93 protein-coding genes and 6 tRNA genes (1 of these 99 cut by a window edge) are annotated in these 96554 nt (G+C 37.1%); 37 read left to right on the top strand and 62 right to left on the bottom strand.

The annotated features are described in order from the left end of the window. Positions 1–131: 131 nt before the first annotated feature. The 4 genes from NZD88_RS14645 to NZD88_RS14630 form a co-directional block, all read right to left on the bottom strand. Positions 132–213: transfer RNA gene (locus NZD88_RS14645), tRNA-Leu, on the bottom strand. A 182-nt stretch (positions 214–395) separates the two neighbouring features. After that, positions 396–479, bottom strand: a tRNA-Leu gene (locus tag NZD88_RS14640). Between the two features lie 5 nt (positions 480–484). Next, positions 485–560 (bottom strand) — tRNA-Gly (locus tag NZD88_RS14635). A 4-nt stretch (positions 561–564) separates the two neighbouring features. After that, positions 565–646, bottom strand: a tRNA-Leu gene (locus NZD88_RS14630). Between the two features lie 172 nt (positions 647–818). On the opposite strand from NZD88_RS14630, the gene NZD88_RS14625 reads away from it, so the two are divergent. The 4 genes from NZD88_RS14625 to NZD88_RS14610 are packed head-to-tail and all read left to right on the top strand — an operon-like array spanning position 819 to position 3693. Next, positions 819–1196 (top strand): DUF3127 domain-containing protein, encoded by a 378-nt coding sequence (locus tag NZD88_RS14625; RefSeq protein WP_034739828.1) that lies wholly within the window; start codon positions 819–821, stop codon positions 1194–1196. Positions 1197–1256: 60 nt separating this feature from the next. Then, on the top strand, positions 1257–1910 hold the full coding sequence (gene aat, locus NZD88_RS14620) for a leucyl/phenylalanyl-tRNA--protein transferase (RefSeq protein WP_259830101.1): 654 nt from the start codon (positions 1257–1259) through the stop codon (positions 1908–1910). Beyond that, positions 1897–2784 (top strand): DMT family transporter, encoded by an 888-nt coding sequence (locus NZD88_RS14615; RefSeq protein ID WP_259830100.1) that lies wholly within the window; start codon positions 1897–1899, stop codon positions 2782–2784. Before aat ends, NZD88_RS14615 begins: the two co-directional genes overlap by 14 nt. Before the next feature lie 45 nt (positions 2785–2829). Continuing rightward, positions 2830–3693, top strand: a complete 864-nt coding sequence (locus NZD88_RS14610; protein WP_259830099.1) for a hypothetical protein — start codon at positions 2830–2832, stop codon at positions 3691–3693. Between the two features lie 48 nt (positions 3694–3741). Here NZD88_RS14610 and NZD88_RS14605 read toward each other — a convergent pair whose 3' ends face one another. From NZD88_RS14605 to NZD88_RS14570, 8 genes are all read right to left on the bottom strand, one after another. After that, positions 3742–5121: a tetratricopeptide repeat protein gene (locus NZD88_RS14605; RefSeq protein ID WP_259830098.1), complete on the bottom strand. Its 1380-nt coding sequence runs from the start codon at positions 5119–5121 to the stop codon at positions 3742–3744. Positions 5122–5329: 208 nt separating this feature from the next. After that, positions 5330–6301 (bottom strand): quinone oxidoreductase family protein, encoded by a 972-nt coding sequence (locus tag NZD88_RS14600; protein WP_259830097.1) that lies wholly within the window; start codon positions 6299–6301, stop codon positions 5330–5332. Between the two features lie 217 nt (positions 6302–6518). Next, positions 6519–7094 (bottom strand): Crp/Fnr family transcriptional regulator, encoded by a 576-nt coding sequence (locus tag NZD88_RS14595; RefSeq protein WP_259830096.1) that lies wholly within the window; start codon positions 7092–7094, stop codon positions 6519–6521. 52 nt (positions 7095–7146) lie between these two features. Then, the gene (glmM, locus tag NZD88_RS14590; RefSeq protein WP_259830095.1) at positions 7147–8529 is read right to left on the bottom strand and encodes a phosphoglucosamine mutase; all 1383 of its coding nucleotides are present in this window, start codon (positions 8527–8529) and stop codon (positions 7147–7149) included. Between the two features lie 56 nt (positions 8530–8585). Next, the gene (locus NZD88_RS14585; protein ID WP_259830094.1) at positions 8586–9614 is read right to left on the bottom strand and encodes a DUF4421 domain-containing protein; all 1029 of its coding nucleotides are present in this window, start codon (positions 9612–9614) and stop codon (positions 8586–8588) included. Positions 9615–9834: 220 nt separating this feature from the next. Next, the gene (gene feoB, locus NZD88_RS14580) at positions 9835–11868 is read right to left on the bottom strand and encodes a ferrous iron transport protein B (protein WP_169233413.1); all 2034 of its coding nucleotides are present in this window, start codon (positions 11866–11868) and stop codon (positions 9835–9837) included. Beyond that, on the bottom strand, positions 11868–12122 hold the full coding sequence (locus NZD88_RS14575) for a FeoA family protein (protein WP_259830091.1): 255 nt from the start codon (positions 12120–12122) through the stop codon (positions 11868–11870). The genes feoB and NZD88_RS14575 overlap by 1 nt, the downstream gene beginning before the upstream one ends. Positions 12123–12255: 133 nt before the next feature. Then, complete coding sequence (locus tag NZD88_RS14570) at positions 12256–13173, bottom strand: GLPGLI family protein (RefSeq protein ID WP_259830090.1); 918 nt, start codon at positions 13171–13173, stop codon at positions 12256–12258. Positions 13174–13418: 245 nt separating this feature from the next. On the opposite strand from NZD88_RS14570, the gene NZD88_RS14565 reads away from it, so the two are divergent. After that, positions 13419–13916, top strand: a complete 498-nt coding sequence (locus NZD88_RS14565; RefSeq protein WP_259830089.1) for a DinB family protein — start codon at positions 13419–13421, stop codon at positions 13914–13916. A gap of 62 nt (positions 13917–13978) precedes the next feature. Here NZD88_RS14565 and NZD88_RS14560 read toward each other — a convergent pair whose 3' ends face one another. Beyond that, on the bottom strand, positions 13979–16651 hold the full coding sequence (locus NZD88_RS14560; RefSeq protein ID WP_259830088.1) for a carboxypeptidase-like regulatory domain-containing protein: 2673 nt from the start codon (positions 16649–16651) through the stop codon (positions 13979–13981). 496 nt (positions 16652–17147) lie between these two features. Between NZD88_RS14560 and NZD88_RS14555 the strand changes: the two genes are divergently transcribed. Then, the gene (locus NZD88_RS14555) at positions 17148–18029 is read left to right on the top strand and encodes a cupin-like domain-containing protein (RefSeq protein ID WP_259830087.1); all 882 of its coding nucleotides are present in this window, start codon (positions 17148–17150) and stop codon (positions 18027–18029) included. 34 nt (positions 18030–18063) lie between these two features. Here the strand turns inward: NZD88_RS14555 and NZD88_RS14550 are convergent, their stop codons facing one another. The 15 genes from NZD88_RS14550 to NZD88_RS14480 all read right to left on the bottom strand — a co-directional run bounded on the left by NZD88_RS14550 (position 18064) and on the right by NZD88_RS14480 (position 30627). Further along, entirely contained in the window at positions 18064–18474 is a 411-nt protein-coding gene (locus NZD88_RS14550; RefSeq protein ID WP_259830086.1) for a hypothetical protein, read from the bottom strand. Continuing rightward, the gene (locus NZD88_RS14545; RefSeq protein ID WP_169233420.1) at positions 18464–18745 is read right to left on the bottom strand and encodes a hypothetical protein; all 282 of its coding nucleotides are present in this window, start codon (positions 18743–18745) and stop codon (positions 18464–18466) included. Before NZD88_RS14545 ends, NZD88_RS14550 begins: the two co-directional genes overlap by 11 nt. Positions 18746–18886: 141 nt before the next feature. After that, positions 18887–20611 carry a M14 family metallopeptidase gene (locus NZD88_RS14540; protein ID WP_259830085.1) on the bottom strand — a complete coding sequence of 575 codons (1725 nt, stop codon included), beginning with the start codon at positions 20609–20611 and terminating at the stop codon, positions 18887–18889. A 312-nt stretch (positions 20612–20923) separates the two neighbouring features. Further along, positions 20924–21670: a metallophosphoesterase family protein gene (locus tag NZD88_RS14535; RefSeq protein WP_259830084.1), complete on the bottom strand. Its 747-nt coding sequence runs from the start codon at positions 21668–21670 to the stop codon at positions 20924–20926. A gap of 1 nt (position 21671) precedes the next feature. Then, complete coding sequence (locus tag NZD88_RS14530) at positions 21672–22214, bottom strand: RNA 2'-phosphotransferase (RefSeq protein WP_259830083.1); 543 nt, start codon at positions 22212–22214, stop codon at positions 21672–21674. A 10-nt stretch (positions 22215–22224) separates the two neighbouring features. Next, on the bottom strand, positions 22225–23190 hold the full coding sequence (locus NZD88_RS14525; RefSeq protein ID WP_259830082.1) for an ADP-ribosylglycohydrolase family protein: 966 nt from the start codon (positions 23188–23190) through the stop codon (positions 22225–22227). After that, the gene (locus NZD88_RS14520; protein WP_259830081.1) at positions 23190–23876 is read right to left on the bottom strand and encodes an SIR2 family NAD-dependent protein deacylase; all 687 of its coding nucleotides are present in this window, start codon (positions 23874–23876) and stop codon (positions 23190–23192) included. Before NZD88_RS14520 ends, NZD88_RS14525 begins: the two co-directional genes overlap by 1 nt. Continuing rightward, on the bottom strand, positions 23873–24907 hold the full coding sequence (locus NZD88_RS14515; RefSeq protein WP_259830080.1) for a DUF2971 domain-containing protein: 1035 nt from the start codon (positions 24905–24907) through the stop codon (positions 23873–23875). The genes NZD88_RS14520 and NZD88_RS14515 overlap by 4 nt, the downstream gene beginning before the upstream one ends. A 24-nt stretch (positions 24908–24931) precedes the next feature. Continuing rightward, on the bottom strand, positions 24932–26164 hold the full coding sequence (locus tag NZD88_RS14510; protein WP_259830079.1) for a TIGR02452 family protein: 1233 nt from the start codon (positions 26162–26164) through the stop codon (positions 24932–24934). A 56-nt stretch (positions 26165–26220) separates the two neighbouring features. Then, positions 26221–27291 (bottom strand): adenylosuccinate synthetase, encoded by a 1071-nt coding sequence (locus NZD88_RS14505; RefSeq protein WP_259830078.1) that lies wholly within the window; start codon positions 27289–27291, stop codon positions 26221–26223. 3 nt (positions 27292–27294) lie between these two features. Beyond that, positions 27295–28149 carry a hypothetical protein gene (locus tag NZD88_RS14500; RefSeq protein ID WP_259830077.1) on the bottom strand — a complete coding sequence of 285 codons (855 nt, stop codon included), beginning with the start codon at positions 28147–28149 and terminating at the stop codon, positions 27295–27297. A 3-nt stretch (positions 28150–28152) separates the two neighbouring features. Beyond that, positions 28153–28488 (bottom strand): hypothetical protein, encoded by a 336-nt coding sequence (locus NZD88_RS14495; protein WP_169233430.1) that lies wholly within the window; start codon positions 28486–28488, stop codon positions 28153–28155. A 70-nt stretch (positions 28489–28558) separates the two neighbouring features. Further along, positions 28559–29107 (bottom strand): 2OG-Fe(II) oxygenase, encoded by a 549-nt coding sequence (locus NZD88_RS14490; protein ID WP_259830076.1) that lies wholly within the window; start codon positions 29105–29107, stop codon positions 28559–28561. A gap of 90 nt (positions 29108–29197) precedes the next feature. Continuing rightward, the gene (locus NZD88_RS14485; protein WP_259830075.1) at positions 29198–29680 is read right to left on the bottom strand and encodes an NADAR family protein; all 483 of its coding nucleotides are present in this window, start codon (positions 29678–29680) and stop codon (positions 29198–29200) included. A 269-nt stretch (positions 29681–29949) separates the two neighbouring features. Further along, positions 29950–30627 (bottom strand): NUDIX hydrolase, encoded by a 678-nt coding sequence (locus NZD88_RS14480; RefSeq protein ID WP_169233432.1) that lies wholly within the window; start codon positions 30625–30627, stop codon positions 29950–29952. A 121-nt stretch (positions 30628–30748) separates the two neighbouring features. On the opposite strand from NZD88_RS14480, the gene NZD88_RS14475 reads away from it, so the two are divergent. Then, positions 30749–31381, top strand: a complete 633-nt coding sequence (locus NZD88_RS14475; RefSeq protein WP_259830074.1) for a DUF1579 domain-containing protein — start codon at positions 30749–30751, stop codon at positions 31379–31381. A 98-nt stretch (positions 31382–31479) separates the two neighbouring features. Continuing rightward, on the top strand, positions 31480–31689 hold the full coding sequence (locus NZD88_RS14470; protein WP_034724485.1) for a hypothetical protein: 210 nt from the start codon (positions 31480–31482) through the stop codon (positions 31687–31689). 41 nt (positions 31690–31730) lie between these two features. Here NZD88_RS14470 and lepA read toward each other — a convergent pair whose 3' ends face one another. The 5 genes from lepA to NZD88_RS14445 form a co-directional block, all read right to left on the bottom strand. Beyond that, positions 31731–33527 (bottom strand): translation elongation factor 4, encoded by a 1797-nt coding sequence (lepA, locus tag NZD88_RS14465; RefSeq protein ID WP_169233434.1) that lies wholly within the window; start codon positions 33525–33527, stop codon positions 31731–31733. A 79-nt stretch (positions 33528–33606) separates the two neighbouring features. Continuing rightward, entirely contained in the window at positions 33607–34623 is a 1017-nt protein-coding gene (locus NZD88_RS14460; RefSeq protein ID WP_259830070.1) for a hypothetical protein, read from the bottom strand. A gap of 99 nt (positions 34624–34722) precedes the next feature. Further along, positions 34723–35244, bottom strand: a complete 522-nt coding sequence (locus NZD88_RS14455; protein ID WP_259830068.1) for a hypothetical protein — start codon at positions 35242–35244, stop codon at positions 34723–34725. Positions 35245–35249: 5 nt separating this feature from the next. Next, entirely contained in the window at positions 35250–35783 is a 534-nt protein-coding gene (locus NZD88_RS14450) for a hypothetical protein (protein ID WP_259830066.1), read from the bottom strand. A gap of 18 nt (positions 35784–35801) precedes the next feature. After that, positions 35802–36353 carry an RNA polymerase sigma factor gene (locus tag NZD88_RS14445; RefSeq protein WP_169233439.1) on the bottom strand — a complete coding sequence of 184 codons (552 nt, stop codon included), beginning with the start codon at positions 36351–36353 and terminating at the stop codon, positions 35802–35804. Positions 36354–36542: 189 nt separating this feature from the next. On the opposite strand from NZD88_RS14445, the gene NZD88_RS14440 reads away from it, so the two are divergent. From NZD88_RS14440 to porW, 4 genes are all read left to right on the top strand, one after another. Beyond that, entirely contained in the window at positions 36543–37292 is a 750-nt protein-coding gene (locus NZD88_RS14440) for a Rossmann-like and DUF2520 domain-containing protein (RefSeq protein WP_259830064.1), read from the top strand. Next, positions 37282–37800 (top strand): KdsC family phosphatase, encoded by a 519-nt coding sequence (locus tag NZD88_RS14435; RefSeq protein ID WP_259830062.1) that lies wholly within the window; start codon positions 37282–37284, stop codon positions 37798–37800. Before NZD88_RS14440 ends, NZD88_RS14435 begins: the two co-directional genes overlap by 11 nt. Before the next feature lie 9 nt (positions 37801–37809). Beyond that, positions 37810–38364, top strand: coding sequence for a Maf family protein (locus NZD88_RS14430; RefSeq protein WP_259830060.1), 555 nt, complete (start codon positions 37810–37812; stop codon positions 38362–38364). Positions 38365–38449: 85 nt separating this feature from the next. Then, positions 38450–41020 carry a type IX secretion system periplasmic lipoprotein PorW/SprE gene (gene porW, locus NZD88_RS14425; RefSeq protein ID WP_259830059.1) on the top strand — a complete coding sequence of 857 codons (2571 nt, stop codon included), beginning with the start codon at positions 38450–38452 and terminating at the stop codon, positions 41018–41020. 57 nt (positions 41021–41077) lie between these two features. Here the strand turns inward: porW and tsaB are convergent, their stop codons facing one another. The 11 genes from tsaB to rpiB form a co-directional block, all read right to left on the bottom strand. Further along, positions 41078–41764 carry a tRNA (adenosine(37)-N6)-threonylcarbamoyltransferase complex dimerization subunit type 1 TsaB gene (tsaB, locus tag NZD88_RS14420; protein ID WP_259830057.1) on the bottom strand — a complete coding sequence of 229 codons (687 nt, stop codon included), beginning with the start codon at positions 41762–41764 and terminating at the stop codon, positions 41078–41080. 64 nt (positions 41765–41828) lie between these two features. After that, positions 41829–42269, bottom strand: coding sequence for a nuclear transport factor 2 family protein (locus NZD88_RS14415; protein WP_259830055.1), 441 nt, complete (start codon positions 42267–42269; stop codon positions 41829–41831). Between the two features lies 1 nt (position 42270). Further along, entirely contained in the window at positions 42271–43020 is a 750-nt protein-coding gene (locus NZD88_RS14410; RefSeq protein WP_259830054.1) for an SDR family NAD(P)-dependent oxidoreductase, read from the bottom strand. Positions 43021–43111: 91 nt separating this feature from the next. Beyond that, on the bottom strand, positions 43112–43786 hold the full coding sequence (locus NZD88_RS14405) for a hypothetical protein (protein WP_259830053.1): 675 nt from the start codon (positions 43784–43786) through the stop codon (positions 43112–43114). A gap of 152 nt (positions 43787–43938) precedes the next feature. After that, positions 43939–44310: a YraN family protein gene (locus NZD88_RS14400; RefSeq protein WP_259830052.1), complete on the bottom strand. Its 372-nt coding sequence runs from the start codon at positions 44308–44310 to the stop codon at positions 43939–43941. Continuing rightward, entirely contained in the window at positions 44310–44687 is a 378-nt protein-coding gene (locus tag NZD88_RS14395; protein WP_259830051.1) for a hypothetical protein, read from the bottom strand. Before NZD88_RS14395 ends, NZD88_RS14400 begins: the two co-directional genes overlap by 1 nt. A gap of 63 nt (positions 44688–44750) precedes the next feature. Then, entirely contained in the window at positions 44751–45680 is a 930-nt protein-coding gene (locus NZD88_RS14390; protein ID WP_259830050.1) for a S66 peptidase family protein, read from the bottom strand. Beyond that, positions 45677–46363, bottom strand: a complete 687-nt coding sequence (locus tag NZD88_RS14385; RefSeq protein ID WP_259830049.1) for a LysE family translocator — start codon at positions 46361–46363, stop codon at positions 45677–45679. The genes NZD88_RS14390 and NZD88_RS14385 overlap by 4 nt, the downstream gene beginning before the upstream one ends. 24 nt (positions 46364–46387) lie before the next feature. Beyond that, positions 46388–47791 carry a pyridoxal phosphate-dependent decarboxylase family protein gene (locus NZD88_RS14380; protein ID WP_259830048.1) on the bottom strand — a complete coding sequence of 468 codons (1404 nt, stop codon included), beginning with the start codon at positions 47789–47791 and terminating at the stop codon, positions 46388–46390. A gap of 15 nt (positions 47792–47806) precedes the next feature. Then, entirely contained in the window at positions 47807–49960 is a 2154-nt protein-coding gene (rnr, locus tag NZD88_RS14375) for a ribonuclease R (RefSeq protein ID WP_259830047.1), read from the bottom strand. A 547-nt stretch (positions 49961–50507) separates the two neighbouring features. Beyond that, positions 50508–50942 (bottom strand): ribose 5-phosphate isomerase B, encoded by a 435-nt coding sequence (rpiB, locus tag NZD88_RS14370; RefSeq protein ID WP_259830046.1) that lies wholly within the window; start codon positions 50940–50942, stop codon positions 50508–50510. A 554-nt stretch (positions 50943–51496) separates the two neighbouring features. On the opposite strand from rpiB, the gene NZD88_RS14365 reads away from it, so the two are divergent. After that, on the top strand, positions 51497–52687 hold the full coding sequence (locus NZD88_RS14365; protein WP_259830045.1) for a phosphoglycerate kinase: 1191 nt from the start codon (positions 51497–51499) through the stop codon (positions 52685–52687). Positions 52688–53284: 597 nt separating this feature from the next. Here the strand turns inward: NZD88_RS14365 and NZD88_RS14360 are convergent. From NZD88_RS14360 to NZD88_RS14335, 6 genes are all read right to left on the bottom strand, one after another. Continuing rightward, complete coding sequence (locus NZD88_RS14360) at positions 53285–54106, bottom strand: class I SAM-dependent methyltransferase (protein ID WP_259830044.1); 822 nt, start codon at positions 54104–54106, stop codon at positions 53285–53287. 115 nt (positions 54107–54221) lie between these two features. Next, complete coding sequence (mnmG, locus tag NZD88_RS14355) at positions 54222–56084, bottom strand: tRNA uridine-5-carboxymethylaminomethyl(34) synthesis enzyme MnmG (protein ID WP_259830043.1); 1863 nt, start codon at positions 56082–56084, stop codon at positions 54222–54224. A gap of 147 nt (positions 56085–56231) precedes the next feature. After that, positions 56232–56654 carry an rRNA maturation RNase YbeY gene (ybeY, locus tag NZD88_RS14350; RefSeq protein ID WP_259830042.1) on the bottom strand — a complete coding sequence of 141 codons (423 nt, stop codon included), beginning with the start codon at positions 56652–56654 and terminating at the stop codon, positions 56232–56234. Between the two features lie 4 nt (positions 56655–56658). Continuing rightward, on the bottom strand, positions 56659–58815 hold the full coding sequence (locus tag NZD88_RS14345; protein WP_169233459.1) for a patatin-like phospholipase family protein: 2157 nt from the start codon (positions 58813–58815) through the stop codon (positions 56659–56661). Positions 58816–58817: 2 nt separating this feature from the next. Then, entirely contained in the window at positions 58818–61265 is a 2448-nt protein-coding gene (locus NZD88_RS14340; protein WP_259830041.1) for a bifunctional UDP-N-acetylmuramoyl-tripeptide:D-alanyl-D-alanine ligase/alanine racemase, read from the bottom strand. A gap of 312 nt (positions 61266–61577) precedes the next feature. Continuing rightward, positions 61578–62168, bottom strand: a complete 591-nt coding sequence (locus tag NZD88_RS14335) for a thymidine kinase (RefSeq protein WP_169233461.1) — start codon at positions 62166–62168, stop codon at positions 61578–61580. Between the two features lie 61 nt (positions 62169–62229). Between NZD88_RS14335 and NZD88_RS14330 the strand changes: the two genes are divergently transcribed. The 4 genes from NZD88_RS14330 to fabG all read left to right on the top strand — a co-directional run bounded on the left by NZD88_RS14330 (position 62230) and on the right by fabG (position 66830). Next, complete coding sequence (locus NZD88_RS14330; RefSeq protein WP_259830040.1) at positions 62230–63729, top strand: hypothetical protein; 1500 nt, start codon at positions 62230–62232, stop codon at positions 63727–63729. 2 nt (positions 63730–63731) lie between these two features. Continuing rightward, on the top strand, positions 63732–64406 hold the full coding sequence (rsmI, locus tag NZD88_RS14325; RefSeq protein ID WP_259830039.1) for a 16S rRNA (cytidine(1402)-2'-O)-methyltransferase: 675 nt from the start codon (positions 63732–63734) through the stop codon (positions 64404–64406). 5 nt (positions 64407–64411) lie between these two features. Then, positions 64412–65914 (top strand): WG repeat-containing protein, encoded by a 1503-nt coding sequence (locus NZD88_RS14320; RefSeq protein ID WP_259830038.1) that lies wholly within the window; start codon positions 64412–64414, stop codon positions 65912–65914. Positions 65915–66086: 172 nt separating this feature from the next. Further along, entirely contained in the window at positions 66087–66830 is a 744-nt protein-coding gene (fabG, locus tag NZD88_RS14315; protein WP_169233523.1) for a 3-oxoacyl-[acyl-carrier-protein] reductase, read from the top strand. 69 nt (positions 66831–66899) lie between these two features. On the opposite strand, the gene NZD88_RS14310 is transcribed toward fabG, so the two are convergent. The 3 genes from NZD88_RS14310 to surE all read right to left on the bottom strand — a co-directional run bounded on the left by NZD88_RS14310 (position 66900) and on the right by surE (position 69616). Then, complete coding sequence (locus NZD88_RS14310) at positions 66900–67940, bottom strand: GMP reductase (RefSeq protein WP_169233465.1); 1041 nt, start codon at positions 67938–67940, stop codon at positions 66900–66902. A gap of 240 nt (positions 67941–68180) precedes the next feature. Beyond that, positions 68181–68846 (bottom strand): GNAT family N-acetyltransferase, encoded by a 666-nt coding sequence (locus NZD88_RS14305; RefSeq protein WP_259830037.1) that lies wholly within the window; start codon positions 68844–68846, stop codon positions 68181–68183. After that, complete coding sequence (surE, locus tag NZD88_RS14300; protein ID WP_259830036.1) at positions 68846–69616, bottom strand: 5'/3'-nucleotidase SurE; 771 nt, start codon at positions 69614–69616, stop codon at positions 68846–68848. The genes NZD88_RS14305 and surE overlap by 1 nt, the downstream gene beginning before the upstream one ends. 509 nt (positions 69617–70125) lie before the next feature. Here surE and NZD88_RS14295 point away from each other — a divergent pair. Further along, on the top strand, positions 70126–72255 hold the full coding sequence (locus NZD88_RS14295; RefSeq protein WP_259830035.1) for a carboxy terminal-processing peptidase: 2130 nt from the start codon (positions 70126–70128) through the stop codon (positions 72253–72255). Positions 72256–72310: 55 nt separating this feature from the next. Here NZD88_RS14295 and NZD88_RS14290 read toward each other — a convergent pair whose 3' ends face one another. Then, positions 72311–72814, bottom strand: a complete 504-nt coding sequence (locus NZD88_RS14290) for a superoxide dismutase family protein (RefSeq protein ID WP_259830033.1) — start codon at positions 72812–72814, stop codon at positions 72311–72313. Between the two features lie 150 nt (positions 72815–72964). Here NZD88_RS14290 and NZD88_RS14285 point away from each other — a divergent pair, with 150 nt between their 5' ends. From NZD88_RS14285 to NZD88_RS14245, 9 genes are all read left to right on the top strand, one after another. Continuing rightward, positions 72965–73867: an AraC family transcriptional regulator gene (locus tag NZD88_RS14285; protein WP_259830031.1), complete on the top strand. Its 903-nt coding sequence runs from the start codon at positions 72965–72967 to the stop codon at positions 73865–73867. Positions 73868–73959: 92 nt separating this feature from the next. Next, entirely contained in the window at positions 73960–76203 is a 2244-nt protein-coding gene (locus NZD88_RS14280; protein WP_259830030.1) for a TonB-dependent receptor, read from the top strand. 82 nt (positions 76204–76285) lie between these two features. Beyond that, positions 76286–76936 carry a hypothetical protein gene (locus NZD88_RS14275; RefSeq protein ID WP_259830029.1) on the top strand — a complete coding sequence of 217 codons (651 nt, stop codon included), beginning with the start codon at positions 76286–76288 and terminating at the stop codon, positions 76934–76936. A gap of 131 nt (positions 76937–77067) precedes the next feature. Then, complete coding sequence (locus tag NZD88_RS14270; RefSeq protein WP_259830028.1) at positions 77068–78399, top strand: histidine kinase; 1332 nt, start codon at positions 77068–77070, stop codon at positions 78397–78399. Continuing rightward, the gene (locus tag NZD88_RS14265; protein ID WP_259830027.1) at positions 78386–78688 is read left to right on the top strand and encodes a 2TM domain-containing protein; all 303 of its coding nucleotides are present in this window, start codon (positions 78386–78388) and stop codon (positions 78686–78688) included. The genes NZD88_RS14270 and NZD88_RS14265 overlap by 14 nt, the downstream gene beginning before the upstream one ends. Before the next feature lie 60 nt (positions 78689–78748). Next, positions 78749–79318, top strand: a complete 570-nt coding sequence (locus NZD88_RS14260; protein ID WP_259830026.1) for a methyltransferase family protein — start codon at positions 78749–78751, stop codon at positions 79316–79318. Positions 79319–79619: 301 nt separating this feature from the next. Next, positions 79620–79916 (top strand): 2TM domain-containing protein, encoded by a 297-nt coding sequence (locus tag NZD88_RS14255; protein ID WP_259830025.1) that lies wholly within the window; start codon positions 79620–79622, stop codon positions 79914–79916. A gap of 24 nt (positions 79917–79940) precedes the next feature. Beyond that, complete coding sequence (locus tag NZD88_RS14250) at positions 79941–80216, top strand: 2TM domain-containing protein (RefSeq protein WP_169233477.1); 276 nt, start codon at positions 79941–79943, stop codon at positions 80214–80216. 55 nt (positions 80217–80271) lie between these two features. Continuing rightward, entirely contained in the window at positions 80272–81015 is a 744-nt protein-coding gene (locus NZD88_RS14245; protein WP_259830024.1) for a LytR/AlgR family response regulator transcription factor, read from the top strand. A 196-nt stretch (positions 81016–81211) separates the two neighbouring features. On the opposite strand, the gene NZD88_RS14240 is transcribed toward NZD88_RS14245, so the two are convergent. Continuing rightward, on the bottom strand, positions 81212–82108 hold the full coding sequence (locus NZD88_RS14240; RefSeq protein WP_259830022.1) for a hypothetical protein: 897 nt from the start codon (positions 82106–82108) through the stop codon (positions 81212–81214). 115 nt (positions 82109–82223) lie between these two features. Here NZD88_RS14240 and NZD88_RS14235 point away from each other — a divergent pair, with 115 nt between their 5' ends. The 3 genes from NZD88_RS14235 to NZD88_RS14225 are packed head-to-tail and all read left to right on the top strand — an operon-like array spanning position 82224 to position 84172. Beyond that, the gene (locus NZD88_RS14235) at positions 82224–82976 is read left to right on the top strand and encodes a glycine-rich domain-containing protein (protein WP_259830020.1); all 753 of its coding nucleotides are present in this window, start codon (positions 82224–82226) and stop codon (positions 82974–82976) included. Positions 82977–82988: 12 nt separating this feature from the next. Next, positions 82989–83345, top strand: coding sequence for a hypothetical protein (locus NZD88_RS14230; protein ID WP_259830019.1), 357 nt, complete (start codon positions 82989–82991; stop codon positions 83343–83345). 20 nt (positions 83346–83365) lie between these two features. Then, positions 83366–84172 carry a hypothetical protein gene (locus NZD88_RS14225; RefSeq protein WP_259830018.1) on the top strand — a complete coding sequence of 269 codons (807 nt, stop codon included), beginning with the start codon at positions 83366–83368 and terminating at the stop codon, positions 84170–84172. Between the two features lie 137 nt (positions 84173–84309). On the opposite strand, the gene NZD88_RS14220 is transcribed toward NZD88_RS14225, so the two are convergent. Both NZD88_RS14220 and mnmA read right to left on the bottom strand, forming a co-directional pair. Then, positions 84310–84516 (bottom strand): hypothetical protein, encoded by a 207-nt coding sequence (locus tag NZD88_RS14220; protein ID WP_259830017.1) that lies wholly within the window; start codon positions 84514–84516, stop codon positions 84310–84312. 80 nt (positions 84517–84596) lie between these two features. After that, positions 84597–85784: a tRNA 2-thiouridine(34) synthase MnmA gene (mnmA, locus tag NZD88_RS14215; RefSeq protein ID WP_259830016.1), complete on the bottom strand. Its 1188-nt coding sequence runs from the start codon at positions 85782–85784 to the stop codon at positions 84597–84599. 117 nt (positions 85785–85901) lie between these two features. On the opposite strand from mnmA, the gene NZD88_RS14210 reads away from it, so the two are divergent. Further along, positions 85902–86429, top strand: a complete 528-nt coding sequence (locus tag NZD88_RS14210) for a hypothetical protein (protein ID WP_259830015.1) — start codon at positions 85902–85904, stop codon at positions 86427–86429. Between the two features lie 151 nt (positions 86430–86580). Here NZD88_RS14210 and NZD88_RS14205 read toward each other — a convergent pair whose 3' ends face one another. Further along, on the bottom strand, positions 86581–89109 hold the full coding sequence (locus NZD88_RS14205) for an ATP-dependent Clp protease ATP-binding subunit (RefSeq protein ID WP_259830014.1): 2529 nt from the start codon (positions 89107–89109) through the stop codon (positions 86581–86583). Between the two features lie 152 nt (positions 89110–89261). On the opposite strand from NZD88_RS14205, the gene NZD88_RS14200 reads away from it, so the two are divergent. The 5 genes from NZD88_RS14200 to NZD88_RS14180 are packed head-to-tail and all read left to right on the top strand — an operon-like array spanning position 89262 to position 92913. Further along, positions 89262–89489 carry a uroporphyrinogen decarboxylase gene (locus tag NZD88_RS14200; protein WP_259830012.1) on the top strand — a complete coding sequence of 76 codons (228 nt, stop codon included), beginning with the start codon at positions 89262–89264 and terminating at the stop codon, positions 89487–89489. After that, positions 89486–90580, top strand: coding sequence for a glycosyltransferase (locus NZD88_RS14195; RefSeq protein WP_259830011.1), 1095 nt, complete (start codon positions 89486–89488; stop codon positions 90578–90580). Before NZD88_RS14200 ends, NZD88_RS14195 begins: the two co-directional genes overlap by 4 nt. 46 nt (positions 90581–90626) lie before the next feature. Beyond that, positions 90627–91046, top strand: a complete 420-nt coding sequence (locus NZD88_RS14190) for a SufE family protein (RefSeq protein WP_259830009.1) — start codon at positions 90627–90629, stop codon at positions 91044–91046. Positions 91047–91048: 2 nt separating this feature from the next. After that, positions 91049–92020, top strand: a complete 972-nt coding sequence (locus NZD88_RS14185) for a glycosyltransferase family 9 protein (protein ID WP_259830007.1) — start codon at positions 91049–91051, stop codon at positions 92018–92020. Then, complete coding sequence (locus NZD88_RS14180) at positions 92020–92913, top strand: glycosyltransferase family 2 protein (protein ID WP_259830005.1); 894 nt, start codon at positions 92020–92022, stop codon at positions 92911–92913. Before NZD88_RS14185 ends, NZD88_RS14180 begins: the two co-directional genes overlap by 1 nt. 102 nt (positions 92914–93015) lie before the next feature. Here NZD88_RS14180 and NZD88_RS14175 read toward each other — a convergent pair whose 3' ends face one another. From NZD88_RS14175 to NZD88_RS14160, 4 genes are all read right to left on the bottom strand, one after another. Further along, positions 93016–94500 (bottom strand): T9SS type A sorting domain-containing protein, encoded by a 1485-nt coding sequence (locus NZD88_RS14175; protein WP_259830004.1) that lies wholly within the window; start codon positions 94498–94500, stop codon positions 93016–93018. A gap of 61 nt (positions 94501–94561) precedes the next feature. Further along, a tRNA-Val gene (locus NZD88_RS14170) sits at positions 94562–94636 on the bottom strand. 35 nt (positions 94637–94671) lie between these two features. Further along, a tRNA-Val gene (locus NZD88_RS14165) sits at positions 94672–94746 on the bottom strand. A gap of 41 nt (positions 94747–94787) precedes the next feature. After that, complete coding sequence (locus NZD88_RS14160) at positions 94788–96032, bottom strand: bifunctional folylpolyglutamate synthase/dihydrofolate synthase (RefSeq protein WP_259830003.1); 1245 nt, start codon at positions 96030–96032, stop codon at positions 94788–94790. Positions 96033–96129: 97 nt separating this feature from the next. Between NZD88_RS14160 and NZD88_RS14155 the strand changes: the two genes are divergently transcribed. Beyond that, on the top strand, positions 96130–96554 hold the 5' end (the start) of the coding sequence (locus NZD88_RS14155; RefSeq protein ID WP_259830002.1) for a TolC family protein. 922 nt of this gene lie beyond the right edge of the window; the window shows 425 of its 1347 coding nt (coding positions 1–425); it begins with the start codon at positions 96130–96132; its stop codon lies off the right edge, out of view.

Genomic DNA, 96554 nt, shown 5'->3' with positions numbered 1-96554 from the left:
CGCTTGACGTACCGGGTTTCTAAATGTTCTTCCATAACGATTCTTTTTTTGTGTATCGATATTTCAGGACTAGACATGGTATAAAACAAAAAACTCCCTGTAAATAATACAGAGAGTTTTATTTTGCTGAGTGCGGATGAAGGGACTCGAACCCCCACGCCTCACAGCACCAGATCCTAAGTCTGGCGTGGCTACCAATTACACCACATCCGCTGGTTGTTTATTCTTTATTTAAGAGCTTACTTCCTTTTGAGACTACAAATATAGAACTTTTTGTCTTAAAAGAAGAGCTAAAAATATAAACATTCACAAAAACTCAATAAAGGAATAAACGTCTTTTAAACCTTCTTAAAACTAAAAAACTCTCTGTCGAAAAATTCTACAGAGAGTTTTAGTACCCCGGGCGGGACTTGAACCCGCACGTTCTTACGAACACAGGATTTTAAGTCCTGCGTGTCTACCAGTTCCACCACCAGGGCAGGTGTGGAGCGAAAAACGGGATTCGAACCCGCGACCCCAACCTTGGCAAGGTTGTGCTCTACCAGCTGAGCTATTTTCGCATAGTGCGGATGAAGGGACTCGAACCCCCACGCCTCACGGCACCAGATCCTAAGTCTGGCGTGGCTACCAATTACACCACATCCGCTGGTTTTTGTTTATTTTAAAGAGCTTGCTTCGTTTTTGTGAGTGCAAATATAGGACATTTTCCTTTACCTCCAAACTTTTCATTAAAAAAAATTAAAATTCATAGATTTTTTTTCTGTCCCCCCTATTATTACATTTCATTTTCTTACTTTTACAACGTTAATAATTACAATATGGAATTACAAGGAACGGTAAAGAAACTTTTTGATGCTCAGACATTTGCAAGTGGTTTTCAAAAAAGAGAAATGGTTATTTTAACCCAGGAACAGTACCCACAGCCGATAAACATAGAATTTTTGTCTGATAAGATCAGTTTATTAGATAATCTTAAAGAAGGTGAAAATGTAAAAGTGGGGATCAACATCAGAGGAAGAGAATGGGTTTCTCCACAAGGCGAAACTAAATATTTCAATTCTATCACAGGATGGAAAATTGAAAAAGTAATGGATAACGGATCTGAGCCTACTCAGGCTTCTCCTTCTCAATCTGCATCTCCTGTTTCCAACGAAAACCCTTTCGCTGGCGATGATGACGATGATTTACCTTTTTAATTAAAAAATAAGATCAAATATAAATCCTGCTTTCACAAGTGGGATTTTTTTTCCAAAAAAATGGTCCGACTAGACGAAAACGAGATTTCATTCCCCGATCCTGAACTTTATGACGGTCACGAAGGCCTGATTGCCTTTGGTGGCGACCTGTCTATAGAACGTATCTGGTTCGCTTATCAGTTGGGAATTTTCCCGTGGTATAATCCGGGAGAGGAAATACTGTGGTGGAGCCCTGACCCAAGGTTTGTTCTGTTTCCTGATGAACTGAAAGTTTCAAAATCGATGCGGAAAATACTGAACAGATCTGTTTTTACCTTTTCGGAGAACAAAAGTTTCAGAGAAGTTATCCAAAACTGTCAGCAGACCAGCAGAAAAGAACAGACGGGAACCTGGCTTTCGGACGAGCTGATGGAATCTTTTATCAAACTTCACGAATACGGTCTTGCCAAAAGTATAGAAGTATGGCAGGATGGAGAACTGGTTGGCGGATTTTACGGACTTCAGATTGGCAATGTGTTCTGTGGAGAAAGCATGTTTGCGAAAGTGAGCAATGCCTCCAAAGCAGGCTTCATCCATTTTGTAGAAAGTAATAAAGAAGTACTTGATCTCATTGACTGTCAATCTCATACAGAACACCTGGAAAGCCTGGGCGCAAAAATGATTCCTAAAAAAGAATTTTTAAAAATCTTACACAAAAACAATGAACGCAGATAAGGAAAAATGGATTCTTCTGATTGTATTAACAGTTATCTGGGGATCATCATTTATTTTGATCAAAAAATCTCTGGAGCATTTCAATCCATACCAGGTCGGGGCACTAAGGGTTTTGATTGCAGGAATTATATTAATGCCAGTCGCGATTTCTAAATATAAACTGTTTCCTAAAAAGCATTTGAAATGGCTCATTCTGGCTGCATTTACAGGAAATTTCATTCCGATGTTCCTCTTTCCAATTGCGGAAACGGAGGTGAGCAGCAGTGTTGCGGGAATTATCAATTCTATGATGCCCATTTTCGTGATCATTGTGGGGGCTTTAATCTGGAAGTTTGAAACTACCAAAAGGCAGATCGTAGGAACGATGATCAGCTTTGCTGGTGTCTGTTTACTGGCATTCGGCGGAGACGGCGAGGGCGGAAAGTTTAAACTGATCCCTATCTTACTTCTTTTATTAGCCACATTATGCTACGCAGTAAGTACCACAACGGTAAAATCTAAGTTGATGGGCGTTTCCTCAACTATATTATCAGCTTTTGTTTTCTCCTTTGTTTTGTTTTTACCTTCTCTTTTTGCTTTAACATGTACCGGATTCTTTTCGACATTCAGTTTTAATGAAGATCATATGCTGGGACTGATGTTTGTGGGTCTGTTATCCATCTTCGGAACGGGATTGGCCATGACATTGAATTACCGGCTACTTAAAGTATCCACTCCACTTTTCGCCTCAACAGTAACACTGCTAATGCCGATCGTTGCTATTATCTGGGGCTTTTTGGATGGTGAAAAACTAAGTATCTTACAGTTTGTAGGGGCAGGTATCATTATTGGCGGATTAATTTTTTTAAGGTCTAAAACAAAAAATAAATCATGAGGTGTTGAAAAATAATATATCTTTGGGCTCTTTAATTTATAAATCATGAAAAAAATTATTTTATTGGGTTCAATGTCCCTACTTACATTATCTTGTGGTTCCGATGACGACGATAACACCGTTTTAGACACCACCAATCCTTCTTTACAAAGCGTCATTCTTCCGGTAAAAATCAGTACCGATGGCGAAAGCATGAAAATCAACTATGATGGTACTAAAATCTTAAATATCACAAATCCCACTAATTCAGGTGATAAGATTATCTTTACTTATGCCGGTGATTTCGTTTCCAACATCAAGTTTTATGAGGATAACATACTTCAGTCTGCTACTGACTATACGTATACCAATAACCTTATGACTAAAGCTATTAATACGGAATACTCCAATTCAGGGGCAGCAGAATATATTGTAATTCATACATATACTCATGTTAACGCTAACCAGATCAATGCAAAGAGACAGGTTCTTCACGGACCTAGTACCAATTATGTAATCAATAGTGTATATAACTACAGTGGCGGGAATTTAGTAAGTGCTCCGGGAAGCGGATCAGGAACAAGCAACGGTGTGACGACCAACTATAATCAAGTAGCCTCTTATACTTATACTGATAAAAGCTATCCTTTCAAAAATGTAAAAGGATTTGATAAAATTATATATAATGGTGACATGAGTGATGGAGTATCATACATGTTTTCTAATTTAAAGAATAATATAAGTTCTTATAAAGAAACCGTGTCTTATACTTCTACAGGAAGCACAGGTACCAGCTACACAGCTTATAAGTTTACAACAACTTTTAGTTCAAGCGGCTATCCTCTTTATGAAAGCAGACAGCCTACAGATGTGAATGGAGTCCCAACTTCATCTCAACCTGAAATTTACACTTACGAGTATAATCAGTAAAAAAATAAAAAATCCTGCATTTCTGCAGGATTTTCTTTTTATTTAAAGTTAATTCTTCTTTTTCACTTTTGCTTTAACCTTCTTGACCTCATCTTTGATGAACGGATACTTTTTCTGCATATCCGGAGCCAACGACGGGTCTATATTTAATGCTTTCTGAAGAGATTCCGCTCCTTTTTCCGGTCTTTTAAGATTGAAATAACAATTGCTCAGCTGATAATAGAGCTCTGCTCTGTCGTGCACCTTCAGGGCTCTTTCCAAAATGGTCACAGCCTCTTCATATTCTCCCAGAAGCATCAGCACTTCTGAATAGGCATACCAGTTATAAAACCTCGTGGGTTCTGCATCTACCAGCTTTTTCAGACAGCCAAGGCTTTCCTCAAATTTCCCGGAATCTATGAACAGAAACGCCAGTCTTTTCTGATAATCAAGATTATCATCATTCAGGTGGGTGGCTTCTTTTGCAAAATGCAACGCTTCTTTCATTCCTCCCATTTCCTCATACAGGTAAGACTGCTCCATCATCGCAAGATAAAACTGCGGGTCTTCTCTCAATGATTTCTGAAACGCATTAAGAGCCATGATAGACTGTTTCTGCGCTTTGTAGCATAGTCCTATCTTGTAAAAAGTAAATGCTTTGGTATATTCCAGCTCAAGCATTTCTTCATAGACTGTCACTGCTTTCTGATATTGTCCTAAAGCTTCGTAACAGGCTGCTTTATTAGCATATACTCCTACAGAGTTTGAATTGATCGCCAATAGATAATCATACCCTTTGATGGCTTCTTCAAAATTCTTTCTGTTGAAATAAAATTGTCCGTATTCAAACCATGCGGTCTCGGAGTAAGCAAATTCATCTAAATATTCATTAAGAAAGGCAATAGCCTCCTCGCTCTTATTCAGATCGCTGAAGCAGATCATACAGTTTTCAAGTGAATACTCGTCTGTAGGATCTTCTTTCAGAGCTTTTCTGTAGTGTTTAAGAGCGTTAAAGGGATCTCCCAAATTCACATATTCATCCGCAATAAAGTTGTGAAGGAAGTTCTCTTCTTCTTTCAGTTCTAAAGCTTTTTTACAGATGTCAATGGATTTTCTAGGGTTTCCCAGGCTCGAATAATACTTCGCATAGCAAACTAAAAAGTCTGTATTCTCCATCGATGCCCCTTTCAGTTCATCGATAAGTTCTTTTGCGGTATTATAGTCTTCCCATTCCAAAAGAATCTCAAGTCTTTTGATCTTGATATCTAATGAATTCGGGTGAAGCTTAAGTCCATAGTTAACAGCATTGTCTGCGTAGTTAAAATCTCCCAGCTCCAAATAATAAACAATAATGTCTTCCAATTCTTCGGTATCGAAGTAGAATTCATCATTATTTTCCATCATTTCCTCGAACTTTTTTACAAGTTCATTTCCAAAATACTCTTCCAATAGTGTCGTCTTTGTCGGCCCGATGTCTGAATATACTTACAAACCTCGGCAAACTTTATTAATTAATAATAACTTCTGAAACTGACATTCAAATGTTTATGCAAAGTTGCAACTTTTTTTTGAATTAATTTTTCATAAATTTCTATAATAAAGATAGTAAAAAAAGAAAACACATAAAAGGATTGTGGATAAATAACGCAAATTGTGGTTAAATAGTTATAACGAGCCTTTTTCCGGCAGGAATTTCAGAATTCCAGACCGATTCTATCTCTTTTATCGCGACAATTTCTGTCTCTATTGTTATCTTCCCTTCTACGGCTGCCTTAAACATTTCAGGAATGATTTCAGTGAACAGCAAATGGAATTCTTCTTTCGTCCAGCTTCCCAATCCGGATCCGGAGATCTGAATGTCTGTTCCTCTCAGGATCTGCGAAGACAGCTGAATGGTATCCCCGCTCATTCCGCCTACTGACACTAATCTGGTTTTGTGGGAGAATGTTCCGTCCCCTTTAAGAGCAGAGAGGATCATTTCCACAGAATGTCCCCAGAGATAGTCTAAGATAATATCAACAGGGGTTTCATGTTGAATCTCTTTTATTTTGTTTTTAAAATCCTTGTCCTGCAGTTTTAGGGAAACCACTTCATCTGCTCCCAGCTCAATAAGTGACTGTAGAGATTCTTCATTTCTTCCCGTAGCAATAATCTTTTTAGCTCCGTATAGTTTTGCTATCTGAACCGCGATTCTTCCCGTCACTCCGGTTGCTCCATTGATAAGAACGGTATCACCCGGCTTCATTCCCGCCCTGAACTTCAATCCCATTGCAGATCCCATTACTGCATTGGGTAATGCCGCTGCCGTAGCAAAGTCCATTTCTTCCGGTACAGGGATCGTAAATCCTTTTTCGACATTCACTTTTTCGGCTGTAGTTCCTTTTTTACTGAAAAAATAGATTTTTTCACCATTTTCAAGATATCCGGCTCCATCTGTTCCGATAATTTTAGGCTGGGGCACTTCATTACTTACGGAATAATGGCTTCCGCCTGCGATAGCTCTGTCGAGGTTTTTAACAGATGCGGCTTTAACCGATACCTGTACTTCATTGTCTTTAGGTGTTTCCGGATCCGGGAAATCTGTGTATTGAGGAATGTTTCCTTTTTCAAATACGACTGCTGCTTTCATTATTTTAAATTTTTATACAAAATTAGGATGAGAGCGGCCTGTGGTGCAATAACATTTGTTATCAGATTGAAGAAGAGTTTTGTGGAGGGAAGAAGGGAGAGGGAGGATAGAAGTTACTACTATGGTGTAAATTTTTGTTCGGAATTGGATCTGGAAAGTTGTTTTCACAATGTATATAACTTCCCGTTTTGGACATACACATTCCTTACCAATTTTTCTATTTTTCTTTTAAGATGGCGCTTTTGATTCGGCTGAGATGTACAGTGGTAATTCCCAGGTAAGACGCAATATAATGCTGGGGAATTCTCCTGATGATTTCCGGGCGTTCTTTGGCAAGACTGATATACCTCTGTTTCGGAGTGTCTTTTATAAATGAGAAGAAGTGTTTCATATAGTCGAATATCCTTTCAAAAAGGGAATCCATGAACTGGTTCCTCAATTCAGGATCTTCATATACCTCTGCTAAAACAGTTTCTGCATCGGATTTATTGATCTTCCACAAAATGCAGGGTTCTATTGTTTCGAAAGAGACCATGCTGGGAAGGCCTTTCCTGAAGCTTTCAAGGGATGAGAACATGGTATTTTCCATGAAGAATTGAAAGGTTACATCTTTCCCGTCGTTATTGTACCAGGCTCTTACCACTCCTTTTTCAATGTAGTGAGCACTGTCTGACACTTCACCTTCTTTTAAAAGCAGTGTTTTGGCAGGAACTTCGATACGCTCAAAGCAGCTTAGAAATTTCCGCCATTTATCTTTAGGAAAGAGAAACCTGTTTTGTATATGCTCAAACATTCTGTACAGAAGAAAAAAGAACGAAGCATTTCTGTTCCGTTCTTCTTTTATTTTAAATTAAACTTTTAATCTTAGCAATGATATCATCTCCAAGCTTATCGGCTTCTTCCTGTGTATAGGCCTCGGTATAGATTCTGATAATAGGTTCTGTATTTGATTTTCTGAGGTGTACCCAGTTATTTTCAAAGTCTATTTTAACTCCATCAATGGTAGAAACCTGCTCATTCTGATATTCTTTTTCCATTTTGGATAAGATTTCATCTACGTTGATCTCCGGAGTTAGTTCTATTTTCTTTTTCCCCATAAAGTAGCTTGGGTATCCTGCTCTTAGTTCGGAAACTATTTTGTTTTCTTTGGCCAGATGGGTTAAAAACAAGGCTGCCCCTACTAAAGAGTCTCTTCCGTAATGAAGATCCGGATAGATAATTCCTCCGTTTCCTTCTCCTCCTATTACTGCATTTTTCTCTTTCATCAGGTTTACTACGTTCACCTCACCTACAGCACTTGCAAAGTATTCTGAATCGTGGCTGTTGGCAACATCCCTCAAAGCACGGCTTGAAGAAAGGTTTGAGATAGCAGCTCCTTTTTTATGTTTCAATAAATAGTCTGCAACAGCAACCAGTGTATATTCTTCTCCGAACATTTCGCCCTTTTCATCAATTAAGGCTAATCTGTCTACATCAGGATCCACAACGATTCCCAAGTCTGCATTTTCTTTTTTTACCAGCTCACAGATGTCTCCTAAATGTTCTTTCAACGGTTCAGGGTTGTGTGGAAACTGCCCGTTCGGTTCGCAGTATAATTTAACCGTTTCACAGCCTAATTTATCTAACAACATCGGGATTGCAATTCCTCCTGTGGAGTTTACGGCATCCAGAACGATCTTGAATTTTTTAGCTTTAATAGCTTCAACATCTACCATTGGCAGGTCAAGGATCTGCTGGATATGAATGTCAAAAGCGTCGTCTCTTGTTTCATATTTTCCAAGATCATCTACTTCAGCATAGTCGAAATCTTCACTTTCGGCCAGGGCAAGTACTTTTGCTCCATCCTCTCCTGTGATAAATTCTCCTTTGCCATTCAATAACTTAAGAGCATTCCATTGTTTTGGGTTATGTGAAGCGGTAAGGATGATCCCTCCGTCTGCATTCAGTTCAGGCACCATGATTTCAACGGTCGGGGTGGTGGAAAGTCCTAAATCCACTACATTAATTCCCAATCCCTGAAGGGTAGCTGTCACCAGTGAAGAAACCATTTCTCCTGAAATTCTGGCATCTCTTCCAATGACAAGGGTTAAATTCTTTTTATTCTGTGTATTCTGAAGCCAGGTTCCGAATGCAGAAGCAAATTTCACCACATCCAAAGGAGTCAGGTTATCATTTACTTTTCCGCCGATGGTTCCCCGGATTCCCGAAATGGATTTTATTAACGACATTTTGTTTTATTTTAAGTTGTTTTATTCTGGGCAAAGATACTTAAAAGACCTGTAATTTATAAAATCGGGATCTTTTTCTGGATCTTGTCGTAATTTCTTTGTACCACCTTCGGAGGTGGAAAACGATAGCCTATATAAAGCAATCCATACATATTATTATTCTGTACATTCTGGTTGCCTTTTTCGCTGTAAGCATAGGCATTGATATTAAATTTTCCTCCAAACAGGAATCTGTCTGTATTATATCCTATATGCAGTCCCGTCGCAAATTTAATGGTTAAATATTGTGTGTTTTGCTTATTGAATTTTGTCCCGTCATTATGAATATCCCAGCTGCTGGAAAACATTCCTCCTAAACCGAGTGCAATATTGGGTGCGATATTCACTCTTTTTTTGGCACCGAGCACCCAATTGTAAAAATAGCCCATATTGGCTCCAAAACTGTACTGGGTCTCTTTACTTTTCTGCCCGTTTAAAATATCCCTGAATATGGAAAGGTCATAATCTACAAAAGGAACCCAGCTCCCACGGCTTTCTTTTTGACACTCCCCTTGTGTATAGATACTTTTCAGAGAAAAATCTTTCTTCATTACATAGGCTGTAGAGCCTCCAAAACTTTGAACTCTAAGATCCGGAAATTGGAAATACGGGTCTTTTCCTTCTTTCCATTCGGGAAAGAAGTCCTGCATATTCTCTAAATAAAAACCTTTTACATTTTTGTAATAAACGGTCTGTATAAATCTTTTTGGAAAAAAACGGAATCTAAAGTCTGCATAGGAGCTGTTGCCTTTCAGTTCGTCATCATTGTTTCCCGGTAGAAAACTGGGTGTAAATGATACTGTGGCACTTATAATTTTATAGTCAACAGAGAAAGAAGCTCTTGTTTTATTGTTGATAGAAAGGGTGGTTTCTAATGGTTTATCCTCAGGACCTTCTGTATACACATATTCTTCAATATTGGTATCAAAGTTTACCCGGACCATAACCTGATCTGCATAGGACTTGATTTTGGTCGTATCGATCTGGGCTTTAGCCAGAATTGTTACCATAGAAAATATAAAGACAGCTACTGATTTCGGGCTCAAATCGAAATGGTTTTAGTTTCAGAGAATGAAATTACTACAATTTTTTCAATTATGAACTTAAAACAGGATCATGAGCATCCGCAATCTTTGTCGCAGCCGGATCTTTTGGAGCTGAATTTTTTCGGGGCAAAGTTCTTTCTGAGCACTTTAAATAAAGAGTAGCAGGCGAATGCAACGATCAATACAATAATAACGTACTGAAAAATTAATGAAGTATCCATTATTTTAAAATCTGATAAGCTATCAACGACACAAAATATGCCAAACCTGTCATCATCGCTACCTGGAAGCCGGTCCATTTCCAGCTTTTGGTTTCTCTGTAGACTACTGCAAGTGTAGAAACACACTGCATTGCAAATGCATAAAATAAAAGGACAGAAATACCTGTTGCAAAGCTGAAGACTTTGCTTCCGTCAGGTTTTACATCTCGCCTCATTTTATCGATTACTTTTACTTCAGGCGCATCATCTTCCAGACTGTACAGGGTAGACATGGTTCCTACGAAAACTTCCCTCGCCACAAAACTTGTCAGAATTCCCACACCCATTTTCCAGTCGTAGCCAAGGGGTTCAATAAGCGGTTCAATTCCTTTACCCATTTTTGCCAGGTAAGAGTGATCCAGTTCAACATTCGTGGCCACAAATTGCTCCGGCTTTTGTTTAGGTCCGAAATAACTTAAGAACCAGATGATGATACTTACTATGAAAATGATCTTTCCGGCTCCTGTAATAAATTCCCAGACTTTCCCCAAAACCATTTTAAAATCGTATCCGAAAAGCGGTTTTTTATAGGTTGGAAGATCCATGACAAGATAGGTTTTACCTTCGTTTTTGATAAATCCTTTAAGAATAGCTGCTGAAAATAGAGCAACAAGGAAGCCTAAAAGATACATTCCCATCAGCACCAGTGCTTTATATTTAATTCCAAGGAATGATCCTTCTGAAATGATAAGTCCTATGATAATACTATAAACCGGAAGTCGTGCTGAACAGGTCATGAAAGGGGTGACTAATATGGTCAGTAATCTTTCTCTTACGTTCTCAATATTCCTTGTGGAGATCACGGCAGGAATAGCGCAGGCAGTACCCGACACCAGTGGAACGATACTCTTTCCGTTAAGCCCGAAGGGACGTAACAGTCTGTCCATCAAGAATACAACTCTCGCCATATACCCTGAATCTTCTAATAAATATAAGAAATATAATAAGATCCCGATTTGAGGTGCAAAAACTACAATTCCTCCGATTCCGGGAACAATTCCGTTTGAAATTAATGAGTTGATTGGTCCTTCCGGCAGGTGTTCTCCGGTAAAGGCGGCCAGCCAGGAGAAGAAATCATCAATCCAGTTCATGGGATATTCGGCCAGGAAGAAAACACTTTGGAAAATGATTAAAAGAATCATCAGAAAAACAATATACCCCCAGAATTTGTGGACCAGTACTTTGTCTAATTTTTCTGTCAGAAGCTCTTTGAACTGCGTTTTTTTAGAGATAACATCTGCTAATATTCTATCTACATTCTGATATCTTCTTACGGTTTCCTGAACCTGAAGTCTTTTAGGAACCAGACTTTTGGAGTCAGGTTCATTCATCAGATCTTTTATGGAGGCTATTTTTCCGAGGTCTGAACCTGCAGAAAGGCTCATCCAGGCTTTATACTCGTTGTCGATACCTTTGTGGGCAGCCAGTTTATGAATAAAATCTTTGTGTTCGTTTGGTATTTCGAAAGAGGTTTTGTCTGTTTTTACAAAACCACTATTAAGAACAGCTTCTCTGATCTCGTCTATTCCCAACTGCTCTTTAGCATTGGTCTGAATAATTTTAATCCCTAAAGCATCAGAAAACTTCGCGATATCGATTGTAATTCCTCTTCTTTCGGCCTGATCGATTTGGTTAACCACCAGGATCATCGGAATACCCAGATCCTGAATCTGCTGAAACAAAAGCAGTCCTCTTTTCAGGCTCAATGCTTCAAGAATATAGATTACTCCTGCGTAGTTTTGTTGTTCATCAATAAGAAATTTAGAAAAAATAGCTTCATCTTCGGAGCTTGGATACAAACTGTATGAACCCGGCAAGTCGATTACCTCAACTTCCTCGTTTTTATAGGTGTAATTCCCTGAATGGCTCGCCACGGTAACCCCTGCGTAATTTCCGGTCTTCTGCTTTTTGTTGCACAGTGCATTGAAAACCGTAGACTTTCCTACATTAGGATTCCCGACTAAAAGGACCTGCTTTTTCTTAATTTCCTGCATTAATTCAATTCTTCAACAATGATATAACTTCCCTCTTCTTCACGCAGAGCGATGCGGCTTTTTTCTTCTCCAAATTCCACATACATAGGACCATTGAACGGTGCCTGATACAATATCCTGAAAATGGTTTCCGGTAGAAGCCCCATTTCTATGATCTTGTTAGGCATTTTAAGGTGATCATTGTCATAACCCAAAATCTTCCCCATTTTGTTTTTAGGGAATCCGCTTAATTTATGTAAGTCCTTCTCTTTCAAAACCTGCTTTTTTGTAAGGGCAAATATACGCTATTTAAATTTAATCTAAATAACGAAAGGTATGAAAGAAATCAACCCAAATACATTGCTGTACCTGGGTTGATTCAAAATATAATTTAGTTGATATGAATGTTTATTTTTTCTTTTTCTCCTGAGTTTGAGAAGAAATTTCTATTGGATTGTCGTTCGCGTTGTAAAAGTCTTTATACTGCTTCTCTTGTTTTTTCACCATATCTCCCACAGTCCCGTCCATTCCCGGAATAGGTTTAGACAGCATTTCCTGAGTCATCATAGGTCTTATGGATGCAAAAGGATCTTTTTTGAAATCACTAAACGTTTTTTCAAACTTTTCTCTTGTTAATTCATTTACCTTTCCTCCTTTTGCCTGCATCAGGTTTTCAATATAAGAGTATTCTGTATAATCTTTAACTTTCTTGTTTCCCTGTAAAACCCAAGAGTAATTTTTCTGATCATCTTCAATTTTAACTATTAAACCTGGAAGTCCAAAGAATTTATAGGGTCCATCCTGAAAGGGTAAATCCGTACTGAACCAAGCAGTCCATTTTCTTCCTCCGAACTCAGTAGTCGCTTTTTGGGCATTATACTCTCCTATTTTTTGTTTGTCGTTCAGAATGTTCCAGTTGAATTTCAAGTCTTCACTATATCCAATGTTACTTGGAGTAAATCCGTTTGCTATTTTATCTACATACTGCACTTTCATACCTGGATATGATTTGTATATTCTGGCAGAAATTTTCGGGCTTTTAAGCGTTTTTGACAAATCTTTCATCATTCCTGCTTTCTGCATGGCTTCTATTTCAATTTTCATAATAGAGTCCTGAGCAATCACCGTATAATCCTGATAAATAGATCTGTTTTTATCTGTAATATCCAAGATGGTAATTACCTTATCCATCTTTGTAGAATCTTTTTTAGGCTTAAAAGTCAGCTCATAAAAGAAACGGTTGGCTGTTTCTTTTGATTCTTTGGAATCCTGTGCCGAAGCAAAGGCAAAGAGCGCAATAAAGAATACAGAGAATAGCTTTTTCATTGTAATAATGTTTACTAATTAGTTACCAATTGTTGAAATATGTTACAGTTTTTTTTCAAAACTTTATTTTGTCTATTGTAAAATATTGAATAACAATATCTTGCCAGACCAAATTTATTCCTGCTCATTTTTTAGTCTTATTCAAAATATTGGCTATTTCTAAGTCGTGATATAAAATTATGATTTCGTTAAAACATTTTTTGCTTCAAAAGCTTTATCTTTAAGTACCTAAAAAACAAAATATTATGGACACTTTATCACAATTTAAAGACGAGTTTGAAACCGAATACCAGACGACGAGAAAGTTTTTTGAAGCTTATCCTGAAGGTAAAAATGACTATGCTCCCCATGAGAAAAGCATGAAACTGATGCCTCTTGCCACTCATATTTCAGAAATTTTTGGATGGCCGGATACCATACTGAAAACTTCAGAACTGGATTTTGCCACAGGAGGCTTTCAACCTAAACATCTGTCTACAAAAGAAGACCTCCTCAATACACTGGATGACAATTTTAAATCAGCCAAAAACGCTCTTGAAAATGCTAAGGAAGAAAACCTCAACGATACCTGGGCTTTAAAAAACAATGGGCATGAAGTGGCAAAATGGACGAAATACGGCTCCATCCGCCACTCTTTGAACCAGATTACTCACCATCGTGCACAGCTGGGCGTCTATTACAGACTGAATGATATTCCTCTTCCGGGAAGCTATGGTCCATCTGCAGACAACCAGAGTTTCTAGAAAAAAAGAATATATCTTAAACAAAAAACCAATCTCTGCGAGATTGGTTTTTCTTGTTATTTCTATTTGAAATTGAATTTGACGGTAAACATGACCTGGCTTGGACGGAGCTGATATCTTGTATAAGTAATATTCGTCGTATTAATATCATAGGTTTCGAATACTTTTTTATTGGCGATATTCATCCATTTAACCTCAAAATCAATCTTCTTTTTCGACCAGGTAAATTGGTATGAAACGTCATAGAATCCGTTATGGTATTTTTGACCCACTGCATTGGTATTAACCTGATCCCAATTGAATCCAATCGTATGATTTTCAACCGGGTAGAAGAAAGCTCCAAGATTGTGTGTAAATCCTGTTCTGGTGGCACTAGAGTTTACTTTTCCTGTACTTTTCTGCTTGGTTCTGGAAATACTCGCGTTATAATCTATGCTCATCCAGCTAAAATAGGTATTGTTGAATTTAATACCATATGACTGACTATTGTTATTATTGGTATAAGATTCATCATTTAAGAATGCATCAGATTTTGCTGTATTATTGCTATAGCTTACAGAAGCATTTGTTTTAAATTTTGGAAAGTATTTTCCTACTTCTGCCGTATATCCGTTATTCAAAACATGATTATCCTTCTCGATATATTTCATGATGCTATATCCCGGTCCATTAATCGTCGGATTAGCAATCAGGTTTCTTTTAGCATCAGAAAATCTGTAGTTAATATTAAAGAATAAATTGTTTAATGGATTTCTGTATTCCAATCTTGTGCCTGCAGATTTATTATTATTTTGAGGAATAGGATTATTAATGTCCATCGCATTAATTCCACTTGGCGAAGTCATCAAAAATCCTGAATAAGCTGTATTTATTTCCCCAAAATTATTGTTGATATTAGCATTCGCGGAAGCTTTCCAGAAAGAAGCAAAGGTATATTGCGCAAAAATATTGGGTTCAAAAGTAACCTTATTTACGGTTTTTGCAACATTTCTTAGCGGGTCGTCTGCTTTTATATTATTAGAATTTACAGGTAAGCTGGCATACAACATCCAGGATTCATTCTTATAGTTTACTCCTAAGCTTCCATAAGGTGTTGCAGTAGTATACGTAAGATCATTGCTGTATGCATTTGGAGATACCCCTGTTGTTGTGATATTGAATAAATCTGAAACTAAATCTGTTGTTTTAAAATTAAATCCAACTTCCGGAGTAAGTGTCCATCCTTTTTTGGAAAAACTGATATTTGCAGAATGGTTTGCTTCGAAGGTTTTAAGTCTTAGATTCTGGCGAACGAAATTACTTGGTACTGGCGTAAATCCTGGAATTCCTAAATAAGATGACGGAGAGACTTCCAGATTCTGCCTGTCAGTCTGGTAGCTTACAAATGACAGCAAATTGACCATTTTTTCTTTCCATGGAATAATTGTACTTAATGAATTTTGAAATGATGTTGTAGGCGATTCTATCGCTTCGTTTGCGTGTCTAAGGCTACCATCCTTAACATCTGTTCTATCAACAACTCCTCTGTCTGCATTCCAGAATTGAGAGAAACTCGTTGTATTTTTAAAGAATCCTTTTTTGGCATTCTTAGTAAATATCAATTCTCCTTTTGCTTTATCCGTATAAAAGTTATTGAGAATGTTGGTGTAATTGGAACTTCCTTCAAAATAATTGGTCTGGCTGTAAGACTGTCTTTCAACAGCATTATTTGTATAATTCGCATTTGCCTTAAGTTCCCACTCTTTCTTTTTATCAATATTGGTTAGATAATTGGCAGACAAATAATGTACGTTATTCATCAGATATCTTTTTACCGGAAGATTCGGCGTACTTGCGTTTTCAACATTGAGCCAGTCATTTTGAGAACTATTAATTCTTCGTCCTTCAAATCTGCTTCCAAAAGCCAGGATGTTCCCTTCGTTTTCCACCTGTTCCCCTATATTGTTGGATTTGTAGTTAACCACCCACTGACTTTTCTGTCCAAAAAACATAGGTGTTAACTTAACGTTCCATAGTAATGGGTCAAAACCTATTCCCACTTCTCCTCTTCCGGTCATGGTAACAGAGTTTTTCAGTTTGATATTGATGGCTGCCTGGTCAGAGGGCACTTTATCCTGAAGAATTTTTACGGGTTGGTGGTTCTCAAGAACTTCCACTTTCTGTACGGCATCTTTAGGAAGCGAGTTGTTGATCGTTCCATAGCCTCCTTCCATCAGGTCTTTCCCGTTAACATAAAATTTATTGATGGCATTTCCCTGGTAAAGGATGCTTCCGTCTTTATTGACTTCGATACCCGGAATTTTTCTCATCACATCGGCCAGGGTTCTGTCACTTTTGCTGTCAAAGGCTTTCAGATCATAAGCAATGGTGTCTCCTCTTGCAGTGATCATCTTTGTTTTCAGTTGTACTTCTTTTATTTCTGTAGCTTCAGACTGCATCTTGAAACTGATGTTCTGATCGCTATTGCTAATCTGTTTGGTCTGAGATTTTTGGTTGAAAGCCTTCACTTTCATATCTACATTAGCCTCCGGAGAAGTGAATGTTACTTTGTATTCTCCTTTTGAATTGGTAATCCCGTATGCTAAAATAGCATCTTTGCCCGGTTCTTCTATGGTAACGCTGGCACTTGGGATAGCGGATCCGTCTTCATCGGTAATTGTCCCCGACACTGTTTTCTGTGCAAAAGTGAGCACTGTAAAAAAAAGCATCAGAAATAAAGAAATCTTTCCTTTCATAATTTATTATTTGCCTAATTAGTTTGTCGCTTGTGTTTTTTGTTACACTTTTTATAAAGATGTATTTTATAGCTAAAGGTTAAATGATTTATCACTACAAACATAGTTATATTTTTCATGTCCCCACTGTTTTGCTGGAAATTTTTAAAAATTAATATGGTGATATTTGGTTATACGCTTAAAAATCAGGGTAATTGCGCTTTAAAAAGAAATCTGTGAATTTTATTTCTAAAATTCGTTTGGTATGCAAAATCTTTAAAATCTATTTGTTAAATTTAACCCATGACTCAATCGTTTCTTTTATCCGGGTTTAGCATTTTTAGCGAAAATATTGTCTTATAGTAAGGAAAAGTCAAAGACTTCTCATAAAAGGATCATTTTTTATATTCTTATTTATTCTAAATAGTTAAAAATGATTTGAATCATAGATTAAAAAAAACTTAAACACTGATTCATATATATTTATTTAATAATTTTGTAACATAAAATTTATAGAATGGGAATTATTTTAAAGCCTATAGATGTTGTAGATGATATCACTCAGGAAGAGTTCATGGAAAAATATCTAAAGCCAAGAGTGCCCGTTGTCATAAAAAATATGGCAAGAAAATGGCCTGCTTACCAGAAGTGGACCATGGAGTATGTTAAGGAAGTGGTTGGTGATGTGGAAGTTCCTCTTTATGATTCCAAAAAAGCTGATCCTGCGGCTCCCATCAATACACCCACTACGAAAATGAAGTTCGCAGATTATATAGACCTTATCCAAAGAGAGCCTACCGATCTGAGAATTTTCTTTTTTGACCCGATAAAACATGCGAATAAATTAATGGACGATTTTATTGCCCCTAAAGAACTTATGGGCGGTTTCTTAGATAAATACCCATCCATGTTTTTCGGAGGGAAGAGTTCTGTAACTTTTCTTCACTTTGATATTGATATGGCGCATATCTTCCATACGCACTTCAACGGAAGAAAGCACGTAAAGTTATTTGAGCACAAGTGGAAAGAAAGATTGTACAGACTTCCCTATGCAACGTATGCTCTGGAAGACTATGACATCGACAATCCTGATTTCGAGAAATACCCGGCTTTAAATGGTGTGGAAGGCATTGAATGTTTCCTTGAACACGGCGATACGCTTTTCATGCCTACCGGATGGTGGCACTGGATGAAATATCTGGACGGAAGTTTCTCTATCTCTTTGAGAGCATGGGACAAATCCTGGGCAGTAAAGGCTCATTCCATATGGAATCTTACCGTACAGCGTAAGTTTGACGATATTATGAAGTCCAATTTTAAAACTAAATATATGGACTGGAAAGAAAAAGCAGCTATGAAGACCGCAGAAATAGCTTTAAAAAGAGGCTTACCAAAATAAAACAAAAAAGACGTTTCACTTGAAGCGTCTTTTTTTATGGATGAGTACTGACCAGAAGTTCCTCCATATTTCTCGTGACCTCATTGCACGAAAAGCAGGCTTCTTTTCCATCCTGAGAAAACCATCTGCACTGTGACCGGATCGGGCAATAGAACAGTTCGGTTTCTTTGTTGGTTTCTAAATTCTGAACCTTCTGGGATAAAGAACATTTGGATTCTTCTGCATTCCACTGGGCACAGCCTTTTTCTACACATTTTCCTGTAAAACGAAATCTCTGCTCCAGGCTATTTTGATCTTTATTCAGGCTCAGAAAATCTTCTGTGACGGTAAGAGGCGTGATAAACTGTACCTTCCCGTCTTTATCGACTACTCCAAAAAGCTGTGCCCCAACTTTTCCTAGATAACTGGGACACATCTTTTTTGAAGAATTGGAATTAGCCTCCATAGCTTTTTATTTGAGACTGAATGTCTTTTACCTGGCTCTGAATATCAATTCCGGGTTTGAAAATGATGATTCCCCACGGAAACCAGTCTTTAATTTTCATTGGTCGTAAAAGTCCTTTGAAATCTCTGTGAGCTCCAAAAGCCTGGGTATTATCAATCTTTGAAAGTTCAGAAAGCACTACGCTCTGAATTCCTCTGTCGATGTTTTTCAACTGTTCGTCTGAAAGGTCTACTCCTTCCAACGAAACGAAAAAATGCTTTTTAGTGGCCATAACTATAGTTTTTATTGGTTTTATAAAGCAAATTTCGGCAGAGTATCATCAACATCTATCAGGAAAAACACCCTTTGTTCGTAGGTGAAAATCCTAAAAATTAATTACTGATTATCAATTATTTAAATCAAATTTTAAATTTTATAAGATTCTGTAAATAGGATATTGTCTGAATGTTTTTTCTTCGAAGTACGGAGAGTTTCTGTAAATCCAGTCGAGCTGGGCTGTTCCATCGTCTGCAAATTTTTTATCTGATGATTTTTTGGCTTCAAAAGCTTCTTTTATTTTTTTATCGGTCTTTAAAAGTTCTGAAGCAGTATCTTCAAAAATATAGGCGGAATAATATTCTTTCTGAGCTAAGATTCCGTCAAAGAAATTCCAGTTAAAAAATGAGTCTAAAGCCTCAGGTTCAATTGTTTCAATAATGTATTTCACTCCAGGCTGATCTGTTGAAATTAAGTAATCACCAACAGAAAAACTGATATTCTTTTTCGTTGTTTCCACGGTTGTGTCATAGTGAAGATAATGTCCCTCATAAGGGTTTTTAACAGTCTTAAAATCTTTGATCTTATAAGACTCAACAGATGCTGTACTGTCCTTCTTCAGCGTTGTCATACGGATCTTGTTCCTTTTCAGTTCTTCGATTATACGGTACTGGGATTGTGGAATCACATAATATTTAGGAATCGTGATATATCCTGTAGGAACCGCCGTCATAAACAGTTTAATTTCCTTTGTAAAAGGCTTATTTCTATCGTAATACAGCCGTGGCTTTCCGGAAATCTCACTTGGCTTATAACTTCCTTCGTAGCCTTTGAAATCCATGGTAGAAAACTTTGTGGAATCTATCTTCCAGCGGATCCCGTACTGCATTCCGGATTTATATTGCTTTAAATTGTCAATACGAAGCTGTTTGATCTTTTTATAGTCTTTATCCAAATTTTGCAGATTGACCTGCATATATTGATAGGTAGCATCTACTCTTTTGTCATAAGGTTTCAACATATGTGTTTCCGGGACAGTTCCCAACGAGTTAAATAAAGACGTATACCCTGTGGAATATCTCGGGGAGTCTTCAAAAGCAGCAAATCCTTCGTCCGGAATATCACCGTGAATGTTGACGTAAGGTGTACTTTCATAGCCCAGTTTCTTCATCGCTTCCAGGTTTTTAGCCTGATAGTCATTGTAGAAATAAGTTCCCAATGAATTTCCAAGGCGCTCTTTAAAGGTAGAAATATAGGTGAATGTGTATTGATAATCAGCGCCATTGCTTACATGATTGTCAATAAAAACATCAGGTTGCAGCCACTGATAAATTTCCTGAAAACTTCTGGCATTCTTTGAATCTGCTTTAATGAAATCCCTGTTCAGGTCGTAGTTTCTTGCATTTCCCCTGAAACCATACTGTTCGGGCCCGTTTTGATTGGCCCTGGAGAAAGAACCTCTGTTCAGCATTCCGCTCACATTATACGCTGAAATCGCTGCAATGACGAAGTTCTGAGGTGTTTTTATTTTCCCGGTTGCCAGATCACGCATGAGCATCATGGTGGCATCAATTCCGTCCGGTTCTCCGGGATGAATTCCGTTGTTGACAAACAGAATCGCTTTTTCTTTTTTTAGTTTCTCCAGATCTTTTTCGGGAAAAGGGTTGTACATGACCACATAAATGGGTTTTCCGCTGTCGTCTTCTCCTTTTTTAAGGTACTGAATGTTTTTGAAGCTTTTAGCCAGATCCTGATAGTAGGCATTCATTTCGTCATAGGTAACCGTTTGGTTTTTATTTCCTTTTTCAAAAGGGGTTTGAAATGAATTTTGACATAAAAACAATGATGTGGTCAGGAAAATTAAGAGGTATTTCAGTTTCATTAAAGCAGTTTTTGAACTTCAAAATTACTTAATATGATTTGGGTGCGGAAGAGAAAAGGGGAAAATTGTAACATTATTTAATAATCTTGTATCAAAGCGAGAGCGCAAAGTTTTTTGATGTTAATGCTGTTTTAAAGCGCAAGAAAATCAGAGGTTTTTGTTTGGAAACTCGATGTTTAGATAAAGATCTGTGTGATCTGCGGGAGAAAAAAAATTAATAGCCGGGGCGCTGTTATTAATAGAAACCTTATAGGTTTTTTAAACCTATAGGGTTGAGGGATGTTGAAAATTTGGGGTGTCCATTCATAGGGTTTACTTTCCTTCAATATCGTTATTTCTACCTTTTTCATCCGGATATAAAGAGGGAAGCGGATCGCTCTGCCAGAATTCTTTGGTGTCGATATCCATTATTGACAAAGAACCCGTAAAAGCTGCTCCGGTATCCATATTCCAGACGTTGGCTTTGTTGACCGGATGTTTAATTCCTATATCCAGTGTCGGTGTATGTCCGATAAATATTTCATCGTATAAAAGCAGTCTTTTTGGATAAAGTGCTGAATTTTTTTCTAATTTCTTATCCATCGCAACGGCGGTCTCCCAAAGGGTTCTGTCCCAACGGTAATTGCTGGAATAGACTTCTTTTTCAGGGCCATGCATAGAGGAATATCCTGCATGGATAAACAGGCGGTTTTTATCATCTACATGATAGCTTTTCATCCTTTGAAAGAATTCAAGGTGAAGATCCAGATCTTCCAATGAATAGTCATTGTAGCTTTCCACAGTGCTTTTTCCACCATTAAAAAGCCATACCTCCGGTCCGCTTCCAAGGGACAGCCAGTCTTCGCACCAGGCATCATGATTTCCTTTAATAAAAATGCATTCCTGCTTTTGGGAAAGCTCCATCAGAAACTGGATGACCTGAGAAGATTCACTCCAACCATCTACATAATCCCCAAGAAAAATAAGGGTATCCTTTTCTCCGACTTCCGCTCTTTGAAAAATCTGTTGTAAGGCTTTAAAACCTCCGTGAATGTCACCAATTACTAATGTTCTGCCCATCTTATTTTGAAATATATTTTGCATCTACAAAATCAGTCAGCCAAACACCGTTGGCCGAAAGATAAAAAGCAATTCCGTCTTCATGCATTTCCTTCGTTCTGATGGTCAGAATAACCGGTTTTCCGTGGCGCATTCCTACTTTCGTGGCTGTTTCTTTATCTGCGCTTAAATGAACATGCTGGCGGCTTCTTTTTTGAATTCCTTTTTCAAGAATAGAAGCCATATTGGTTTCTGCTGTTCCGTGATACAGGAAATCAGGTGGCTGTATTGTTTTCAGGGCCAGATCTATATCAATGGAATGTCCCTGGCTGGCTCTGATTTTGGTTTTATCTTCATTAAAAGCGAAACGCTTTTTATTATTGGTTTCCACCACTTCCTCCAGGTCTTCAAAACTGAAGTGCATTCTTCCTTTTGCAGATTTTGTAATGAGTTCACTCACTTCTGCCCAACCGTTTTCATCCAGTTTCAGCTGAATGGTCTCGGGTTGATGTCTCAGAATAAGGCTTAGAAATTTGCTTATTCTTTTGTTTTCTATTTCGTTCACGATTTGTGTTTTATTTCATTAATTTTTTCTGAAGCCTTTCACATAAAGCTTCAATATCTTCTTTTCTTACTAACCCGGAAATCCATTCTTCCGGAATATTTTCAAATCCGTAGTAAATACCTGCAATTCCTCCGGTAATAGCTCCTGTAGTGTCTGTATCTTCTCCTAAATTCACAGCTTTCAGTACTGCTTCTGCGTACGTTTCAGAGTTGAGAAAACACCAAAGGGAGGCTTCTAGACTGTGGAGGACATAGCCGGAAGAACTTATTTCCTCTTCCTGCAAAGTATACAGTGGAACCAAATCATACTCTCCTACTTTTAGTTCTAAAATCCGGTGGAATTTATCCATTTCATTTTGGGAACAAACAGGATTATGGTCCAAAAAATTTCTAACTTTTTCCTGCATTATTCTGTACGCTTCCCATTTTTCTTTTCCATTCAGAATTTCTAAAGCCAATTCCAAATAAATAAAACAAGCTAAAGCAGAACGGATATGACCGTGTGTGATAGAGGAAACCTCTTTTGTAATATCAAACCGCTTTTTAATAGGGAAATCTTTGATGTAAAATAATAAGGGGATGATCCTCATTGAAGACCCGTTTCCATTATCGAACTCTGAATTTCCACCACATAAAGTAGGGGAAATACCTTTTCCAATTCTATGAATGGCTTGCGAGGTTGCAATACCAATGTCAAAAACCCTTCCATGGGGTGTCCAGATTTCTGCATTATACCATTTCAAAAAATTGAGGGCGATATCTTCCAGATCATATCCTTTGCAAAGGCTGTCCGCAAGACACAAAGTTAATGAACCGTCATCACTCCATGTTCCAGCAGGCTGATGATGGGTTCCTAAAGCTCTCATTTTTGTAACAGGTGAGCGTTTTAATTGCTCTCTGCTTCTGAACTCCACCGGAACTCCCAGCGCATCACCGATGCACACTCCAAAAATTCCGGCTTTTACTACATTTTCCATCAGGCAAGATTAACCAATTTATCAAACAGCAGCTTCATTCCTCTGGTTGCAGATTCTTTCATGACTACCGCTCTTTGTCCGTATCCGAATCCTGTTTCATTAGGGTTGATTACTACCAGGAGACAATCGTCTTTGATCTCATGAATCAGTCCAGCCGCCGGATATACCTGCAGAGAAGTTCCGATGACCACCAAAATATCCGCTTCTTTTACCTTTTCCTGGGCAGTCTTGTACAAAGGAACATCTTCCCCAAACCATACGATAAATGGTCTCAACTGAGCCCCATCTTCCGCTTTATCTCCGATCTTGATATCTCCTTTCTCCTCATAGACCAGGCTTTTATTGTTGCAAGAGCAAGACTTGAAGAGCTCACCGTGAATGTGAAGGATATTCGTTGACCCGGCTCTTTCATGCAGGTCATCTATATTTTGGGTAATGATCTGAACATCAAAATATTTTTCGAGTTCTGCGACTAATTGATGGGCTTCATTAGGTTCAACTTCATGAAGCTGTCTTCTTCTCTGGTTGTAAAATTCCAGCACCAATTTTCTGTCTTTTCGCCACCCTTCGGGACTTGCTACGTCTGTGATATTATGATTTTCCCAGAGCCCGTCTCCGTCTCTGAATGTTTTTATTCCACTTTCGGCGCTGATTCCTGCACCGCTTAATATGGCTAGTTTTTTCATGTATTTTTTATAATTTCATTGTAATGAAAATCTTTGTAAGGATTATTGATTCCTGCTTCTTCCCAATCATCACTAACAGTAATTATTGAATTAGCGTAATTAATATACTGTTCATCATTTTTAGGATAAACATTTATCAGCGACGCAACTTCTTTATTGTTAAAAATATACAAGCTATTTTCTTTTATACAAAACGCTTCTCTAAATGCTAATATAAATTCTTTTATTTTTGATTCATCCATAGGACCTTTATAAAAAAGGTAATAAGATTCATGGAAAGGATTCATACGATGTTCCAAAATATCAAACTCAAAATTATTTATGTTATATTTTAGTCGTCTCTTTGTTTCTTTAATTAATTTAAAATCTAATTTATATTTTGAAGGAAATATTTCATAAAATTTTATATCTCTATCATCAAAAATTTCATAAAATGATTCTTTTATAAGGTTTGGTGTTTTACCCGCAAAATAAACCCCTGTGATCGCAGAAGGGTGAAATTTTTTGAGCCCATATCTATTAAAAATTAATCTTATTTCATCTTCATGATCCCAAGTTGATTTCTTTATTCCATACATTTTTCTAATTAGATTATCCGGATTTTTTATATCATCGATGTTTATTGTTGGTATAATATCTTCATAGCGAATATCTAATTTAAATTCAAAATCATAATTTTGCTCTTTATCTACTAATTTTTCTAAATCATATTCGATACAATAGCCAGAATAAGAACTTGCATAATATGCCCATAATTGTTCATTTAAGAAATCATTACTCAAACAATAAATCCCAATATCCTCCTTAGAGTTTAAAACATTTTTGAATTGTCTCTCAAAACTAGCTAACTCTTCATTTGGAAATATCTGTTTTAGCATATTCAAAAATTCTGACACTTTTTCTTCAAAATAGATGTCAAATGGATCGTTGAACATACTATAATTTGCTGAGAAGAAAGTATTATTTTTAATTGCTTCAAAGTCTCTTTTAAAATCTTCCTTATTTCCTGATCTATATTTATAAACTTTCATGATAAATCTCTTAAATTTTAATACTTAAATAATTTCTTCAAACGCTTTTATCATTTCTTCTTTCTTCGTTAAAATTGCAAAAACCACTCTTTTAAATTTATTTTTATATTTTCCGTGAAGATGTTTTTTAAATAAATCTGCAATTTCTTGTGGGTCATTTTTAAAAACCCCGCATCCCCAAGCCCCTAAAATCAACGTTTCATTTCCCTGATGTAAAGCTAAAGCAAGCATTTTATCTGTTCTTACATCCATGGCTCCAAAAATTTCATGCGCTCTTTCTGGTTCCTGTCGTTTTACCACTCCGGCATTGACAGCAGGAGAAGTAATAAAATTACACAAAACAGGTTTCGGTAATAATTCTCCTTTATCTTTTCTGAAAACCGGAACTTTAGGACTGTAAATCATCATGTCGGTATAAAAACAAGACTCCATTGCTCTGTGAATCTTATAATAATCTTCCGCCTGAAGCTGAGTTTCATATAACGCTGAAGTTCTGGCCAGACTTTCTTCCTGAGCTTCAGCGCCATTGATAAAGCCGCCACCCGGATTCTTGGCTGATGCAAAATTCAAACACATCAATTTTTCCTGATCTTCTTCCTCTGCTAGTTGTAAAATTGCTTTTAAGGAACTTACATTCCAGACTTCGAATTTTGTTTCAAAATCGGGTTCCGGAAATTGATTTTTTGCCATGTCTGCAAGTTCTTCGGGTGAAAATAAAACGGTTTCTTTTTTACAGATTTCAAGTTCTTTTTCTATCGTTATTTTTTCGTTTTCTTCGTTTATATAATATGTTTTGGCTAAGATCTCCAAGGTGTCTTTTGCCATTCCTTTATTTGTCATTGTTAGTTTTTTTATGTTTAACATCAGGCTCTCCAATTCTGGACTGTCCGTCTTTTTAAATCCATTTCCAATGAATACTTTTATTACCTCAATATTCCCTACGATTGCCTTATTAAATACCTCCAGTTCTTCAGAGGGAACCCAAAGTTCATTATGATTTTTTGCACCCACATTCTGGGTCTCGTATTGATTAACCACCTCTTCCTGTACTTTGAACTGGGTGACAAAACCAAGATAATTTCCGGCCTCATCTCTGGTGTTCCATTTTTCAGCAATTTCCGAAGCATAGCTTTCATCCAGTACTGGATAAAATATAGGCTGCCATTCCAGTCTTGGTGGAAATTTTTTACATCCATTCTCTATGATCAGAATCATTTCTTTTTCTCCAACGGGTCTGTATAGTGTTTTTGTGTTCATCTTTTTTTAATTGATCCGGCTCGGTTCTGTCACTAAATATAAAGCCATTATTTGGTTTACAAAATTTGTTTAAAGTCTTTTGAATATGGAGAATAGGATCCGTAGACCATATCAAATTTTGTTTTTAAATTTTCTGTTTTAAATTGCTCTTCGGTTTGATCCAGACACGTAATGACAAGATTCTTTTTGGTTGCGGTCACATACGCTCCATCCAAAAGAAGAGCATAGTTCAGTAAGTCATCATTCAGTTCTCCAAAGCGAAGTTCTTTCTGATAATCGTTAAAGACACAGGTTTCCTCTTCATTATTTTTCAGCACCAATTCCTTTTCATTGCTCATCCATCCACTTCCGTGACGTGTTGAATAACTTCTCGTCACATAATACATTTCAATTTCCTCTATTTTCAAGAGTTTACAGATCTCGTAAGCATTTTTTGAGGTGGTATGGGCGTACGTTACATTGGGAAATACCCCGTGATCCATATCCAGCAGGATTCCCTGGCTTCCTTCAAATAGGAGGTTTTCAAAGGAATTCAGATAGGTATAATCATCTATTTTCCAATCGATCTCGTCTACCGCATTCAAGAAATCATGTAGAGCTTCCTGTACCTGATCTTCGTGCATAAAACCATAGTAATAAGCAATTCCTTTTAATTTTTCGATCAGCATTCCTCTTGGGGCTATCAAATCGGCAGCAAATAGTTTGTATGGACTCTCATGTCTTTTCATGGTTGCTCCAATTCCTTTACCACAGGTTCCGTGCTCCAGATTCTTTGCATTGGTTCTGTTCTGCCAGACATCAAACGGCGTAGTCACTTTGGCCAGTGGGTGAATATGCAGTTCAATGTTTCCATCTTTTTCCATTAATTCCTTCCTTTCATTCAATAAAAACATAGGATGAATCGTGCAATGTTCCGAAAAGTAAGAAGGCAGTCCACGAAGTGCTCCGCTTGCAAAGCTGGAGTGAATGTGCTTTTTATCGCCTATCATTACGGTATGCGCGGCCTGCTGGCCTCCGGAAAACCTGATGACAACAGACTCCGGGTTTTGCTGCGCCAGGAAATCTGTCGTGATTCCTTTTCCTTCATCCCCAAAACCCAAGCCTATTACTATTTGTGCCTTTTTCATGACTTAAAACATTTGAATATTATCAAATCCGTTTCTATCTCCAGCTATGAAGGTTTTATTTTTAAAGGTATCGCAGATAATTCCTTTAATTACATTGGGAATTTCTCTGTGATCAGCTATGGACAAACAGTTCTGCCCTAACAATTCTTTCCAGCTACTATCTGCTCGCATGGCCTGGTCTGAATGCACAACATTGATGTGATACACTTCATATCGCTTTCTGGCCTCTTCCAGGAGTTCAAAGTGTGTATAGGTATGCTGCCCGGCTCCCATTATTTCTCTGATCGCTGATGCCGGAAGTGTTTTTAAGCAGGGTTCATCGCCTACAGTAAACAAAAGTCCTTTTTGATTTCTCTTCTCAAAAGCATCTGTTCTGGTATGAAAAGCGGCAAAATACCACGCCAGAAGATAACTTTCTCCGGCATTTCCGCCACCGCCGGATTCAATATAAGTGCGGGTCAGCCACATATCCAGTTCTTCATCTCCTGACTCAAACTGCCCGACCTGTAAAGGGTAAGCATCACATTCATGATCTCCGATTCCGAGGAATAACAGTGCGGGATCCGGAACACCGCCCTGGATAATTCCACCCATCAATTTAGGCAAGCCTTCCTTGATAAGTTCGTGGGGAATATGTCCCATACTTCCCGTCACATCCAATCCTAAAATAATGGGAACAGAATTCGGGTGTACTGCAGAATTTCTGGATTCTCTGAAAGAAATACCTTTGGGATTCATAGATTCATGAGCCATTCTTTTGGCGTTCTGAGTGAAAATTTCACCTGCGGATTTAGATCCGTACCCTTCTTTTCTTGCTCTGTCGAAACGAGCATCCATATCGTATCTTGTACTTCCCATAATTTAAAATGTTTTACCGAATAAATATTCAAATCTTTTTACTGCGATTTCTAACTGAATATTTAAATTTCTGAGGGTTAATGAATATTCTATATCTTTCTGAACAAATGCCTCGGGCTGAAAGTCTGCAAATGTGAGGCTGTTCCTGTCTAAAGGACTGATATCAATGAGGCCTTCCTGCTCTCTCTCCAGTCTCTTTATTTTCAGTTCAATGTCTTCCACTCTGCGCCTGTAGATCAATTCGGAATCTGCTCCAATGGTTCTCGCACGGTCTTCTCTGATCTGGTCATTGTTTCTCTGTAATGACTCGATGAATCTTGGTTTTAAGTCGTCTTCCATTTTTATCTTTTTTGTGTTGTTTTTACGCTAACTAAAAAGGACATAGCAATGCTTCTTATTTTAAAGAATTTTATTTGTTGGAATACATTACATCGGTTCTTAAAACATACTTTTTACCGCTGACCAGGATTTTCCCTTCATGTCTCAGCGGATGATAGAAAACCAATGCTGATCCTTTTTTCGGAGCGACTGTAAACAGGTTTTCAAATTCTGTTTCTCCTCCTTCGAAGTCATCATTCAGATAAATCAGGAAAGTGTAGAAACTTTTTTCATGTTCGTTGCGGATGTAGCTTCCGTCTCTATGCATTTTAAATCTCTGTCCGGGCGTATATTTATAGATTCTGAACATTTCATTGAAATTCTGAAGCTTATAATTTTCGTGTTCCTGAGGGAGAAATTGTTCCGCTTTTTTGAAAAGGTCTTCTGCTAAATCATGATCAAAAACCATCAGCCTGTCGTTATTCCTGATGCCTTTACTCATCATTTGGCGTCCATGTACATTGATTTGAGCTTCTTCAAATACTTTTCCTTCAGCCATGGCAATATATTCATCACAGACCACAGCAGTCAGGAAATCTTCTATCAGAAATATCTGTGGGTGAAGTTCTATCTTTTCCATAATATTATTTTGTGTTTGGTGATTGTGTTTTTACCTTCTTAATTCGTCTCTTACCTCCATTAAGGCAAACCCCAGTAGGTTTTCCCCATCCTAAAGTTTTGGATCATTGGCTCTGGTATCTGTTTCCAGCATTCCGATTCCCCAGATTTTGTCATAAGGACAGGCTTCTACTAAAATCTTATCGCCAGTTGCCAACAGAAAATTCTTAAACTTTGGATTTTGTGAGAATTTCAAAAGATTGGCCCTCTTTACGATTTCATACTTATGATCGTCCCAGAGTTTTGGGTCAAAATTTTTCACTTTTCTTCCCAAACTTTTAACTTCATTAGGTGTTTCGGATTTTAAAACTTCCTGTAAGATTTCCTGATCATTAAAGAGCTTTGCTTTTTCAGCCATCATATAATGTTCAGCTGTTTTATAAAGGGTTCCGTTTTCTTCAAACTGAATGGGAAACCATTGACTGAAGCATGATTTGGTGATCTCATCTTTTACTGTATGTCCCCAGAAGAATAGAAACTCAAGTCTTTCTTTTCTCTGAAACTTTTCAATAATATGTTGTAATGTGTATTTCATGATTGTGTTATTCTTACACAAATGTAAAACAATCTCATTATACAGCCAAAATATATTTGCGTTATTTTAACACTAACTATTTAACTTATTGATTGTCAATATAAAAATTTAAATATTCCAAATCCAATTTGAAACACGAATCACACTAATATTTTCATAAATAGCACGAATACATATATTAAACTAAAATATTAGTTTAATTGATTTAAATAGAGAAATAAGAGATTTATGATTGTAAATTTATACTGGGATCTGTATGGAATAGGAAGTTATTTGATCTCGAAATAGAATCCTTCTTTTTCAAGTTCTTCATACTTCTCCTGGTTGAAAGTAAAAAGTTTTCCCGGTCTTCCGCTCCCTTCTTTTTTGACATTGTTGGTTTCATTAAGCAATCCGTAGCTCATAATCTTTTTACGAAAGTTTCTACGGTCTATTTCGCGCCCGACAATAGTTCTGTAAAGGTTTTCAAGGTCTGAAAAGGGAAATTCTTCATTGAGAAGATTGAAGCCGATCGGCTGGTACTGAATTTTCGTACGAAGTCTTTGTAACGCAATATCAATGATGCCTTTATGATCAAAAGCAAGGGTTGGAAGTTTATTCACACTGAACCATTGTGCATCTTCCGCATCTGAGTCTGCAAAGAGTTCGTGGTAAGAAGGGTTAACAAGGCCCAAATAAGCCACAGAAACCACTCTGTTCCTTGGATCACGGCCTACGTTTCCAAAAGTATAAAGTTGCTCCAAAAAATCGGGCTTTATGCCTGCTTCTTCGTGCAGTTCTCTTTTGACTGCATCATCCAGGTTTTCATCATCCAAGACAAGACCTCCAGGAAGGGCCCAGCCTCCTTTGAAGGGTTCGATCTTTCTTTTGATTAGAAGGAGTTGAAGATCCTGTTTATCAAAGTATCCGAAAATGACGGCATCTACTGCAACTTTTATAGCCTGCATAATTAATTTGCGTTATGAATACACAAAGGTACGTTTTATAAATGACATCAAAAAAACAATTACCCGAATAATAAAATTGATTAACTTTATTATTCATTAACCTACTTAAAATTAACTAATTATGAAAAATCTATTGTTATTATTTTCAATTGCGTTTCTTTTGACCGCTTGTGAGAAAGGAAAGCCTTCCACAGAAAAAAGCTTATCTAAAACTGATTCTACGGAATGGAAACCTGTAGATTCTGCGGTTGCCATGAAAGCATGGATGGAATACGCCACACCCGGAGAACTGCACAAAATGCTGGCAAAATATGACGGAAACTGGACAGGAACATCAACCATGTGGATGGAAGCCGGTGGAAAGCCTATTACCAGCCAAGCTGAATGTACCAATAAAATGATTTTTGGAGGACGCTATCAACAAAGCAATTACAAAGGAAACTTTATGGGAATGCCTTTTGAAGGGATGAGCCTGATGGGCTATGACAATGCAAAGAAAAAATTTGTAAGCACCTGGATAGATAATATGGGAACTGGGATTATGCATGCAGAGGGCGATTGGGATGCCGCTAAAAAACCCCTTGAGTTTAAAGGTAAAATGGTAGATCCTGCAAGACCAGGTAAAGAATGTAATTTCAGAGAAGTGTATGTATTTACCGACAACAATAATCACACTATGGAAATGTACGGCCCTGATTCCAAAACAGGAAATGAATATAAGTCCATGGAAATAAAATTCACGAGAAAAAAATAAAAACCGGAGAAACCTCTCCTACGAAACAGTGATTTTCCTTATAGACTTACTGACAGATATGCTCAACTTTGGTATAGAAAATAAAAATTTATACCATTATGAAAACATTATTAAGAGCCTTTATCGTGGTCATTATTATCATAGGAGGAGTATTGATCATTGTTGTGGGGAAAAAGCCTTTCCCGGAACCTGAATGTCTCGTATGCGGGATCAATCTTATAAGAACATTAGGCATCGCTGAAGTAATTCTCGGCCTCGGCGCATTAGTGATCCAGGCCAATCTGACGGAGAAGCAGCGAACTTTCTAGAAAAATAAAAGACCGGTAATTTCTTACCGGTCTTTTTTATATTAATCGTTTAGTTTTAATACTGCCATGAACGCAGACTGAGGGACTTCTACCCTTCCGATCTGTTTCATTTTCTTTTTACCTTCTTTCTGTTTTTCAAGAAGTTTACGTTTTCTGGAGATATCTCCACCGTAACATTTTGCCGTAACGTCTTTTCTTAAAGCTTTGATGGTTTCTCTTGCGATCACTTTCGCTCCCAAAGCGGCCTGAACGGCAATGTCAAACTGCTGTCTAGGAATCAGTTCACGAAGTTTTTCACACATCTTTTTACCAATATGGTAAGCATTACTGTCGTGAATCAAGGAAGAAAGGGCATCTACCATATCTCCATTAATCAGGATGTCCATTTTCACCAATTTGGAAGCACGCATTCCGATGGGTGTATAATCGAATGATGCATATCCTTTAGAGATGGATTTAAGACGGTCATAGAAGTCGAAAACAACTTCTGCCAGAGGCATATTGAACGTCAGTTCTACTCTGTCCGCTGTTAAATAACTTTGGTTTAGAATTTCACCTCTTTTTTCAATACACAGCGTCATCACAGAACCTACAAAGTCTGATTTCGTAATGATAGAAGCTTTAATAAAAGGCTCTTCTACTCTATCAAGAATGGAAGGGTCCATCATTTCTGATGGGTTGTTAATTAAAATGGTCGTTTCAGGATCTTTTTTAGAGTAACCGTGGTATGAAACGTTGGGTACCGTAGTAATAACGTCCATGTTAAACTCTCTGTCAAGACGTTCCTGAACGATTTCCATGTGAAGCATTCCTAAGAATCCGCAACGGAAACCGAAGCCTAAAGCGGCTGAACTTTCCGGTTCGAAAACCAGGGAAGCATCATTCAATCTTAATTTTTCAAGTGAGAATCTTAATTCTTCAAAATCTTCTGATTCTATAGGATAAATTCCGGCAAAAACCATTGGCTTTACTTCTTCAAAACCATCGATTGCAGCGGTAGCAGGATTTACAAAAGAAGTGATGGTATCGCCTACTTTTACTTCTCTGGCATCTTTAATCCCGGAAATAATATACCCTACGTCACCACACTGGATTGTTTTTTTAGGAACCTGCTTTAGTTTCAAAGTTCCTACTTCATCAGCTCCATATTCTTTTCCTGTAGCGAAAAATTTAATTTTTTCGTTTTTAGAAATACTTCCGTTTACGACTTTAAAATAAGCTTCAATTCCTCTGAACGGATTATAAACAGAGTCAAAGATCAAGGCCTGTAATGGGGCATCAGGATCTCCAACCGGAGGTGGAATTCTATTCACGATCTGCTCAAGCAAATCATGAACTCCCTCACCTGTTTTTCCGGAAACTCTAAGGACATCTTCATATTTGCACCCTAAAAGTCCCATAATTTCGTCGGTCACTTCTTCAGGGTTTGCAGATGGAAGATCTATTTTATTTAGAATTGGAATAATTTCCAAATCGTTTTCTAATGCTAAATAAAGGTTACTGATGGTCTGTGCCTGGATACTCTGTGCAGCATCTACAATAAGAAGAGCTCCTTCACAGGCTGCGATAGAACGGGAAACTTCATAAGAAAAGTCTACGTGTCCCGGTGTATCGATAAGATTTAAGATATATTTTTCTCCTTTATATTCATAATCCATCTGGATGGCGTGAGACTTAATGGTAATCCCACGTTCTTTCTCCAAATCCATATCATCCAGGGTCTGAGACTGCAGTTCTCTCTGAGTAACTGTGTTGGTATACTCCAAAAGACGGTCTGCCAGAGTACTTTTACCGTGGTCAATATGAGCGATTATGCAAAAATTTCGTATGTTTTTCATTTAAGAACGTTGTAATTTGCAAAGATAAAAAAAAGCGAGACATTTTATCTCTCTTATATTCATTGTATTAAATAATTTATTATTCTTCAGAAAAGTCGTATTCTCCAGTCAATGGATCAATATACACTTTCCCCGAACCTCCACTCTTCATTTTCTTCTGTCTGGCTCCCTGCTCAATAGCTCCTGCAATTCCTCCAATAAGACCAAACATTCCGTAAGTGCTGTTAGATTGTACAGGAAAAAGGTGGCCGCGATTGGCTAAAAGATAAAAGCCATTTTCGTCCTTATCGAGATCAAGAAAGCCTGAGAATGTACTTTTACGGGCTTTTCCCTTCTCTACATAAGCAAATATTTTGTAAGCAGGAATCTTCGTCTTTTTTCCGTTTTCTTCTTTTACGGCTTTTGTAACATCCCCTTTATTATTAATCTCAAGAACATAATCTCCCTGTTCAGGAGTCTGGTTGAAGAAAGAAATATAGTCCAGATAGATTCCATCTTTTAACGGAGCTTCTTTTAAAGCGGGATAATTGGTTTTTACAAGACTAGTGTAATCTGCCAGATCATTTAATGAAACTAAATTTCCTGTAGGATTCAATGAATATGATTTTTTGATAAATACGGAAAAAATGGCGGGAATATTTTTCACCATCAGTTCCGAAACCTCCTTATCATAAAAAGTAAATACAGTATCTTTTTTATACAGGAATTGGTATTTATCACCGGTTTTAGCAAAAGTCTGGGCAGAAAATTCCATCTTCCCTTCTGTATTCTTCCCATCAGATTCTCCTGTTGAAAGCTTCAGTTTTTTTAAAACCAAAACAAAATCAGTTAATTTACCGGGTTGATTACTTTTTAAATACCAGGCACTAAAATCAGCATCCGGCGTTGAAGGAAAAACAACTTCCTTCATTTCTTTCTGCTCTCCGAAAGGCAGCGTTCCGATCTGCTTATCCTCTCTCTGATCGATTACTTTGAAAAATGAATAAGGATTTTCAGTATAATTCAAAATGTTCCCTCTGAATTTTATGACTTCTTTTGTCTGCGCAAAAGCAACAATAGTCACAAAAATAAATGCCAGCTGCATCAGTTTTCTCATTGTATAATTTTTTTTGCGCAAAAATAGTCATTCGTAAACACTAAACGGCTCTCACAATAAAAATTTGTGAGAGCCGTCCAACATTAAAAAAATAAACTATTATGGGTTTTGTTTGGGCCTTGCCGTATTGTCATGCCCGCTGTGAGGTTTTCTTTCATTCATTTTATCTCTCATCATTCCCTCAGTCTGGAATAGTTTTAATACTTTTTGGCAAGGAATCACCTGCTGCATTTTATCAGCATATTTCTTTCTGTTATCCAATAGCTTCTGCCCTACATCGAAACTTTGCTGAAGTTTAGCCTTCGCTTCATCATCAGATAGAGTTTCCGGATTGAAATTAGGATTAAACTGTCCTTTTATCTGTTTCTGATTCTCAAGATACTCATTATACAGCTGTGTAAATTCAGTTTTGTCACTGGCATCAATTTCGAGATTTTCCAGCACCATATTATTTCTAAACTTCTTGAGAAGCTCTTTTCTTTCTTCCGGAGAAAGATTGTTTATTACCTCCTTTCTTTGTTTAGGATCCATCTTTTTCCAGTCATAATCTGTAATCTGAGCATTTTGTGCATTCAGACCAAAACCATACATAATAAAAAGCGTAAATAATATCTTTTTCATCTTTCTTAATTATATAAATCTAAATAAACGTCCTGGGTTGAGTTGCTTGCCAATTCTGAAATTTCGGAATTAGAAAACGAATCCAGATATTCATTCATTTTAGTTTCTTCTTTTTTAACTCCAGCTTTTACAGGTTGCTGTGCAGTTACATTGTTTCCTCCTGTTTTCGGAGTATATGAAACAGCTTTACTGATCTGGTTACTAACTGTTTGATTGTTATTTTCAACAGAAGTTAAATCTGATTCCAGCGTTTCATAAGCGCGTTCGCTTTCTGTTTTAGGCTGTTTTTCATTGACAGCATATGTTTTTGAATTCACCCCATCTTTAGCCGGATCGTTATCAGAATTAAAAACATAGGTAGCCCCGAATATCAAAGCCAGTGATGCCGCAGCGGCATACATCCAGTTCAGTTTGAAGACTGGTGCTTTTTTATTCGCTTTCACTTCGTTCATTACGCTATTCTGGATGTTTTCAAATAAATCATCAGGAACTTTGTAAATATTCTTTCGTTCTAGTTTTTCTATGTCGAACTCTTTCATCTTTGTTGGGTCAAAAAATTATCTCTCGTAATTTTCTTTAATATACTCTTCTATTTTCTGTTTGGCATAATGATAATTGGTCTTTAAGGTCCCTACAGACATATCCACAATTTTTGATATCTCTTCGTAGGGCAAATCATCATAATACCGCATCATAAATACCAGTTTCTGCTTTTCGGGCAGGCTTTGTATAGCGTTCTGGAGGATCAGTTGAATTTCTTCTGCATCTCCTTCTGTATTGTCGGCCACCAGATTCTGCATATAGTACTCCGGATCTTCATCCGTTTTCTGCATTTTCTTCATCTTATTGACCTGCTGTAGCGCTTCGTTGGTAGCGATCCTGTAAAGCCAGGTATACAGCTGGCTATCATTTTTGAACTGGTGAAAATTCTGATAGGCTTTTATAAAAGTCTCCTGCAGCGTATCCTGAGCAAGGTCACCATCTACAATAATCCTTCTGATGTGCCAGTACAATCTGCTTTGATAAGCATCCATCAAGGCACGGACACCTTTTTCCTGGGTCCGTGGATTCTGCATCAACGAAATAATTTCCGCGTCCTTAATCTTCATAAGATGCTTTCACTGTTTTGGATTACAAAAATAGCCGAAAGTTAAATTACTTATTCAATTTTCAGTCCAAATATTTTAAATAATATGAGAACCTTACGCTGTAAGCTTTAAGCAGCGGGCTGTAAGCAGATTCATGATAAACTTCTACCCTTCTGTTTCCATCTTCCGTTAAAATCTTATATTTGTTAGATGCAAACTGTAATTATAGGTTCCGGAAATGTGGCCTACCATATGGCAAAAGCTTTTAGTCTGAAGAACATTCCATTAGCACAGATCTTTGGAAGGAATGCTGAGGAGCTGAAGAAAATTTCTGAAGAGCTGAATATTCCCTATTCTACGGAGCACCTGGAAGATGCAGACCTTTACATCATCTGTGTAAGTGATAATTCTGTAGAGAATGTTTCTGGAATGATCACTAAAAAAGACTGTCTGGTTGCCCATACTTCAGGATCTCTGCCTAAAGAAATCCTGTCAGGAGAGTACAGAAAATCAAGTTTTTATCCTTTGCAGACTTTTTCAAAATCTAAAGAACTGGATTACGAAAAGATCCCGTTTTTTATTGAAACAGAAAATGAAAAGGACAAACAACTGCTTTTTGAACTCGCTTCTCAAATTTCTGATAATGTAATGGAAAGCAGTCACGAAAAGAGAAAATATATTCATCTTACAGCCGTTTTTGCCTGTAATTTTGTGAATCATCTTTTCGCACGAGCCAAAGAAGTTTCTGATTCGCAAGAAATTCCGTTTGATTATTTTTTACCGCTTATTGATGAAACGGTGAAGAAAATTCATGAAATAGAACCTCAGGAAGCACAAACAGGACCCGCAGTAAGAAATGATGTGAGAGTTCTGGAATTACATGAGCAGTTATTAAAAGACGAAAGTCTTGAGATTTACAAGACAATGAATCATTCTATTCAAAAAATGTATGAGTTATAAAGAGAAATTAAAAGATATTAAGGCGTTTGTATTTGATGTAGATGGCGTTTTTACGGATGGAAGCGTTTATCTGATGCCTGGTGGAAATATGTGCAGGGTAATGAACGTCCTGGACGGATATGCAGTAGTAAAAGCATTAAAAAACAAGTATCTCATTGGTGTGATTACCGGTGGAAACGATGATATGGTAAAACACAGGATCAATTATCTTGGAATAGACGATTATTATGCAAAGTCACACAATAAGATGGCCGATTTTGAAGATTTTAAAAAGAAGCATAATCTTAAAAACGAAGAGATTCTGACGATGGGAGATGACCTGCCGGATATCCACATCATGGAAAGTTCTGCAATCGCTGCATGTCCTGAAAATGCTGTTCCGGAGGTAAAAGGAATTTCCGATTATATTTCGGCCAAAAAAGGAGGAAGCGGTGCAGTAAGAGACGTGATCGAGCAGGTGATGAAAGTTCAGGGGAACTGGCATGATGATAATACCCAATCTGTATAAATTCAACGCATGAAATTACTTTTAGCATCCCAGTCGCCGAGAAGAAAAGAACTGCTGACAAGCTTAGGTTTTGAATTTGAAGTTGTGAAAGTAGACTGTGAGGAAATTCTTCCCGGGGATATCAAAATAGGAGAGGCCGCAGCATATCTCTCTGAATTAAAAGCAGAAGCATTTAGAGAATTAACAACTGATGAAGTTTTGCTGACCGCTGATACGGTGGTTGCAGCAGAAGGACAAATCCTTGGAAAACCGAAAGATGAACACGAAGCAAGACAAATGCTCCGCACGCTTTCCGGGAAGACTCATCAGGTGTATACGGGAGTTAGTATCAAAACCATTGATAAAACTTATACGGAAACCGACGTGGCAGATGTGGAATTTGATGAAATTACAGATGATGAAATAGCGTATTACATTCAAAATTACAAACCTTTCGACAAAGCGGGTAGCTATGGCATCCAGGAGTGGCTGGGAATGGCTAAAATCAGGAAAATGAATGGAAGTTTTTATACCATCATGGGACTTCCTACTCACTTGGTTTACAAAATTTTGAATGAAATATAAATATTATTCATTATAAAATTTTATTATTTTTACAAAATCATCAACTGCCTATAATAAAAAGCAGATAAGAGAGTTATATTGAATAATGAAAAAAAATATTGTATTCCTTTTAATCATGTGTCTCGTTGCTTCCTGTGTCACTAAGACCAAAAAGCCGGAGCAGCGATCTAAATTCATGAAAGGATTTAACACCTACTATAATACCCTATTTAATGCTAAAGACGCATTAAACAGTGAATTTACGAGCAGAGACAAGGGACATAAGGATAATTTTTATGCTCCTTATATTCCTATTCTTACCTATGAGGACCAGCCTTTAGGCAGTGATCTTGGACAATCTGCCGCATTTGCCGAAAACTCCATGAAAATGGCGGAAGTGAACAGACCTTCTTCCGGAAGAGGTGCTCCGGGAATGCCACCAGGAATGCCCGGTTCCAATGGAGAGGATCCCAGTAAGCCTGATGATCTTCAGAATAAAGGAGCAACCACTTTGGAAATTGCTGAAGCAAAGGCCCAGAAAGCCATCACGAAATACTCTGTCATCAGAAACGGTGAAGAAAAGAATAAAAAGATCTTCGATGCTTATATGATCCTGGTACAGTCCAGAATTTATCAGAACAAAGCTGTGCAGGCTCTGGATGCCCTGAATTATGTTTTCACGCATATGAAGGATGATAAAAGACTTCCTTTGGCAAGAATTTATCAGGGGGTGGCTTATGCGCAGATCAAAGATTATCACAAATCGAATGAAACTTTTGCCAAACTGAAAGGGGAGGACGTTAATAAAAATTATGCTAAACTGTTGAGTATCTACTATTCTGAATCTCTTTTGGATTCAGGAAAAAAGGAGGAAGCTGCCGCTGAACTGGACAGAGCTTTTGAACTGAACTCTGACAGAAAATTAAAGAGCAGAATATCCTATCTGAAAGGACAGGTTTATGAAAATATGGGCAACAATGATAAAGCTCGTGAAAGCTTCACCCAAGCCTATAAATACGCCAATGATTTTGAATTTGAAGTGAAATCCCAAATTGCTATTGCCAAGACATTCAATGGAAAAGGCGATTATAGTGGAGCTAAAAACTATCTGGAAGGTATTAGTAAGAAAGGAACTTACGGTTCCAGAAAGAATGAATTTTATTATGCCTTAGGTTTAATGGCCAACAAGGCCGGGAAGAAAGATGAAGCCCAAGATTTTTTCAAAAAATCTTTATTTGAAAAGGTGTCTGATCCACAGGTGAGAGGTCTTACCTACTACGAAATAGGGAAGAGCTATCTTGAAAAAAATGACTATATCGGGGCCGGAACCTACTATGATTCAGCGCTTACGGTGATGACCTACGAGCCTTCGAAGATCCTTTTAAAGGACCAGTCCGAATATATCAAGAAGATCTCCAAAAACTACTATCTGATCAAGAAAAATGACAGCATTCTTTCTTTAGCGAAGATGAGCGACCCTCAGAAAACTGACTTTTTCGCGAAATATATTGCAAAACTGAAAGCTAAAGAGGAAAAAGCAGAGCAGGAGAGAATACGTGCCGAAAGAAGCAAAGGCTTTGATGGTGGAGACTACAACGCCAATTCTATATTTGCCAATAACACCAATTCTTTTGAAGATTTTGGAGTGACTACCAAAGGTTTTTATTTCAGCAATACGGGAACCATCAGTAAAGGAACTTCTTCGTTTAAGCAGATCTGGGGAGAAAGAGCATTAGCAGATAACTGGCGTTATTCCAAGAAAATGGCGTCTATTGAAGATATGAAAAATGAAGCTCTTGGAGTGACTTCAGCACCTAATCCAAGACGTTTCGAACCTACATACTATATTGAACAGATCCCTACAGATCAGGAAAAATTGGGACAATTAAAGAAAGACAGAGACACTGCTTCTCTAGGTTTAGGGGTAATGTATCAGAATTATTTTACGAATACACCGCTAGCCACCAAGACATTGTATGACCTTGTAGATGTAAAACCTGAGGAAAAGGTAATGCTTCAGGCGCTTTACGAGATCTTCGCTATGAATTATCTGAAGAATCCACAAGCTTCAGAAAGAGCAAAACAGATCCTTTTAACTGATTATCCGTATACATCATACGCTGAATTTGCAAGAAATCCTAAGAATGTTTCATTTGTAAAATCATCCGAAGAGGTTGAAAATGAATACAAAAAGGCTTATGCCCTCTACGAATCAGAGAAATTTACGGAAAGCAGAGAGGTTATAGACCAGACCATCCAAAAGTTCCCCAAAGATGCCCTGGTTCCGAAATTTCATCTGCTGAATGCTTTCAATACAGGTAAAACCAGCGGAAAAGAGGTAATGATCCTTCAGCTGGAGCAGATAGCCCTGAATTATTCCAAAACTCCGGAAGGCATAAGAGCCAAGGAAATGCTGAACTATCTGAAAAGTGAACTTTCTTTCCAGGCTACTGACAATAAGGGGAATTCCCTTCCTCAGCAACCTGGGGCACCAGTACAGCCTGTACAAAACAAAGATAATGGTATTCCTCAGGTTCCTGGCAATAATGATAAAAACGGTCAGCTCATACAGTCGATACAAGAAATGAACGCTGAGCCAAAAAAATCGAAAGAGAAATTGAAAAAGGACAAGCAGAAGGAGAAAAGTCCGGATGTCATTCCTGAAATGCCTAAATAATAAAAAAAGCGAAGAACTAATCTTCGCTTTTTTTATGTAATTGCTCATTTTTTATGGTCATATAGAATCTGAAGATTTCTTTTTCTTTACACCGTGGAAATCTTTGAGATAGAAGGGTTCAAAGTAGGCAATATCTTCAAATTCCTTTTCATCTATCTTCTCCAGGCTCCTTTTGATAAGGTATTGTGCGGAAGGGTAGACATCCTCTCTAAAGTCTGCATCAGGCAGATCCAGAATGTCTTTTGCTTTCTTTGCACCGTCTCCTACAAAAATTACTTTTTTATCTTTAAATTCTCCGAAAGAAGTTTCATCTAAAATTTTGGCCTCGGTCTGCGATAGCTCTTTACCCGTTTCACCGTCATAAACAGCTGTATAGACTTCCATTCTCCTCGCATCAATCAATGGCACCACATAATCATAGTTCTTGCCCAAAAAAGGCTCTATCATGCTTTCCAGAGAATTCACTGCAATAAGCGGGATTTTCAGTCCGTAGCAGAAACCTTTTGCGGAGGCTGCCCCAATTCTTAATCCGGTATAAGAACCCGGTCCTTTACCTAAAGAAACCGCCTCAATATCTTTCATCGTGAGGCCTGCGCCTTCCAGCGCCCACTCTACATAGGTGTGAAGACTTTCAGACTGTTTGTAGTTCTCGGAGACTTCTTCGCATAGACATAAGAGCTTTTCGTCGTCTGAAATAGCTACAGAGCAGTTTTTGGAAGAGGTTTCCAGATATAGAATTTTCATCTCTTTAATTTTTAAGCTAATTGGCAAATTGCAAAAGGCAAAATTGCTTCAAATTCGTGCAAATTTATGGCTTTATTTCGACACTCTGACGGCTCCATAGTTTCCATACCGCTTTCTTTCTGATCCAGATCTCCAGCAAAGCCAGTTTCATTTCAAAATCCTGATTTTTATACGTTCCTGAAACTTTTATTTTCCTTCTGATACTTACTGTATTTTTATATTTTTTGATCTCGGAAAACTCTGTTTGCTGAATCTCTTTGTAAGTCACTTTTTTGGATGAAAAGTCCTTTTTGAAATCTTCGAAGTTCTGTATCCAACCGTTGGAATGGCCAAAAGAAACATCTGGTTGCAAAATATCGACTATCCTTTCATCATTATTCTGTAAATAGGTATCCAGGAGTCTAATACTTCCCAATAGCTTTTGATTTTCTTTAAAAGTGGCTATATTTTGGCAACTCAAAAGAGCAAATGAAAGAAGCAGGATAAAAAATGATATTTTTTTCACCCTATTTTCTGTAAATCGTTCTCGGCTCACTCTGTGCACTTGGATAAATAGTCATATCCGAAACCATTACATGTTTGGGCGCATTTACACAGTAAGCGATAGCATCAGCAATATCTTCAGCTTTTAAAGCTTCGTATCCGGCATAAACGGTCGCAGCTCTTTCACTGTCGCCTTTGAATCTTACCAGAGAAAAGTCTGTTTCCACGGCTCCCGGCTGAATATTGGTCACCTTGATTCCAAATTCCGTAAGTTCCAGGCGCATTCCCTCTGAAATCACATCAACTGCTTTTTTAGTTGCACAATATACAGTTCCGTTGGCGTAGGTTTGCCTTGCTGCCACTGAACTAATGTTTACGATATGTCCTGAATTCCTCTCTTTCATAGAAGGGATGATCATTTTGGAAACGTATAAAAGTCCTTTTACATTGCCATCGATCATAGAATCCCAATCATCTGTCTTTCCGGCAGAAAGAGGTTCCAGTCCGTGTGCATTCCCTGCATTATTGATTAAAACGTCAATATTCTTCCATTCTTCAGGGAGAGAATTGATCGCTCTTTCAACTTCTTCAAGATTTCTCACATCAAATAACAAACTAAACACTTCGGTATATTGAGAAAGTTCGGATTTTAGTGATTCTAAAACTTCGTTTCTCCTTCCACAGATAATCATTCTGTTTCCCTGTCTGGCAAGAAGCTCTGCCGTGGATTTTCCTATTCCGGAAGTAGCTCCGGTGATGAGTATTGTTTTCATAAAATATATTTCTAATTTAACAATGTATCGATCTAGCAATGCAATAATAAATAGTATTCTGCATTTTTGGCATTGATCAACTGTTACATTATTACACTGTTACATTGTTCCCTTTTCTTTTCATTACATATCTGTAGATCCAGAATTCAACTAACGGGATGAGCATGAGCAATATCCAGATGATAAGAATTCCGTTGATAATTGTTTTAAACTGTGATTTCAGAACCATCAGAAATAAATTCTGAACCTTCTTGACAATAGAGGATTCCACATCTTTAGAATCCAGCATGATCAGCTGATTGGTCAATTTATCAAACTCGCTGTAAGAAATGCTTTCCGAGATATTCACGTGAGGAACCGCATTCAGCATTCCGTACAAAACAAGGGTATGAATCCTGTCACCGTATTTTTCAGCAAACAAAGAAGCCAGCCAGTTTTTAGGGTTGTCCACCACCTGATATTTCGTATCATAAGCTTCGGCGATATCAACGATCCGGATCTTTGTATTCTGATTGCTGTTGCTCAAATCTGCTACCACAGACTGCAACTTTCCCACAAACTGTTTTCTGGATTGTTCATCCTTAAAAGCATAATAAGTACCTGCATTGTAAGTTTGCTGTGAAATAGAGTAGCTATCCTTTTTAAGGGCTTCATATGCACCCCAAAACAGACCCAGTTTGAGAGAAAAGATCATGTTGATGATAAAAATTGCCGGGATATAAAGTTTTACTGCCCAGTTATAATAGGTATGTTCTCTTGAAAACACTTTATATTTTTTTAAAATCAAACTGTAAATTATGCTTATCACTATGCCTATTACAAAGCATAAGGACATATAAAAAATTATTTTAAGCGGATAATTTTTCAGGACGTAAACTACCACAGAGTATATGACTTCCCAATCTAAATTTTGCATCATCAGTTGGCATCTAAAGCTTCAAAAGCGTCGGTTATATGTTCAATGATCAAGTTCTTTCTTTCGTCAGGAAGAACAGAAATAATATCAAATCTTACTTCATTGCTCCTGTTAAATTCTTCAAGATAATGGTTCGCTGCTGAAACAATAGACCTGATTTTTGTTTTGGTTACCGCTTCCTGGGGGAGGATAAAAGCATCTGTAGAACGGGCTTTTACTTCAACAATGATGATCAGATTTTCTTTTTCAGCAATGATATCAATCTCCGCTTTTTGAAACCGGAAATTTCTGGTAACAACCTTATAGCCGTTCTTCTGCAAATATTCTGCGGCAAGGTCTTCTGCTATTTTACCGAAATCATTATGAGTTGCCATTATTTAAAAGATAATTTATGGTGTGTTGATATCCATACTTCTTCATTTTTACAGTCCCAGTAAAAGCGTTTTGAAAACAAATCAAACTCGCTTTTTTCTGATGGCTTGAACAAGGTGTCGTTCAGTTTATAAAAATCAATATTTTCAAGCTTCCCAATTGTAAAACCCATTCTGTTTTTGAGCTTATAGGTCTTAAAATCAGGATCGGTAGCATACTTTCTTCTTTCCCAAATCTTTCCTCTTTCATCATACTGAAAGAGGGTATATTCAGTATTACAGGGACATTTCTCTTTATATTCAAGCTTTAGTCCTTTGTCAAAGAATAGAAAATAAGACACTACACTAACTAAAAACAGAATATAAAGCGTGCTTTTCACAAGATCGGTGTGATTTTTATGGGCTTAAAATTCTCAGTAAGCTTCATCCGGAATCATCCTTTTTTAAAATTCAATTTTAACTTTATCTTCAACCTTTATCGTAACATTTCCACCAATAATCAAAGGTCTGTTATCTTTAATGTGACCGTTTGGAAACCCAAAAACTATTGGGAAATTATACTTTGAAATTCTGTCTGAAATTAATTTATAAGCAAATTCATCAAAACTTTCTTCGTATTGTTTATTTTCCTTTTCATCTCCCATATTGGTCATTCCGCCAACGATTAGTCCTTTTATTTTAGTAAAAACTCCGGCTAATTCCAGGCTCATGATCATTCGATCCAGGGCATAAAAATTTTCTCCAATATCTTCAATGAATAAAATCTTATCCTTAAAATCGAAAGAATATTTAGTTCCTAAAAGTGCATAGATCAGGGCTAAATTGCCTCCAACCAATTCACCTTCAATGGTCCCTGTTTTATTAAATTGATGAGATTTTAAAGCATATTTAAGACTTTTCCCTTTTAAAACATCAAAGATCAGGTCATAGCTTTCATCCGTCACCCCAAAACTTGATGTTTTGATGGTTTGTCCGTGAATAGAGGCAAAACCTTTCTTTAGTAAATAGCTTTGTATAACGGTATTATCAGAGTATCCAATATACCATTTAGGGTTTTCTGCAAAGTTTTTCAGTTTTAAATGCTGAACCAGATGCTGGCATCCGTAACCACCTCTGGAAGCCCAAATTGCTGAAATATCTTTTTCATTTAAAGCCCAGTTGATGTCTTTTAATCTTTCCTGTTCCGTCCCGGCATAATTGTATCCGTTTGAAAATTTAGTATACAGATGTTCTCCCAAAACAGGTTCAAAACCTCTTTTTTTGATCATTTCTATACCCTTTTCAAGCTGAGATGGATCTACAGCTCCGGCAGGGGAGATAACAGCTATTTTAGCTCCTTTTTTCAGAGCTTTTGGAAAGATTATTTTTTTCATTCTGTTTTTTGGTACTTAATTTCTTTTTTCTCAGCTTCTTCTAAACGTCTGTCGAACTGATTGAATTTCTTAAAGCTCTGCAGAAATATAAAGAAACTGAACACAATAAGAATCCCGCCTACAATCCTTCTGATTTTGTTGGCGAGTTTCTGGGTAAGTTTATCGTGAAATTGTTTTGCTAAAAATATTTTGGCCAGGTCAATGCACAGATAGGTGCCAATGACTATACCCACATAGAGAATAAAACTGCTGGTATCGGGATACTGGTTTCTTACGGAAATTACCGTTACCAGCCAGAAGAGAATCACTCCCACATTCAAAAGATTGAAGAAAAAACCATTGAAAAACGTTTTAAAATAGTTTTGGCCAATGATCCTTTCTTCACCAGGCATATGCATTTTGGTTTTGGTCACCATCATGACGACTCCGTATACAAATATAAGAATAGAAGTAATCCTGTAAAATCCGGGATGTTTATCTATTAAAGTGACAATATCTGCACTTGCATAATAAGCAGCAACAATGCATAATATATCTGCCGTAATAACGCCGAGATCCAGTGCCAGGGCATGTCTTGGTCCTCTGGAAAAACTGGTTTCAATTAACAGAAAAAAAATAGGTCCTATAAAAACCAGGCTCAGCATAAATCCTAAAACAACGGCAGAAAGTACAAGTTCAAACATGCTCTAAATTTAAGAATAATAGTATTAAATATCCATTTTATCAAGCGCAAATTGTATTTCTTTAAAAGCAACGTCTAAATCTTTATCGCTTGTTCTCCAATTTACAAATGCAGCCCTGATTCCCGCTTTATGATTAAGCTTTGTAGGGGTCATAAAAATTTTCTCATTTTCATTAATGATATCTAATAATTTAGAACTTTTCTCGGGATTCTCTTTTAATGAAAAACATACACAATTTAATCTTGTTTCTGACAATAACTGTAATGCAGGGTGATTTTCTACAAATACTGAGAATTTTTGAGCATTCAGTATATTATTTCTCACTATATCTTGATAACCTTCTTTTCCATACGCTTTTAGGGTAAACCATACAGGTAAAGCTCTGAATCTCCTGGAATTCTCAGGAGTAAAATTACCATAGGAAAAGTTATCTTCCGGGTTTCCTAAGTAGGCTGCATTGGAGTTTTGAAAAACCTGCATCTGCAAACCGCTATGTTCTTTTCTAATAAAATAAACCGCATTTTCATATGGCACGTTCATCCATTTATGGCAATCTACTGCAATGCTGTCTGCATTTTCCCAACCCTCTAATAAGTGTTTGTATTCATCCAGAATATTAGCAAACCCGCCGAAAGCAGCATCGATATGCCACCAGAAATTATATTTTTCTTTTAGGATACTGATAGATTTCATATCATCAAAATCAACCGTATTTACTGTTCCTCCACTGGTTGAAATAATGATTTGTTTGGCCTTATATAATTCTAGTTTTTGTTCTAAGTCTTCAACATCAAGCGCCTCTCTTGTTTCATCTTTTTTCTTAACAAAAACAATATTATTACTCCCTATACCTAACATGCTCAAGCATTTAACAACTGAAGAATGGGGTTCTGCAGAAAGTATTACAAAATCATCAGAAGAAACACCTTCTAATGCATAGTTTTTATTTATTTGATGCCCTGCCCATTGTCTGGCTGTAGCAAGGCATGTAAAGTTTGACATAGTAGCACCTGTCACAAAGCCTCCTGCGAAGGAATCCGGCAGGCTAAAGAAATCCAGCAACATCTTAACAGTTTCTACTTCCAAAAGGGCAGAAATATCTCCTCCCTGATTAATTCTCTGTGTATTTTGATCATAAATAGTTGCCAAAAAATCTCCAATTAATGCTGCTGGTGTTGCCCCTCCGGTAACAAAACCCCAATATTTAGGTCCGCTGGAACCAGAAATAATTGGTTTTACTGCTTGTTGGAAATATTCTAAAACTTTTTTTGATCCCAATCCTTTGTAAGAAAGATTTTGATGTTCCAGTTTTACATTTGGTTGGGTAGATATTTCGTCCAGAGAATTAAAAAAATGGACAATTTCTGAAAATGTTTTCTCTAAAATTTCTGAAAATTCTTCCTTATCTATTTCAAGTACTCCTTTCATAAGCTCTGTATGAAATTAATCAACAATCTTAAAGTCCAACTGTTTCTGAATAAGGTTCGCCTTTACTACTTTGATCTGGACCTGATCCCCTAACTGATGTCTTTTTCCGGTTTTATGACCATAAACTGCATGGGTTTTCGCATCGTAAGAATAGGAGTCATCCACAAGGTCTCTTAATTTGATCAGGCCTTCAGCACCGTTTTCAGGTATTTCTACCCAGAAACCGAATTCTGCAACGCCTGAGATCACGCCTGTAAAGGTTTCTCCAAGATGTTTTTCCATGAATTTCACCTGCATGAACTTGATAGAATCTCTTTCCGCATCGGCAGCCAGTCTTTCCATAGCACTGCAATGTTTTGCCTTGTCTTCAAGCTCCTGTTTGCTTGGAGATTTACCTCCATCAAGATAATGCTGTAAAAGACGGTGGGCAAGAAGGTCAGGATAACGACGGATAGGAGAGGTGAAGTGGCTGTAATATTCGAATCCTAAACCGTAGTGTCCGATAGGTTCTGTAGAATATACCGCTTTGCTCATACTTCTCATGGCCAGCGTTTCGATCATATTTTCTTCTCCTTTTCCTTTGACATCAAAAAGTAGCTTGTTTAATGATTCTGCCACTTTCTTAGTGTTGTCAAGGTTCATTTTATATCCGAAAGTAGAAACAAAATCTCTCAATGCTTCCAGTTTCGCAGGATTCGGATCATCGTGAACCCTGTAAATAAAGGTATTGTTACTTACCGTTCCTTTACTGGTTAATGATACAAATTCAGATACTTTTTTATTGGCTAAAAGCATGAATTCTTCGATCAGGTGATTGGAATCTTTGCTTATTTTAAAGTATACTCCGATTGGCGAGTTATTTTCATCCAGATTGAATCTTACTTCACTTCTGTCGAACGTGATCGCTCCATTTCTGACACGCTCATCACGCATGATCTTCGCAAGTCTATCCAAAGTATTGATTTCTTCTGCAAGATCTCCCTGGCCTGTTTCAATACGTTCCTGAGCTTCTTCATATGTGAATCTTCGGTCTGAATGAATCACAGTTCTTCCAAACCACTGTTTCTGAATTTCTGCTTTGTCATTCAGTTCAAAAACGGCAGAGAAAGTATATTTATCTTCGTTCGGACGAAGTGAACATACATCGTTACTTAAAACTTCCGGAAGCATCGGAACGACACGGTCTACAAGGTATACCGAAGTGGCTCTTTTGTAAGCTTCGTCATCCAGCATGGTTCCAGGAACTACATAATGAGAAACGTCTGCAATATGCACCCCAATCTCCCAGTTTCCGTTTTCTAATTTTCTTATGGAAAGTGCATCATCAAAATCTTTCGCATCTTTAGGGTCAATGGTAAATGTACAGATATCACGCATATCCCAACGCTTTGCAGCTTCTTCATCGGTAATTCTTCTGTCAATTTTATCAGCATCGAGCTCAACTTCCTGCGGGAATTCATACGGAAGACCGTATTCTGCAAGGATTGAATGGATTTCAGTTTCATGTTCACCCGGAGCACCCAATACCTGGATAATTTCTCCCTGAGGATTTTTATCTCCCGGTCTCCATTCTGTCATTTTTACGACTACTTTATCGCCGTTTTCAGCACCTCCGAAATTTGCTCTTGAAATAAAAATATCGGTATTGATTGATTTTTTATCACACACCACAAATCCAAAGTCTTTGTGAGCAACCAGCTGGAATGTTCCTACAAATTCAGTTCTGTTTCTTTCCAGAACTTCCAGTACCGAACCTTCCAGTTTCTTCCCTTTAAAATGATAGGTGATGATTAAAACTTTATCGCCCTGAAGCGCATCTTTCACATTTTTGGAGTGGATAAAGACATCATCTTCCACCCCTTCTACTTTTACGTAGGCATTACCAGATTGGTTAAAATCAATGACTCCGGTTAATGTTCCTGCAATCTTCAGATTAACGATAAATTTTCCTTTCTCTACTTCTTTGATCTTCTCAGAACCCTGAAGTTTGTGCAGAGCCTGGATCACCAGTTCTCTCTGACGTGGATTTTTATAATCTATTCCGTCTGAGATCTGCTTATAATTATAGATCTTGGATGAATTGGTATTCATGAAACGCAGGATCAATCTTCCGATTTCCATGAGTTTCTGTTCGTTTTTATGGCTTATATATTTACCTTTTCTTGGCATTTTTTAATGTTGTTTAATTGTTATTAATTGTAATAATCTAACAGCGATATTTCTATAATTCCTAAATCATTATATTCAAAAAGAATTCTTTTTTATCCGGTGAGATCCTATTTTTCGCACTATCTAATTTGTTTCTCATCATATCACTGCCAGGAAGTGTCATTACACCTTTCACTTCCTTATTTTCTATAGAGTATCTAGTATTTGTAAATTTCGTTTCTGCTTTTCCTTATCTTTTATTTCCCGTACAAGGAAACTACTTATTATAAAAGTGAATGATGCAGATGCTTAATCTTGATTCAATTTACCTTTTCTTTGTTATTCAACTGCATCAATTTTCCTTCCAATTTACTTATAATGGAGACTTTAGTTTGTATAAAAATACTACAAATATGGAGAAGAGGGGAGAAAAACCTTTGATTAGTGTATTTTAAACAGATCAGGTTTTGTATGGAAATAATAGACTGGTACTTTCTATTAGTTGCTGCAAATGTACAAAATAAAAAATAAATAAGGCCTGCAATTTGATTTACAGGCCTTTATATATTTAGCAAACAGCAATTTTATCAACTCTGTTTTGGTGTCTTCCACCTTCAAATTCTGTAGAAAGAAACTTCTCTGCAATTTCTATAGCTACTTCCTTAGATATAAATCTCGCAGGCATAGAGATCATATTTGCATCATTATGCTGTCTAGCGAGCACTGCAATCTCCGGCATCCAGCAAAGAGCACATCTGATCTTCTGATGTTTGTTCGCTGTGATTTGTACTCCATTTCCGCTTCCACAGATCAAAATTCCCAATTCATTTTCCCCGTTTTCAACAGAGGTTGCAGCAGGGTGCACAAAGTCCGGATAATCCACACTGTTTGTGGAGAACGTTCCAAAATCCTGAACCTCAAACTTTTCTGACAGATAGTTCTTAACAATCTCCTTATACTCATAGCCTGCATGGTCTGCAGCAATAGCTATTTTTCTTTTCATAATACTTGTATTAAGTCTTTTTAGATTTTATTTCATGACAAAGGTAAGAATAATAACAAAGTCTGTTAGTTAATCGGGGGTAATTTGTGAAAAGGTATGTGAGTAACTGTGGAAAACTTTTTCCAACTTTCTATTTTTAAAGAAGAATTTATTTCGTAATGGGAAATGTATTCGGAAATTTTAGTCACAACTTTCAAATTGTTTTCTTCACTTAATCCGAACTTTTTCCATAATTTAATTACTAAGAATGGTTTTGTGGGGAAGTTATTCACATCTGTTGATAAGTCTGTGAAAAAGCAGATTTACAATCTATTACAATGTGAATTAAATATGAATTGAATAAAAATTATTTGTTACCAATTTTTTTTATAAAACTTATCCCCGAAACTAACAATACTCAACAACAACTACATTATTCTTTTCTTTAAAGAGAAAAAAATTGTTGATTAGTGGGTGATTGGGTTGGGGGAAAGTTTCGGAAAAGTTTTAATTCAATGGATCTGTTGAAAAAGTTTAAAAGCTTACATTTGTGAAACGAAAATTCAACGATATTTATGAAAACAATCAATGATTTCAATTTTAAAGACAAGAAGGCTCTGGTAAGAGTGGACTTTAATGTTCCGCAGGATGATCAGCTAAAAGTGACCGATAATACAAGAATCACAGCTGTAAAGCCCACAGTTGAAAAAATTCTTAATGACGGAGGTTCTGTAATCTTAATGACGCATCTTGGAAGACCAAAAGGTGAAGTGAAAGATGAATTCTCTCTTAAGCATATCGTAGATGAAGTTTCCAGCGTTCTTGGACAGGAAGTGAAGTTTGTGGATGAATGTGTCGGAGAAAAGGCTGAAAAGGCTGCTGCTGAGCTTCAACCTGGACAGATCCTACTGTTGGAAAACCTTCGTTTCCACAATGAAGAAGAAAAAGGAGATGCAGGTTTTGCTGAGCAACTTTCAAAACTTGGTGATGCTTTCGTTAATGATGCATTCGGGACAGCTCACAGAGCGCACGCTTCGACAGCTGTAATTGCTCAATATTTCGAATCAACTAAATTTTTCGGTTTATTAATGGCTAAAGAGCTTCAGGCGATCGATAAAGTATTGAGAAAAGGGGAAAGACCTGTAACGGCAATATTAGGTGGTTCTAAGGTTTCAACTAAAATTACCATTATAGAAAATATACTTCCTGCCATAGATAATCTGATTATCGGTGGTGGTATGGCATTTACTTTTATTAAAGCTTTGGGAGGTAAAATAGGGAACTCATTGATAGAGGAGGATAAGCTTCCTTTGGCTCTTGAGATTTTAGGTAAAGCGAAAGAGCACCAGGTAAAAGTATACCTTCCTTCGGATGTCATTATTGCTGAAGCTTTCAATAACGATGCTGAAAGAAAAGAGTCTGATATTTATACAATCCCTGAAGGATGGATGGGCCTTGATGCAGGTCCAAAATCGAGAGATCAGTTCAATGATGTATTGTTAAATTCAAGAACAATTCTTTGGAATGGTCCGATCGGAGTTTTTGAAATGTCCAACTTTGCAGGTGGAACTATTGCTCTTGGTGACAGTATTGCTGAGTCTACAAAATTGGGAGCATTCTCTCTTGTAGGTGGAGGTGACAGTGTTGCTTTTGTAAAGCAGTTCGGTTACGGAGAAAAAGTAAGTTATGTTTCAACAGGGGGAGGAGCAATGCTTGAAAGTCTGGAAGGTTTGGAACTTCCGGGAGTTGCTGCTATCAATAAATAGAATTTTATTTTTTATATATAGGAGACCGTCAGAAGTGACGGTCTTTTTATTTTTTGAATTTTTTTTTCAGTTTGTGATTTTAAGCTTTATTTTTTAATTTGGAGTGAATTGTTTGTGATTTTTGAAAATCACTGTTAGATTTCTCATTTTGTTAAAAAGATGTGGATATCTTCTGTTTTATTGAAAATTTAATTTTTCAGAGAAAATATGGGTCTGACGGAAAATTTTGCGAAGAATTTTTTTTTACGGGGGTCGGCTTTTTATGTCCAATCTATTTTTTTAAAAAGATAAGACTTTAGTTCTATTTTATTTTTCAACCCAATTTTTTATATAGCGAATTTTTTTTGAAAATTGAAAGCGTCAATTTATTGATTTTATTTTTCATCAATATCCAACTGACTATAAATTAGTGCGCTGTCCGATTTTTATTTAGTAATTTTTGAAAGGAGTGGAGTAGGGGAGTTTTCATTTTTCCTTTTTTAAGTTTTCAATCTTATAGAAATCCAAAAAAGAAACCTGGAAAATTCTCCAGGTTTTTATTTTTTTAGTCAAAATTGATGAAAACTGACCTTCAGAAACGGCTTAAAAATCGATTTTCTATCTTTTTTCGATAATGTATATCAAACTTGAAAATTCGTTTGAAAAAAGTGCCTTTACGTTAGAAATCGTTCCGTAGATGACTGCTTTTAGCCAAAAAATAGGTGATTTTTTGTATTTTTCGCTCAACATAGAGATGTAAAACGAGTCAAGGACCAAAGGTTTGATTTTTCTCATTTTCCAGTCTGGCTTTTTTGAAATTAAATTTTCCATACCATTTTTAGAGAAATGATAAATATGTCTCGGTACATCGTAAGCTGCCCAATATTCTTTGTAATGTTTTGCATCATAAGAAGTAGGATTGGGAACCGCTATGATTAAGAGTCCCTTGTCTTTTAATTTCCCGTGAAATATGTTAAGCATTTCATCCTGATTTTCTACATGCTCGAAAACATGCCATAAGGTAATGGCATCTAAACTATGATCGGGAATATGTTGGATGTTATCCAGTACAGTTGCTTTTGATATTTTGTTGAGTGCTGCTTTTCTTGCATCAGCATCAGGTTCAAAACCGAAGGTTTCAAAATCTTCTTCAATATACTTCACAAATTCTCCCGCACCGCATCCGTAATCAAGAACTTTTGCTCCTTTTTTTATTCTGTCTGCGAGGATATTTTTTTTGTATTGCAAATTAAAAGACTGTAGGAATTTATACAGCTTTTCTTTTAAGCTTCCGGAATCCTGGTGGTGGGAAATATAATCTTCGCTTTCATAATATTTGGAAATATTAGATGGAATAGGGGAGGTCTTGAAAACCCCCTTTGTTTCTGTTTCCTTTATTTCAAATATTTCCTGTGAAAGAAAATGATCCTTTATTCTCATTGAATTGATATCTTGATATTTTAAAATTAAAGTATTTATGGATTAAATATAACGCTCATAAATACCTTAATTTTTGCTTTAAGTTTATAAATGTTTCACGTGAAACATTTTTGCTTTAACGTCCTAAATAGACCAGTAAAACGTTTATATCGGCCGGGGAAACGCCACTGATCCTGCCTGCCTGTGCAATAGTTTTAGGTCTTACATTGGACATTTTCTGTTTTGCTTCTAAAGAAAGGCTGGAAATGCTTTTATAATCAAAATCTTCAGGAATTTTTATGTTTTCCAAACGATTTAGCTTTGCTACATTCTCTTTTTCCTTTTCAATATATCCTTTATATTTAATATTAATCTCTGCCTGTTCTCTTACTTCATCATCATATTGAGAAGTGAATTCTTTGATTACGTCTATGGCATCAAGCTTTTCCAGTGTAATATTAGGTCTTGTAAGGAATTGCGAAGCTCTGTAAGCCTGATCTACAGGATTACTATCGATGGTTTCCAAAATAGGATTGATAATGCCTGGCTTTAAAGAAGTTTCTCTTAAAAATGACTCAAGTTCCTGACTCTTAGATACTTTTGTTTCTACTTTTCTTAATCTGTCTTCTTTTGCCAGACCTAAATGGTAAGCTTTTTCAGTTAATCTAATATCTGCATTATCCTGTCTCAATAGAAGTCTGTATTCTGCACGGGAAGTAAACATTCTGTAAGGTTCTTCGGTTCCTTTTGTAATCAGGTCATCGATTAATACACCAATATAAGCTTCATCTCTGTTTAGGATGAAATCTTCTTTATCGTGTACTTTATTGTGAGCGTTGATTCCCGCCATTAAACCTTGTCCTGCTGCTTCCTCATATCCTGTAGTTCCATTGATCTGTCCTGCAAAATATAAATTGTCGATCAGCTTTGTTTCTAAAGTATGCTTTAATTGAGTAGGAGGGAAGTAATCATATTCAATAGCATATCCTGGACGGAATACTTTTACATTCTCAAAACCAGGAATATGTTTCATGGCTTTGATCTGTACATCTTCAGGAAGAGAAGAGCTGAATCCGTTTACATAGATTTCAACGGTTCTCCATCCTTCCGGTTCTACGAAAAGCTGATGTCTTGTTCTTTCTGCAAAACGGTTGATCTTATCTTCTATACTTGGGCAATATCTCGGACCTAAACTCTGGATCGTTCCATTGAACATTGGGCTTCTGTCGAAACCTTCACGTAAAATATCATGGACCGTTTCATTAGTATAAACGATATGACAGCTAAGTTGTTTTGTTAATTTCGGAGTATCCGTATAGCTAAACTTTTGAGGATTTTCATCTCCTTTCTGTTCTTCCATTTTAGAATAATCAAGACTTCTTCCGTCTACTCGGGGAGGAGTTCCTGTTTTCATTCTCCCAGCTTCAAAACCTAAACTTACCAATTGTTCGGTAATTCCGAATGCTCTTGGTTCGCCCATTCTTCCTCCGCCTAATTGTTTATCTCCAACATGAATTAATCCGTTAAGAAATGTTCCGTTGGTCAAAACAACCGATTTACTTTTTATCTCAATTCCTAAAGAAGTAACAACTCCGGTTACTTTATTATTTTCTACAATAAGCTGTTTTACCATATCCTGAAAGAAATCAAGATTGGGTGTATTTTCTAATGCCATTCTCCATTCTTCAGCAAAAAGCATTCTGTCATTTTGTGTTCTTGGAGACCACATCGCGGGGCCTTTTGAAAGGTTCAGCATTTTGAACTGAATCGCTGATTTATCTGCTATAATTCCGGAGTATCCTCCCATAGCATCTATCTCTCTTACGATCTGTCCTTTTGCGATTCCTCCCATGGCCGGGTTGCAGCTCATCTGTCCGATGGTCTGCATATTCATTGTAACAAGTAGGGTCTTTGAGCCCAGGTTGGCGGCCGCTGCTGCAGCTTCGCAACCTGCGTGTCCGGCACCTACTACGATTACGTCATATGTATCTGAAATCATATTTATATTGCTTGTTTAAAGCCTTTAATTTTAATATTTTCTATGAATGTTTCACGTGAAACATTTTTAGAGAATGCACTCTAGGTGGGTTTTAATTGTATCTAGCTTATAGCACTTTACGGATTAGCCTTTAAGTGATTCTTTAATTTATTCAGGATTTAAATCTCTGAATTTAGCCAGATAGAAATCTTCCATTCTCCTCATTTCTTTCTCTTCTTCTTCGGTCTTATCCTTGTATCCTGCGAGGTGAAGAATGCCATGAGCCAAGACTCTTTTTAATTCTTCTTCGTAGTTTCTGGATAGGGTAGAAGCATTGTCCGAAATCCGCTGCAAAGATACGAAAATCTCTCCGCTTATTGTTTTACCTTTTACATAATCGAAAGTGATGATATCGGTATAATAATCATGCTGCAGATAATCCTGATTGATCTTAAGCAGATATTCGTCATCGCAGAAAATATAATTGATTTCGCCTAGTTTTTTTCCTTCTGAAAGTATAATATCCTCCAGCCATTTTTGATAATCTGTACTGACAGATTCCTGTAAGTTTTCGTAAAAGAATTGTATCATTGTATTAAAACCAGTGTCCTAAAATAACACTGAATATGCCTTTTTGATTGTTTTTAAGTGAGTGGCTAAAATTGATTTTAATCTGCCCGAAAGGAGATTTATAGCCGGCGGTAAGCCCTACTGAGCTATAGTTTACTTTAACAGTTTCTTCGAAATTGATGTCATCCGAAAGATTGGCAAAGCTAAAATTCCCGCTTAAGAAATAGCTTTTATTAAATTTAAATTGAATGTCATTGGAAACCAGAACCACATTATTGGCGTTGAGCTGTGCAAAATAGAAGCCTCCAAAGCTTTTAAAATTAATCAGATTCTGTTCAAAGATCCCACCGAGTCTGTACTGGTAGAACTCCGGAAGATTATCACCAATGGTAACTCCTCCGTAAAGATTAAGACGGTAAGAGAACTGTTTGGAAAGAGGAATATTAATCCTGATATCTGCCTTAACCTGTATAATTCTTTTTTCTACCTCAGACTTCAATAAATCGATTACTTTACCTTCTGCGGCAATATAAATCCCTCTGGAAGGGAAGTCTTTATCGTTCTGGGTATCACTTTTTAAGAATACATAAGGGTTTAGGAAACGCATGTATCTTTCATGCTGTCCATTTATTTCAGCGCCAAAATAATCGTGACTGATCCCTCCGCCTATGGCGAATTTATCCTTCCAAACAGACTGTATATAGGCTTCATTCCTGAACCATTCCCACTTATCTACCACATTATTATCTATGTTTTTCAGGTCAAAGCTCATTCCTGAAGAGTAGATACCGAAACCTGGGATATATCCGTTATCAATAAAATAATTCAGATAGTATCTGGGCTGATCTCCCACGATAACATCAAGTGAAAGATTTGAATTTTTGAATAAGAGACGTTTTCCCGAATAATTCAGAAGAAGTCCTGTTTTAAATACTTCATCATAATGCAATCCGACTTTCAAAAAGTGACGGGCTTCATCCTCTGTAACATAGAGCTTAAGATAATTCGCATCGTTTTCCGGAATAATATCATAGTTGATAAATCTGTAATTATTGGTAGCAACAAGCTTATCTATTTTCTTGTTGATGCTGCCATACGTTTGCATAGAAGGGAGACGGAGACCCATTTTCCCCAAAACATAGTTTTTACCATATATTTTGCCTCCATCCAATGAAATGCTGTCAATCTTATATACATTTGAATATATTGGATTTACGCGCTCTCTAAGGCGGTCAAACGACCGTTTCGGAAGCTGATCCAGTATCTTGGTATACTTCATGCCTTCCACATAGCCACTGTCAAGAATTTTCTTCTTGTCATCATAGCTTGTCGCAGTCATTCCCTTAAGATTAGGTTTGATATTGATATCGGTATATTTATACTGTTTTCTGGTATCTCTTTTAATTCCGAAATCAATGACCTGATTTAGAATTGATATAATATTGCTTAAATCCTCTCTTGTCGATAAATCCTGGTTAAGGTCCACACCGATCACGATATCGATTCCTTTGTCCTTTAACGGCTTTGATGGATAGTTAACCGTCATTGCTCCATCAATATAAATGCTGTCTCCAATTTTTACCGGATCCATAAGAGAAGGGAAGGCAGAGCTGGCCATAATAGACTGTACCAGATCTCCTTTTTCGAAGATTTCCATATTTCCGCTTTCCAGATTGGTGGCGACACACATAAAAGGAATAGGCAGCTTTGAGAAATCATCAATATTTGAAACATTTTTGAAAAGTTCTTTGAGAAGGTAGACATTTCGCTGTCCTGAACTTATAGAGGAGGGTAGGGATATTTTACCGTTTTTTAAGGGAATGGATAAAAGATATTTATCTACGGCTTTGTTGAAGAAAGAAGTTTCCTGTCTGGATTTCGGATCCATGATCAAAGAATAGAAATCTGTATCCATTACGATCTTCTCTATTTCTTTTCCGGAATATCCCGAAGCGTACAAACCACCCACAATGGCACCCATACTGGTTCCGGAAATATAATCTACTTTTACCCCCAATGAATCTAATACTTTCAGCACTCCTACATGGGAAAAACCTTTAGCTCCGCCACCGGCAAGGGAAAGGCCTATTCTGGGATTTTTGGGTATGACCAGATCCTTTTTCACTTGTGAATGGATCATTAGGAGTTGAAATACGAAGAGAAGGATCAGGAGTTTTCTCATAATTAATCTTTTATATAAATCCGTTTCACCCGGGGCGAAATGGACGTTAACACTTCATAGGTTATGGTTTTGCAGTAGCCTGCGAATTCTTTTAAACTTGGTTTTGCATTAAAAATGGTGACCGTATCACCTTCCTTTATGTTGGGGATTTGATCTACGTTGATCATCATCATATCCATACAGATGTTTCCTACAATGGGAGTCAGCGTTTTGTTAATCCCTACATTTCCAACCTGGTTACCAATAAGTCTCGGGATTCCGTCTGCATAGCCAACAGGGATGGTAGCAATCCTGGCGGCATGGTCCGGCTTATATTTTCTACTGTAGCCTACAGATTCTCCGGTATTAACAGTTGATATCTGTGAAATTACGGTTTTAAAACTTACCACAGACTGAAGTTGTTTCTGTATTTCACTACACGGTGATTCTCCAATCATTCCGATCCCGATTCTTACCATATCATACTGATGAGCCGTATAACTTGTTATTCCGGAAGAATTGAGAATGTGTCGGAGAGGAGCGTAGCCCAGTTTCTTAATCAGATAGCTGGAATTCTTTTCAAAAACTTCAAATTGTTTGATGGTAAATTCCTTTTCCTCAGGCATGTCAGAAGAAGATAAATGACTAAACATACTCTGAACCTTCACATTTTTGTGGCTTAAAGTTTCACTTAGCTGATCCAATTCAAAATCTTTAAAACCAAGACGGTGCATTCCCGTCTCCAGCTTGATGTGAATAGGATACTTTTTATCGTATCCGGATTTCTGAACTGCTTCATAGAACAACTCCAGAACCCTGAAACTGTAAATTTCAGGTTCAAGATTATACTCAATAATAGCCTCGTAGCTGTGTTGTTCAGGATTCATGACTATAATAGGCGTGGTAATCCCTTTTTTACGGAGCTCTATACCTTCATCGGCATAAGCAACACCCAGATAATCAATGTGATGATGCTGTAGGAATTCAGAGATTTCATAACTACCCAATCCGTAAGCATTCGCTTTAACCATGGCCATCATTTTTGTTCCCGGTTTCAATAGGGATTTGTGATAGTTGATATTGTGAAGAATGGCATTGAGATTGATCTCCAGAACGGTATCATGTTTTCTGAGTTCAAGAATATCTTTAAGTTTTTCGATCTCAAATTTTCTCGCTCCTTTCAGCAGGATAATCTGGTTTTCAATTTCCGTAAGATGTTTACTGTCAATTAATTCTTTAGTATCTACGAAAGTAAACGTTTTAGATTTAAATAAATTACTGAATTTTGAAATTTCATCGCCAACAAGAAATACAGAATCAAAATTCTGGTCATTCACAAGCTCGGAAACTTCTTCATAGAGTTCTTTAGAATTAGAATTAACCCCTACAATATCTGTTAAAACCAACGACTTTTTAGATTTTTTATATTCATTCAGAAACTGAAGTGCGGTTTTCAGAGAGTCCAGATCCAGATTAAAAGAATCATTGATAACAATATTATTTTTTATTCCTTCAATCGCTTCCAGACGCATTTCCACAGCCTTTAAAGAATTGATTTTTTCAACAATCTTTTGATTATCGATATTCAGTTCCTTTAAAACTGTGACCAAAGCCAAAGCATTGGTCAGTGTAGCTTCATCCCTCTGATGAACAGGGAAGGAAATCTCTTCATCAAAATAAACAACCGTAATCTTCTCATCTTTAGAAAAATTTTCTTTGATGAAAACCTGGTTGTTCTTTTTAAATCCGTAAGAAATTAATTTTTTACTTGAATATAATTCGTATATCTTCTTGTCAACCAATTCGTTATCGCCATTGTAAATAATGACTTCAGAATCTTTGAAAAGCATGATTTTTTCATCAATCAATTCTTCTTCGGATTCAAAATTGGCGGCATGGGCATTTCCAATATGGGTAAGCAGTCCGATCTGGGGATGAAAAATATTTTCCAGTTTTTCCATCTCATGAGGCTTTGAGATTCCCACTTCAAAAATTCCAAGTTCCTGTGAACTGTTAATTTGGAGCAGAGAAAGTGGAAGACCAATCTGGGAATTGAAACTTTTCGGACTTTTTACGGTCGGAAATTCATTCCACAGACACTGATAAAGCCATTCTTTTAAAATGGTTTTTCCGTTGCTTCCGGTAATTCCTATAGATTTAAGATGAGCATTTTCGAAATGATATTTTGCCAGTTTCTGAAGAAAATCCACCGAATTGTCAACAATGATCCACGTTACATTTTCAAACTGCGGATACTGATGTTCAGAAATAATGATATCAATACCGCGATCAACTGCAGATTCAATGAATTTTTCACCGGAATTTTTATGCGTATTGATCGCTACAAATGCCGTATTTTTCGTTGAATAAATAATTCTGCTGTCAAACGCTATATTTCTGACCACTAGTTCTTTGTCTCCAATGATCTGTGCATTGGTGATCTCTGCAATTTGTTGTACTGTATAGTTCATTGGTGTGCCCCCTTCTGCTTTATTTTGAGCTCATAACGGTAAACTTTTGAGGAAAGATGTATATGATATTTTTGAACCATCTTCCTTTTCAAAGTTTTGTCATTTACCTTTACAAGTTAATTTATTTTTTTGAACAATGGTAAAGGCGTAAAATAATTAATAACAGATACCTTCTTAGGGTGTAAGCATCTTATCGAAGATAAAATTGAGCCCTGCCTGCGGAAAATGGTGATTTTCTGGGGTCTTAAAATGGTCGTGTATTAGAAATAACTCTACGCCTTTGCTATTATCAACCGCGATTCAGCGGTTTTATTATATTTTCTTTTTTAAAAGTACTTCGTCAATAAAAACACGTCGGCTTACTGCTTCGTAACTTTCTGTTTCACCAAGCTCTACGAGATCATTTCCCTGGGAAGTTCTCATGGAATAGTTGGCTAGATTACCCGTTCTCTTGCAAATAGCATGCACTTTTGTCACATACTCTGCGGTAGCCATTAAATTAGGCATCGGTCCGAACGGACGTCCCAGGAAATCCATATCAAGCCCTGCCACCACTACTCTCGTACCGCTGTTGGCAAGCTGATTGGCGATATCAACAATGCTTTCATCAAAGAACTGTGCCTCATCTATTCCCACCACGTCACAGTTAGAGGCCAGCAAAAGAATTTCATTGGGATTATCTACTGCTGTACTGCGTATTTTATTCTGATTATGAGAAACTACGTCCTCTTCAGAATATCGTGTATCCAGTCTCGGTTTAAAAATTTCCACGTTCTGTCCCGCCATTTCTGCTCTTCGCAATCTTCGGATCAGCTCCTCGGTTTTTCCCGAAAACATAGAGCCACAAATAACTTCCATCCAACCACTTTGTTTGGAATGATTAATTGTATTTTCTAAAAACATTTGTTAAATTAGCCGTATATTTTTAAGATCAAAAGTAAGCAATTTTAATAAGATTCTTATTATGCAAAACATCCAAGATTTAAAGGAAAAAATTTTTTTTGAATCCAAGAATATCATTGATATCCTGGATAAAATAAACAATGTAGACGAATTACTTTCCAAGCAGGATCTTGTAGATGAGCTTGCGAACAGGATTTCTTTTTTACGGCTGCTGGAAAAAAATATCGAGTATTTTATTACAGATCATTCGCAGCAAAACGCCCAGAGTCAGTATGTTTCATTGAATTTAGACGAAGGTCATGAATCTAATCATGATGTGACGGAAGAAGAAGCGATCTTCAACAATGAGTTTAATGAAATTGATGAAAACGAAGGTGAAAATTATACTAATTCATCAAATGATGAAGAGGAAAAATTTAACCATCAGCTCGATGAGATCGTAGAAAATGAATTCCACGAGAATATGGTCAGTTTTGCAGAAGAAAATGAAGGAAAGGACTCAACGGAAGGCGTTCAGGATAAAGATTCTCACAATACAGTTGCAGAAGAGGAAGATGTTTTTAATAGCCAGCTGAACGAAATAGAAGAAAATGAACCATTCAATACCGACGAAAAAGTATTGAGTTTCGTAGATGAAGAAAGAATTCTTGCTGATGCTGAACCGGATAATGATGAAGGTCTGAATGAAGATTTATTCACCACTGAAACTACGGAAGAAGAAGTAGTTTTTAATAATCAGCTTAATGAAATTGATGAAGATGAAGACGAGGTTTCACATGAAACAATTATTTTAAGTGATCCTGAAAAAGAAGAATCAGATCATCATACGCTATCAGATAAATCCAAAGAACCGACAGAAAGAATTCCAAGTATTTTTGATACTGAAATGTTGGAAGACGAAATACTGATCGAGGAAAATGAAGAGCAGTTTGCTACATCCCATGTCATGATGGAACAGGGAGAAATGCTTACAGAAACTTCCAATGTAGAAAGTATTCTGAGCGAAATAAAAAATGATTTTCCTTTAGAAGAAAAGGATGAAACCATTCTTGCGGAAGTATATGACAGAAGAAAAATTGTCGACATAGACAAACCTTTTCACGAAACAGAAAAACCTGCTTCTGATGAAAGCTTCGAAGATCTCGATGCTTATCAGCAGGAGAAAAAAATAAAACTGGCCAATATCAAAGGATTGAAGGCTGTACAGACTCTTTTTGATGACGATCCTCTGGAAAGAGAGATACCCAAGCAGAAACCCGTATCTGAAACAAAAGAAGATCAGGGAGGCATCCTGAAAACAAACATTCCTACCAACTTTATGGAGGCAGATAAGGCAAAACCTGAATTCAGACTGGATCTGAATGACAGAATTGCTTTTTCAAAAATGCTCTTCAACGGAAGTCAGTTGGATCTGAACGAAACGGTGTCCCATCTTAACGGATTCAGGAATCTGGAAGAAGCAAAAGAGTATCTTAGCGATCTTTATTACGAGAGAAAGTGGAGTAAAGTAGATGAATATGCCCAGAGACTCTGGATATTGGTAGAAAATAAATTCTTATAATTTTGAGCGGAATCTTATATTTTGTTCCCACACCCGTTGGGAACCTGGAAGATATGACCTTCAGGGCTATAAAAGTCCTTAAAGAAGTTGATTATATTTTATGTGAAGACACAAGGACATCAGGAATACTTTTAAAGCATTACGAGATTTCCAAACCTTTAAAATCCTATCACCTTCATAACGAACATCAGGCCACCGAAAAGGTAATTGGTGATCTTAAAAGCGGGCAGAACATTGCTATCATTACCGATGCAGGAACCCCCGGAATATCAGATCCTGGCTATCTGTTGGCGAGAGCAGGCTCAGAGAATGATATCGAAATGATATGTCTTCCCGGAGCTACAGCCCTGATTCCGGCCCTTGTGGTTTCCGGACTTCCGAATAATGAATTTCTGTTTGCAGGATTTCTGCCACAGAAAAAAGGAAGACAAACCAAGCTTAAGCAACTGGCTGAAGAGAAAAAAACCATTGTTTTATACGAAAGCCCACATAAGATCAATACAACCCTGGAGCAGATCAAAGAATTCTTCGGAGAAGAAACAAAAGCCAGTTTGAGCAGGGAAATTTCTAAAAAGTTTGAAGAAACCAAACGCGGAACAATCAATGAATTAATTGAATTTTCAAAAAGCAAAACTTTAAAAGGAGAGATCGTTCTTATTGTCAATAATTCTATCTAAATTCATTGAAAAACTTAGTTTTCGCACTGTGTTCGTCAGTGTGTATGGCCCAGACCAATCAGTATACAAAAATTCTTTTATCAAAAAAGACCGGAAAAGAAGTGAATTCCTATTCAGGAGGATATGGAACCGTCTATGATGCAAAAACAAAGACCAGAAGTATTGTAGATTCATTGGGAAATATAACTTTTGAGTCGCCGTACAGCATTTCACATATCTTTAAAAACAGATTTATCCTTACTGAGGAATCCAGTTATAAGACCAGATCTGCCGTTATTGACGAAAAAGGAAACCAGCTGTTTCCTCTCGATAACCAGAGTTTTAATACACCCTGGTTCAGCGACAAGCGGATCATTTCTTCAAAAGAAGGGAAAGACGCCGTTTATGATTATAACGGAAAGCAAATCATCCCTTATTCAGACAGGATTCAGTTTGCCGGGGAAGACCGCTTCTTTATCATGAAAGATAAAAAGTGGTTTTTATATGATCTTGACGGAAAACCAATCAGTGATCGTGCATTTAAAGAGGATTATCACTTCGAAAATGGTAAAGCTTTGGTCATCAATGAAGATAATCACAGCGAGATCATTGGAAAAGACGGACAAACGCTGCACCAGTTTTCAACACAGATCTATAGTATAACTTCTTATCCCTATCTGATTACCAGAAACAGAACGACAGGAAAATATGGCTTGGTTGATGCTGAAGACAATATCCTTGTCGAAGAGATTTTTGATGATGCGGCCCCTGAATATTTTGGAACAAAGCAATATGTTTATCTCCGAAAAAAGGGAAAGGCGAGCGTTTTTAACAAGAAAGACAGGAAGCTTTATCCAAATAATTTCAAGTATTTAACGCCATTATTTAATGATCTTTTCACAGTGTACAGTGATAAAAAGAAAACCGGAGTTGTGAACCTTCATGGAGATATCATTATTCCACAGGAATATGACTTTATCCAGAACTTCAATATTTCGGGGAAAGACTTTATTTATCTTAAAAAAGGAAAAGAAGAGCAATTCCTGAACAAAGATTTAAAGAATATTCTGGACGAAAATACACAGGTTATTGCCTTTTATCCTGATCATCTCATCATTAAAAAACAGGACAGCTACTATCAGTTTTCCGTGCTGCACCAATCTGTTTCTGTTCTGAAAGACATTGTTTCGATCAAAGAACAGGAGCCGGATTTCTTTAATATTTTCAATCTGTACTCAAAACCTTTGGTCTGCAAAAACACAAGCAATTTATACGGAATAATGGACGAGAAAGGGAAGGAGATTGTTCCTTTTATCTATGACGATATCATTGCATTTGAAAACTCAGAAAATGAATTTGTCGTAAAAAAGCAGGATAAATATGGAGTGGTGAATTTTCAGAATGAGCCTTTGAAGGATATTATTTATGATAAATATTATTGGCAGAAGGAAGTTTTGAAGCTGGATAAAGATAAAAAAACCTATATTCTTTATTTTACAAGATTTAAAAATAGTGGCAGTCGTCTTTAAATATGATAAAAAACAGACAAAAAATTTCACTAATTTGATGATTTGGAATGCATTGAATAACAATTTATAATATCTTTGCGGACTGTTTAATTTCTATAAAATTAAATGTGCTAAATTGCCGTTTTTTCAAAGACGGAAGTATTTACTAAGAATATAATTATCAAGAGATATGATGAAACTATTAGAAGGAAAGGTAGCACTAATAACCGGAGCTACAAGAGGAATCGGAAAGAAAATTGCTGAAATGTACGCTGAACAGGGTGCACAGGTAGCATTTACCTATGCCGGCTCTGTAGAAAAAGCTCAAGAATTAGAAGCAGCTTTAAGTTCTGTAACCAAGATCAAAGGATATCAGTCTGACGCATCAGATTATGATGCAGCTCAAAAGTTAATCGATGATGTGATGGAGGAGTTTGGAAAGATCGATATTTTGATCAACAATGCAGGGATCACAAAAGATAACCTTTTGTTGAGAATGTCTAAAGAAGACTGGGATAAAGTAATGAGAATCAATTTGGATTCGGTATTTAACCTTACAAAAGCGGTGATCAAACCGATGATGAAAGCTAAATCAGGATCTATTATCAATATGACTTCAGTAGTTGGAATCAGCGGAAACGCCGGACAGTCCAATTATGCAGCTTCTAAAGCAGGAGTGATTGGATTCACAAAATCTATCGCCCTGGAATTAGGATCAAGAAACATCAGATGTAACGCTGTTGCTCCCGGATTTATTGAAACGGAAATGACATCGGTACTTGATGAAAAAACGATTCAGGGATGGAGAGACCAGATTCCGTTGAAGAGACTGGGACAAACTGAAAACGTTGCCAATGCATGTGTATTCTTAGGAAGCGAAATGGCTTCTTACATCACAGGACAGACGCTGAACGTAGACGGCGGAATGCTGACTTAATAATAAATCAAAATAGGCTGTACATCACTTGTACAGCCTATTTTATAATTTGACAGATTGGAAAATCTGTTAATCTTTAAAAACCTGGTTTTCCTGCTCCTGAACCCTGATAAAAGTGGTTCTCTTAGACAGTTCTTTAAGCTTCGAAGCCCCTACATAGGTACACGTAGAGCGTACCCCTCCCAAAATATCTTTTACGGTTTCTGAAACAGGACCTTTATACACTGCTTTCACAGTTTTCCCTTCCGAAGCGCGGTATTCGGCAACACCTCCGGAATGTTTATCCATGGCTGTTTTGGAACTCATTCCATAAAAAAGACGGAATTTTTTACCATTCTCTTCAATGATCTCACCGCCACTTTCATCGTGACCGGCAAACATTCCACCCAGCATGACAAAATCTGCGCCTCCACCAAAAGCTTTAGCCACATCTCCCGGAACTTTACAGCCTCCGTCTGCAATAATATGCCCTCCAAGGCCGTGTGCCGCATCAGAACACTCAATAATAGCTGAAAGCTGCGGATATCCGACCCCTGTTTTTACTCTCGTTGTACATACCGAACCAGGCCCGATACCTACTTTGATGATATCAGCACCTACCAGAAGAAGTTCTTCTACCATTTCTCCGGTTACTACGTTTCCGGCCATAATGATCTTATCCGGAAAATTAGCCCTTGCTTTCTTCACAAATCCAACGAAATGCTCAGAATATCCGTTGGCTACATCGATGCAGAGAAACTCAATTTTTGGGTGTTTTTCGAGGATCACTCTAAGTTTTTCTTCATCTGCTTTTCCTGTACCGGTACTCAACGCAATATATTGATGGATGCTTTCAGGCTGGCTGTCCAGAAACTGGCTCCATTCCTCAGGAGTATAATGTTTGTGAACAGCTGTAATGATCTTATCTTTGGCTAGTTCTACAGCCATTTCAAAAGTTCCCACCGTATCCATATTAGCTGCGATCAGAGGAACTCCGCTCCATTTCTTTTTCGTATGCTTGAAGGTGAATTCTCTTTCGAGATCCACTTCTGAGCGGGATTTTAATGTAGAACGTTTGGGACGGAACATTACATCCTTGAATCCAAGCTTTATATCATTTTCTATTCTCATAATCTGGAAAAAATTAATAATAATAAATGTAGGGAAAACTTTCAAGGGAAAATGGAAAAGAAAGGGTTTTATAGATTTTTTAACCTGGTTTTGATAAAGTGAGAAAGCTCGAAGCCGGAAGGGGGAAGGTCCTGAAGTCAGCAGAATGACTTGGCGTGAACGCATTGATTTTTAAAAGGAAAGGACTGGTGTGAATTTGTGTAATTCTTGAAATCTATGGGAAAAATAAAGGGTGGAAAATTATCTTTTCACACCCCATAAATTTATAGTTCCCCGATGCATAAAGCCTAGTTTTTCATACAGTTTTTTGGCTCCTGTATTACTTTCCGCCACATGCAGAAAAGGCGTTTTTCCGTCTTCAAAGATCTTTCCGGAAACAAAAGCAACCAGTTGTTTGGCTAAACCTTTTCCCAGATGATCCGTATCTGTAATCACAGCGCTTACCTCTGTCATGTCATTCATCTGCATTCTTTCGCCGGTAACTGCAACAAGCTTATGGTCTTTAAATATGCCAAAATAACGTCCTAATTCGGGAGTTCTGGCTTTGAAATAATAAGGGTAAAACTTCATGATAAATGCCATGAGCTCCTCATGATTTTCTTCTTTCAGTTCCACAATATCTTCAGTGAAATCCATCTGAATGGGATTCTCCAAAACATATTGATCACAGATAAGTCTGGACAGTTCTGTTTTTAGATTTCCCACATCTGGCTGAGCCCCGAAAATCAGAAAATCATCACAGATCTTTGCATATTCTGTGATGTCTTTTTCTCTTGAAAGCTCTGCTGCTCCGCCAAAAGAGGCTACTTCAGGGTTATAGAATTTCGTGTTCCCAAAATTGAAGCAGAACTTTTCATGATATTCATTAAGTGAATGATAAACAGGATTGTCTAGCTTCTCGTACATCAGTCAAAATTCATTACTTCCTCAAGGGTTTTCATATATTCATAGGCTGTAAGATCGAACTTTACAGGAACGATTGAAATATATCCGTTGGCCAATGCGGTTTCGTCGGCATCTTCAGACTCATCCATATTATTGAAATATCCTGTTAGCCAGTAATATTTCTTTCCGTGAGGATTCACCCTTTCGTCAAAGCTTTCTTCCCATTTGGCATTCGCCTGCTTGCAGACTTTTACACCTTTGATTTCTCCTGCAGTGAGTTTTGGGATATTAACGTTCAGTACAATACCTTTAGGCATTGGATTTTCAAGCGTTCTTCTGACAATATTCTGGATATAATCTTTGGCTTGTGAAAAATCAGCCTCCCAGCTAAAATCCATTAGTGAAAATCCGATAGCCGGAATTCCTTCTACACCAGCTTCTACAGCTGCCGACATCGTTCCAGAGTAGATCACATTGATGGAAGAATTGGCGCCATGGTTGATCCCTGAAACTACGATATCCGGTCTTCTCGTCAAGATTTTGTCAAGAGCCATTTTTACACAGTCTACAGGGGTTCCGCTACATGAAAAATCGGTCTGTGGTCCGTCAAGTTTTACTTCTTCATAGCTTAAGGTAGAATTGATTGTAATAGCGTGGCCTTTTCCACTTTGGGGAGAGTTTGGTGCAACGACAATAACATCTCCAATTTCGTTCATAAATTGTATTAGGTTTCTGATACCAGGTGCGGTAATTCCATCATCATTAGTAACCAGAATAAGCGGTCTTTCCATAAAATCAGTTTAATTTTAGCATAAATTGCTCGTATAAAGGGCTTTTCTTCGTCATTTTAGACAGAAATAAAAAGTTCCCACACTTCAAATTTAGCTAAAAAGTTTTGAAGATAAACGCAATTCAGGAAATATAAGTTTCGGTTTGAGCAGAAAAAGAATGATGAACCGATCATAAAAAACTTCTCTCTAAATCTGGCTTAAAGAATATCTTATCTGCTGTTATCCTGTATAGCAAAAGGAGTAATTTTTATTTAGGGGACTATAATTTTTAATAGATTGAAAAAGTATACATTATAATCTAAATAATCTATAACGTATTGATTATAAGTTATGTAGTTTGGTTCATTTTAAATAACAATTCTTACACTGAACCGGTTTTAATAAAAAACATTTAAAACTATCCGATAATTGTAAATAAGGTATTAAATTTGATAGTTTGTAACAGCGAATTAATTGCTGCTACTAATTGTAGTATATATTTAAAAAAAATCAATAAATAAAGACAGTTTATGTGGAAAAATTTCAAACTGAATAAATTTTTACTCCTAATTCCATTGACAAGTCTAATGTTTTGTTTCAACTCGCCAAAGAATGACGATGAAAAGATGCAGACAATCATGGTGAGCGTAAAGAATACACTTTCTTATTTACATTACAGCCCGAAACCCATCAATGATGCCTATTCCAAGGACGTTTATAAACATTATTTCGAACTGGTAGATCCCGCAAAAAGATATTTCCTACAGTCGGATATGGACGAATTCGGCAAGCACGAAACAAAGCTTGACGACTATATCAGCCAGGGAGATCTGATATTCTATAAACTTACCATCGACAGACTGTATCAGAGGGTAGATGAAATCGATAAGATTACTCAGGATATTTTCAGCAAGCCAATCAATCTTCAGGAAGAAGAATCTCTGACTCTTGAACCGAAGCTTAAAAAAGTACCCGCCAACAAGCAGGAGCAGTATAATGAATGGAGAAAATATATTAAATATAATATTCTTCAGGAGGTTGAATCTATGAACAGCAAAGAAGAAGCTCAGAAAGAGAAGAAAGATTCTGTTCAGAAATATAAGTTGAAAGATACCATCAAGTATCAGCCGCTTACCCAGGATCAGAAGATCAAAAAAGCGACGAATGAAGTGAAAGACCTTGTAAAAGATACCTTCACAAGATTCAAAAAAAGAAAGAAAATGGATTGGTTTACAGTGTATATGAATGCATATACTGAGGTTTTTGATCCACACACCAATTACTATTCTCCAAAAGATAAAGAAGATTTTGATACACAATTTACTGGAAAAGTGATCGGTATCGGAGCGATTATCCAGGAGAAAAAAGGAAATCTTTATCTGGGGGCTTTAACGATTGGTGCGCCAGCCTGGAAGTCTAAACAGCTTTCTGAAGGGGACAAGATCTTAAAAGTGAAATCCAAGCCGAAAGATGACGCTGTAAATGTTGTGGGAATGCTTTCTGATGAAGCCGTAAGACTGATCAGAGGGGAAAAAGGAACACCAGTTACCCTTACCGTTCAGAAAAAAGACGGAACAACGAAAGATGTGACCATGATCCGTGAGGAAGTTGCTATTGAAGATACATTTGCAAGAAGTATTGTCGTGAACTCTCCAAACGGAAAGAAATACGGATTTATTAACCTGCCAAGTTTTAATGCTGATTTTGAGAATGCTAAAGGAAGAAATGCTTCTGATGACATCAAAAATGAGATCATTAAATTAAAAGAGCAGAATATTGAAGGAATCGTTCTGGACCTTAGAAATAATGGGGGAGGATCTCTTACTGAAGTTGGGGATATCATGGGACTTTTCATGGATGCAGGACCTTATGTTCAGGTGAAAGACGGCAATGGAAAGATCCAGACCTTAAAGAATAAAAATGAAACACCGATCTGGACAGGCCCATTGGTGATCATGCAGAACGAACTTTCCGCTTCAGCTTCTGAGATCTTGGCGGGAGTAATGCAGGATTACGGAAGAGCGATGATCATCGGTTCTCCGCAATCATTCGGAAAAGGAACGGTACAGACCTTTGTAGACTTGAACAGATTCTTAAACACGGAAGATGATTTCGGATCTCTAAAACTGACGATTCAGAAATTCTACAGAATTACCGGAGAATCTACCCAGAGAAAAGGAATTGTTTCTGATATTCAAATGAAAGACTTCTTTACTTACGCGGAAGTAGGGGAGAGATATGATGATTATGCTTTAGCGTGGGATAAAATTCCTGGAACTAAATTCCAAAAACTGAATTATTTCAATATTCAGGCTCTGGAAAAAGCAAGTGCCGACAGAATGGCTAAAAACAACAATTATCAGCTTCTTCTTGAATCTGCCCAGTGGAGAGAAAAACTGGATAAAGAAGAAAATATTACACTTAATGTCAACAAGTTCAATGAACTGATGAAGCAGAGAAAAGCTCAGATCGAGAAATTCAAAGCTTTAAGCAAGTTTGAGAACGGTCTTAAGTTCACGATGTTCCCTGGAGAAATCGAAAGGGAGAAAAAAGACGAAGCATTCAAGAAAAAATCTGAAATGTGGATCAAAAATCTGAAAAAAGACCCTTACCTGCAGGAAGCAATGAATATCGTTTCCGATATGGGAACTAAATCATAAAACAAAAAAACCGCTGATGACAATCAGCGGTTTTTTTATGACAATCAATAGGATATTATTTAATTTCCACACATCCCACTCTTCCCCCTGCATTCCCTGTAGGCTGAGTGTGAAAGTCATCTGCAGCTGCATGAATGATAAGACCTTTTCCGATGATATTTTTAGATTCATCTGTACATCCGAGACACCATTTATTCGTTTTGAAAGTCAGGACTGCTTTTCCGGTTGCGTCAGCCGTTAAATTTCCTATATCTCCCATATGAAAATGATCGGCGCCCCATTTTCCGTGGTCGTCTTTAGCTGGATTCCAGTGTCCTCCTGTAGAAGTTCCATCGGCTGCAGAACAGTCGCCTTTTTCGTGGATGTGTACTGCATGGATACCCGGAGTAAGACTTGTTACCTCAAGTTTCATGACCACTTCCTCGCCTTTCTGGGTGAATTTCGCCGTTCCGCCAGTCTGTGTTCCGCTCTTAGCGTTTACCGCGTACGTTTTTGTCGTGCAGCATGAAGCCGCTAAAAATGCACACCCCGCCAATAGTGCTAATGTTTGTACTTTCATTTTTAAATGATTTTAAAGTGATTATACCGTTAAATTTATAAAAGATTTTCCGAAACACTTTATGATTTCAATCCTTTTTTCAGGAACAGCAATATATGACAAGTGAAATTCTGCGTATCTTAATACCTTTAGCCATCAGTATTTTTTGAAATGGAAGAACACAAAAAAAGAATTATAAAAACAATCAGGTACATCGATGACAACCTTGAAGCCGATCTTTCTTTAGAAAAAATTGCAGAAATAGGAATGTATTCTTCTTTCCATTTCCACCGGATTTTTAAGCTCATTACCGGAGAGACACTCCAGAACTATATCATCAGAAAGAAAATAGAAAAAAGTGCCTTTTATCTGGCCGTAAAGAAGGATATAGCGATGAAAGACATTTATCTCGATCTCGGATTTTCCAATCACTCTGTTTTCAGTAAGACTTTTAAAAAACACTACGGAATGGCTCCCTCCGCATTCCGGAATTCTGCACCCGAAACTTTTCACAAGATTTTACAGATACAGAGCAAGAACGGACAAGTTGATACGGTTTTCAGCCAGTACATTCGCCATGTCGAAAACCTTTTAAACTGGACAAAAATGAATTTAAAAATTGAAGTAAAAGAACTGCCGGAAATGAATCTGGCTTCCGTTATGAGTTTAGGAATTGCCAATGTGGAACCTTCCTATAATACTCTTATTGAATGGGCAAAAAAGAGGCACTTATTTCCCCGTGAGAATGTTAAAATGATCTCCGTATACCATGACAGCTTTAAAGTGACCGCAGCTGATAAGGTAAGAATCCATGCGTGTATGCTTCTTGATGAAAGACTGGAGGATCAGAAGGGAGTCGTCTTTTCAGAAACCATTGATGCTGGCAAATATATTGTAGGAAGCGGAGAATTTACCCTTGATGACTTTGAAAAGTGCTGGGTATCCTTATTTTTATGGATGAATGAGCATCATTATTCCATGAAGAAAGCATTTCCGTTTGAGATCTATCATTCTAATTTTAAAGAGCACCCGGAAGGTAAAATGATCGTGGATTTCTGTATCCCGGTTCACTAATTTCCCATTCAGCAGCCAAAGTATGCCTTTCAGTAAAATTTATTTTAAAGAAAGGCATATTACGTGCTATTTTTGATCCGAAAATTAACACCATGAAAACACAAGCAAAAAAGCTTTTACTATTGATTGCCTTTCTGTCCTTTATTGCAGGATATTCGCAGATTAAGATCTCTGGAAAGGTCACTTTCAAAAGTAAGGGAGTCAATGAAATCAATGTAACGCTTAAAGACACTTATGATGGTGCTACCACAGATGCACAGGGAAACTTTTCCTTTGAGACCTCGGAGAAAGGAAATCATATTCTGACATTTGCCCATCCGAAGTATCAGGATGTTGAGAAGTCAATCGTAATTGACAATCAGGATATTTCTGTCAATGCAGAACTTAAAGAACAGATCAGCGAGATCGATGCTGTTGTAGTTTCTGCAGGTTCTATAGAAGCCAGCGACAAAAAAAGAGCAACGGCATTGCTTACCCCAATTGATATCTACACCACAGCAGGCGCAGATGGACAGATTTCTTCAGCTTTAAATTACCTTCCGGGCGTTCAGAAAGTAGGCGAGACAGAAGGTCTTTTCATCAGAGGAGGAACAGGAACGGAATCCAAGATCTTTATGGATGGAAGTCTGATCAACAATTATTTCTCGAATTCAGTTCCGGGAATTGCCGGAAGAGACCGTTTCAATACCTCTCTCTTTAAAGGGAATGTCTTTTCAAGTGGCGGATATTCTGCATTATACGGTCAGGCTCTTTCAGGAGCGCTGATGCTGGAAAGTGTAGATCTTCCGGACCAGAGTTCCGTAGATTTTGGAATTTCTCCTATCTTTTTGAGTGCAGGATTTCAGAAGCTAAGTGAGGATAAGAGCCATTCTTTTGGAGCAACGTTGGGCTATTCGCTTCTAAGCGTTATGCAGAAGGTTTTTAATTTTAATACAGATTTTATTGATGCTCCGCAGGGCTTAAATGGTGATTTTAACTTCAGAATCAAAACAAAATCTGGCGGATTCTTCAAATATTACGGAATGTATGACTCTAATAAAATGGGGGTGAGAACAGAAAGCTTAGAACCGGAATATGATTTTGCCCTCGTAAGGCTGAAAGGAAAAAATACCTATCATAACCTGTCTTTTAAACAGAAATTCGGAAAATATCTTCTGAATGCAGGAACTTCTTACTCTTACAACAGATCCGATCTTAACTTTTCAACAGAAACGAATGATATAGAGTCAGACAGGACGAAACTTTTAACGGATGGGAATTACATTAATTTTAAAGCCGTTCTTGAAAGAAAAATTAATAAAATCAGCGCATTAAGAGCCGGTTTTGAACTGAATAATACAGGCGAAAAACTGAACTTTGGAGACGTTCAGAAACATTATAAAGATCTGATCTCATCCGCTTTTGTAGAAACAGATCTTGGCTTCAGCAATGCATTGTCTGCAAAAATAGGAGTGAGAGCTGAAAACTCTTCATTTTTAGAAAAAAGCAATATTGCTCCACGCTTTGCATTGGCTTACCGCCTGGCAAAAGACTGGACGACTTCCTTTGCCTACGGATGGTTTTATCAGAATCCTGAAAGCAAATACATCAACGGACCCGCAGATCTTGAATTTCAGAAATCACAACACTATATTTTCCAGGTTCAAAGATCTTCAGAGGGGAGAAGCCTGCGTTTTGAAGCTTTTTATAAAAAATACGACCAGTTGATCAAGACATTTAACATCATGCCGGACAAAGAACAGAATCAGCAGGTACAAACTGCACTGAACAACAATGGTTTCGGATATGCCAAAGGACTGGAACTTTTCTGGAGAGATAAAAAGACCTTTGAAAACATCGATTACTGGATCAGTTACTCCTTCCTTGATTCAAAAAGAGATTTTATCAATTATCCCGTAAGCTTAAAACCAAATTTTGCGTCCGCACACACCCTTTCTGCCGTAGCCAAAAGATTTATCCCGGAATGGAAATTGGGAGTCAATTTATCCTATACTTATTCTAAAGGCCGCCCTTATTATGATATTGCAAGCAAAACAGAAAACAGTAATGTCATCAACTATATCAGGAATGAAGGAAAACTGAAAGACTACAATGCTCTTAATATCAGCTTCAATTATCTTCCCAACCTGGGAAAAAAAGATGCGAAAGCTTTTACGGTTCTAGTATTAAGCGTTTCCAATGTTTTAGGATCTAAAAATGTGTATGGCTACAATTTTTCTCTTGACGGAGCCCGAAGCTCATCAGTAGTTCCACCGGTGAATACCTTCGTATTTATAGGCGCTTTCATCAGTTTTGGAGTAGACAGAACACAAGATGCAATCAACAATAATTTATAAAAATAACAGCAACACATATCGCAATCGTTGCAAAATACATAACTTCGGATAGACAATTAACTAACTTAAAAAAATTGATATAATGAAAAAATACCTATTAAGTTTTGCTTTAGCTTTTATGAGTTTAACAGCTTTTGCACAGGCAGATTACGAAAAAATAATGGCTGAGAAGATCGCGAAAATTGAGACCTGTAAAACTACAGAAGAGTTTCAGACATTAGCCAACGATTTTCAAAGAATTGGCAGCAAAGAAAGCTCAAAATGGCTTCCTCCTTACTATGCCGCATTTTCTCAAATCCAAAAGGGAAGACTGATGATGAGAAACGGAAATATGCAGGAGCTGGATGAAACTTCTGAACAGGCGGATAAGTATTTAGCAACGGCTCAAAATCTTGCAGGAGCGGACAATGCCGAGATCCATTTGTTGAGAAAAATGGCCGCTTCTTTAAGAATGATGGTCAATCCGGCCCAGCGTTACATGACAGATGGAGCCAAAGCGACGGAAGAACTTGGTATTGCAGAGAAACTTGATCCTTCGAACCCGAGAATAGCTCTTATCAAAGCAGAAGACATCTATTTTACACCTGAGCAGTACGGTGGAAGCAAGACTAAAGGGATGGAGCTGTTTAAGGAAGCTCTGGCAAAATTTAATGCCTATAAACCCAAAACAGCCTTAGATCCGAATTGGGGCAAATCCGAAGCGGAATATTTCCTGAGTATGCAGACAAAATAATAACGAAATGCAAGCCTTCTTTACACGGAAGGCTTTTTTTATTCCATTCAGAAAGGAAAATAAGCCCTTCAGTAAAAAATAATTTTTGATACCTTTATTAAAGACTAATTTTGAACCAAGAAAAACAGATAATGAAACGTAAAGGATTTATCATTTTATTTTGGGTATCGTTGGGAACAGCGCTATTTTTCTTCTTATTTTTTACAAAAGAGAAGAGTTTCTACAATTTTTTAATCTCATTGCTGATCTCTACCATGTATTCTTTTGTTCTTGGATTCGGAAATGCTTTTATTAATGATTTTCTCAACAAAAAATTTCCATGGTCGGAAACAACCCGAATAAGAACTGCTTTGAGTGTTGTTTCTATTATTGCAGGAAATTTTATTCTGGTCTATTTCTGCAACTATATCAACTATGTCGAGATCCAGAAAGTGGCTACAACAGAAGCTTTTTTTTCCAAAGAATATGCTACGACTAATTGGTTCATGATCAATATCGCTCTTCTGATTTCTGCATTTCTCCACGCAAAAGGATTCATGGAAGAACTAAAGAAAACGTCCAGAAAAGAAGTGGTGGAACAGAAGCTCATCGCCAAGTCAGCCAATGCACAGTTTGAAAGTCTAAAAAATCAGCTGGATCCGCATTTTCTTTTTAATTCCTTAAATGTATTGAGCTCTCTGATTGATGAAAATCCCAATCAGGCACAGAAGTTTACCGCTTCAATGTCAAAGATTTACCGTTATGTACTTGAACAGAAAGATAAAGAGCTGGTAACGGTAGAAGACGAGATCGAATTTGCAAAAACGTATTGTGATCTTTTGAAAACCAGATTTGAGGACAGTGTAGATTTCATTTTTGATGTTAAAAAAGAAGAGTACAGAAAATATGTAGTGCCATTATCGCTTCAGCTTTTACTGGAAAACTGTATCAAACATAATTTTGCCACCTCTTCAAGACCTCTGGTCATTAAAATATTTTCGGATAACGATACGCTCTGCATTGAAAATAACCTGCAAGCAAGAGAACAGATGAAAGAAAGTGCCGGAATCGGGTTGGCGAATATTGTTCAGCGTTATGCTCTTCTTACCAGGAAGAATGTCTTTATTGAAAAATCGGAGGATTATTTTAAAGTAAAAGTTCCGATACTATCCAGTAAGCCAAACAATATCAGTGCAAAGACCGATGATGAAAGCGGATCCTACGAAAAAGCGAAGAAACGGGTAAAGGAATTAAAAAGCTTTTATGGCAATCTAATTTCCTACTGCACAATAATCCCTTTTTTGATCATTTTAAACCTGATTATTTCTCCTAAAAACTTGTGGTTTTATTTTCCCATGTTAGGATGGGGAATTGGTGTGATTTCCCACGCATTTCAGGTTTTTGGAGTAGGAGAGTCCTGGAAAGAAAGGAAGATCCGGGAAATTATGGACAAACAAAAAAATAGAAATAATGGAAACTTCTGATGAAAATAATATCCGCTATGAGCAGGCGAGAAGACAGGTCGATCGGTTAAGAGGATTTTACAGTCACTTATTTGCATATGTAGCTGTAAATGCTATGATTGTAGTCTATAATATGAAGCATTTGGAACCGGGAGAAAGCTATTTCCAGTTCAAAAACTTCTTTACGGCAACCTTTTGGGGAATTGGGGTGGTGGCTCATGCGATAGCTATTTATTTACCTCATATTGGCATTATAAGAGACTGGGAGGAAAAGCAAATCAGGAAACTTATGGAGAAAAAGAAAAAGTAAATGGCTCCGAAATGATCAATTTCAATAGTATATGGACTTTTTAATCTTAAAAATACAGATATGCACTTTCTACAAATCTTATTTTCCATTTCAATGGCAGCTTGGTTTATTACTGAGATTTTCTACAAAAATATGTTGAAATCCGGTAAAGAAGACAACAAGGACAAAGATAGGTCTACCCTCAATATTTTGTGGATGGCGATTCCTTTCTCTATTGCGGCTTCGGTATCGATATCTTACATAACGAAATTTCCTATTGCAAAAGGAGTCTGGATTCTATATTTGGGTGAAGCTTGTATTCTTATCGGAATTATTTTTAGACTGATCATCATCAGGTTTTTAGGTAAATATTTTACGGTTGATGTAACGATAAAAGAGGATCACCAGATTAAAAAAGAAGGGTTTTACAAGTACCTGAGACATCCTTCCTATGCGTTTTCGCTCCTTACTTCTTTAGGTTTAGGTCTGTATCTTAATAATTGGGTTTCACTAATTCTGGCTTTCCTGCCACCGTTTATCGCATTCACTTACCGAATCAAAATTGAAGAAGAGGCTCTGGTTGAAAAATTTGGAGAGGAATACCTTGAATACAGAAAAAAGACCAAAAAACTCATCCCTTTCATTTACTGATTCCCTTTTTCAAAAACCAATCATTCCAACGCAATCGTCTGTGTCATCTGCATAATCTGCGGGAGATCAAAGAGAATGATAGGCATCTTGGCTAAACTCAAAGGCGCAAGGATTGTATCTGTAATGCAAGTGAGAAACGAAAAAATCTGTCTTTCTTTTATTCCAATAACTGCTAAACCAACCTTTTTACCATTCAGGAAGCATATTCTACCACTCGGTCATATAAAGTTGATCGCAGGCTCATTTCTGCCCTACCTTTGATTCAACAAAAAAGACAAACTAACCTTTAAAAATTAAAATTATGGAAACAAAAGGATACACAAAAGAGACATTAGCGTATGAAAAAGCGTCAAAAAGAGTAAAAGAACTGAAAGGATTCTATGGAAACCTTACTTCTTACTGTCTGATCATTCCTTTCTTAGCAGCCCTGAATCTTATAACATCTCCCGGACATTTATGGTTCTACTGGCCAATGCTGGGATGGGGAATAGGAATTTTAGCTCATGCCGTGAATGTTTTTGGGATCGGAAAAGAGTGGGAAGAAAGAAAAATCAATGAGCTGATGGATCAGGAAAGAAAAAACACTAAAACATTGTAATAACCTTAAAAAACAATAATAATCATGAATTACGATAGCGCATACGAAAGAGTCAGCCAACTGAAAAAGTTTTACAAGAGTCTTCTTTGGTTTGGAATAGTGGCGGGAATTATATTCTTCGATGATATTTTTGAAGAGGGAACAATCAATTTCTCCTTATTCAACGGATCTATTATTCTTGTAATCTGGGGTATTATTTTGACGGTAAAAGCCGTGAAATTATTTCTTTTAGATGCAGAATGGGAAAACGATATCATAGAAAAGGAAATGAGAAAAAGTAAAAAGAAGATAGATTTTTAAGCTGTTTATTTTTTATCTAATTTTATTCCCGATTTAAACTAAAAACTATAGCTCAATGATCAAGACTGTCATTATCGAAGATGAAAAACCTGCTTCAAGAAAACTGGAAAGAATGTTGAGTCATTTTCCTGAAATAGAAGTGGTTGCCAAAATAGAGTCAGTAGAAGAAGGAGTTGCCTGGTTTTCTGAAAATGAACACCCGCAGCTGATCTTTTCAGACATCGTTCTGGGAGACGGCCTGTCTTTCGATATTTTTGAAAAAGTACCAACTAAAGGGTTTATTATTTATACGACAGCTTTTGACCAGTATACTTTAAAAGCTTTTAAGCTGAACAGCATCGATTACCTTCTGAAACCTATTCTGGAAGAAGATCTTTCAGGTGCGGTGGAAAAGTTTAAATCATTCATCCCATTCAATACTACAGCTGGTTCTGAAGATATTAAACAGCTGATCAGAAAAGAAAAATCTACTCTTTCCAGGGTTTTGGTTAAGATCGGATATAACCTGAAAATTGTTCAGACACAGGAAATAAGCTGTTTTTTCAGTGAAAATAAGATTGTCTATCTTCAGACAGAGGAGCGTGTTTATCCTTCGGATTTTACGCTGGATGAGTTGGAAGATATTCTGGAAGAAAAAAAATTTTTCCGGGTCAACAGACAGTTTATCATCAACTCAGATTATATAAAAAACATTCATACTTCACCGTATTACAAAGTTGATATGGAATTTCAGCCAAGCGAAGAAATTACGGTCAGCAGAGATCGGGTGAAGGATTTTAAAGAATGGCTGGTGGGGTAAATAGATAGTAGATTTCAGACATCAGACATCAGACATCAGACATCAGACATCAGATTTTTAGGTTGAGGCTAAGATTGAGGCTGTTGTGCGAAGGTTGGAATAGTAAAATATTTAAAATAATATCCCATAACCCGAAACACGCACTCAGAACTCTCTCACTCGAATACCCTCAAACTCTCAAACCCGAATCTCGCGATTACCTGTAATCAATCCTGTTAGACTCCGTGTCTTCAAGCTGTTTTATAATAGATTGAGGAATCTCATCACTGTCAATAGGAAAGCTGATAGAGTCAGAAATAAAGGTTTTTCTATCTGCTTTCTGAAATATCTCGAACAGAGCGATAGGCTCTTGATTAAAACTGATACACGTACTTATAAAATGCACCTCATGGAGCTTATATTCTGGATTTTTAAGCTTTTCCTTGATATCTTTTATCCTTGAGATAAAATGTCTCTGGCGAATAAATGTATTGCTGTTCATGATGATGAACACATAATCTGAATACGCTGTTACTTTTCCGAAATACTTATGGTGATCGCCACCGCTTCTTTCGATGAGATATTCACCGGAAGTTTCAGACTTATAGATTTCCATTGCAGACCGCCATATTCTTTCATCCTGTGCCGCCAGAGGCTTTTCAGGGAGATTTCTATTGTAGGAATACCAGCAGCCCACCAAACAGTCTAAAAGCGCCGTATTCTGCTTTACATTATTCATATCGATCCTGAGATCATTGAAATTGAATGCTTCCGTGTTGGAATTAATGAAATCAATATAACTGGAATATCCCAGGACTTTCACGATCTGGCTTAATTTGGCCAGATTTGGCCTGCTTAAAACGGCATTTTCATTCTGTTTGTATTTCTTTAATTTGTTGATAATCAAATGTTCATAAAGGTAGTGAGACCCCAGGAGATCCGGGTCCTTTCTGATCCCTTTTTCAGAATGATCATTGATAATCAGGTCGTTGATTTCCGCGCTGATGTACGACCATTCTGTTTTTGTGACTCCTTCCCAATGATTTTTCTTCAAAAAATGCTGACTTAAGAAGTTCATCAGTTTCTCAAGATGCTGAATGTCTTCGTTTTTCATTCTTTAATTTTTGTAAGACTAATATAAGATTTTTATACATCCAAATAAGATGTATGCAAGACTTTTATATTTTAAAATCCAATGATATTTGAGTAGAAAAATAAAAGTTAACACAATGGAAACAACAATCTTATTAAAAGACGAAATCCTTTGGAACCGGATTCAGAATTTTTCAATGGATGCCCCGGATGCTGATTTTCCTTTTTCGAAAAAACTGGCCAGAGAAGAACGCTGGACATTAGATTTCGCTCAAAAAGCCATTCAGGAGTATAAAAAATTTGTTTACCTCTGCTGCATCCTTCCCAACGGAGCTTCTCCAAGCGAAATAGTAGACAAAGTATGGCATATGCACCTGATCTACACCCAGAATTACTGGGAAGAATTCTGTCCCCATATTTTAAAACGAACGCTTCATCATCATCCTTCAAAAGGTGGCTTTAACGAAAAAAACAAACACCGGAACTGGTTTTCGGATACTATGAAAAGCTATCACGAGATTTTTCAACAGGAGGCTCCTAAAGAGATCTGGTATGAAAAAGAGAAAAACGGATTCATGACAATTTGGCTGAAAAGTCTGAGAATCATTCCTTTATTGATGGTGCTTTTCATGATGTCATCATGTCTGGGAGAGGTTTTGGGAACACTGACTTTAGTCGCTTTACCCATCATCGTAATATTCAGTTTCTTTTCACTGATCTCCTTATTTCGGGGTGATAGTGGCAGCATTATCGTTAAAAAGAAAGATGATGGCAGTGTAGGCGGAAGCAGCGATGGAGGAGGTTCCAGTTGCAGTGGAGGTGGAGATGGAGGAGGAAGTGGCTGCAGTAGTGGCTGCGGTGGTGGTTGTGGAGGCTGCGGCGGAGGTTAAAAATTGAAAGTTATGAAAAAAATACTAATCTGTACAGTGCCGATAATGATAAGCATGATTTGGCTTGTTCTTACGCACGAGACCTATAATCCAATCTCTTTGAAAGGACCGGAATTTCTAAAGTTTTATGTAATGCTTCTGCTTGGTTTTTATCTTTCCGCAATCATCCTGAAATCATTGAAAAAAGGCCCTTCAAAAATAACTTTTTACTTTATGATGTTCATTCTGATGATAGGAATCGTGAAACTGATCAGAGGATTAATGATAGGAAAACCGGTTGGGTATCTTATTGTGCTCTTGATCATACAAGGTATTGTGATTCTATACCAATCCAGTTCAAAAGTAAATATCAAACAGAAACAGATCTGAACCAGATGATAAAAAATAATATGACCACCAGAAAATTTACAGAAAAAGAGAGGAATATCTTGTATGAGAATATTCCTCTGCAAAAACAGGGTGATGAAGTGAGTTGGGAGACGTTTGTCTTCATCATTTTAAACATCGTGTTTTCTGTGCTCATTTTTAAGACGATTCTCTATGATTATAATCCCTTTTTACCTGGAGGGGACTTTTCACTTTGGGTTTCCGTTATCTATATTTTTATAATGCTCATACCCGTTATTGTAATTCCTTTTTTGCTGACTAATTTTATACTAAGGAAAATAAGGGATATCATAGTGTATTCAAGATATCGGAAATATGCTGCAGAATATGCATTTGATTCTGATAAAATAGAAATTTTTCAGGGAAAAGACGAGGAAGACTTTATTATACAGATTACCAATGCTAAAGAAGAAAAAATAGAAATAAAGATCTTCCTGAAAATAACAATAGAATATGCCGTGCAAAAAGATTTCCAGGAAGAAATTGGAAACTATGGGAAGGTAGGTTCAGAAAAGGTTGATATCCCTTTTCAGGAGATTCTGAGGATTCTTAGCGCTAAAAATTTTAACAGAAAAGCGGATGTAAGACTAAAAGATTTTTCCACCAATGTAAAACTTGATTCTAATAAGGAAATGTACTATTTCCGTGATTTTCTGAAGACAAAATACAATCTCGTTTATGCTAAGAAAAATAAAGAATTGCTTTTTATCAATTTCTATGGCGATGATATTATACAGGATATCGATATTGTTGTGAAAGACGTAGAAGGTAAGGTTGAATACTATTATGATGAAGATCGGTTATTATAAATATAGCAGACATTATTGTCAATGTGATTTTTATATCAACTGAATTCAAGCATAAGATGAAGAGGTAATAGCTTCCTGAAAAAAGAAACCCGAAACAAAAAATGCTTCGGGATTTTATAAATATCAATTAAAATGATTTAATTTTTCTGTTCTTCTTTTACAGGCTTATTGCTGTATTTGCGGACCATGACAGACGTTATGACCGCCAGGATTAAAGTAGCTGCCATGTTGGATGGTTCCGGATGTACAATAACCTGATAGAGATTATAGCCCAAAACGGCACTTACAACAGGAATTAAAATAAGGTTGACAAAAGTGTACTGGTTTTTTGAAGTCGTTTTCATAGTGATATTTTTTATTGTTATTTACCTAGTAAGTCTAACAACTCAAAATTCGTTACAGAAAATTTTCAAAAAACTTTTCGTTATGCAATAACACCACTTCCAATCAGTTCCTCGTCAAGATACCATGCTGCAAACTGACCTTCCGCAATCGCCGACTGTGGCTCTTCAAATTCAACATACAATGCATTCTCAAACTGATAAAGAACCGCTTTTTGCAATGCCTGTCTGTATCTGAATCTGGCCATGACTTCCATAGACTCCCCATTCTCCAGCTTCATATCTTCACGAACCCAATGCAGCTCTGAATTGTCAATTTTTAATGCTTTTTTATGCAGTCCCGGAGAACTGTGACCTTCACCCACAAAAATAATATTGTTTTCCATATCTCTGGAGATGATAAAACAGCTTTCCTTATGGCCTCCTATACCAAGTCCCTTACTTTGTCCGATCGTGAAAAATTGAGCACCCTGATGCTTTCCGATTACTTTCCCGTCCGCTTTTTTATAATGGATTTTCTGGGATAAAAACTCCAGCTCTTTCTCTTTTGAAGAAAATTCGGGTTTTTCTACAGAAAATAAAGGTGAATCTTTGAAAATTTCTACAATTTCCCCTTCTTTAGGAACCAACTGCTGTTGTAAAAACTGAGGCAGACTTACCTTTCCGATAAAACACAATCCCTGAGAATCTTTTTTGTCAGCAGTCACAAGCCCGATCTCTTTAGCAATTTCTCTTACCTGAGGTTTGGTGAGCTCTCCAATAGGAAATAGTGCCTTTGACAGCTGATCCTGGCTCAGCTGACATAGAAAATAAGACTGATCTTTGTTATTGTCTTTTCCAGCCAAAAGATGAAAAATTTCCTTTCCGTTTTCGTCAAAAGTGGAATTAACCTGTGCATAATGTCCTGTGGCTACTTTATCAGCCCCTAAAGACATTGCGGTTTTCATGAAAACATCAAACTTTACTTCTCTGTTACACAAAACATCAGGATTTGGAGTTCTTCCTTTCTGATATTCGTCAAACATATAATCTACAATACGCTCTTTGTAAAGCTCGCTCATATCGATGACCTGAAAAGGAATCCCAAGCTTCTGGGCTACCATCAGAGCATCATTACTGTCTTCAATCCACGGGCATTCATCCTCCAGCGTTACCGAAGCATCATTCCAGTTTCTCATAAACAAAGCGACCACTTCATGGCCTTGTTGTTGCAACAAATACGCTGTAACACTGGAATCTACACCTCCAGATAATCCTACTACTACTTTCATTTTATTTCAATTTTACGAAACTCTTAACGGGAGTTCTTAGTTTGACCCGGCAAAAATACGACTAAAAAAATTCGAAAAAAAACCATAATTTTAAACATCGATAAAAACAATATTAATATGAAAAAATTTATTATTCCTTTATTTGTAATGATTTCAGGATCAATATTTTCCCAGGTTTCAGTAGGCACGGAGTCACAAGACAACAATAAGTGGACGTTCGGTGGCGGAATCGGTTTAGGATTCGGAAGCAACAGTGCATTTTATCTGCAGGCTTCCCCAAGAGTTGGATACAAAATCACCGATGATCTGGAAGGCGGGGTGGTAGGAAGTATTTCCTGGCAGACTTCTAATTACTACAAATCAACGATGTTTGGAGTAGGACCTTTTGCCAATTATTATATTGCCCGGTCATTTTATGTAGGGGCCAATCTTCAGCATTATTTTATCAATTATACAGACAAATTTTATGATTATAAAGTGAACGAGCAGGAAACCGCTTTATACCTTGGCGGCGGATATATGCAGAGGATAGGAGGAAACTCTTTTATGCAGCTGGGCTTAATGTATAACGTGCTTTGGAAAGAAAATTCAAGTGTATTCTCGAGTGGGCTGGTTCCGAATATAGGATTTGTAGTAGGACTGTAGACTCTATAAAAAATTTAAACATCAATAGGAACGGGCTTTAGCCCGTTTTATTTTGATCCCAATCAAGGATTGGCTTTAGCCAAAACATAGAAAAACAAAAAGCACTGGAATTTTCCGGTGCTTTCATTATTATTATAGTATTTGTTTAAAACTAAGAAGACTTTTCAACCGTTTTTTTCGGTTTTGAAGTTTTTCCGGTTAATCCGTCTTTAGCTTCATTCACTTCAAGAACTACAGTTTCTCCTTCATTCAATTGCTTATTCACTAGCATTTCTGCCAATAAGTCCTCAATATATTTCTGGATAGCTCGTTTTAACGGTCTTGCTCCGAAGTCTTTATCCCATCCTTTTTCAGAAATAAAGTCTTTGGCTTCTTCAGTTAATTCCACTTTATAACCTAATTTCTCTAATCTGCCATAAAGCTTGTTCAGTTCAATATCGATAATTCTCTTGATATCATCCTGTACCAGAGAGTTGAAGATCACAATGTCATCAATTCTGTTTAAGAATTCAGGAGCAAATGCTTTTTTAAGGGCATTTTCAATCGTGCTTCTTGCTCGTGTATCTGTACCAGTCTTTTTAGCCGAAGTTCCAAATCCTACACCATCTCCGAAATCTTTAAGATCTCTTGTTCCAATATTGGATGTAAGGATGATAATCGTATTTCTAAAGTCAATTTTTCTACCTAAACTGTCCGTAACGTGACCTTCATCCAGGATCTGCAACAGAATGTTGAATACATCAGGGTGAGCTTTTTCAATCTCATCCAGAAGAACCACAGCATAAGGTTTTCTTCTTACAGCTTCAGTTAATTGTCCACCTTCCTCGTATCCAACGTATCCTGGAGGCGCACCCACCAATCTTGAAACCGCAAATTTTTCCATGTATTCACTCATGTCAATTCGGATCAGAGATTCGTCAGATTCGAAAAGTTCTCTTGCCATTACTTTGGCCAGCTCCGTTTTACCCACTCCGGTTGTACCCAGGAAGATAAATGTACCGATTGGACGGTTCGGATCTTTAAGACCGGCTCTGTTTCTCTGAATGGCCTTCACAACCTTCTTCACAGCATCTTCCTGACCGATTACTTTTCCGTTCAGTTTTTCATCCATCTGAGCTAACTTATCGAGCTCGTTTTTACCCACTTTCGTCACCGGAACACCACTCATCATAGAAACCACTTCCGCTACATTTTCTTCCGTTACGGTTTCTTTTTTCTCTTTTACATCTTTGTCCCATTTATCCTGAGCAGAATTAAGTTCCATTTGAAGACGTTCCTCTTCATCCTTAAGCTTTCGGGCTTCAAGATAATCCTGAGCTTTTACCGCTTTCTGCTTCATCTCTTTGATATCCTCAATTTTCTTCTCAAAATCAATGATCTCAGTAGGAACTTTCATGTTTTTAATATAAACACGTGACCCTGCCTCGTCCATCGCGTCAATAGCTTTGTCCGGTAAGAAACGGTCTGTAATATATCTTGATGTCAAATTGACACAAGCCAGAATCGCTTCAGGGGTATACACTACATTATGATGTTCTTCGTATTTATCTTTAATCTGATTCAGGATCTGAATTGTTTCCTCAATATTGGTAGGTTCTACCATTACTTTCTGGAATCTTCTTTCCAAAGCTCCGTCTTTCTCGATATACTGACGGTACTCATCCAGAGTTGTGGCCCCGATGCATTGAATTTCGCCTCTTGCCAAAGCAGGTTTGAACATATTGGATGCATCCAGACTTCCTGTTGAACTTCCGGCACCAACAATAGTGTGAAGCTCATCAATGAATAAGATGACATCTCTGTTCTTTTCCAGTTCCGTCATGATCGCTTTCATTCTTTCTTCAAACTGACCACGGTATTTTGTTCCTGCTACCAAACTTGCCAGATCCAAAGTAATAACGCGCTTTCCGTAAAGAACTCTCGACACTTTCTTCTGCTGAATTCTTAAAGCCAGTCCTTCTGCAATCGCAGATTTACCAACTCCTGGTTCACCAATAAGAAGAGGGTTGTTTTTCTTTCTTCTCGATAAGATCTGAGAAACACGCTCAATTTCTTTTTCACGACCAATCACAGGATCCAATTTTCCGTCTCTAGCCAAAGAAGTTAAGTCTCTACCAAAGTTATCCAATGTAGGGGTTTTACTTTTTGCAGAACCTAAATTTCCTGAAGGCTTCCTCATCTGCTCAAATTCCTCTCTGTCGTCATCATCGTCATAAGCACTCATCTGTGGCGCCTGTCCGGAATTTTTAAGCATTGTTTGGTACTCTTTTGAAACTCCTTCATAATCGATGTCGTAAGCGCCTAAAATATTTGAAGTAGGATCCTCATATTTATATAGAATGCCTAAAAGCAGGTGAACGGTATTAATTTCATTGCTTTTATATTGTCTGCATTCCAGCTCTGCACGTTTGATCGCATGATCTGCCATCTTGGTGAAAGAAATATTAGTAACCTCTTCAGAAATAGGATTAAGACTTGCTGTATTTAAAGTTTCAATTTTTCTTCTGATTTGTGTTAAATCCGCATTAAGGCTTTGAAGGATTTCTTTTGCAGAGTTTTCCGTTTTTATAATACCTAAAAGTAGGTGTTCTGTATTAAGAAATTCACTTTTCAGCCTTTTAGCTTCGCTCTTGCTTTGTTTGAACACTTGGCTCAAACCTTGTGAAAACTTATAATCCATAATATATCTCATTAGAATAATGGCAGCGGTGCCATTTATTCATTATCTAAATTACAAATATTTTACCAAAAATCAATTAATGACTTTATGGCAGAAAAAATTTTATTATCTTATTGAAAATGATTAAGTTTGTTATCCTTTAAAACTTCCCCATGAATCCCGAAATTACTACTTATATCGGATATTCTGCATCAATTTTCATAGTACTGAGTTTTATACTGAAAGATGTAAGAAAAATTAGAATTGTTAACATGATAGGCTGTATCTGCTTTGTCATTTATGGTATTTTCAATGGAATGCTCTGGCCAGTTATTATTCCGAATGGGTTAATCTGCTTTATTCAGGTGTATTATTTGTTGGCGGGAAACAAAAAGGAATGAAGAAAAAAATAATTACTTCTGCCTTCAGTAACCTGTATACAGACCAGCGTATCGAAAAGGTATGCCGGACACTGTATGAGAACGATTATCAGGTAGAACTGATTGGAAACGACTGGAAAGGAGCTGAGCAGATGGATCGTCCTTACCCGTTTTCCAGAATACATTTAGCGTCCAAAAGCTTGAAAACAGCTTATTTTGAATTTAATTGGAAACTGTACCATCAATTAAAGGAAAAAGCAGATAGCAACACAATTCTTCACGCAAATGATCTTGATGCACTGCTTCCAAATTATTTCATCGCTAAAAAATTAAATATTCCACTTGTTTTTGACAGTCATGAAATTTTTTCAGAAATGCCTGCTATTCAGGGCAAAATGTCACAAAAACTGTGGCGGTATTTAGAGAAAAAGATCATTCCTGAACTTACATTCATGATCACAGCCAGTGGAAGCTATGCAAAATGGTTCCAAAAAAAATATGGGACCCATCCTGTTGTCGTTCAGAATGCACCGAGAAAAATGGAATTTACCATGAAAATTCCGGAGAACAACCCTAAATTATTTTTATATCAGGGAGTAATCAACCCTTTTCGTGGGATTGATAAGGCTATTCTGGCGATGAATCATCTTGAAGGAGTCGTTTTCAAAATCGCAGGAGACGGGCCAAGAAAAAAAGAATATGAAGATCTTGTTGCGAAAGAAAATCTTCAGCATAAAGTTCAGTTTTTAGGAAAATTGAAACCGGATGACCTTAGAGATATTACGTTGACAGCAGATGTAGGTATGAGTATTGAGGAAAATGGGGGAGAAAGCTACCTTTATTCTCTGCCGAATAAAGTTCTGGACTACATCCAGTCCCACGTTCCGGTATTGCTTGCAGATCTTCCAGAGATGCAGAATATTAAAAATCAATTTGATGTGGGAGAAATCATAAAAGACCACCGGCCGGAAAATATAGCGGCTGCTATCCGAATAATTCTAGATAGAGGACGGGGAAGTTATCAGAAAGAACTGGAAAGAGCATCGAAAGAACTCTGTTGGGAAAATGAAGAAGTAAAATTGCTGAAAGTTTTTGAAAAAGCATCAGAATAAATAATCTTTATAAAATGGTTATCTTTGCATAAAATTTGTTAAAAAAATGACCATTAAAGAAAAACAGCAAGAAATAATCGATGAGTTTGCTTTTCTCGATGACTGGGAACAGAAGTATGAATACATTATTGATCTTGGTAAAGAGTTAAAGGGTCTGCCCGAAGACAGAAAAAAAGATGATAATCTCATCAAAGGCTGTCAGAGTAAGGTTTGGATCGATGCTGAATACAAAGATGGAAAGCTTTTTTTTGATGCCGATTCAGACGGAATACTTCCTAAGGGAATTGTTTCACTTTTAGTAAGCATCTACAGCGGTCATTCTACACAGGAAATCTTAGATTCTGACTTTGAATTCATTGCAGAGATAGGGCTTCAGGAATTTCTTTCGCCATCCCGAGCAAATGGATTAATGGCGATGACTAAACAGATTAAGTTTTACGCAGTTGCCTACCAGTTAAAATCTTAGGAGTGACCAGAATTCTAGCATATCGTTTTTCTGCTTTTGGTGATGTCGCGATGACGGCACCTGTCTTCAGGGAGTTTCTGGAGCAGAATCCTGACGTGGAAATTATCATGGTTTCCAGAAAGAATTTCGAGGGTTTATTTGCTGATATTCCGAATGTTACATTTAAAGGAATTAACCTTGATGACTACAAAGGGATCTTTGGATTGAGAAGGCTTTCTAATGAACTGCTCAAAGAATTTAATCCTGATTATATAGCCAATCTTCATGATGTGATCAGAACTAAAATTCTGGATAAGATCTATCGAAGAAAAGGGCTTAAAGTCTTTAAAATAAACAAAGGAAAAGAAGAAAAGGAAGAACTTACGGATGTCTGGAACCTGAATAAAGTTCAGCTAAAAAAAACGGTGGAGCGCTATGCAGATGTTTTCCGTGATATGGGCTTTAAGGTAGAGCTTTCTCATAAGTTGCGACCGGTTCCGGGGCAAAAATCAGGAATAGGTTTGGCTCCTTTCGCACAACATAAAGGGAAAATGCTTCCCTTGGAAAAATCTTTTGAACTGGCCAGAATTTTGGCTCAAAAACACACCATCTATTTCTTTGGAGGTGGGAAAAAGGAAACCGAAACCCTTGAAAAGTGGGAAACTGAGATTCCAAATACCAAAAGCCTTTCAGGAAAATTAAGCCTTTCAGAAGAGCTTCACAAAATCTCAGAACTGGAGTTGATGATCTCTATGGATTCAGCCAATATGCACCTTGCCAGCCTTATGGGAACCAGGTGTGTTTCTATTTGGGGGGCAACCCATCCTTATGCTGGTTTTTTAGGCTTCGGACAGAGCGAAAACGATGTGGTTCAGGTGAAAGACCTTACCTGCAGACCTTGCTCGGTTTTTGGTGATAAAGAATGTTATCGGGGCGATTGGGCTTGTCTTGAAGAACTTAATATCCAGAAGATCGTTGAAAAAATTCAATTATAATGTTGTTGTCAATCTGTATTCCTGTCTATAATTTTGATGTTCGCGGCCTCGTATCTGATTTAAAGAAAGAGATTGATGCTATTGGAATCGATGCAGAAATTATTTTGATTGACGATGCTTCTGATGAAAGCTATAAAAAGATTAATCAGATACTTCAAAATGAGGTTGAAAACTTCATTTTTCTTGAAAACAATATGGGAAGATCAAGGATACGTAACCTTTTTCAAAAGTATGCGGCAGGGGAGTACCTGTTATTTCTTGACTGTGACGGAAAAATTACAGAGAAAAACTTCTTAAAAAATTATACAGAATTTGTACAAAAAGATAAGGACACTAAAGTTATTTATGGAGGCAGGACTGTTTTGGGACGCGCTCCCGCCTCTGAATATTATTTAAGGTGGAAATTTGCTGTTGAAAGGGAAAATCTGCCTGTTGAGCTCCGTTTGAACAAGCCTTATTTAAGTTTTCAGACCAACAATTTTATCATTAAAAGAGACGTCTTTGAAAAAATACATTTCAATCCTGATTTTCAAAAATACGGATATGAAGACCTCCTTTTTGCGATGGACCTAAAATCTGAAAAAATAAAGATAGATCACATAGCCAACCCGATTCTTAATAATGATCTGGAAAGCAATAGTGTTTACCTTGAAAAAGTAGTGGAATCTGTAGAAAGTCTGGCTAAGATGCTTAAAGATGAAAGCCTGAAGTCAAAATTGTCAGAAGTGAAATTAGTTAGACTCTATAGTAAATTACCTTTTAAACCCTTTATACAAATGTTTTTACAGGATACAATATTGAATATCTTTAAGGCAAAACTTTTAAAAGGAAATGTTAATCTCAGATATCTTGATGTCTACAAATTAGGACTACTGATAAAAAGCATGAAGTAATTATTTTTAGATATAGCTGCCTATATCAATAAAAAAATCTCCCAGTTTCCTGAGAGATTTTATTTGGAGTGGTCATTAAGGATGTTATCCTTTTTCTCGTATTTATTTTTTGATGAATTTTTCAGTCACTATTTTTCCATCATTATTTTTTCCTTTTATAATGTAAGTTCCTTTTGGAAGATGACTTACGTCAACAATTAATTTTTCGTCTTTTCTTTTTACTTTTGCTTCCATTTTTTTACCGTCTATTGTGATCAGCTCGATGTTTTTATCCAGACCTTCCAGGAAAACTTCATTGTCTGCAGGATTCGGATATATGTTGAAATCTTTTATGGTATTGCTTTCATGGGTAGAAAGCAAGCTTGGCGTTTTAAAATCGAATCTTCTCATAACAAGTTTCCAGTTAGACTGTGCACAATAGAAATTGTCCATCGTTTCTGCAATAATCAACTTGTTTCCCTGCCGCATTGCTTTAGTGGCATTGTGTAAGCCCGGAAGTCTGCTGACTGTTACATAGCCGTTGGTATTGTATGTGGTGTCGGCATTTCCGTTGCTGTTGAGCTTTCCTACAATAAAATTAGTAGCGTTGAATTCTCCGAAAACATAGAAGCTGTTATCAATGAAAAAAGTATTGATCGGGTTCACTACATTAGATCCGAATTTATAGCCATTACTGAAAGTTGTATCAAGTGCTGCTCCAGGAAGGACTTTTACGATTAAATAACGGCTCGAACCGCCTGTGCTTATTACCAGTCCGTTATCAGGAGTGATAAAAGTAAAAGTATTGTTATTGTAGTAGGAATTATAACTTGTTATTGTAAATATACCATTGGTGCCAAAATTGGCGATCGGCGTTCCATTAATATCCGTTTTAAAAACAACAATATTCGCATCGTCGTATACGGGACTTGTTCTTTTCTTTCCTGTAAATAAAAGATTACCATCATTATCAATATTCACATTGGTGAAAAGCCAGTTCGGGCTGGTTGCAAAATCTATTATTCCGTTGGTTCCGAAAGTAGTTACCAACGTTCCATTCTGATTGTACTTAAACATGGCAGAATAGTATTTGTTGTCGAAATTTTTTTTAACAGCGGTGATAATGACTTCGTTGCTGCTGGTTTCCACCCAGTCCCGGATGAAATAATCTGTCGGCATACTTACATAGCCGTTTATACCCCATGAGCTTATATGGGTGCCCGCGGCATTCATTTTTACAAGACGTGAAGATTGGTCAATGATAAAATAATTTCCATCATTTGATGGTTTCATAGCATCTACAACACCGGAGTTATCAAAAATACCATTTTGATTATAGGTAGTATCAAGAATCCCGTTCTGATTGAACTTTGAAATAATTCCCGTATAATAACTTGTTGCACTGCATCCCCAGTTGGAAACTCCCCCAACAAGAAAATCATTATTGGGAAGAAGAATCATGCTCTTTCCATGGAAGCCTTTGAAAGGACTTGAACTGACGGTGAACTCTGTGGTTCCGTTGTTTCCGAAAGACATGTCCTGAGTGCCTGGAACCTGGCTTTTTATAAATGAAGTTATGAATAAAGAGAGTAGAAATATATTTTTCATGTAATACTAGTTTTTGAGTAAATATAAACAAAAAAATCTCCCAGTTTCCTGAGAGATTTTGTGGGCCCTGAGGGATTCGAACCCCCGACCCTCTGGGTGTAAACCAGATGCTCTGAACCAACTGAGCTAAGAGCCCTGAATTTTTTTTGAAAGGCTTCAGTTACCTTTGTGTGGGCCCTGAGGGATTCGAACCCCCGACCCTCTGGGTGTAAACCAGATGCTCTGAACCAACTGAGCTAAGAGCCCCTATACTTGTTTCCTCGTTTAGAGTGGTGCAAATATACGACTTATTCAGAAATCTCCAAATTTTTTTCTAAAAATTCTCCAACAACAAAATTACTTCCGCCGATGAAAATCATTTCTTCATTTGTACATCGCTCTTTTGCAGAAAGATACGCTTCCTGTACCGAATCGAAAATTTTATAAAAAATTTTTGCTTCCTGCAGAAGAATTTCATAGTCTTCCGGGTGTCTTCCCCTGCTGATAGCTGGTTTTGCAAAATAAAATTCTGAATTTTCCGGAAGAAGAGCCATCACTTCATTTATTTTTTTGTCACTTACAAATCCCAGAATGACATGCTTATGCCTGTCAATAGAATTTAGTTGTGAAAATACATACTCCAGACCGGCCTGATTGTGCCCCGTGTCACAAATGGTAAGCGGATCTTTAGAAAACTCAAACCAACGGCCGATAAAGCCCGTGTTTTGATGGACGTTCAATAATCCGTTCTCTATATTTTTGTCAGAAACAGGGGTATTTAATTTTTTTAACTCATCGATCAAGCCAAGAACCACGCGGATGTTTTTTTTCTGATAGTTTCCTTTAAGATCGGAGACAAGGTCCGTTTGTATGGTTGTAGCGTCTATAAAGGGTGCATTTTCGGTGTTGGCCTTTCCCCTGAGGATATTTTTAACTGTTTCTTTTTCTTCTCCTGAAACAATTGGGATATGAGGTTTGATGATTCCTGCTTTTTCTGAGGCGATCTCTTCAATGGTATCTCCTAAAATATTCTGGTGGTCCAGCTGCACATTCGTGATGGCTGCAACCAAAGGGGTAATGATATTCGTAGAATCCAGCCTTCCTCCAAGACCAACCTCAATAATGGCAAAATCTACCTCCTGCTGATAAAAATATTCAAAAGCCATGATGGTTGTAAATTCAAAAAAAGAGGGAAGGATATCTTCAGGAAGGGTCTGAAGTTTTCGAATGAAATTAAAAACAAACTCCTTATCACAGTTTTTTCCGTTTATTTTGATCCTTTCTGTAAAGTCAATAAGGTGGGGAGAGTTATATAAACCCACTTTATATCCGGCATCCTGCAGAACCGAGGCCAGCATATTGCTGGAAGACCCTTTTCCGTTGGTCCCTCCAATATGAATGCATTTTATCTTTTCCTGAGGATTGCCAAAGAAATCACATAACTTTGTAATATTGTCTAATCCAGGCTTATAGGCCTTCAGTCCATCGGTCTGATAGTTGGGAGCCTGTACGAAAAGCCAGTCTACAGCTTCCTGATATTGTCCGTTTGTCATGGTGCAAAATTCACAAAAGTTTTTTTAAAATAAAATATTAATTATTAAAACTGTAACTTTTTTATATTTGGCTCGTCTAATATTGAAAATTATTAATATGAAAAAAGTTTGGATTATCGTTTTTGGATTAAGCTGTCTGGGCCTGAGCGCTCAGAAGAAATGGTCCTTAAGAGAATGTGTAGACTATGCCGTGGAGCATAATCTTCAGGTTATCCAAAATCAATATTCTAAACAGATCCAGGATTCTAACCTTAAAATGGCTAAAAATCAGTATCTGCCCTCAGTATCCGGAACTATGTCTAACAGTGTAAGTTTTGGACAGACATCATTTGGAACAGGAAGTTTAAGGAATGACAGATTCAGCAACAGTGCTAATCTGGGAGCAGATATTTTACTGTTCAACAACGGAAGACTGGAGAAAACGATCAGGAAAACCCAGTTTGATGTAGAAGCCAGCCAATATGATGTGGAAACGATTAAAAATGATATTTCCCTTCAGATTGCACAACAATATCTTACCAC

The sequence above is a fragment of the Chryseobacterium pyrolae genome, from assembly GCF_025153485.1.
GTDB classification, from domain to species: Bacteria; Bacteroidota; Bacteroidia; order Flavobacteriales; family Weeksellaceae; genus Chryseobacterium; species Chryseobacterium antibioticum.
Note: the sequence above shows the minus strand (reverse complement) of the source record. Positions and strands in the feature narration are given on the sequence as shown.

What these genes read in the sequence shown, in the direction of transcription:
- NZD88_RS14470 (WP_034724485.1), top strand. Translation starts at nt 31,480, where the DNA reads ATGAAAACATTATTAAGAGCCTTTATCGTGGTCATTATTATCATAGGA.
- NZD88_RS14435 (WP_259830062.1), top strand. Translation starts at nt 37,282, where the DNA reads ATGAGTTATAAAGAGAAATTAAAAGATATTAAGGCGTTTGTATTTGAT.
- NZD88_RS14360 (WP_259830044.1), bottom strand. Translation starts at nt 54,106, where the DNA reads ATGAGAATAAAGGATCATTTTCTTTCACAGGAAATATTTGAAATAAAG.
- NZD88_RS14305 (WP_259830037.1), bottom strand. Translation starts at nt 68,846, where the DNA reads ATGTACGAGAAGCTAGACAATCCTGTTTATCATTCACTTAATGAATAT.
- NZD88_RS14455 (WP_259830068.1), bottom strand. Translation starts at nt 35,244, where the DNA reads ATGAAAAAGATATTATTTACGCTTTTTATTATGTATGGTTTTGGTCTG.
- NZD88_RS14550 (WP_259830086.1), bottom strand. Translation starts at nt 18,474, where the DNA reads ATGGAGGCTAATTCCAATTCTTCAAAAAAGATGTGTCCCAGTTATCTA.
- NZD88_RS14490 (WP_259830076.1), bottom strand. Translation starts at nt 29,107, where the DNA reads ATGGAAAAGATAGAACTTCACCCACAGATATTTCTGATAGAAGATTTC.
- NZD88_RS14285 (WP_259830031.1), top strand. Translation starts at nt 72,965, where the DNA reads ATGGAAGAACACAAAAAAAGAATTATAAAAACAATCAGGTACATCGAT.
- NZD88_RS14485 (WP_259830075.1), bottom strand. Translation starts at nt 29,680, where the DNA reads ATGAAATACACATTACAACATATTATTGAAAAGTTTCAGAGAAAAGAA.
- feoB (WP_169233413.1), bottom strand. Translation starts at nt 11,868, where the DNA reads ATGCAGGAAATTAAGAAAAAGCAGGTCCTTTTAGTCGGGAATCCTAAT.
- glmM (WP_259830095.1), bottom strand. Translation starts at nt 8,529, where the DNA reads ATGTCGTTAATAAAATCCATTTCGGGAATCCGGGGAACCATCGGCGGA.
- NZD88_RS14460 (WP_259830070.1), bottom strand. Translation starts at nt 34,623, where the DNA reads ATGAGAAAACTGATGCAGCTGGCATTTATTTTTGTGACTATTGTTGCT.
- NZD88_RS14520 (WP_259830081.1), bottom strand. Translation starts at nt 23,876, where the DNA reads ATGAAAAAACTAGCCATATTAAGCGGTGCAGGAATCAGCGCCGAAAGT.
- NZD88_RS14540 (WP_259830085.1), bottom strand. Translation starts at nt 20,611, where the DNA reads ATGAAACTGAAATACCTCTTAATTTTCCTGACCACATCATTGTTTTTA.
- porW (WP_259830059.1), top strand. Translation starts at nt 38,450, where the DNA reads ATGAAAAAAAATATTGTATTCCTTTTAATCATGTGTCTCGTTGCTTCC.
- NZD88_RS14545 (WP_169233420.1), bottom strand. Translation starts at nt 18,745, where the DNA reads ATGGCCACTAAAAAGCATTTTTTCGTTTCGTTGGAAGGAGTAGACCTT.
- NZD88_RS14260 (WP_259830026.1), top strand. Translation starts at nt 78,749, where the DNA reads ATGCACTTTCTACAAATCTTATTTTCCATTTCAATGGCAGCTTGGTTT.
- NZD88_RS14220 (WP_259830017.1), bottom strand. Translation starts at nt 84,516, where the DNA reads ATGAAAACGACTTCAAAAAACCAGTACACTTTTGTCAACCTTATTTTA.
- NZD88_RS14495 (WP_169233430.1), bottom strand. Translation starts at nt 28,488, where the DNA reads ATGGAAGACGACTTAAAACCAAGATTCATCGAGTCATTACAGAGAAAC.
- NZD88_RS14430 (WP_259830060.1), top strand. Translation starts at nt 37,810, where the DNA reads ATGAAATTACTTTTAGCATCCCAGTCGCCGAGAAGAAAAGAACTGCTG.
- NZD88_RS14310 (WP_169233465.1), bottom strand. Translation starts at nt 67,940, where the DNA reads ATGAGAATAGAAAATGATATAAAGCTTGGATTCAAGGATGTAATGTTC.
- NZD88_RS14255 (WP_259830025.1), top strand. Translation starts at nt 79,620, where the DNA reads ATGGAAACAAAAGGATACACAAAAGAGACATTAGCGTATGAAAAAGCG.
- NZD88_RS14535 (WP_259830084.1), bottom strand. Translation starts at nt 21,670, where the DNA reads ATGGGCAGAACATTAGTAATTGGTGACATTCACGGAGGTTTTAAAGCC.
- NZD88_RS14555 (WP_259830087.1), top strand. Translation starts at nt 17,148, where the DNA reads ATGGGAATTATTTTAAAGCCTATAGATGTTGTAGATGATATCACTCAG.
- NZD88_RS14225 (WP_259830018.1), top strand. Translation starts at nt 83,366, where the DNA reads ATGACCACCAGAAAATTTACAGAAAAAGAGAGGAATATCTTGTATGAG.
- NZD88_RS14160 (WP_259830003.1), bottom strand. Translation starts at nt 96,032, where the DNA reads ATGACAAACGGACAATATCAGGAAGCTGTAGACTGGCTTTTCGTACAG.
- lepA (WP_169233434.1), bottom strand. Translation starts at nt 33,527, where the DNA reads ATGAAAAACATACGAAATTTTTGCATAATCGCTCATATTGACCACGGT.
- NZD88_RS14625 (WP_034739828.1), top strand. Translation starts at nt 819, where the DNA reads ATGGAATTACAAGGAACGGTAAAGAAACTTTTTGATGCTCAGACATTT.
- NZD88_RS14195 (WP_259830011.1), top strand. Translation starts at nt 89,486, where the DNA reads ATGAAGAAAAAAATAATTACTTCTGCCTTCAGTAACCTGTATACAGAC.
- NZD88_RS14345 (WP_169233459.1), bottom strand. Translation starts at nt 58,815, where the DNA reads ATGAGAAAACTCCTGATCCTTCTCTTCGTATTTCAACTCCTAATGATC.
- NZD88_RS14500 (WP_259830077.1), bottom strand. Translation starts at nt 28,149, where the DNA reads ATGGGAAGTACAAGATACGATATGGATGCTCGTTTCGACAGAGCAAGA.
- NZD88_RS14475 (WP_259830074.1), top strand. Translation starts at nt 30,749, where the DNA reads ATGAAAAATCTATTGTTATTATTTTCAATTGCGTTTCTTTTGACCGCT.
- mnmG (WP_259830043.1), bottom strand. Translation starts at nt 56,084, where the DNA reads ATGATTTCAGATACATATGACGTAATCGTAGTAGGTGCCGGACACGCA.
- NZD88_RS14265 (WP_259830027.1), top strand. Translation starts at nt 78,386, where the DNA reads ATGGAAACTTCTGATGAAAATAATATCCGCTATGAGCAGGCGAGAAGA.
- ybeY (WP_259830042.1), bottom strand. Translation starts at nt 56,654, where the DNA reads ATGATACAATTCTTTTACGAAAACTTACAGGAATCTGTCAGTACAGAT.
- NZD88_RS14390 (WP_259830050.1), bottom strand. Translation starts at nt 45,680, where the DNA reads ATGAAAAAAATAATCTTTCCAAAAGCTCTGAAAAAAGGAGCTAAAATA.
- fabG (WP_169233523.1), top strand. Translation starts at nt 66,087, where the DNA reads ATGAAACTATTAGAAGGAAAGGTAGCACTAATAACCGGAGCTACAAGA.
- NZD88_RS14205 (WP_259830014.1), bottom strand. Translation starts at nt 89,109, where the DNA reads ATGGATTATAAGTTTTCACAAGGTTTGAGCCAAGTGTTCAAACAAAGC.
- NZD88_RS14295 (WP_259830035.1), top strand. Translation starts at nt 70,126, where the DNA reads ATGTGGAAAAATTTCAAACTGAATAAATTTTTACTCCTAATTCCATTG.
- NZD88_RS14560 (WP_259830088.1), bottom strand. Translation starts at nt 16,651, where the DNA reads ATGAAAGGAAAGATTTCTTTATTTCTGATGCTTTTTTTTACAGTGCTC.
- aat (WP_259830101.1), top strand. Translation starts at nt 1,257, where the DNA reads ATGGTCCGACTAGACGAAAACGAGATTTCATTCCCCGATCCTGAACTT.
- NZD88_RS14515 (WP_259830080.1), bottom strand. Translation starts at nt 24,907, where the DNA reads ATGAAAGTTTATAAATATAGATCAGGAAATAAGGAAGATTTTAAAAGA.
- NZD88_RS14615 (WP_259830100.1), top strand. Translation starts at nt 1,897, where the DNA reads ATGAACGCAGATAAGGAAAAATGGATTCTTCTGATTGTATTAACAGTT.
- NZD88_RS14270 (WP_259830028.1), top strand. Translation starts at nt 77,068, where the DNA reads ATGAAACGTAAAGGATTTATCATTTTATTTTGGGTATCGTTGGGAACA.
- NZD88_RS14240 (WP_259830022.1), bottom strand. Translation starts at nt 82,108, where the DNA reads ATGAAAAACGAAGACATTCAGCATCTTGAGAAACTGATGAACTTCTTA.
- NZD88_RS14290 (WP_259830033.1), bottom strand. Translation starts at nt 72,814, where the DNA reads ATGAAAGTACAAACATTAGCACTATTGGCGGGGTGTGCATTTTTAGCG.
- NZD88_RS14230 (WP_259830019.1), top strand. Translation starts at nt 82,989, where the DNA reads ATGAAAAAAATACTAATCTGTACAGTGCCGATAATGATAAGCATGATT.
- NZD88_RS14570 (WP_259830090.1), bottom strand. Translation starts at nt 13,173, where the DNA reads ATGAAAAAGCTATTCTCTGTATTCTTTATTGCGCTCTTTGCCTTTGCT.
- NZD88_RS14610 (WP_259830099.1), top strand. Translation starts at nt 2,830, where the DNA reads ATGAAAAAAATTATTTTATTGGGTTCAATGTCCCTACTTACATTATCT.
- mnmA (WP_259830016.1), bottom strand. Translation starts at nt 85,784, where the DNA reads ATGAAAGTAGTAGTAGGATTATCTGGAGGTGTAGATTCCAGTGTTACA.
- rnr (WP_259830047.1), bottom strand. Translation starts at nt 49,960, where the DNA reads ATGCCAAGAAAAGGTAAATATATAAGCCATAAAAACGAACAGAAACTC.
- NZD88_RS14595 (WP_259830096.1), bottom strand. Translation starts at nt 7,094, where the DNA reads ATGTTTGAGCATATACAAAACAGGTTTCTCTTTCCTAAAGATAAATGG.
- surE (WP_259830036.1), bottom strand. Translation starts at nt 69,616, where the DNA reads ATGGAAAGACCGCTTATTCTGGTTACTAATGATGATGGAATTACCGCA.
- NZD88_RS14480 (WP_169233432.1), bottom strand. Translation starts at nt 30,627, where the DNA reads ATGCAGGCTATAAAAGTTGCAGTAGATGCCGTCATTTTCGGATACTTT.
- NZD88_RS14250 (WP_169233477.1), top strand. Translation starts at nt 79,941, where the DNA reads ATGAATTACGATAGCGCATACGAAAGAGTCAGCCAACTGAAAAAGTTT.
- NZD88_RS14180 (WP_259830005.1), top strand. Translation starts at nt 92,020, where the DNA reads ATGTTGTTGTCAATCTGTATTCCTGTCTATAATTTTGATGTTCGCGGC.
- NZD88_RS14380 (WP_259830048.1), bottom strand. Translation starts at nt 47,791, where the DNA reads ATGAAAGGAGTACTTGAAATAGATAAGGAAGAATTTTCAGAAATTTTA.
- tsaB (WP_259830057.1), bottom strand. Translation starts at nt 41,764, where the DNA reads ATGAAAATTCTATATCTGGAAACCTCTTCCAAAAACTGCTCTGTAGCT.
- NZD88_RS14600 (WP_259830097.1), bottom strand. Translation starts at nt 6,301, where the DNA reads ATGAAAGCAGCAGTCGTATTTGAAAAAGGAAACATTCCTCAATACACA.
- NZD88_RS14335 (WP_169233461.1), bottom strand. Translation starts at nt 62,168, where the DNA reads ATGTTTTTAGAAAATACAATTAATCATTCCAAACAAAGTGGTTGGATG.
- NZD88_RS14385 (WP_259830049.1), bottom strand. Translation starts at nt 46,363, where the DNA reads ATGTTTGAACTTGTACTTTCTGCCGTTGTTTTAGGATTTATGCTGAGC.
- NZD88_RS14245 (WP_259830024.1), top strand. Translation starts at nt 80,272, where the DNA reads ATGATCAAGACTGTCATTATCGAAGATGAAAAACCTGCTTCAAGAAAA.
- NZD88_RS14510 (WP_259830079.1), bottom strand. Translation starts at nt 26,164, where the DNA reads ATGAACACAAAAACACTATACAGACCCGTTGGAGAAAAAGAAATGATT.
- NZD88_RS14525 (WP_259830082.1), bottom strand. Translation starts at nt 23,190, where the DNA reads ATGGAAAATGTAGTAAAAGCCGGAATTTTTGGAGTGTGCATCGGTGAT.
- NZD88_RS14235 (WP_259830020.1), top strand. Translation starts at nt 82,224, where the DNA reads ATGGAAACAACAATCTTATTAAAAGACGAAATCCTTTGGAACCGGATT.
- NZD88_RS14445 (WP_169233439.1), bottom strand. Translation starts at nt 36,353, where the DNA reads ATGAAGATTAAGGACGCGGAAATTATTTCGTTGATGCAGAATCCACGG.
- NZD88_RS14175 (WP_259830004.1), bottom strand. Translation starts at nt 94,500, where the DNA reads ATGAAAAATATATTTCTACTCTCTTTATTCATAACTTCATTTATAAAA.
- NZD88_RS14340 (WP_259830041.1), bottom strand. Translation starts at nt 61,265, where the DNA reads ATGAACTATACAGTACAACAAATTGCAGAGATCACCAATGCACAGATC.
- NZD88_RS14440 (WP_259830064.1), top strand. Translation starts at nt 36,543, where the DNA reads ATGCAAACTGTAATTATAGGTTCCGGAAATGTGGCCTACCATATGGCA.
- NZD88_RS14410 (WP_259830054.1), bottom strand. Translation starts at nt 43,020, where the DNA reads ATGAAAACAATACTCATCACCGGAGCTACTTCCGGAATAGGAAAATCC.
- NZD88_RS14200 (WP_259830012.1), top strand. Translation starts at nt 89,262, where the DNA reads ATGAATCCCGAAATTACTACTTATATCGGATATTCTGCATCAATTTTC.
- NZD88_RS14565 (WP_259830089.1), top strand. Translation starts at nt 13,419, where the DNA reads ATGGACACTTTATCACAATTTAAAGACGAGTTTGAAACCGAATACCAG.
- NZD88_RS14275 (WP_259830029.1), top strand. Translation starts at nt 76,286, where the DNA reads ATGAAAAAATACCTATTAAGTTTTGCTTTAGCTTTTATGAGTTTAACA.
- NZD88_RS14330 (WP_259830040.1), top strand. Translation starts at nt 62,230, where the DNA reads ATGCAAAACATCCAAGATTTAAAGGAAAAAATTTTTTTTGAATCCAAG.
- NZD88_RS14280 (WP_259830030.1), top strand. Translation starts at nt 73,960, where the DNA reads ATGAAAACACAAGCAAAAAAGCTTTTACTATTGATTGCCTTTCTGTCC.
- NZD88_RS14450 (WP_259830066.1), bottom strand. Translation starts at nt 35,783, where the DNA reads ATGAAAGAGTTCGACATAGAAAAACTAGAACGAAAGAATATTTACAAA.
- NZD88_RS14505 (WP_259830078.1), bottom strand. Translation starts at nt 27,291, where the DNA reads ATGAAAAAGGCACAAATAGTAATAGGCTTGGGTTTTGGGGATGAAGGA.
- rpiB (WP_259830046.1), bottom strand. Translation starts at nt 50,942, where the DNA reads ATGAAAAGAAAAATAGCTATTGCTGCAGACCATGCAGGCTATGAGTAT.
- NZD88_RS14365 (WP_259830045.1), top strand. Translation starts at nt 51,497, where the DNA reads ATGAAAACAATCAATGATTTCAATTTTAAAGACAAGAAGGCTCTGGTA.
- NZD88_RS14190 (WP_259830009.1), top strand. Translation starts at nt 90,627, where the DNA reads ATGACCATTAAAGAAAAACAGCAAGAAATAATCGATGAGTTTGCTTTT.
- NZD88_RS14210 (WP_259830015.1), top strand. Translation starts at nt 85,902, where the DNA reads ATGAAAAAATTTATTATTCCTTTATTTGTAATGATTTCAGGATCAATA.
- NZD88_RS14400 (WP_259830052.1), bottom strand. Translation starts at nt 44,310, where the DNA reads ATGGCAACTCATAATGATTTCGGTAAAATAGCAGAAGACCTTGCCGCA.